This window comes from Streptomyces sp. NPDC085946, assembly GCF_044540485.1.
In the GTDB taxonomy this organism is placed as follows: Bacteria; Actinomycetota; Actinomycetes; order Streptomycetales; family Streptomycetaceae; genus Streptomyces.
This window is the reverse complement of record NZ_JBITSF010000001.1, coordinates 985478-1099896: the sequence shown is the minus strand read 5'-3', so window position 1 is coordinate 1099896 and position 114419 is coordinate 985478. Positions and strand designations below refer to the sequence as shown.

The following is a 114419-nucleotide window of genomic DNA, read 5'->3' as shown; positions in this document are numbered from 1 at the left end:
GGTCCGCCGCCCGGACCGCCGCGCGGTACGCGCCCGCCTGGGCGGCGATCCTGGCCCGGGCGAACGCGGCGATCGCCTCGCTGCCGCCCTCGCGCTCGGCGATCCAGCGCAGCGCGTCCGCGGCCAGCTTGTCGTACGACTGGTCGAAGGCGTCCCGGCCGCAGTCCGTCAGCGCGAACACCTTCGCGGGCCGCCCGCGCGTGCGCGTGCCGTAGACGCGGCGTTCCCGGGCCTCGACCACGTTGTCGGCGGTCAGGGCGTCGAGGTGCCGGCGCACGGCGGCCTGGGTGAGGCCGAGCCGGTCGGCGAGTTCGGCGACGGTCGACGGGCCGTGGTCCAGGATGGAGCGCGCGACCCGGTTGCGGGTGGACCGCTCCCCGGTCGCGAGCTCCTCGTGAGCCTCGCCGACGTTTTTCACAACGCCATTGTTGCGTAATTCATCGGAGGCGGGCAAGCCGCCTCCTGACCGCCCCACGGTGCCGTGCGTCACTTAGGTAAACCTAAACTGACCTGCGGAAACGATCTTTGATCGATCAAACGGCCGGCGTGCCCGGACCCGGCCCGGACACCTGCGGAGCACGGCCGCCGCACCGGCCGCGGGGCGCGGACTTCCCGCACCCGCCCGCCTGAGCACCCGTCCGGCTCCCTAGACTCTGGACCCATGGAAAGTGAGCCCGTGGTCCAGGTCCAGGCCCTGGTGAAGCGGTACGGCCCGAAGACCGCGGTGGACGGGCTCGACCTGGTGGCCCGGGCGGGGGTCACCGCCGTGCTCGGCCCCAACGGGGCGGGCAAGACGACCACGGTCGAGACCTGCGAGGGGTACCGCAGGCCGGACTCCGGCACGGTGCGCGTCCTGGGCCTCGACCCGGTCCGGCAGTCCGCCGCGCTGCGCCCCCGCATCGGCGTGATGCTCCAGTCCGGCGGCGTCTACTCGGGCGCGCGGGCCGGCGAGATGCTCCGCCACGTGGCCCGGCTGCACGCCCACCCGCTCGACGTGGACGCGCTGATCGAACGCCTGGGGCTCGGCTCCTGCGGCCGTACGACGTACCGGCGCCTGTCCGGCGGGCAGCAGCAGCGGCTCGCGCTGGCGATGGCGGTGGTCGGGCGCCCGGAGCTGGTGTTCCTGGACGAGCCGACCGCGGGCCTCGACCCGCAGGCCCGCCGCGCCACCTGGGACCTCGTGCGCGACCTGCGCGCCGACGGCGTCTCCGTCATCCTCACCACCCACTACATGGACGAGGCCGAACAGCTCGCCGACGACGTGGCGATCATCGACGCGGGCAAGGTCATCGCCCAGGGTTCCCCGGAGGAGCTGTGCCGGGGCGGCGCCGAGAACACGCTGCGCTTCACGGGCCGGCCCGGGCTGGACGTCGGATCGCTGCTGAAGGCCCTGCCCGCCGACTGCACGGCGGCCGAGCTGACCCCGGGCTCGTACCGGGTGGTCGGCAAGGTCGACCCCCAGCTGCTGGCGACGGTCACCTCCTGGTGCGCCCAGCACGGCGTGATGCCGGACCGGATCTCCGTCGAGCGGCACACCCTCGAAGACGTCTTCCTGGAGCTGACCGGCAAGGAGCTGCGCTCGTGACCGCCACCGGTACCCACACCCCCGCGCCCGGGGCGGCCCCGCTCCCCCGCATGATCGCGGCGCAGGCGGCGCTGGAGACGAGGATGCTGCTGCGCAACGGCGAGCAGCTGCTGCTGACGGTGATCATCCCGACGCTGCTGCTCGTGCTGTTCTCCACCGTCGACATCGTCGACACCGGCCAGGGCGAGGCCGTCGACTTCCTCGCCCCCGGCGTCCTGGCGCTCGCCGTGATGTCGACCGCGTTCACCGGCCAGGCCATCGCCACCGGCTTCGAACGCCGCTACGGGGTGCTGAAGCGGCTCGCCTCCTCACCGCTGCCGCGCTGGGGACTGATGACGGCCAAGACGGCGTCCGTGCTGGTCACCGAGATCCTCCAGGTGGTCCTGGTGACGGCGATCGCCCTCGCGCTGGGCTGGTCGCCGCACGGCGACCCCCTCGCCGTCCTCCTGCTGCTGGTCCTGGGCACGGCGGCCTTCTCGGGGCTGGGCCTGCTGATGGCCGGGACGCTCAAGGCCGAGGCGACCCTGGCCGCCGCCAACCTGGTCTTCCTGCTGCTGCTGGTCGGCGGCGGGGTGATCGTGCCGCTGGAGAAGTTCCCGCCCGCCGCGCAGGACGTCCTCGGCCTGCTGCCGATCTCCGCCCTGTCGGACGGCCTGCGGGACGTGCTCCAGCACGGCGCCGGCATGCCCTGGGGCGACCTCGGGATCCTGGCCGTGTGGGCGGTCGCGGGGCTGGCCGCGGCGGGCAGGTTCTTCCGCTGGGAGTAGGCGGGGCGGCCGTTGCGCACCCCCTCGTGAACGTGTGCACAAGCGTCCGCCTACGATGGGGGGCGTGCCAAAGTTGACCCGCGCCGACGCCGAAGCGGCCCTGCGCAACCCGCTCGCCTTCATCGCCGCACGCTGGACGCCCACCGCCGGGACGGTGCGGCGGGCGGCCCTCGCCGCGCTCGTCATGTCGGTGGTCATCGTGGTCACCGGCGGCGCGGTGCGGCTCACCGGCTCCGGCCTCGGCTGCCCCACCTGGCCCAAGTGCACGGCCGACTCGCTCACCACGACCCGTGAGATGGGCCTGCACGGCGTGATCGAGTTCGGCAACCGCCTGCTGACCTACGTGCTGTGCGCCGCGGTCGGCTGGGCGATCGTCGCGGCCCGCGCGCAGAAGCCGAGGCGCCGCGAGCTCACCCGGCTGGGCTGGGTGCAGTTCTGGGTCGTGATGGGCAACGCCGTCCTCGGCGGCATCGTCGTGCTGGTCGGTCTCAACCCGTACACGGTCGCCGCGCACTTCCTGCTCTCCTCGGCGCTGATCGCGGTGGCCACGGTGATGTGGCAGCGCAGCCGGGAGGGCGACGAGGCGCCCCGGCCGCTGGTCGGCGCGGCGGTGCGGCAGCTGGTGTGGGTGCTGGTCGGCGTCACGGTGCTGCTGATCGCCGTCGGCACGGTGGTCACCGGCGCGGGCCCGCACGCGGGCGACTCCAGCGACGTGCCGCGCATGCCGGTGGACTGGGAGACGGTCACCAAGCTGCACGCCGTGCTGGCCTGGATCGTGGTGACGCTGACCTTCGCGCTGTGGTTCGTCCTGAAGGCGGTCGACGCGCCGCGGGAGCCGCTGGACCGCACGCGCGACCTGTTCCTGATCCTGCTGGCCCAGGGCGCGGTCGGCTACGTCCAGTACTTCACGGACCTCCCCGAGGTCCTGGTCGGCGCCCACATGCTCGGCTCCTGCCTGGTGTGGATCGGCACGCTGCGGGTGCTGCTGTCGCTGCGCGAGCGGCCCGGGGCCGCCCCGGCCGGCCTGCCCGGGCAGCCGGACCGGACGCTGACCACCGCCTGACCGGCCGCCCCCGGCGCGGGGGCGGTCACGTCAGCCCGTACACCCGCCGGGCGTTCCCCGCCGCCAGCATCCCCGCCACCCGCTGCGCGTCCGCCGGGGACCAGGCGCCCTCGGCGACCCAGGTGCCGAGGACCCGGGCCAGGGCCTCGCGGAACAGGCGTGCGCCGACCACGTGCAGCTCGGGCAGGCCCTGCGCGCCGGTGGAGAACAGGATCTTGCCGAAGGGCGCCAGTTCGAGGACCTCCGCGAGGACGGTCGCGGCCCGGGCGCCGGTGCGGACCAGGGCGGCGCCGGAGTCGACGTACACGTGCGGGAAGACGCCGGCGAGGTGGGCGGCGTGCCGGTGGTACGGGTAGCCGTGCAGCAGGACGAGGTCGGTGCCGAGGCCCGCGGTGGCCCGGACGAAGTCGGTCAGCAGCACCGGGTCCGTGCGGTCGATGCGCAGGCCGGGGGCGCCGAGCCCGGCGTGCAGCTGGAGCGGCAGGCCGGAGGCGACCGCGATCCACAGCAGGTGGCGCAGCAGCACCGGGTCGCTCAGCTCGCCGCCGACCCGGCGGGCGGCCAGCCAGCGCCCGGCCGCTCCCCGCACCTCCCCCGGGCCCGGCGGCTCCGGCGCGAGCGCCAGCCCGTGCCGTACGCCCGTCACCGACGCGAACGCCACGGCGTGCGCGGCGGCGCCGTGCACGGACTCGGCGAGGTTGGCGAGGAAGGAGTCGACGGTGCCGGAGGTGTCGGCGACCTGCTCGGCCAGCGGTTCCAGGCGGACGATCTCGTGGGCCCGCGCGGCCCCGGCGCTGGCCAGCTCGGCCGGGCCGGTGAGGTCGCCGGGCAGGCCGGTGTCGACCAGGTAGGTGGTGATGCCGCTGCCGCGCAGCAGCCGGCGGCCCGCCTCGAAGGCGCCCAGTTCCCGGCGCCGGGCGAGGTAGCGGGCGGGCGGGCAGTGCGGCTCCAGGCCGAGCAGCGGAGGGCACCAGCGGCGTACGGCGAAACCCGTCTGGGTGTCGAAGAGCGTGGTGCCCGGCGCGGGCGGGCCCTCGGTGCGGGCCAGCTGGGCCTCGAAGGTGCCGAGGCCCAGCTCGGTGCGGAGCACTCCGTGGCAGTACTGGTCCACGAGGGACGGCGTGTCGATCATCCGGGCTCCCCGCGTGTGCTGGCTTGCCCGGCCTAACGGGTGAACCGGCGCGGAGGTGTCGCTGCCGGCCCGCTGTCCGCACGGGCGGTCGCGGAGTGCCGGCGGGCGGCGCCCTTACGGCGTCGTTCCCCCGCCGATCTGGAGGCCGGCCATCCTCTTCCACTCGTACGCGCCCGTCTTCACCCTGGCCGCGAACTCGCCGTCGAAGTCCTCGTGCACGGTGATGCCGGACTTCTCCACGGCCTTCTCGGCGATCTCGTGGCTGGGCGCGACCAGGTCGCCCCAGCCGCCGTCCGCGCCGACCAGGACGATCCGGGCGCCGCGCTGGCCGAGGTAGGCCACTTGGCCCTCGGCGCCGCCGTGCGCCTTGGAGAAGGAGCCGATCTGCTTCGCGAGCCGGGCCGCGGTGCGCTCTGCCTTGGGGTCAAGCTGCTGCGTGTCTGCCATGCCAGGATGCTACCGACGGGTAGATCAAACGGCGACGGGCGGGGCCCGTGGCCTTGACCACGTGCCCCGCCCGTCGGCGGTACGGAGGAGTGCGCCTAGCGCAGGAAGGGGTCGACCGCGACCGCCACGAAGAGCAGCGACACGTAGGTGATGGACCAGTGGAACAGGCGCATCTCCTTCAGCTTCGCGCCCGTGACCTCGGCCTTGGCCCGGTTCTGCAGCGCGTGCGCCTCCCACAGCCACCAGCCGCCCGCGGCCAGCGCGACCGCCGTGTAGAACCAGCCGGTGTAGCCGAGCGGGGTCAGCAGCAGCGAGACCGCGACCATCACCCAGCTGTAGAGCACGATCTGCCGGGCGACCACCTTGTTGGAGGCCATGACCGGCAGCATCGGCACGCCCACGCGCGCGTAGTCCTCCTTCACCTTCATGGACAGCGGCCAGTAGTGCGGCGGCGTCCAGAAGAAGATGACCAGGAAGAGGATGACGGGGGCCCAGGTGAGCGAGTTGGTGACCGCCGTCCAGCCGATCAGCACCGGCATGCAGCCGGCGATGCCGCCCCAGACGATGTTCTGCGAGGTGCGGCGCTTGAGGATCATCGTGTAGACGACGACGTAGAAGAGGAGCGCGCCGAGCGAGAGCCAGGCCGACAGCCAGTTGACGGTGAGGCCGAACAGCAGCGTGGAGACGACCGCGAGGGTGATGCCGAAGGCCAGGCACTCCCGGGGGCTGACCATGCCGGTGACCAGCGGCCGCTGCGAGGTGCGGTCCATCAGCGCGTCGATGTCGCGGTCGATGTACATGTTCAGCGCGTTGGCGCCGCCCGCGGAGAGGTAGCCGCCGACGCAGGTGAGCAGCACCAGCGCCAGGTCGGGGACACCCTGCTCCGCGAGGAACATCACGGGGACCGTCGTGATCAGCAGCAGCTCGATGATCCGCGGCTTGGTCAGTGCCACGAACGCCTTGACGCGGGCTCCGAACGGCCGGTGGGTCGGGCGCTCACTGGTCCCGAGCACCCCCGCTGGACGGGATTCAACGGCCGTCACGCACACCCCTACAGAGACATCCCAGCGAGCCTCCGCCGTGTGAAGGGCCGGTGAGGGCTCGCGCGTACCACGCCACTGTAGACGTTGCCCAGACCCGGACATTCGCGGGGGTGGGGTCGTGTTGGCGGACCTCCGGCGGCGGGGACCGCGGAGGGCCCGGCGGCGGGGCCGGAAGGGGTCGTCCGACGGGCGCGCCGAGGCTCGATTGAGCACCCGGATGAGCGGCCCCGTATTCACCTGTCGCACGGGGTACGCGCTGGTCGGCAGGCGCGTTCCGATCAGGCCCGGCAGTCTGGGACGAGGCGCGAAAACGCACGTACTTCCGGGGGTAGGCTCGGCAGCGGCCGGCCGACGCACGGATACGCCGGCAGCCGGTGGTCGCAGTCACCGGCATCCGACATGTGGAGAGGAGCCCTGACCCAGGGTGAGCACCAAGCCGACCACCACAGACCTCGAGTGGACCGAGCTGGACCAGCGTGCGGTCGACACCGCGCGCGTCCTGGCCGCCGACGCCGTACAGAAGGTTGGCAACGGCCATCCGGGTACGGCGATGAGCCTGGCACCGGCCGCCTACACCCTCTTCCAGAAGGTGATGCGGCACGACCCGTCGGACGCCGACTGGGTCGGGCGCGACCGTTTCGTGCTGTCCGCCGGCCACTCGTCCCTGACCCTCTACACCCAGCTGTACCTGGCCGGCTTCGGCCTGGAGCTGGACGACCTGAAGTCCTTCCGCACCTGGGGCTCGAAGACCCCCGGTCACCCGGAGTACGGCCACACCACGGGCGTGGAGACGACGACCGGCCCGCTGGGCCAGGGCGTCGCCAACGCGGTGGGCATGGCGATGGCCGCCCGCTACGAGCGCGGCCTGTTCGACCCGGACGCCGCCGCCGGCGAGTCCCCGTTCGACCACTTCGTCTACTGCATCGCCGGTGACGGCTGCCTCCAGGAGGGCATCTCCGCCGAGGCGTCCTCGCTGGCCGGCCACCAGAAGCTCGGCAACCTGATCCTGCTGTGGGACGACAACCACATCTCGATCGAGGGCGACACCGAGACGGCCGTCTCCGAGGACACCGTCAAGCGGTACGAGGCCTACGGCTGGCACGTGCAGCGCGTCGAGCCGCAGGAGAACGGCGACCTCGACCCGCGGGCGATCTTCGAGGCGATCCAGAAGGCCAAGGCCGTCACCGACCGGCCGTCGTTCATCGCGATGCGCTCGATCATCGCCTGGCCCGCCCCGAACGCGCAGAACACCGAGGCCGCGCACGGCTCGGCGCTCGGCGACGACGAGGTCGCCGCCACCAAGCGGGTCCTCGGCTTCGACCCGGAGCAGACCTTCGAGGTCTCCGACGAGGTCATCGGCCACACCCGCAAGGCGGTCGAGCGCGGCCAGGCGGCCCGCGCGGTGTGGGAGAAGTCCTTCCAGCAGTGGCGGGACAACAACCCCGAGCGCGCCGCCGAGTACGACCGCGTCGCCGCCGGCGAGCTGCCCCAGGGCTGGGAGGAGAAGATCCCGGTCTTCGAGCCCGGCAAGGCGGTCGCCACGCGCGCCGCGTCCGGCAAGGTGCTCCAGGCTCTCGGCGCGGTGATCCCCGAGCTGTGGGGCGGCTCCGCCGACCTGGCCGGCTCGAACAACACCACGATCGACAAGACGTCGTCGTTCCTCCCGGCGGACAACCCGCTGCCCGAGGCGAACCCGTACGGCCGCACGATCCACTTCGGCATCCGCGAGCACTCCATGGCCGCGGAGATGAACGGCATCGCGCTGCACGGCAACACCCGGATCTACGGCGGCACCTTCCTGGTGTTCTCCGACTACATGCGCAACGCGGTGCGGCTGTCGGCCCTGATGCACCTGCCGGTGACGTACGTGTGGACGCACGACTCCATCGGCCTCGGCGAGGACGGCCCGACCCACCAGCCGGTCGAGCACCTGGCCAGCCTGCGTGCCATCCCGGGCCTGAACATCGTGCGCCCGGCCGACGCCAACGAGACCGCGATCGCCTGGCGCGAGATCCTCAAGCGCTGGACGAAGGAGTTCGGCAAGGGCCAGCCGCACGGTCTGGCGCTGACCCGCCAGGGCGTGCCGACGTACGAGCCCAACGAGGACGCGGCCAAGGGCGGCTACGTGCTGTTCGAGGCCGACGGCGGCGAGCCCGAGGTCATCCTGATCGCCACCGGCTCGGAGGTGCACGTCGCCGTGGAGGCGCGCGAGCAGCTCCAGAGCGCCGGCGTGCCCACCCGCGTGGTGTCCATGCCGTCCGTGGAGTGGTTCGAGCAGCAGGACCAGGGGTACCGGGACAGCGTCCTGCCGCCGTCGGTGAAGGCGCGCGTCGCGGTCGAGGCCGGCATCGGCCTCACCTGGCACAAGTACGTCGGGGACGCCGGCCGCATCGTCTCGCTGGAGCACTTCGGTGCCTCCGCGGACGGCAAGGTGCTCTTCCGCGAGTACGGCTTCACCCCCGAGAACGTGGCCGCCGCGGCCCGGGAATCGATCGCCGCAGCCCAGCGCTGACGCTCACATACGACACGTAGGAGATGGAATTTCCATGACAGACGCACTCAAGCGCCTCTCCGAGGAGGGCGTCGCGATCTGGCTGGACGACCTGTCGCGCAAGCGGATCACGTCCGGCAACCTCGCCGAGCTGATCGACCAGCAGCACGTCGTGGGCGTCACCACCAACCCGACGATCTTCCAGAAGGCGATCTCGGAGGGCGACGGCTACGACCAGCAGCTCACCGACCTCGCCGCCCGCCGGGTCACGGTCGAAGAGGCCATTCGCATGATCACCACGGCGGACGTCCGCGACGCCGCCGACATCCTGCGCCCGGTCTTCGACGCCACCGGCGGCCAGGACGGCCGCGTGTCGATCGAGGTCGACCCGCGGCTGGCCCACGACACCCGGGCCACGGTCGCCGAGGCGCGGCAGCTGGCCTGGCTGGTGGACCGTCCCAACACGCTCATCAAGATCCCGGCCACCGAGGCGGGCCTGCCGGCCATCGCCGAGGTGATCGGCGCGGGCATCAGCGTCAACGTGACGCTGATCTTCTCGCTGGAGCGCTACCGCAAGGTGATGGACGCCTACCTCTCCGGCCTGGAGAAGGCCAAGGAGAAGGGGCTGGACCTCTCGCAGATCCACTCCGTGGCGTCCTTCTTCGTCTCCCGCGTCGACACCGAGATCGACAAGCGGATCGACGCGCTGGGCACCGACGAGGCCAAGGCGCTGCGCGGCAAGGCCGCCCTCGCCAACGCCCGCCTGGCCTACCAGGCGTACGAGGAGGTCTTCTCCTCCGACCGCTGGAGCGCGCTGGAGAAGGCGGGCGCCAACAAGCAGCGTCCGCTGTGGGCCTCCACCGGTGTGAAGGACAAGGCCTACAAGTCGACGCTGTACGTCGACGAGCTGGTCGCGCCGAACACGGTGAACACCATGCCGGAGGCCACCCTGGTGGCCACCGAGGAGTCGGGCGAGATCACCGGCAACACCATCGCCGGCACGTACGAGCAGGCCCGCGCCGACCTCGACGCCGTCGAGCAGCTCGGGATCAAGTACGACGACGTGGTGCAGCTCCTGGAGAAGGAGGGCGTCGAGAAGTTCGAGGCCTCCTGGAACGAGCTGCTGGAGTCGACCGAGGCCGAGCTCAAGCGCCTCGCCCCCGCGGAGGGCTGACGCCTTGTCCCCCCTTCCCGGTTCCGGAGCGAACCCGCTTCGTGACCCCGCGGACCGACGGCTCCCGCGTATCGCGGGGCCGTCGGGCCTGGTCATCTTCGGCGTCACGGGCGACCTGTCGCGCAAGAAGCTGATGCCGGCCGTGTACGACCTGGCCAACCGGGGCCTGCTGCCGCCGGGCTTCTCGCTCGTCGGCTTCGCCCGGCGCGAGTGGGCCCACGAGGACTTCGCGCAGGAGGTGCACGACGCGGTCAAGGAGCACGCGCGCACGCCCTTCCGCGAGGAGGTCTGGCAGCAGCTCATCCAGGGCATGCGCTTCGTGCAGGGCACCTTCGACGACGACGACGCGTTCGAGCGGCTGCGCTCGACGATCGAGGAGCTGGACAAGGCGCAGGGCACGGGCGGCAACTTCGCCTTCTACCTGTCGGTGCCGCCGTCCGCGTTCCCGGTCGTCATCCAGCAGCTGAAGAAGCACCAGCTGGCCGACCAGAAGGACGGCTCCTGGCGGCGCGCGGTCATCGAGAAGCCCTTCGGGCACGACCTGAGGTCGGCCGAGGAGCTCAACGCGATCGTCCACGAGGTCTTCGCGCCCGACCAGGTCTTCCGCATCGACCACTACCTGGGCAAGGAGACCGTCCAGAACATCCTGGCGCTGCGCTTCGCCAACACGATGTTCGAGCCGATCTGGAACCGGTCCTTCGTGGACCACGTGCAGATCACGATGGCCGAGGACATCGGCATCGGCGGCCGGGCCGGCTACTACGACGGCATCGGCGCCGCCCGGGACGTCATCCAGAACCACCTGCTGCAGCTCCTCGCGCTGACCGCGATGGAGGAGCCCGCCTCCTTCGACGCGGACGCGCTGGCCGCGGAGAAGACCAAGGTGCTCGGGGCCGTGCGGCTGCCGAAGGACCTGGGCCGCGACACCGTGCGCGCGCAGTACACGGCGGGCTGGCAGGGCGGCGCGAAGGCCGTCGGCTACCTGGAGGAGGAGGGCATCAGCCCCGACTCCAAGACCGACACCTACGCGGCGGTCAAGCTGGGCATCGACAACCGCCGCTGGGCGGGTGTCCCCTTCTACCTGCGCACCGGCAAGCGGCTCGGCCGCCGGGTGACGGAGATCGCGGTGGTCTTCCAGCGGGCCCCGCACTCCCCCTTCGACACCACCGCCACCGAGGAGCTCGGCTCCAACGCGATCGTCATCCGCGTCCAGCCCGACGAGGGCGTGACCGTGCGGTTCGGCTCGAAGGTGCCGGGCACGTCGATGGAGATCCGGGACGTCTCGATGGACTTCGCGTACGGCGAGTCGTTCACGGAGTCCAGCCCGGAGGCGTACGAGCGGCTGATCCTCGACGTCCTGCTCGGTGACTCGAACCTCTTCCCGCGCACCGAGGAGGTCGAGCTGTCCTGGAAGATCCTCGACCCGATCGAGGAGTACTGGGACGCCAACGGCAGGCCCGCCCGGTACCAGGCCGGTACCTGGGGACCCGTCGAGGCGGACGAAATGCTCGAGCGAGACGGACGGAGCTGGCGCCGGCCATGAAGACAGACCTCACGGACACCACGGCCAGCAAGATCAACAAGGCGCTGGTGCAGGGCCGCCGGGCGATCGGTACGCCCGCGGTCGGCATGGTGCTGACGCTGGTCATCGTGACGGACGAGGAGAACGCCTACGACGCGCTGAAGGCCGCGAACGACGCCGCGCACGAGCACCCCTCGCGCACCCTGGTCGTCATCAAGCGCGTCTCGCGCTCGCCGCGCGACCGCACGCAGTCCCGCCTGGACGCGGAGGTGCGGCTGGGCGCGGACGCGGGCACCGGCGAGACGGTGGTGCTGCGGCTGTACGGCGAGGTGGTCGACCAGGCGCAGTCGGTGGTGCTGCCGCTGCTGCTGCCGGACGCCCCGGTGGTGGTCTGGTGGCCGGTCGACGCGCCGCTCGACCCGGCGAGCGACCCGCTGGGCGCCCTCGCCCAGCGCCGGGTCACCGACACCTACGCCTCCGAGCAGCCGGTCCGCGACCTGGCCGCCCGGGCCGAGGCGTACACCCCCGGTGACACGGACCTGTCCTGGACCCGCATCACGCCCTGGCGCTCGATGCTGGCCGCCGCTCTCGACCAGGTCACCTGCGAGGTGAAGGCCGTCGAGGTGGAGGGCGAGGAGTTCAACCCGAGCTGCGAGCTGCTGGCGATGTGGCTCGCGGACCGGCTGGGCGTGCCGGTGCGGCGTACGCAGTCCGGCGGGCCCGGTCTGACGGCCGTCCGCATGGACACGGACTGCGGCCCGATCGTCCTGGACCGCGCCGACGGCTCCCTGGCCACCCTGTCCATCCAGGGGCAGCCGGACCGTGCGGTGGCGCTCAAGCGCCGCGACACGGCCGAGCTGATCGCGGAGGAGCTGCGCCGGCTGGACCCGGACGACACGTACGCCTCCGCGCTGCGGTACGGGGTGGACCGGCTGGCGCAGGCCGCGGAGCAGGGGGCGCAGGCCAAAGGAGAACCGGGCGACCCCGTCGCGGTCCCGCTTCCCGTCGAGAAGGCTGCGAAAGCTCCCGCCCGGGAGGCGACGGCGGAGGAACCGGTGAAGCAGGAACCGCCGACGCCGGAACCGGTCCGGAAGGCGGCGGCCAAGTGAGCACGGCACCGCAGCTCGTCGTGCACCACGACAAGGAGCTGATGGCGCAGGCCGCGGCGGCCCGGCTGATCACGAGGATCGTGGACGCGCAGGCCTCCCGGGGCGCGGCGTCCGTGGTCCTGACGGGCGGCCGCAACGGCAACGGCCTGCTGGCCGCGCTGGCCGCGGCGCCCGCCCGGGACGCGATCGACTGGTCCCGCCTGGACCTGTGGTGGGGCGACGAGCGCTTCCTGCCGGAGGGCGACCCGGAGCGCAACGTCACGCAGGCCCGCGAGGCCCTGCTGGACGCGGTGCCCCTGGACCCGAAGCGGGTGCACGCCATGCCCGCGTCGGACGGGCCGTACGGCTCGGACGTGGACGCGGCGGCCGCCGCCTACGCGGACGAGCTGGCGCGGGCCGCGGGCCCGGAGAACCACGGCCCGGTGCCGACCTTCGACGTGCTGATGCTGGGCGTCGGCCCGGACACGCACGTGGCGTCGCTCTTCCCCGAGCTCCCGGCCGTCCGGGAGACGGAGCGCACGGTGGTCGGCGTGCACGGCGCGCCCAAGCCCCCGCCGACCCGGGTGACCCTCACCCTCCCGGCGATCCGCGCGGCCCGCGAGGTCTGGCTGCTGGCCGCCGGCGAGGACAAGGCGCAGGCCGCGGCGATCGCCCTGTCGGGCGCGGGCGAGATCCAGGCCCCGGCGGCCGGCGCGTACGGCCGCGCCCGGACGCTGTGGCTGCTGGACGCGGCGGCGGCCTCGCGGCTGCCGCGGTCGCTGTATCCGCCGGCGACGGCATAGCGTCCGGTTCCACCGGTCCGGAGCGGCCGGCGGCCACGAGTCCTCGTGACCGCCGGCCGCTCCGGCGTCTGCGGGGTCAGGCGGTGGGGGCCGCCGTGCCCAGCACCCGGGCGGTGTGGGCGGCGAGGTCGGCCCGGAGGCGTTCCCGGGACACGTGCCGCCGGTCGACCAGGTGGTCGACGAGGTCGGCGCGGACGGCCGCGAGCAGCGCGTGGGCGGTGAAGTCGCCGTCGGGGAAGCCGGGCAGCTGCTCCAGCACGTCCCGCAGGGTGCCGTGCCACCAGTCGTAGTACTCGGTGCGGTAGGGGCTGTCGCCGCCCGTCCCCTCCAGGGCGAGGGAGAGGTACCGGTGGTCGAGCTTGAAGCACAGGACGGCGTCGAGCAGGGCGGGGACGCGCTCGGCCGGGGGTGTGGCGGGCCCGAGCGGGGGCGGGCCCTCGGCGACGGCCCGGCGGACCGGTTCGAGCCGGGCCTCGTACAGGGCGCGGATCAGGCCGGTGCGGTCGCCGAAGCCGCGGAAGAGGGTTCCCTTGCCGACTCCGGCCGCGGCGGCGATGTCGGCCATGGTCACCTCGTCGGGGCCGGCGCTCGCGGCGAAGAGCCGGTCGGCGGCGGCCAGGACGGCTTCGCGGTTGCGCAGTGCGTCCGCGCGGGGCTTGCGCTCGGGCACGGGATCTCCTCCGGTCGGGCAACGGCTCCGGACCCGCTCCGATCCGGACCGGCGGTCCGCATCTTGCGCAAGCGGACCGGCGGTCCGTATGATCGGTTAAGCGGACTCGCGGTCCGTATTCTATCGGAGGGCATCCCCATGACCATGACCACGTCCACCGCGCCGGCCGACGTCTACCGCCACGGCCTGCGGCTGCTGCTCGACGGCGACATCCCCGCCTGGGTCGACCTCTGGGACGACGAGGGCGTCTTCGAGTTCCCCTTCGCGCCCGCGGGGTGGCCCGAGCGGCTGGAGGGCAAGGCCGCCGTCGCCGCCTACATGCGCGCCTACCCCGACCACATCGAGCTGCACGAGATCCCCGACCTGACGATCCACCAGACCGCCGACCCCCGGACCATCGTGGTCGAGATGCGCGCGGTGGGCCGGCTGATGCGGACCCGGGCCCCCTACGACATGACCTACATCGCCGTGGTGACCGTCGTCGACGGCCGCATCACGCGCTACCGGGACTACTGGAACCCGCTCGCCCTCCCGGCGGACGGCACGGCCGACTTCGCGGGGAGCGCCCGGTGAGCACCTCGCGGACCACCCTGGTCATCGGCGCCACCGGCACCACCGGCAGCCGCGTGACCTCCCTCCTCACCGCGCGGGGGCACCGGGTGCGGGCCGCGAGCCGCCGCGCCGCGCCCGCCGGGGACGCCACCGCCGTCCGCTTCGACTGGTACGACCCGGCGACCCACGAGGAGGCCCTGCGGGGCGCGGACCGCGTCTACCTCGTGCCGCCCCTGGCCACCGCCGAACCGGCCGCCGTCATGCTGCCGTTCCTGGAACGGGCCCGGGCCGCCGGGGTGCGCCGGGCGGTCCTGCTCAGCTCCTCGGCGATCGAGGCCGGAGGGCCGGCCGTCGGGCAGGTGCACCGGGAGCTGCCCGCCCTGTTCGACGAGTGGGCGGTCCTGCGGCCGTCGTGGTTCATGCAGAACTTCACCGGCGACCACGCGCACGCCCGCAGCGTCCGCGAGGAGGGCACGATCCGCACCGCGACGGACGGGGGACGGGTGGCCTTCGTCGACGCCGACGACATCGCGGCCGTCGCCGTCGAGGCCCTGACCGCCGACCGGTGCCCCGGCCCCGACCTGGTGATCACCGGCCCGCAGGCGCTGAGTCACGACGAGGTCGCCGCCGTCCTCACCGAGGAGACCGGGCGTGCCGTCACCCACCGGCGGCTGACGTACGAGCAGTTGTGCGCGCACCTGGCGCGGGAGATGCCCGCCGAGTTCGCCGCGGTGCTGGCCGGTCTGGACCGGGCGATCGCCGAGGGGGCCGAGGACCGGGTCACCGACACCGTCCAGCGCCTCACCGGGCGTCCGCCGCGCGGCTTCCGCGCGCACGTGCGGCGGGCCCTGGCGCCGGGCACGGCCGGGTGAACGGCCGTCCGGGCGCGCCGGCACCCGCTCCGCGGGGGCGCGCCCGGTACCGACCGGCGGGCGCGCCCGGGTCCGCTACTTCACGGACCCCGCCATCACCCCCTGCACGAAGTGCCGCTGGAACGCGAAGAACACCACCACCGGCACGATCAGCGACATGAACGCCCCGGGTGCCAGGACGTCGATGTTGCTGCCGAACTGCCGGATCTGCGACTGGAGCGCCACGGTCAGCGGCTGCGCGGAGCTGTCGGCGAAGAGCAGGGCCACCAGCATGTCGTTCCAGACCCACAGGAACTGGAAGATGGCGAGCGAGGCGATGGCCGGGCGGCCCACCGGCAGGACGAGCCGGGTGAAGATGCGCCACTCGCTGCCGCCGTCCATGCGGGCGGCCTCCAGCATCTCCTTGGGCATCTCGGCGAAGTAGTTCCGCAGCAGGAACACTGCGAACGGCAGGCCGTAGGCCACGTGGAAGAGGACCACGCCCGGGATGGTGCCGAACAGGCCGAGCTGGCCGAAGAGTTTGGCGACCGGCAGCAGGCCGATCTGCACGGGCACCACGAGCAGCGCCACCACGACCAGGAAGATCGCGTCCCGGCCGGGGAAGTCCAGCCAGGCGAAGGCGTACCCGGCGAGCGCCGCGACGACGACGACCAGCACGGTGGTCGGCACCGAGATCAGCACGGTGTTCCAGAACGCCTGGGTGATGCCCGCGTTGCCCAGCAGCGCCGAGTAGTTGTCGAAGGAGAGCTGGCCGGGGCTGGTGAACACCGTCCACCAGCCGCCCCGCGCGGTGTCCTCGGCGGAGCGCAGGGAGGACAGGAACAGACCGGCGAGCGGTGTCATCCACACCAGGCCCACCACCACGAGGAAGGCCTGGACGACCCCGTTGCCCAGGTGGCGCCGGACGGCGTTCATCGCTGACTCCTCTTGAAGCGGCGGACGTTGAAGACCATGGCCGGGATCACCAGCAGCAGGAGCAGCACGCCGAGCGCGCTGCCGAGCCCCTGGTTGTTGCCGCCGCCGAACGACACCAGCCACATCTGGGTGGCGAGCACGGTCGCGTCCTCCTGCACCGGCCCGGGCGCGATGATGTAGACGAGGTCGAAGACCTTCATCACGTTGATGACCAGGGTCACGAAGACGACCGTGAGCACCGGGGCGAGCAGCGGGACGGTGATGCGGCGGAAGATCTGCCACTCGTTGGCGCCGTCCATGCGGGCCGCCTCCAGCGCGTCGCGCGGCAGCGTGGACAGGCCGGCGCCGATCAGCACCATGGCGAACCCGGTCCAGATCCACAGGTACGCGCCGATGATCGCGGGCGTGACCAGCGCCGGGCCGAGCCAGGAGACGCCCTCGTAGGGCGGGGCGAAGTTCGAGGCGGGCAGGCGGAGGGTGTACGCGCCGTCGGCGAGGTCCTCGAAGCGGAAGGAGCCGTCGGAGGCGGTGGTCGCCGAGGCGACCGTCCGGCCGTCACGCACGGCCTCGACCGTCATCTCGGGCAGTCCGCTCTCCCGCCGGTCGACCCGGCCCTGCTCCCCTCCCCCGCCGGGCGTGAAGTCCAGGTAGACCACTCCGCGCAGTTCACCGGCGCCGGCCTTGCGGGCGGCGGCCCCGAAGGCGGGTTCCGCTCCGGCGGGCAGGTCCTGGGGCTGGACGCCCACCAGGCCGAGGGCCACCGTGTCGCCGGGCGACACGGCCGTGCTCGTCCGGTACGCGCCGTCCGCCGCCTTCGTCAGGCCCCGGCCCTCGCGGGCCCGGGCCGTCGGGTAGGAGGAGGTCCCCTCGAAGGCGTCGTGGACGGAGACCACGGCCGCGTTCAGCACGCCCTTGTCCGGGTCCTCGTCGTAGGCGAGCCGGAAGATGATCCCGGCGGCGAGGAAGGACACCGCCATCGGCATGAACAGCAGCAGCTTGAAGGCGGTGGCCCAGCGGACCTTCTCCACCAGGACGGCCAGGATCAGGCCGAGGCCGGTCAGCAGGGTCGGCGCGACGACCACCCAGATCGCCGTGTTCCGGACGGCCTTGAGGGTGGCCGGGTCGCGGAACATCTCGGTGTAGTTCTCGCCGCCGACGAACCGGGTGCCGGAGGCGTCGAAGAAGCTGCGGCCGACGGAGAACAGGACGGGGTAGACGACCAGGGCGCCCAGCAGGAGCAGGGCCGGGAGGACGAAGAGCAGGGCGATGAGCCGTCCGCGCCGCCGCGGGCGCCGGGGGGTCCCGGCGCCGGCGGCCGCCGGCGGGCTCGCCTCTTTCACGAGCGTCGCCGTCATGTCAGCCCTTGTACGCCTTCGCCGCCGCGGCCTCCAGCTTCGCCGCGGTGCCCTTCGGGTCCGACGGGTCGCGCAGGAAGTCCTGGAGCAGCTTCCACTCGCCGGCGCCCTTGGTGCCGCCGAAGGCCGCCGGGGCCTGGTCGGACATGTCGAAGCGGACCGAGTCGCCGGCGTCCACCAGGGACTTGGCGGTGGCGCGGGTGACGTCGTCGCCGTACGCGGCGAGGTCGAGCTTCTTGTTCGGGGAGAGGAAGCCGCCCGCCTCGGCCCACACGGCCGCCGCCTCCGGGGTCGCCAGGTACTCCACGAGCGCCTGGGCGGCCTTCTGGTTCTTGCCGTCCTTCAGGACGACGGCCGCGTCGCCGCCGCTGACCACCGGCGCCTTCCCGCCGCCGACCGGCGGGAACGGGAAGAAGTCCGCGTCCTCGCCGATCGTCCTGCCGAACTGGTCCTTGGCGACACCGGCGACGAAGTCGCCCTCGTAGACCATGCCGGCCTCGGCCTTCGGGCCGAACACCTTCTCCACCGAGCCCGGGAAGTCGGTGTTCAGGGCGCCCTTCTGGCCGCCCGCGATGAGCTGCTTGTCCTTGAACAGCTTGCCGAGGGTGGTCAGCGCCTCGACCACGCTGGCGTCGGTCCACTTCAGCTCGTGGGCGGCGAGGGCGTCGTACTTCTCGGGCCCGGCCTGGGAGAGGTAGACGTTCTCGAACCAGTCGGTCAGCGTCCAGCCGTCCTGGCCGGCGACGGAGAAGGCGGCGAGCCCGGAGTCGGAGACGGTCCGCCCGGCCTTCAGCATCTCGTCGTACGTCTTCGGCGGCTTCACGCCCGCCTGGGCGAGGGCGTCGGGGCTGTACCAGACGGTCGACTTGTGGGCGGCCTTGAAGTAGAGGCCGTACAGGGTGCCGTCGACGCTGCCGTAGTCCTTCCAGACGGGCGCGAAGTTGGCGTCGACGGACGTGCGGGCGGTGGCGGACAGCGGCTTGAGCCAGCCGTTCTGCGCGAACTGCTTGAGCACGCCGACCTGCGGGACCATCACGACGTCGGGGGCGTTGCCGCCCTCGATCTTGCTGCCGACGACGGTGGAGACGTTGTCCCCGGTGGACACGAACCGGGTCTCGGCGCCGGTCTTCTCGGTGAAGGCGTCCAGCACCTTCTGGAAGTTCTTCTGCTCGGTGCCGGACCAGACGCCGGCCACGGTGACCGTCTGGCCGCCGAGCGCCTTGTCGCCGCCGCCGGCGGTGACCGGGCCGCCGCCGCAGGCCGTCGCGCCGAGCGCCAGGGCGAGGGCGGTGCAGCCCGTGAGCAGGGTGGTACGTCGTCGCATCATCGTTGATGTCCCTTCAGTGGGTGGGGAGGTGACGTGGGCGGGGCTCAGCTGCCGGCGATCCACCAGGCGGCCGTCGAGCCGGGCAGCACCCCGGGCTCGCAGGGGCCGCTGGCGAGCAGCGGGGTGCCGGGGACCGGCGCGGGGGTGGGGGCCGTGCCGAAGTTCACGGCGCACACCAGGTCGTCGCCGCGCACGAAGGCGAGGACGCCGGGCGGGGTGTCCAGCCAGCGCAGGGTGCCCTCGCCGAGCTGGGGCAGGGCGGCGCGCAGCTGGAGGCCGTCGCGGTACAGGTGCCAGAAGGAGCGGGTGTCGGCCAGCGCCCGGTCGGTGGCGTACTCGGCGAAGTACTCCGGCTGCGGCAGCCACGGCTTGGCGCCCTGCTCGCCGGAGGTGAAGCCGAACGGGGAGGCCTGGCCGGACCAGGGCAGCGGCACCCGGCAGCCGTCGCGGATCCGGGCCCGGCTGCCGGTGCGGCGGAAGATCGGGTCGGTGAGCACGTCGTCGGGCAGGTCGACGACCTCGGGCAGGCCGAGCTCCTCGCCCTGGTAGATGTACGCGGCGCCGGGCAGCGCCAGCATCAGCAGCGCGGCGGCGCGGGCCCGGGCGGCGCCGAGGCCGCTGCCGTGCGGGGTGGGTTCGCCGTAGCGGGTGACGGTGCGGACCTGGTCGTGGTTGTTGAGGACCCAGGTGACCGTGGAGCCGGTGCCGGCGATGTCCTGCATGGCCTCGGAGATGACCTTGCGGAAGGCGTCGGGGTCCCAGGGGGCGCCGAGCAGGTCGAAGAAGAAGGCCTGGTGGAGCTCGTCGGGGCGGACGTACTGCGCGTGCTCGCGGGCGGTGGGCACGGACACCTCGCCGACCAGCAGGCGCTCGCGGCCGTCGCGGGCGGCGTACTCCTCGCAGACCGCGCGCCAGTGGCGCCACACGTCGTGCACCTCGGGCTGGTTCCAGGCGAGCGGGTTGACCGAGTCGCGGGTGCGGGCGTCGGCCTCGGGGTCCGGGGAGTCGGGCAGCTCCGGGTGCTTGAACAGGCCCGCGGCGACGTCGATGCGGAAGCCGTCGACGCCCCGGTCCAGCCAGAAGCGCAGGATCCGGTCGAACGCGGCGGGGACCTCGGGGTTGCGCCAGTTCCAGTCGGGCTGCTCGGGCGTGAACATGTGCAGGTACCACTGCCCGGGCCGGCCGTCGGGCTCCGTCACCCGGCTCCAGGCCGGGCCGCCGAACATGGCGTGCCAGTTGTTGGGCGGCTCGGCGCCGTCCGGGCCGCGGCCGTCGGCGAAGTGGAAGCGGGCGCGGGCCGGGCTGCCGGGCGGGGCCGCGAGCGCCTCGCGGAACCAGGGGTGGGCGCTGGAGCAGTGGTTGGGGACGATGTCCAGCAGCACCTTGATGCCGAGCCTGCGGGCGGCCCCGACCAGCAGGTCGAACTCGTCGAGGTCGCCGAAGACCGGGTCGACGTCGCAGTAGTCGGCCACGTCGTAGCCGTGGTCGTGCTGCGGCGAGGGGTAGAAGGGGCTCAGCCAGATCCCGTCGACACCGAGCTTCTTCAGGTACGGCAGCCCGGCCCGGACCCCGGCGAGGTCGCCGATGCCGTCACCGGTGCTGTCCAGGAAGCTGCGGACGTACACCTGGTAGATCACTGCGTCGCGCCACCAGTGGCGGGTGTCGATGCGCTTGGGACTCACCCCGTTGACCTGTCTGTGCGTGCGGGAGCCCGAGGCTTCTTCGGGCCGGTGGTTATGCATGCATGTTAAGTAGGCGTGTCGCGAGGGTGTCAATGAACGTACGGAAGATACTGGAAGGTTGCCCGTCAGGAGTCATGACTTATACGGACAGAACGAGCGTGAACGAGACGTCCGCGTTACCTAACAAGTAACTAGGGAAGGCTGGAGGCTAGCGCCGGGAGATCGCGGCCAGCTCCCGGGCCAGCCGCCGCACCGCGGCCTCGGGCGTCTGCCGCCCGGCCATCGCGTCGTGCACGACCGCCTGCACCGCCAGGCTGACCTGGTCGTAGTGCGGGCTCTTGGGGCGCGGCGCGGCGGCGAGCACGCTCTCGCGCAGGGTCGGCAGGTAGGGGAACGCCCGGATCAGCCCGGGGTCCTCGTAGAGGTCGGCCCGTACCGGCGGCAGCGCGCCCCGGGTGAGGACCTGCCGCTGGACGGGCTCGCTGGTGAGGTACGCGATCAGGCGCGCGGCGGAGTCCGGGTGCCGGGCGTGGGTGCTGACGGCCAGGTTGGAGCCGCCGAGCACGCTGGTGCCCGGCCCGTCCGGCCCGGGCAGCGGCACGGCGCCGACCTTCCCGGCGACCTTCGACCCCGGGGCGGAGGCGCCGACGTAGGCGTAGGGCCAGTTGCGCAGGAAGAGCAGCCGGCCGTCCTGGAAGGCCTGCTTGGACTCCTCCTCCTTGTAGGTCAGCGCCCGCGCCGGGATCCATCCCTCGCGGACGCCCCGGGCGAGGAATCCGATGCCCTCACGGGCCGCCGCCGAGTCGACGGTGACGCGCGCGCCCTCGTCGCCGAGGATCGTGCCGCCCGCCGAGTAGACGGCCTCGGCCGCGTTGACGGTGAGGCCCTCGTAGGGCAGGAACTGCCCGGCGTAGCCGTCGAGCCCGTGCTCCGGGGCGAGGGTCTTCGCCTGCCGCTCCAGCTCGGCCCAGGTGCGGGGCGGTGCGACGCCCTCCCGCGCGAGGACGTCCTTGCGGTAGAGGAGCAGTCCGGCGTTGGTGACGTACGGGACGGCGTACAGGCGGCCGTCGTAGGTCGCCGTGCCGACGACGGGCGGCAGGAAGGTGTCCAGGGGGAAGCGGTCGCGGGGCAGGGGCCGTATCCAGCCGGCCGCCGCGAACTCCGGCGTCCAGTTGACGTCGATGTTGAGCACGTCGAAGCGGCTGCGGTCGCCGCCGCGCAGGTCGGTGGCCATCTGCGCGCGGGTCTCGTCGGCGGAGTCGGGCAGCTCGACGAGGGTGACCTCCTCGCCGGGATGGGTCCGGTTCCAGCCCTCCAGCAGCGGGCCGAGGTAGCCGGTGAGGTCCCCGGCGGTGGCCAGGGTGAGCGGGCCGCGCCCGCCCTCCGCGCCCTCCTGCGCCCGGGCCCCGGAGGCGGCGTAACCGGTCAGGACCACCACGAGAACGAGGAGTCCCCTACCCGCGGCACGGACCCACCGCATAGGTTCCTCCCTGTACACCGGCGCCGGGCTTCGTCGCCCGGGGTCAGAGGCCATGTATACCTGTTAGGTATGGGCGATACTAGGGCCTGGAGCACATCCCGAGGACAGGAGGACTGCACGCGTGCGCCTGCCCCTCCTGGCTCTCCTCGCCCGCGGCCCGGCCCACGGCTACGAGCTCAAGCAGGACCTTGAGCAACTGCTGGGCTCCGCGTACCCTCAGCCGAACGTCGGCCAGATCTACGTCACCCTCGGCCGCCTCGAGAAGCAGGGGCTCATCGAGGGCGAGGACGTCACGCAGTCCAGCCGGCCCAACAAGAAGGTCTACCACCTCACCGACGCCGGGCGTGAGGCGCTGCACGCCTGGTTCCAGGAGCCCGAGGACGAGCCGCGGGTACGGGACGAGTTCTTCATGAAGCTGGCCCTCGCCCCGCAGACCGGTCTCGCCGACCAGATCGCCCTCATCAACCAGCAGCGGCGCCAGTACCTGAACACGATGCGGCAGCTGTCGAGGCTGGCCGCCGCCGAAGACCGCGACAACCGCATCGCCCACCTGCTCATCGAGGGCGCGATGCTGCACCTGCAGGCCGACCTCGACTGGCTGGAGCGGTGCCAGGAAGAGCTGGAGGAGCTGGAATGAGCGACCGTCCGGTTCCCGTGCTGCGCGCCGAGGGCCTGGTCAAGACGCACCACGGCGAGGGCGCGCCGGCCCGTGCCGTGCGCGGGGTCGACCTGTCCGTGCGGCGCGGCGAGTTCGTGGCGATCACCGGCCCGTCCGGCGCCGGGAAGTCGACGCTGCTGCACCTGCTCGGCGGGCTCCAGCGGCCGGACGCCGGCAGCATCTGGCTGGACGGCGAGTGCACCGACGGCTACGGCGAGGCCCGCTGGGCGGTGGAGCGCCGCAGGCGCATCGGGATCGTCTTCCAGTTCTTCAACCTGGTGTCCAGCCTGTCCGTCGCCGACAACGTCGAGCTGCCCGCCCTGCTCGCCGGGGTGCCGCCGAAGCGGGCCCGCGCCGAGCGGGAGCGGCTGCTGGCCGAGCTGGGCCTCACCGGCAAGGAGCGCAGCATGCCCGGCGAGCTGTCCGGCGGCGAGCAGCAGCGGGTCGCGCTCGCCCGGGCGCTGGTCAACCATCCGCCGCTGCTGCTGGCCGACGAGCCGGCGGGCAGCCTGGACAGCAAGGGCACCCGCGAGGTGATGCGGCTGCTGTCCCGCTTCCACCAGCGCGGCCAGACGATCCTGCTGGTCACGCACGACGCCCGGCTGGCGAGCGCCGCGGACCGGGTGATCAGCTTCTTCGACGGGCGGATCGTCGACGACGCGGAGCTGGACGGCGGGCCCCCGCCGCGCCGCTCGGGGATATCCGGTGTGCTGGAGCTCAGGGACTGACATGCGGGTGCACGACGACGTCTCCGTGACCGGGCCGAGGGGCTGACGGCCGTGCGAGCCACCCTGCGCTGGGCGCACTCCGATCTGCGCACGCACCGCGGCGAGGCACTGTTCCTGGTCCTCGCCACCGCGGGCATCGTCGTGTCGCTGCTGCTGGCCACGGCCCTGTTCGGGTACGCCACCAACCCCTGGCAGCGGGTCTTCGCCCAGGCGCGCGGCGCGCACGTGTGGCTGCACACCGACGCCGCCGCCGACACCGGGGCGCTGACCGCGCTGGACGGCGTCGAGTCCGTCGCCGGCCCCTACCCCGCCGTCTCCGTCACCGTCGCCTCGCGCGGCAGCCGGGCCTCCGTGGAACTGCGCGGCAGCCCGCCCGAGCCGCCGTCCGTCGGCCGTCCGCTGCTCGCCTCCGGCCGCTGGCTCGACCCGGCCGTCCCCGACGGGGTGGTCCTGGAGAGCCGGCTCGCCCGCGCGCTGCTCGCCCAGCCCGGCGACCGGCTCACGCTGCCCGGCACCGCGCGGAGGCTGACCGTGGTGGGCGTCGCGGACAGCGCCGAGCCGCGCTACCGGCCCGGCGAGCAGCCGGGGCTGGTCTGGGCCCTGCCGTCCGCGGTGCCCGACCCCGGCGGGCAGGTGATCGGGCTGCGCCTGACCGACCCCGACGACACCGGGTACGCCGTCCAGCGCGCCGTGACCGTGCTGGGCGCCGGGTCGATCGGCGAGGTCTCCACCTGGCAGCAGGCCCGGGCCGAGGCGCAGGGCGACAACCGGCTGCTCGGGCAGGTGCTCGGACTGTTCGGGCTGGGGGCGCTGATCGCCGCCGGGTTCGCCGTGCACGGGGCGATCGGCACCCGCATCCGCGGCCACCTGCGGGACATCTCCGTCCTGAAGGCGATCGGGTTCACGCCCGGCCAGGTCGTCCGTGTCTTCCTGCTCCAGCACCTGGCGTACGCCCTGCTGGGCGCCGTGGCCGCCGCCGCGCTGACCGAGGCGCTGGGCGGCCGCACGCCGGGGCGGCTCGGGGACGCGGTCGGCGTGTGGCAGGGGCTGCCCGGGCACACGGCGGCGCTGGTCGCGGTGCCGGTGGGCGCGGTGCTGTTCATCGGCGCGACCACGGGCCTGGCGGCCTGGCGGGCCGGGCGGGTGCCGCCGGTGCCGGTGCCCCGGCCGGCCGCGCCGCCGGGCGGCCGGCTGTCCGGGCCGGCGCGGCGGGCCCTGGGGGTCCGGGTGCCGCCCGCGCTCGTGCTGGGCTGGCACGAGGCGTTCACGCGCCGGCCCCGGTCGCTGGGCACGGTCGCCCGGCTCGCGCTGCCGCTGCTGCTGATCGTGGTCGCGATGAGCGCCTGGACCACCCTGGACCGGTTCCACAGCAGCCCGGAACGGATGGGGCTGCCGGCCGCGCTCACCGTCCGGTCGGACACGGGACCCGGCGCCCCGGGCACCCGCGCCCTGCTGGAACGCGACCCGCAGGTCGCCGCCGCCTACCCGGGCGTCGAGGTGGCCGCCCTGGTGCCCGGTCAGACGGCGACCATCGCGCTGCGCGGCCTGGGCACCCGCGCCGAGCCCTACCCGTACACCCTGGCCGAGGGGCGCCCCGCGCGCGGACCCGACGAGGCGGTGGCCGGGCAGGGACTGCTCGACCTGCTGGACGTGGAGGTCGGCGACTGGGTGCGGATGACCGTCGGGGACCGGCCGCAGGTCCTGCACCTGGTGGGCCGCAGCATCGAACCGGACAACGCCGGCCGGGTCGTGTCCACCTCCCTGGACACCCTCCGCGAGAACGACCCGGGGCTGCGCCCGACCCTCCACCAGGTGCGGCTGGAGCCGGGCGCGGACCCGCACCGGGTGGCGGACCGGCTCGCCGCGGCCGGGCGCGGCCACCTCGACGTGCACACCGTGGCCAACCCGGCCGACGGACTGTCCCCGCTGCGCGGCGTGGTCCTCGGCCTGATCGCCGTCCTCGCCCTCATCGGCCTCATCGAGCTGCTGACCGCGATCGGCGGCACGGTCCGCGAGGGGGAGCGGGACCTGCTCGCCCTGAAGGCGATCGGTCTCTCCCCCCGCCAGATCACCGCGATCACCGTCACGGCGACCGGCTGCACGGCCCTGGCGGCCGTGCTCGCCGCCACGGCCCTCGGGCTGCCGCTCGCCCACTGGCTGATCGACGCCCAGGGCAGGTCGAGCGGCATCGGCGCGGGGATCGCCCAGGGCCCCTCCCCCGGGCTCCTGCTGCTGCTCGGCGCCGCCGCCGTGCTCGGCGCGAGCGCCCTGGCCGCCCTGCCGGCGTCCCGCGCGGCCCGCCGCCGTCTCGCGGATACACTCACCGCGGTCGCCTGACCGGCGGCGGGCGACTCAGCCCCGGCGGGGTCCCGGCCCGTGCGGCGGCCGCGCCCCGGGTCCGTGGGGGGCGCCGTACGGACCGGCCGGCGGCGCGTACGGGTTCCCCGGCGGCGGCCCGTACGGGTATCCCTGCGGACCCGCCTGCGGCGGTACGTACGGGTGGCCGTGCAAAGGACCCGGCGGCGGGTACGGCGCTCCGGCCGGCGGCATCGGAGGCATCGGCGGAGGCGGGCCCGGGACGGGCGGCAGGGTCGCCGGGTGGGCGGCCAGCCGGATGCCGTACCGGCGCTTGAGCCGCCGCGTCTCCAGCAGCGCGATGCCGGTGACCGTCACCGGGGCGCCCAGGACGAAGACGATGCCCAGGGTGAGGCTCAGTCCGTGCAGGTCGCCGGTGAGGAGGTCGGGCAGGGCCATCAGCCAGGTGGTCACCGTGGCGAGCAGCGGGGGCAGGCAGCGGTGCACGCCGGCGGTGCCGAAGAAGTTGCCGGAGACGTGCACGGCGCCGCGGGCGACGAAGCCGAGCAGCCAGAGCGCCGCCGGCGTGAGCACCAGCACGAACATGCCGCTGCTGCCCGCCGACCTGAGCGCGACGACCGTGAGCACGATCGCCCCGACGAACAGCAGCAGCAGCTTCAGCGAGTTGAGCAGCGGCTGCTTCAGCGCCCGGACCGTTCCGCCGCGGCGCCACACGCACAGCATCACGGCGACGGTCAGCGGGGTGACGAACAGCAGGACGGCGGAGGCCGTCAGCATGTTCTCCAGGATCTCCTCGAAGGCGAATCCGCCCTCGACGACGGTGTAGACGCCGACCGCCGCCACCGTCCCCGCGACGAGCCGCACCCGCTTGAGCCGGTCCACCGCCGGGTCGAGCGAGTCCGGGATCCACGCCGGGTGGAACACCGCCCGCGCGGCGTGCCTCGGGCGCAGCAGGTCCCGCGCCGTCAGTCCGCCGCCCGTCCAACTCCCTTGCGCACCGGCCACTTTGTCCTCCCCCGAGACATGGCACCCATGATCGCGGGCGAGTTTACGGGAAGCGGACGGCCGTGCGCCGCCCGCTCTCCGGCTCGGGCGTCACCGCCGTCCGCGCAGCTCCCGGTAGGCGGCCACCAGCGCCTGGGTGGAGGCGTCCAGGCCCGGCACCTCGGCGCCCTCGGTGAGGGCCGGTTCGACCCGCTTGGCGAGCACCTTGCCCAGTTCGACGCCCCACTGGTCGAAGGAGTCGATGTTCCAGACCGCGCCCTGCACGAACACCTTGTGCTCGTAGAGGGCGACGAGCTGGCCGAGGACGGACGGGGTCAGCTCGCGCGCGAGGACGGTGGTGGTCGGGTGGTCGCCCTTGAAGGTCTTGTGCGGCACCAGCTCCTCCGGCACGCCCTCGGCCCGCACCTCCTCCGGCGTCTTGCCGAAGGCCAGCGCCTGGGTCTGCGCGAAGAAGTTGGCCATCAGCAGGTCGTGCTGGGCCCTGAGCTCGTCGCCCAGCTCCGCGACCGGCTCGGCGAAGCCGATGAAGTCCGCCGGGATGAGCTTGGTGCCCTGGTGGATGAGCTGGTAGTAGGCGTGCTGCCCGTTGGTGCCCGGCGTGCCCCACACCACCGGGCCGGTCTGCCACTCCACCTCGCGCCCGTCCCGGCCGACGTACTTGCCGTTGGACTCCATGTCGAGCTGCTGGAGGTAGGCGGTGAACTTCGACAGGTAGTGCGAGTAGGGCAGCACCGCGTGCGACTCGGCGCCGTGGAAGTTGCCGTACCAGACGCCGAGCAGGCCGAGCAGCAGCGGCACGTTGGACTCGGCGGGGGCGGTGCGGAAGTGCTCGTCGACGAGCCGGAACCCGTCGAGCATCTCCCGGAAGCGGTCCGGCCCGATGGCGATCATCAGGGACAGGCCGATCGCGGAGTCGTAGGAGTAGCGGCCGCCGACCCAGTCCCAGAACTCGAACATGTTGGCCGTGTCGATGCCGAACGCGGCGACCTTCTCGGCGTTCGTCGACAGGGCGACGAAGTGCTTCGCGACGGCGGCCTCGTCACCGAGCGCGTCGAGCAGCCAGCTGCGCGCGGAGGTGGCGTTGGTGACCGTCTCGATGGTGGTGAAGGTCTTGGAGGCGATGATGAACAGCGTCTCGGCGGGGTCGAGGTCCCGGACGGCCTCGTGCAGGTCGGCGCCGTCCACGTTGGAGACGAAACGGAACGTCAGCGACCGGTCGGTGTAGGCGCGCAGCGCCTCGTACGCCATCGCCGGGCCGAGGTCGGAGCCGCCGATGCCGACGTTGACGACGTTGCGGATGCGCCTGCCGGTGTGGCCGGTCCACTCGCCGGAGCGGACCCGGTCGGCGAAGCCGGCCATCTTGTCGAGGACGGCGTGCACGCCCGGTACGACGTTCTCGCCGTCGACCTCGATCACCGCGTCGCGCGGCGCGCGCAGGGCGGTGTGGAGCACGGCCCGCCGCTCGGTGGTGTTGATCTTCTCGCCGCGGAACATCGCGTCGCGCAGCCCGAACACGTCGGTGGCGGCGGCCAGTTCGCGCAGCAGCCGCAGCGTCTCGTCGGTGACGAGGTGCTTGGAGTAGTCGACGTACAGGTCACCGACCCGGAGCGTGTACGCGGTGCCGCGGCCGGGGTCGGCGGCGAACAGCTCGCGCAGTCGCACCTCGCCGAGCTCCTCGCGGTGCTTGGCCAGAGCGGTCCACTCGGGCGTCTGGTTGAGCCTGGTACGGCCGTCTGCGTTCATCTCGGACTTCAGCCTTCTTCCTTGCCTGCCTGTGCTGGTGCGTACCTGCCCCGCTGCCGGTCCCAACCTAATGGAGCGGCGGTGGACACGGGCCGACGTGACGGCGTCGTGCGGCACAACAACAGGTACGTCCGGCCGGCACGCGGGTCCCGGCGCACGGCGGACGGAAGGAAGAGGCCCCCGGCCGGCGGACCGGGTGCACGCCCGGCGCGGCGCGCGGGCGTACGGCTCCGGCCAGGCACCCCTGGGCACCCGGCCGGTCCTGAAGTCCTAGATCTCGCCCCGCAGTTTGGCGAGCGCCTCCGCGAGGATCGCCTCGCCGTCCGCGTCGCTGCGACGCTCCCGCACGTACGCCAGGTGCGTCTTGTAGGGCTCGGTGCGCGGCGGGTCCGGCGGGTTGTCCCGGTCCTGCCCCGCCGGAAAGCCGCACCGGGGGCAGTCCCAGGTGTCGGGGACCTGCGCGTCGCTGGCGAAGCTCGGCTGTGTCTCGTGCCCGTTGGAGCACCAGAAGGAGATGCGCAGCCGCGGCGCGGACTCGCCGCGCTCGGCCTCGCCCATCGGCCCCGCCCCGACCCGGCTTCCCCGGATCGCGTTGCCACTTGCCACGGTCGTAACTCCCTGCGTGATGGTGCCGCGAAGCGAGTCGGCGTTCCGCTTCGCCGCGAGCGCCTCAGTCTACGTAAGGCCCAACGCGCGTCCAGTGATCGGAGTTACAGCCCCCACATCCAGACGCAAGCCCCATGATAGGCCGCGCTCAGCTGCGCGTACCGAACATGGGGCCTTACGTGCGGAAGCGTGCGGTTCACGGGTGCCGGTCAGCTGTTCGCCTTCATCAGGATGCCGAGCACGACGATGCACGCGAACCACAGCAGACCGACCACCACGGTGATCCGGTCGAGGTTGCGCTCGGCGACCGAGGAGCCGCCGACGGACGACTGCATGCCGCCACCGAACATGTCGGAGAGGCCGCCGCCCTTCCCCTTGTGCATCAGCACCAGCAGCATCAGCAGCAGGCTGAAGACGATCAGGGCGATCGAGAACCCCATAATCACGGCTGGACCAACTTCCTCGGATTCTGACGGACGACGCGGGGCCCAGCGCACGGCTGGACCCCGCAAGGGTACGACGTATCGCCGCTACGTCCTACTCACTGGTCGCGGAAGCGCACGATCTTGACGAACTCGTCCGCGTCCAGCGAGGCACCGCCCACCAGGGCTCCGTCGATGTCGGCCTGCGCCATGATCTCGGCGACGTTGCCGGACTTGACCGAGCCGCCGTACTGGATGCGGACCTTGTCGGCCACCTCCTGGGAGTACAGCTCGGCGATCTTGCCGCGGACGGCGGCGCAGACCTCCTGGGCGTCCTCGGCGCCACAGACCTTGCCGGTGCCGATGGCCCAGACGGGCTCGTAGGCGATGACGACGGTCTCGGCCTGCTCGGCCGGGAGGTCCTTCAGGCCGCCCTCGACCTGGGCGAGGGTGTGGGAGACGTGGTTGCCCGCCTCGCGGACCTCCAGCTCCTCGCCGACGCACAGGATCGGGGTGAGGCCGTGCTTGTAGGCGGCCTTGACCTTGGCGTTGACGATCTCGTCGGTCTCGTCGTGGTACTGGCGGCGCTCGGAGTGGCCGATCGCCACGTACGTGCACTTCAGCTTGGCCAGCATCGGGCCGGAGATCTCGCCGGTGTAGGCACCGCCGTCGTGCGCGGAGATGTCCTGGGCGCCGTACTTGATCCGCAGCTTGTCGCCGTCGACCAGGGTCTGCACCGAGCGCAGGTCGGTGAAGGGCGGCAGGACGGCGACCTCGACGGCCTCGTAGTCCTTGTCGGCGAGGGCGAAGGCGAGCTTCTGGACGTGGGCGATGGCCTCCAGGTGGTTGAGGTTCATCTTCCAGTTGCCCGCCATCAGCGGCGTGCGCGTGCTCATTGAGGTCAGTCCTCCAGTGCGGCGAGGCCGGGGAGCGTCTTGCCCTCGAGGTATTCGAGGGAGGCGCCGCCACCGGTCGAGATGTGGCCGAATGCCGTCTCGTCGAAGCCCAGGGTGCGGACGGCCGCGGCGGAGTCGCCGCCGCCGACCACGGTGAAGCCCGGGGCGTCGAGGAGGGCCTGGGCGACCGCCTTGGTGCCCTCGGCGTAGTCGGGGTGCTCGAAGACGCCCATGGGGCCGTTCCAGAAGACGGTGGCGGCGTCGGCGAGCTTCGAGGCGTACAGCTTGCGGGTTTCGGGGCCGATGTCCAGCCCCTCCTGGTCGGCGGGGATGGCGTCCGCGGCGACGGTGGTGGGGTGGGCCGGGGCCTTCGTCTTGAGGTCCGGGAACTCGGTGGAGACCAGGACGTCGACGGGCAGGACGAGTTCGACGCCGGACTTCTCGGCGCGCTCGATGTACTCGGTGACGGCCGGGATCTGGTCCTCCTGGAGGAGGGAGATGCCGACCTCGTGGCCCTTGGCCTTGAGGAAGGTGTAGGCCATGCCGCCGCCGATGAGCAGGCGGTCGGCCTTGTCGAGCAGCTGGTCGATGACGGCGAGCTTGTCGGAGACCTTGGCGCCGCCGAGCGCGACGACGTAGGGGCGCTGCACCTCGTCGGTGAGCTTCTTCAGGACGCCGACCTCGGTGGCGATGAGGTGGCCGGCGTAGTGCGGCAGGCGCCGGGGGAGGTCGAAGACCGACGCGTGCTTGCGGTGCACCGCGCCGAAGCCGTCGCCGACGTAGACGTCGGCCAGGCCGGCGAGCCGGTCGGCGAAGGCGGCGCGCTCGGCGTCGTCCTTGCTGGTCTCCCCCGGGTTGAAGCGCAGGTTCTCGATGACCGCGACCTGGCCGTCGGCCAGGCCGGCGACGGTGGCGGTGGCGGACTCGCCGACGGTGTCCTCGGCGAACGCGACGTCCGCGCCGAGCAGCTCGCCGAGGCGGGCGGCGGCCGGGGCGAGGGAGAAGGCCGGGTCCGGGGCGCCCTTGGGACGGCCCAGGTGGGAGGCGACGACCACGCGGGCGCCCGCCTCGGCGAGTGCCTTGACGGTGGGCAGCACGGCGCGGATGCGGCCGTCGTCGGTGATGGTGGTGCCGTCCAGCGGCACGTTGAGGTCGGCGCGGACGAAGACGCGCCGGCCCGCGACGCCTGCGGAGAGGAGTTCGTCGATCGTCTTCATGGGGACTCCTGAGGAGGGCTCGTGATCGCTCGAAAGCGCTCGGGATCGAACAGGGCGGATCTGTACGTGAGTCAGGGCTCGGACCGCGCGCTCCCGCGCGGCCCGAGCCCTGCCCTCACATCGAGGCCTGCTCTATTCGATCAGAGCTGGTTGCCGACGAAGACCGTGAGGTCGACGAGGCGGTTGGAGTAGCCCCACTCGTTGTCGTACCAGCCGATGATCTTCACGTTCTTGCCCTCCTGGACCATGGTCAGGGAGGAGTCGAAGGTGCAGGACGCCGGGGCGTTGACGATGTCGGAGGAGACGATCGGGTCCTCGGTGTACTCGAGGATGCCCTTCAGCTCGCCCTCGGCGGCCTTCTGGAAGGCGGCGTTGACCTCTTCCTTGGTGACCTCGCGGGAGAGCTCGACGACCAGGTCGGTGACCGAGCCGGTCGGGACCGGGACGCGCATGGCCATGCCGTCCAGCTTGCCCTTGAGCTGCGGGAGCACCAGGGCGGTCGCCTTGGCGGCACCCGTGGTGGTCGGGATGATGTTCTCGGCGGCGGCCCGCGCGCGGCGCAGGTCCTTGTGCGGGAAGTCCAGGATGCGCTGGTCGTTCGTGTACGCGTGGACCGTCGTCATCAGGCCCTTGACGATGCCGAAGTTCTCGTCCAGCACCTTCGCCATGGGCGCCACACAGTTGGTGGTGCAGGAGGCGTTGGAGATGACGTGGTGGTTCGCCGCGTCGTACTTCTCGTGGTTGACGCCCATCACGATGGTGACGTCTTCGTTCTTCGCCGGGGCGGAGATGATGACCTTCTTGGCCCCGCCGGCGATGTGCTTCTCGGCGTCTTCCTTCTTGGTGAAGATGCCGGTCGACTCGATGACGATGTCGACGCCCAGCTCGCCCCACGGGATGTCGGCGGGGTTGCGCTCGGACAGGACCTTGATGGTCTTGCCGTCGACGGTGATGGTGTCCTCGGTGTGCGAGACCTCCTGCTTGAGGCGCCCGAGGATGGTGTCGTACTTCAGCAGGTGAGCGGTGGTCGCGGTGTCACCCAGGTCGTTGACAGCCACGATCTCGATGTCTGCACCCTGCTCCAGCAGCGCGCGGAAGTAGTTACGACCGATGCGGCCAAAGCCGTTGATGCCTACGCGGATCGTCACGAACCGATCTCCTCGTTGGTACGCCGGCTCATAAGTGCCGGCGAGCTGTATGGGATGTCCCCGACCACCCCCGACCCTACCTCCCCGAGGCGTCGGTGGTGACATCGAGACGGCCCATACACGGCAGGGCGGTCCGTACCCGCCAGTAGGGGTACGGACCGCCCGAGCCGGAAGGGCCGGCGGGCGCCTGATCACCCGGATGAGCTACCCAGAGCCAGTGCCCTCGGACCGGCGTTTCACTCGTCCAGGGCCGCCAGGGCCCCGGCCATGAGCGCCCTGCGGTCGGCCGCCGAGGCCAGGTGCTCCAGGCCGAAGCCCAGCAGCACGGTGTCCTCGGTGGTGACCGCTCCGTACGTCCGGAACAGGGCCCCGGTGCGCGCCCAGTCGTTCAGGACGGCCGGGCTGCCCGCGGGCGGCCCGAGCACCTTCCAGGCGCCGAGGGAGGTCTCGAAGCCCTCGGTCTCCCGGGCCGTGCCGCCGGTCACGAGCGAGGCCTCGTCGGCGAGGACGCCGCGGCCGCCGGTGCCCGGGTCGGTGACGTAGCTGATCGCGACCTCGACCGTCTTCCCGGCGTAGGCGCTCAGGTCGAACTCCACCTGCTGCCAGCCGCCGGAGGCGCCGGTGAGGCTGTGCCACGCGCCGGTGGTGCCGGTGGCGGTGCAGCCGTCCTGCCCGACCGTCAGGTAGTGCCTCAGCCAGGGGTGCTCGCCGACGTAGAAGCCGGCCGAGCACTCCTCCGGGACGGCGGTGCCGGTGGCGCCGCCCGCCTCGGGCAGCGTGGTCCAGTCGTCCGCGCCGGCGGTACGGGCCTCGACCAGCACGTGGTCGTAGCCGGCCTCGGTGTCCCAGAGCAGCCGGGTGCGCAGGGCCGGCCGGTCGGACGCGCCCACCGCGGTGAGGTCGAGGGTGCGGCCGAGGCGCTTGTAGGCGTCGTCGGTGTGGACGGCGGCGGCCATGGACGCGCCCGCGTAGGGCCCGTAGGGGTTGACCGTCCCGGCGAACTGTCCCGCGCCCGCGCTCGCGAACTGCGGGAACCGGTCGGCGGGCAGCACCTCGGAGGTGACGCCGTAGGTGCCGGCCCGGTCCAGCGGGTTGCCGGGCGCGTCGCCGAGCGCCCCGGTGAAGCCGTCCAGCCCGCCCGAGCCGGTGAAGCCGGAGGCGCCGGGGGTGGAGGTCCGGGTGTAGGCGCCCAGGTAGTACTGGCTGAAGTCGTTCGACAGGGTGCCGCCGCCGAGGTCGACGCTGCCGCCGGCCTGCTCGCCCGCCTCGATCAGCCGGCCGCCCTCGTTGAGGAAGGCGCGCAGCCGGAGCTGGGTGGCGATGCCCGGGGTGCTCGCGCCGGTGTGGTGGACGACGGTGTCGAAGTGGCTCAGCACGCCGAGCGCGTCGGGCGCGCCCTGTGCGGCGACGTCCCAGACGACGGCCTTGCGGCCGTTGGCCCTGAGCGCGTCGACGTAGGTCCGCGCCTGCGTGGCGGTGGCGCCCTCCTCGGCGACCACGAGGACGTCCGCGCGGGGCCGCTCGGCGACGGTGTAGGTGAAGTGCTCGCTGGAGACCTTCTTGCCGCTCCTGGTCTCGCCGGTGAACCACACCTCGACCTCGTCGCCGGGCTCGCCGTCCTTGACCTTGGCGCGGTACTCGTCGAAGTGGAGGTTGTCCTCGCCGCCGAACCGCTCACCGCCCTTCCAGGGCCGCAGCGCCATGTCGTGGACGCGGCCGCCGTTGACGCGGTACCTCAGCTCCTTGTCGCGCACGGCCTTGCGGACGACGACGGAGACCTCCTGGTCGGCGCCGCGGGAGTACGACACCGGGAACGCGGCCGGGGTGAAGTCGGCGGCGTCCAGGCCGACGGCCGAGGACGGCCGGTCGGGGTGGGAGGCGGTCTCGGCGACGGAGAGCGCGAACGGGACGTTCTTGGCGAACTCCTGCTGGATCAGCTTCTCGTCGTCGGGGAAGGTGAAGATCGACCGGCAGTCGGACGCCTTCCACGCGTCGTCCGGATCGGCGTCGGACGCGGTCTGGCAGGTCGACATCTCGGGGGTGAACATCCCCATGCCGTTGACGTTCGCCGCGTGTCCGTCGGCCTCGCCGTTGGTGGTGTACAGCTCGGAGGAGAGCTGCGGGAGGTAGCCGGGGACGGCCGGGTTCTCCGGTGTGCCCGCCAGGGCCTCGTAGAGGACGTCGTCCGGGGTCGGGGTGGCCACCTGCCAGCCGACGCCGTAGAGGATGAGTTCGGCGGCGGAGTGGTAGTTGATGCCGTACGTGAAGCCGATCCGCTTCTGGAAGGCGTCCAGCGCCCGGGTCTCCGGCTCGGAGTTGGGACCGGCGCCGCGGTAGGTCTGGCTGGTGGGGTGGGGGGACGAACCCTCGTCGTCGTAGCCCCACTTGTAGGCGAAGTTGCGGTTCAGGTCGACGCCGTCGCCGGTGGCGATGACGCCGTCGCCGTTGACGTCCCGCAGGTTCTTGCGCCACAGGCGGTTGGCTTCGTCGGCGAAGGTGTAGTCGTAGCCGTCCGGGTTGGCGGACAGCACGAACCACAGCTCGGTGGAGTCGACGATCTTCTTGACGCGCTTGTCGGTCGTGTACGCGTCCAGGTAGTGGTGCATCAGCCGGCGGGTCATCTCCGGCGTGATCCACTCGCGCGCGTGCTGGTTGGACAGGTACAGCACGGCGGGCTTGGAGCCGTCCTTCGACTTCTTGGCGCCCTTGGTGAGCTTGAGGGCGAGGATGTCCTGGCCCTTGACCGTCTTGCCGATGGAGACGACCTTGGTGAGGCCGGGGTGCTGCCGGGCGGTCCGGAGGATCTCCTCCTTCAGTCCGCCCTCTCCGCTGTACGGGCGGAACACGCCCTCGGCGGCGTCCTCGACGCGGGCCTCGGCCTTCGCGGAGAGGGTGTGCTCGGTGAGGCCGACGCCCTGCTTCTCCAGCTTCTCGGCCTGCCGGTCGGTGAGGTAGACCTCGACGGTGGCCGTGCCCCGGTCGGGCACCTGCTCACCGAGTTCGTGGCCGTCCTGGCCGGCCGCCAGCAGCAGGGGCACCTGCTTCTTGGTGACGTCGGCGCGGAAGACCTTGACCTCGTCCCCGTCCGTTCCGCCGGGAGCCTGGGGTTGTGCCTGGGCGATGGGTGCGAAGCCCGCTCCGCCGATCAGGAGCGCGCCGACGGCGAGGATCGATCTCGCTCTTCGTCTCATGAACCCCCCTAGGGTGGGTCCGCCACAGCAGCGAACCCTGCCAGGCTCATGACAGTCCATGATCGAGTCAAGACGTCCCCGCCGACACGCCGACGCCGGTGCCGATCACCCAAGTGGGCGTCGGCACCGGCGTCTTGACTCCGCGTCACTCAGCCTGCGAGGTTGTCGGCCAGCTCCTCGCTGAGGTTGGCCTCCGTGCCCGGGATGCCGAGGTCGGAGGCGCGCTTGTCGGCCATGGCGAGCAGCCGGCGGATGCGGCCGGCGACGGCGTCCTTGGTCAGCGGCGGGTCGGCGAGGGCGCCCAGCTCCTCCAGGGAGGCCTGCTTGTGCTCCATGCGCAGCCGGCCGGCGGCCGCCAGGTGCTCGGGGACGTCGTCGCCGAGGATCTCCAGGGCGCGCTGCACGCGGGCGCCGGCGGCGACGGCCGCGCGCGCGGAGCGGCGCAGGTTGGCGTCGTCGAAGTTGGCCAGCCGGTTCGCCGTCGCGCGCACCTCGCGGCGCATCCGGCGCTCCTCCCAGGCCAGCACCGACTCGTGGGCGCCGAGCCGGGTGAGCAGCGCGCCGATCGCGTCGCCGTCACGCACGACCACCCGGTCCACGCCCCGCACCTCGCGGGCCTTCGCGGCGATCGACAGGCGGCGGGCGGCCCCGACCAGGGCGAGCGCCGCCTCGGGGCCCGGGCAGGTCACCTCCAGGGAGGAGGAGCGGCCCGGCTCGGTGAGCGAGCCGTGCGCGAGGAACGCGCCGCGCCAGGCCGCCTCGGCGTCGCAGGTGGCCCCCGAGACCACCTGCGGCGGCAGGCCGCGGATCGGGCGGCCCCGGCCGTCGACCAGGCCGGTCTGCCGGGCCAGCTGGTCACCGCCCGCGACGACGCGCACGACGTAGCGCGAACCGCGCCGCAGTCCGCCCGGCGCCATCACGATCAGCTCCGAGCTGTGGCCGAAGATCTCCAGGATGTCCCGCTTGAGACGGCGGGCCGCCATCGCGGTGTCCAGCTCCGCTTCGATCACGATGCGCCCGCTCACCAGGTGGAGGCCGCCGGCGAACCGCAGGACGGCGGAGACCTCCGCCTTCCTGCAGCAGGTACGGGTGACGGGGAGCCGGGAGATCTCGTCCTTCACCGCTGGCGTCATCGCCATGGGCCGATCCTTCCATGCATACGAAAAATACGGTCGTACGCGGCGGCCAGCAGCTCCGGGTCGTGCCTCGGCGTCCCGTCGGTCCGGGCCACCGGCGCCAGCTCGACCGCGGCGCCCAGCCGCTTGGCGGCTTCCGTCAGCGAGGCACGGTCGGGCACGGCGGCCTCGTCGGCCAGCACCACGTCCAGGGCGAGTTTAGGGGCGTGTCGCCCCAAAACCTCCACATGACGCTGCGGGGAGAAGCCCTCGGTTTCTCCCGGCTGCGGGGCGAGATTCAGGGAGAGCACCCGGCGCGCCTTGGTCTGCGTGAGCGCGTCCAGGAGCTCGGGGACGAGCAGGTGCGGCATGACCGAGGAGAACCAGGAGCCGGGTCCGAGCACCACCCAGTCGGCGTCGAGGACCGCCGCGACCGCCTCGGGGACGGCGGGCGGGTCGTGCGGGACGAGGTGCACGGACTGCACCTCGCCGGGGGTCAGCGCGACGTTGGCCTGGCCGCGGACGGTGTCGACGTCGTCCGGGCGGTCCGGGTGGTGGCCCCTCACCAGGGCCTGGAGCTCCAGCGGCACGGCCGACATGGGCAGCACCCGCCCGTGCGCGCCGAGCAGCCGGCCGACCAGGTCCAGGGCCTGCACGTGGTCGCCGAGCTGCTCCCACAGGGCGACGATCAGCAGGTTGCCGACCGCGTGGCCGTGCATCTCGCCCTTGGACTGGAAGCGGTGCTGGATGACGCGGGCCCAGGTCTGGCCCCAGTCGTCGTCGCCGCACAGCGCGGCCAGCGCCTTGCGCAGGTCGCCGGGCGGCAGCACGCCCAGCTCGTCGCGCAGGCGCCCGCTGGAGCCGCCGTCGTCGGCCACGGTGACGACGGCGGTGATGTCGCCGGTGATCCGGCGCAGCGCGGCGAGCGAGGCCGACAGGCCCATGCCGCCGCCGAGGGCGACGACCTTGGGCTGGGTGCCGCGGCGGCGCGGCCTGCCGCCCCGGGTCTCGGCGGACCGGCCGCCGCGCCCTTCGTGCACCACCCGGCGCAGCCTGCTCAGCCGCGGAGTACGTCCTGTCATTCGCGTCCCATGTCCCGGTGGACGACCACCGTCTCCACACCCTCGGCGGCGAGCCGTGCGGCGAGCTTCTCCGACATGGCGACGGAGCGGTGCTTGCCGCCCGTGCAGCCGACGGCGATCGTCACGTAGCGCTTGCCCTCCCGACGGTAGCCCGTGGCGACGAGCTGGAGGAGTTCGGCGTACCGGTCCAGGAACTCCTTGGCCCCGGGCTGGTTGAAGACGTACGCCGACACCTCCTCGTGGAGGCCGGTGAACGGGCGCAGCTCCGGGACCCAGTGCGGATTGGGCAGGAAGCGGCAGTCGACGACGAGGTCGGCGTCGACGGGCAGGCCGTACTTGTAGCCGAAGGACATCACGGTGGCCCGCAGCTCGGGCTCCTCCTCGCCGGCGAACTGGGCGTCCATCTTGGCGCGCAGCTCGTGCACGTTGAGGCTGGAGGTGTCGATCACCAGGTCGGCGTCGCCGCGCAGCTCGCGCAGCAGCTCGCGCTCGGCGGCGATGCCGTCGACGATGCGGCCGTCGCCCTGGAGGGGGTGCGGGCGGCGCACCGACTCGAAGCGGCGCACCAGGGCCTCGTCGGAGGACTCCAGGAAGACGATCCGCCGCGTGACGCCCCGGCCGTCGAGGTCGGCGAGGGACTCGCGGAGGTTGTCGAAGAAGCGGCGGCCGCGGACGTCGACGACGACCGCGATCCGGGCCACGTTGCCCTGGGAGCGGGCGCCGAGCTCCACCATGGTGGGGATCAGCGCGGGCGGCAGGTTGTCGACGACGAACCAGCCCAGGTCCTCCAGACACTTGGCGGCCGTGGACCGCCCGGCTCCGGACATGCCGGAGATGATCACCAGCTCGGGGATCGCCGCTTCGGGGACCCCGGCCGTTTCCTTGCCCGTACTCACCTGTGCTCCGTCGTCGTGGCGTGCGTCCTGCCGTACGGGATTCTGGCCTGCTTCCCTGTGCGGCGCCTCGGCAGTGTCTCGCGGCGCGGGCTGCCGCTGCGCCGCGGGTCCGGTGTCGCGGTCGTGCTCGTGCTCGGTCATGTCTCCTGCCCCCGTCGTTCGTCCGGGGCGCCCGCGGGCACGGGCTCCCCCGCGGAACCCGTCGTCGTCCCGGGTTCCCCGTCTTCCACGTCTTCCATGATCTCTCCGGTCGCCGTGTTCACGGCGGGCGCGGCCGGGGCCGCCTGGGCGAGGGCCACGGCGATGGTCTCGGCCGTCTTGCGGCCTATGCCCGGGACCTCGCAGATCTGCTCGATGGTCGCGGCCCGCAGCCGCTTCACCGAGCCGAAGTGCCGCAGCAGCGCCTGCTTGCGGGCCTCGCCGAGGCCGGGGACGTCGTCCAGCGGGCTGGAGCGCAGGCGCTTGGCGCGCTTGGTGCGCTGGTAGGTGATGGCGAAGCGGTGGGCCTCGTCGCGGACGCGCTGGAGCAGGTACAGGCCCTCGCTGGTGCGGGGCAGGACCACCGGGTCGTCGTCGCCGGGCACCCAGACCTCCTCCAGGCGCTTGGCGAGGCCGCATACGGCGATGTCGTCGATGCCCAGCTCGTCCAGGGCCCGGCGCGCCGCGGCGACCTGCGGCGCGCCGCCGTCCACCACGACGAGCTGCGGCGGGTAGGCGAACTTCCTGGGGCGGCCGTCCTCCTCGGTGAGGCCGTCCGCCAGGGGGCCGTCCTCGCCGTCGGCCCACTCCCCCGTCCGCTCCTTCTCGGCGAGGTAGCGCCGGAAACGGCGGGTGATCACCTCGTGCATGGAGCGGACGTCGTCCTGCCCGCGGAAGCCCTTGATCTGGAAGCGCCGGTACTCGCTCTTGCGGGCCAGGCCGTCCTCGAAGACGACCATGGAGGCCACGACGTCGTCGCCCTGCAGGTGCGAGACGTCGTAGCACTCGATCCGCAGCGGGGCGCTGTCCAGGCCGAGGGCCTCGGCGATCTCCTCCAGGGCCCGCGAGCGCGTGGTCAGGTCGGAGGCGCGCCTGGTCTTGTGCAGGGCGAGCGCCTGCTGCGCGTTGCGCTGCACGGTCTCCATGAGGGCCTTCTTGTCGCCGCGCTGCGGGACGCGCAGCGAGACGCCCGAGCCGCGGCGCCCGGTGAGCCACTCCTGCACGGGCTCCACGAGGTCGGGCAGCGCCGTGACCAGGACCTCCCGGGGGACGGCGTCGCCGGTCTCCTCGCCGTAGAGCTGCTGGAGGGCGTGCTCCACGAGGGCGCCGGTGGTGATCTCCTCGACCTTGTCGGTGACCCAGCCGCGCTGGCCGCGCACCCGTCCGCCGCGCACGTGGAAGATCTGGACGGCCGCCTCCAGCTCGTCCTCGGCGACCGCGACCAGGTCGGCGTCGGTCGCGTCGGCGAGCACGACCGCGTTCTTCTCCATGGCCTTCTTCAGGGCCCCGATGTCGTCGCGCAGGCGGGCCGCCCGCTCGTACTCCATCTCCTCGGCCGCCTCGGTCATCATCCGTTCCAGACGGCGGATGTACGTGCCCGTGCGGCCGGCCATGAAGTCGCAGAACTCGTCGGCGAGCTCGCGGTGGTCCTCGGGGTCGATCCGGCCGACGCAGGGCGCGGAGCACTTGTCGATGTAGCCGAGCAGGCAGGGGCGGCCGGTGCGGGCGGCGTTCCTGAAGACGCCGGCCGAGCAGGTGCGCACGGGGAAGACGCGCAGCAGCAGGTCGACGGTGTCGCGGATCGCCCACGCGTGCGCGTACGGCCCGAAGTAGCGCACGCCCTTCTTCTTGTGGCCGCGCATCACCTGCACGCGCGGGAACTCCTCGTTCATCGTCACCGCGAGGTACGGGTAGCTCTTGTCGTCGCGGTACTTGACGTTGAACCGGGGGTCGTACTCCTTGATCCAGGAGTACTCCAGCTGGAGCGCCTCGACCTCGGTGGACACCACCGTCCACTCCACGGACGCGGCCGTGGTGACCATGGTGCGGGTGCGCGGGTGCAGGCCCGCCAGGTCCTGGAAGTAGTTCGCCAGGCGCTGGCGCAGGTTCTTCGCCTTGCCGACGTAGATCACGCGGCGGTGCTCGTCACGGAACCGGTAGACCCCTGGCGAGTCGGGGATCTGTCCCGGCTTGGGACGGTAGCTGGAGGGGTCGGCCATGACTCACACCCTACTGGCGGGGACCGACACTCCGGCGGGCCCGTGGACGGCCGGGGGCCGGGTCGCCGCGGCGCGCGCGGGGTGCGGGGCCGCGGGCCGCGCGACCGGCCCGCTCCCCGCCGCGGGCCGGTCCGGGCCGCCCCGGGCGGGCCCTGCCGGGACGCTCTCCCCGCAAGCCCGCCGCCGCCCCAGGGATTACGCCGGGCCGCGAAGGGGAACGGGGCTACCCACGACGACACGGCGGTCTCCCGGGTGCCGTACGCGCAGGTGTGCGGCTCCCGGGACGCCAGCGCGGACCGGTCGGTCCCTGCGGGGAGCGGCGGGTCACGACGGAAGGGTGGTTCGGATGCGGCAGGTGCGGATCGAGAAGTCACGGCGGCCGGTCCGGGCACGGCGGTACGCGGACGAGCCACTGGCCCTGCGGGAAGCCCTCGACCCGCGCGACGCCGACCTGGTCCGCGCCAAGCGGCTGCGCTCGCGCCTGCAGGAGCAGGGCGGGACGGACCACTCCTAGGGGCAGGGGCGCGGGCCGCCGCCGCTCTCTTCCGGCGCACCCCGCCCGTCTCCCACGGCGTTCCCGCCTCTCCGGCGGGTCTTTGCTCCCCGAGCCGCTCCGGCCCCGTGCCGGAGCGGCTCCGGCGTTCCGGTGGCCGGACGGCGGCGGGCGCAGGTCGCTGTTGGGTATCAACTGTTGTCGGGGCTTTGTCAACACGCTTCAATGCGGGGGAACTCGGGGGTCCCGAGCGGCGGCGGGCGGAGGAGAGGACGCGCCCTGCGCCGGCGGGGGCCGTCCCGGGCGACCCGTGCGAACGGCCTGACCAGCCGTTGCCGACCTTCACAGAAAGGCCCCTGCATGCCGCACGCCACCTCGCACGCGGACGTCGCCCCCGCGGATCTGGACTCGGCCCTGCGCGGCGGCCCGTTCCACGTCGCCCTGCGGGCCGCGATCGCCGCCCGGGGGCTGCCGTTGCAGCGTGTGCAGCACCACCTGTCGCGCCACGGCGTGAAGGTCGGTGTCACGAGCCTGAGCTACTGGCAGCAGGGCGCCCGCCGCCCGCAGCGTCCCGAGTCGCTGCGGGCCGTCCGGGCCCTGGAGGAGATCCTGCGGCTGCCGGAGGAGTCGCTGATCCGGCTGCTCGCCTCGTCCGAGGAGCACCCGGCGGAGCAGCGCTCCGCGGCCCGGTCCTACCGCTCCCTCGTCGAGGCCACGGGCGTCCTGGAACGGCTGATGGCCGAGCTGGGCTGCCCGCCCGACGCCGGGCTGGACACCCTGGGGCACCACGAGCGGATCCGCGTCGGCGGGCGCCGCGAGCTGGCGGAACGCGAGTCGCACCACATCGTGCGCGCCCGCCGGGACGGCGTCGACCGCTTCGTGGCCGTCCACCACGGCGATCCCGGCGCCGTTCCGGAGCGCATGGCGGTGCACGCCCTGGACAACTGCCGCACCGGGCGCGTGCGGCAGGACGGCGCCACCGGGGTGCTGGTGGCCGAGCTGCTCTTCGACACCCGGCTGCGCACCGGCGAGACGTTCCTCTTCCGCTACGGCGTCGAGGACGGCACCGCCGGCGTCTCCCGGGAGTACGTGCGCGGGTTCGGTCCGCCGGGCGGCCAGTACGCGCTCCAGGTGCGCTTCGACGCCCCCGCGCTCCCGGTGCGCTGCCACCGCTTCGCCCAGCAGTCCGCGGCGGCCCCGCGCACCGGGCACCAGGAGCTGGCGCTCAGCGGCCGCCACCGGTCGGTGCACCTCGTCGAACCGCGGGTGCGGTCGGGGTTCGTGGGGATCGGCTGGGACTGGGAGTGAGGGGGCGGCCCGGGGGCGAGGGGTCGCGCGCCGGGGCGCACGACCCGGTGTGCACGTCGGAGGCCGGGAGCGCGAGGGCGTAACCGGTTGCGGCCGTCCTCGGCCGCCCCCGCTGGGCCGGGCGCCGAAAGCCCGGTGAGCCGGGTGAGGACCCGCTCAGGCGTCCGGTCCCGCCACGATCCGGCCGTCCTTCACCTCGACCCGCAGCGCGGCCAGCGGCACGGTGGCGGGCTCGCGCAGCACCTCGCCGGTGGCGGCGTCGAACTCGCTGCCGTGGCAGGGGCAGATCAGGGTCGTCCCCTCCAGCTTGTTGATCGGGCACCGCGCGTGCGTGCAGATCGTGCTGTACGCCGCGAACGTGCCGTCCTCGCCGCGGCTGACGACGACGTTGTGGTCCCGGTACAGCGCGGCGCCGCCCCGCGGGACCTCGCTCTCGGCGCCGAGGTCGACGGGTGCGGTCGGCTGGGCGGGCTCCGTGCTCCCGCCGGGCGAGCAGGCGGCGGCACCGAGCCCGGCGACGGGGGCCAGGGCCGCCCCCCTCAGCACGGTGCGGCGGCTCGGAGCGGGTCGGCCGGGCATGGGATCTCCCCTGGTCGTACTGCGGTGCACGCCCGACGATACCGGTGGTGACGGCCCCGGCCCGCCACGGGTACGCGGCCCGCAGTGGCGGCGTAAACGCTTGCGCAAGCGTTTACGCGAGCCTCGCCGATGCGATAGCGTCCCGTCCGGCCGGCCCGCGGGCGGCCGGTCACGGGAAGGGAGGCGCCGTGGCGACCATGGCCGACGTCGCACGGAGCGCCGGCGTCTCCGTGGCGACGGTCTCCCACGTGCTGAACGGCACCCGGCCGGTGCTGCCGCACACCCGCCGGGCCGTCCTGGACGCCGTCGAGGAGCTCGGCTACACCCCGAACACCCTGGCCCGCTCCCTGGTGACCTCGCGCACCCGGTCCATCGGGCTCGCGGTGTCGGCGATCGGCAACCCGTACTTCACGGAGATCCTCCAGGGCGTCGAGGCCAGTGCCCTGGAGCACGGCTACGGCCTGCTCGTCGCCGACCCGCACGACGACCCCGCGCACGAGCGCACGGTCGTGCAGCTGCTGCACGAGCGCCGGGTGGACGGCATGATCGTCGCGCCCTCGCCGGACCCGCGCGCGCTGCTCGCCTACCTGGGGCGGCACGCCGTACCGGCCGTCTTCCTGGACCGGCTGGTCGACGTTCCGCGGGACGGCGTCCCGCGCTTCGACCAGGTGTGCGCGGTGAACGCCGAGCCGGCGGCCCGGCTGGTCACCCACCTCGCCGGCCTCGGCCACCGCCGGATCGGGCTGGTGGCGGGGCGGCCCGGGCTCAGCACCACGCGCGAGCGGATCGCCGGGTACCGGCAGGGCCTGGCCGCCGCGGGACTGCCGTACGACGAACGGCTGGTGGTGCACGGCGACTCCGAGGCGGCCGGGGCCGAGCGGGCCACCGCGGCCCTGCTGTCCCTGGCCCCGCCGCCCACCGCGCTCGTCACGGCCAACGACACCATGACCCTGGGCGCCCTGCGGGCCCTGCGCGACCGGGGCGTGTCGGTGCCCGGCGGCATCGCGCTGTGCTGCTTCGACGACTTCGCCTGGGCGGACCTGTTCTCGCCCCGGCTCACCGCGATCGCCCAGCCCGGCAGGGACATCGGCGCGACGGCCGTCCGGCTGCTCCTGGACCGTCTCGCCGAGCCGGACCGGCCCGCCCGGACCGTGCGGCTGCCCTGCGCCTTCGTCCACCGCACCTCGTGCGGCTGCCCCGAACGACCGGAGCCCCTCCAGGAAGGACCGTCCGCATGATCGTCGTCGCCGGTGAGGCACTGATCGACCTCGTCCCGCAGGGCACCGGTGCCCTCACGGACCTGAAGCCGGCGCTCGGCGGCGGCCCCTACAACACGGCGGTGGCCCTGGGCCGGCTCGGTTCGCCCGTCGCCTTCTGCTCCCGGGTGTCGTCCGACGCCTTCGGCGAGGCGCTGCTGGACCGGCTGCGCGGCACCGGGGTCGACGTGTCGTCCGTGCAGCGCGGTCCCGAGCCGACGACCCTGGCCGTCGCGACGGTCGGCACGGACGGCTCCGCCGCCTACTCGTTCTACGTGGAGGGCACCGCGGACCGGCTGTTCGCCGCCCCGGCCGCGCTGCCGCCCGGCACCCGCGCGGTCTCCTTCGGCACGTGCTCGCTGGTGCTGGAGCCGGGGGCGAGCGCGTACGAGGAGATGATGCGCGCCGCGTCCGCGCAAGGCGTGTTCACGGCGCTGGACCCGAACATCCGGCCCGGGCTGATCGCGGACCCCGACGCCTACCGGGCCCGCTTCAAGAGCTGGCTGCCCTCGGTGTCCCTGCTGAAGCTGTCCGCCGAGGACGCCCGGTGGCTGGGCGGCACGCCCCGGGAGTGGCTGGCGGCCGGTCCGGCGGCGGTGGTGATCACCCAGGGCGGCGAGGGGCTGACGGCCTTCACCCGCGACGGCGGGGTGTACCCGGTGGCCGGCGAGCGGGTCGACGTCGTGGACACGATCGGCGCGGGCGACACGGTGAACGCGGCGCTGCTGCACGGACTGGCGGCGCGGGACGCCCTGAGCGAGCGGGCGGTGGCCGCGCTGGGCCCGGACGGCTGGGCGGGGCTGCTGGGGTTCGCGGCCCGCGCGGCGGCGATCACGTGCTCGCGGGCGGGCGCGGAGCCGCCGTACGCCCACGAGCTGGAGGGCTGACGTCGCCCGGGGCCGGCCCCGGGCGACAGGCGGTGTGCAGCGGTGCGGCAGGGGGACGCCCTGCCGGTATGCCGACGCGCCGCGCCCCACGGGGTTTCCCGTGGGGCGCGGCGATGCGGATGCCGGCCGCGCGGCCGGGGGCCCTGCCGGCCCGGCCTCAGGCCTTGCGGGCCCGGGTCGCCCTCTTCGCGGTGGCCTTGGTGGCCGCCGTCTTCGCGGGGGCGTCGTCGACCGTCTTCGTGGCGGTCTTCCTGGTGGTGGCCCTGGCCGCGACCGTCTTGCGGGCCGCCGCCTTGCGCGGGGCCACGACCGGCGCGGCGTCGCTGATCCGGTCCGCGCCGAGGATCTCCCGCAGGAACTTGCCGGTGTGGCTGGCCGGCACCGCGGCGACCTGCTCGGGCGTGCCCTCGGCGACCACCACACCGCCGCCGGCGCCGCCCTCGGGCCCCATGTCGATGACCCAGTCTGCCGTCTTGATCACGTCGAGGTTGTGCTCGATGACGATGACCGTGTTGCCCTTGTCCACGAGACCGGCCAGGACCTTCAGCAGCTTGCTGATGTCCTCGAAGTGCAGACCGGTGGTCGGCTCGTCCAGGACGTAGACCGTGCGGCCGGTGGAGCGCTTCTGCAGTTCGCTGGCGAGCTTGACGCGCTGCGCCTCGCCGCCGGACAGGGTGGTCGCGGACTGGCCGAGCCGGACGTAGCCGAGACCGACGTCGTTCAGCGTCCTCAGGTGCCGGGAGATCGCCGGGACGGCCTCGAAGAAGTGCATCGCCTCCTCGATCGGCATGTTCAGGACCTCGGCGATGGACTTGCCCTTGTAGTGGACCTCCAGGGTCTCCCGGTTGTACCGGGCGCCGTGGCAGACCTCGCACGGGACGTAGACGTCCGGGAGGAAGTTCATCTCGATCTTGATCGTGCCGTCGCCCGCGCAGTTCTCGCAGCGGCCGCCCTTGACGTTGAAGGAGAACCGGCCGGGCATGTAGCCGCGGACCTTCGCCTCGGTGGTCTCGGCGAACAGCTTGCGGATGTGGTCGAAGACGCCGGTGTAGGTGGCCGGGTTGGAGCGCGGGGTGCGGCCGATGGGCGACTGGTCGACGTGCACGACCTTGTCGACGAGGTCGTCGCCGTCCACGCGGGTGTGCCGCCCGGGCACGGCCCTCGCGCCGTTCAGCTCGCGCGCCAGGTGCGTGTACAGGATGTCGTTGACCAGCGTGGACTTGCCGGAGCCGGACACGCCCGTGACCGCGGTGAACACGCCCAGCGGGAAGGACACGTCGATGTCCTTGAGGTTGTTCTCGCGGGCGCCGTGCACGGTGAGCCGGCGGGACGGGTCCAGGGGCCGCCGGACGTCGGGCAGCGGGATGGACTTGCGGCCGGACAGGTACTGACCGGTCTGCGACTCCTCGTTGGCGAGCAGCTCCTTCAGGGAGCCGCTGTGCACCACCTTGCCGCCGTGCTCGCCGGCGCCGGGGCCGATGTCGACGACCCAGTCGGCGACCTTGATGGTGTCCTCGTCGTGCTCGACGACGATGAGCGTGTTGCCCATGTCGCGCAGCCGGACCAGGGTCTCGATCAGCCGGTGGTTGTCGCGCTGGTGGAGGCCGATGGACGGCTCGTCGAGGACGTACAGGACGCCGACGAGGCCGGAGCCGATCTGGGTGGCCAGGCGGATGCGCTGGGCCTCGCCGCCGGAGAGGGTGCCGGCCGCGCGGTTCAGCGAGAGGTAGTCCAGGCCGACGTCGACCAGGAACCGCAGCCGCTCGTTGACCTCCTTCAGCACGCGCTCGGCGATCTTCTTGTCGCGGTCGCTGAGCTTGAGCTCGCCCAGGAAGTCCGCGCAGTCGCTGATGGACATCGCGGAGACCTCGGCGATGGACTTCCCCATGACCGTGACCGCGAGGACGATCGGCTTCAGGCGTGTGCCCTCACAGGTCGGGCAGGGCACCTCGCGCATGTACCCCTCGAAGCGCTCGCGGCTGGCGTCGCTCTCGGCCTCGGTGTGCCGGCGCTTGACGAAGGGGACGGCGCCCTCGAAGGCGGTGGTGTACCGGCGCTCGCGGCCGTACCGGTTGCGGTAGCGGACCTCGACCTGGGTCCTGTGGCCGTGCAGCAGGGCCTTCTTGGCGCGCTGCGGCAGCCCCGCGAAGGGGATGTCGGTCCGGAAGCCCAGCGCCTCGGCGAGGGCGCCGACGAGGCGGCCGAAGTACTCCTTGGTGTGGCCGTGCGACCAGGGGTGGATGGCGCCCTCGTCGAGCGACTTGTCCGGGTCGGGGACGATCAGCTCCGGGTCGACCTCCATGCGCGTGCCGATGCCGGTGCAGTCGGGACAGGCGCCGAAGGGCGAGTTGAAGGAGAAGGAGCGGGGCTCCAGCTCCTCGAAGGACAGGTCGTCGTACGGGCAGTACAGGTGCTCCGAGTACATGCGCTCGCGCTCCGGGTCGTCCTCGGGGAGGTCGACGAAGTCGAGCACGACCATGCCGCCGGACAGGCCGAGCGCGGTCTCCACGGAGTCGGTCAGGCGGCGCTTGGCGGAGTCCTTCACCGTGAGGCGGTCGACGACCACCTCGATGGTGTGCTTCTCCTGCTTCTTCAGCGTCGGGGGCTGGGACAGCTGGACCGTCTCGCCGTCCACGCGCGCGCGGGAGTAGCCCTTGGTCTGCAGGTCGGCGAAGAGGTCGACGAACTCGCCCTTGCGCTCGCGCACCAGCGGCGACAGCACCTGGAAGCGGCTGCCCTCGGGCAGCTCCAGGACCTTGTCGACGATGGCCTGCGGCGACTGGCGGGAGATCGGGCGGCCGCACTCCGGGCAGTGCGGCTTGCCGATGCGCGCGAAGAGCAGGCGGAGGTAGTCGTAGACCTCGGTGATCGTGCCGACCGTCGAGCGCGGGTTGCGGGAGGTCGACTTCTGGTCGATGGAGACCGCCGGGGACAGGCCCTCGATGAAGTCGACGTCCGGCTTGTCCATCTGGCCGAGGAACTGCCGGGCGTACGAGGAGAGGGACTCGACGTAGCGCCGCTGCCCCTCGGCGAAGATCGTGTCGAAGGCCAGCGAGGACTTGCCCGACCCCGACAGGCCCGTGAAGACGATGAGCGAGTCGCGCGGGAGGTCGAGCGAGACGTTCTTGAGGTTGTGCTCGCGCGCTCCACGAACGATGAGACGGTCGGCCACGCCGGTCCGCACCTTTCTTGAGAGAAGTGACAGGGGCGGGGCCCCCGTCTTCCTCAGACTAGGGGGAGCCACTGACAACGCCGGTCGCATGCACGGGTTGCCAACAAACCCCGGCCTTCCAGCATGCCCGACGCCGGGACCGACCATATAGCACGTGCATTCGATTAGCGGGGACGGTCCGCCTCCTTCACCCGAAGGTGTGACCGAGACTAGGGTCATGAGCATGATTGATCACGCTCATGACCTGGCCTCTGTACGGGACGCCACCGAGCGGCTGCTCACCGCAGTCGGCGCACTGGACGACGCGGCTGTGACGGAGCCGTCACGCCTGCCCGGCTGGACGCGCGGCCATGTCCTCGCCCACCTCGCCCGGAACGCGGACGCCCTCGTGAACGTGCTCCGGGGCCGCCCCATGTACGTCTCCGGCGAGGCCCGGGACGCCGACATCGAGCGGGACGCCCCCCGGCCGCTCGACGCGCAGCTCGCCGACCTGCGCGCCAGCGCGGACCGCTTCCAGGAGGCCGGCGCGGCACCCGCCGACTGGTCGCGCACGGTGGAGCTGCGCAACGGGGTCACCGACTCGGCGTCCCGGGTGCCCTTCCGGCGGTGGGTGGAGGTCGAGCTGCACCACGTGGACCTCGGGATCGGGTACGAGCTGGAGGACCTGCCGGCGGAGTTCACGGAGCGGGAGATCGACTTCCTGGCGGAGCGGTTCGGCGGGCACCCGGACGTGCCGCCGACGCGGCTCGCCGCCGAGGACGGCCGCGTGTGGACCACCGGCGGGGCGGCCGGGGACCCGGTCACGGTCCGAGGACCGGCCGCCGGGCTGCTCGGCTGGCTCGCCGGCCGCCGCGACGGCTCCGGCCTGGCGGTCGAGGGCGGTCCGCTGCCGGCGCTGCCGCCGCTGTAGCGTTCCGGGGCCGCCGCGCACCGCCCCGCTATAGGCTGGCATCCATGACGTACAGCGGACAGGTGACGGTCGGCGGCCCTGCCGACGTGCACGAGCTCAAGGACCTGATGATCACCAAGATCGCGGTCGGTCCGATGAACAACAACGCCTATCTGCTGCGCTGCCGGGCCACGGACGAGCAGCTGCTGATCGACGCCGCGAACGACGCCCACGCCCTGCTCGGCACGATCGGTGACGACGGCATCGCCTCCGTCGTCACCACCCACCGGCACGGCGACCACTGGCAGGCCCTCGCCGAGGTGGTGGCGGCCACCGGGGCCCGCACGTACGCGGGCCGGGACGACGCCGAGGGCATCCCCGTGCCCACCGACGTCCTCCTCGACGACGGCGACACCCTCCGGGTCGGACACGTGGAACTCACCGCACGCCACCTGGTCGGGCACACGCCCGGCTCGATCGCGCTCGTCTACGACGACCCGCACGGGCACCCCCACGTGTTCACGGGGGACTGCCTCTTCCCGGGCGGTGTGGGCAACACCCACAAGGACCCGAAGGCGTTCGCCCGTCTGATCCACGACGTCGAGACCAAGATCTTCGACGTGCTGCCGGACGAGACCTGGGTCTACCCCGGCCACGGCGACGACACCACGCTGGGCGCGGAACGCCCGCACCTGCCGGAGTGGCACGCGCGCGGGTGGTGAACGGGGTTCCGTCCCCCGCGCGCGGGTGGTGAACGGGGTTCCGTCCCCGCACACGAGTGGTAACGGGACCCCGGGCCGGCGGACCGGGTCAACGCGCCCGAATACGGGGCGCGTTCACGAGAACGCAACACACGTTCCCACATAGCGGGAATCAGCCGGAGCGGCCTCGACAAGCCGACCTCCGGCTGTCAATCTCCCGCCATGCATCCTGCCCCGCGCGCTCCGCGCCGCGCCGTCGTCGCCGTCACCGTCGCCCTGCTCGCCGCCGCCGTCGGCTGCGCCCCGCAGCCGGACGGACCGGCCGGCGCCAAGCCGTCCGGTCCGTCCGGGGACAGCTGCCCCAAGGGTGCGTTGGCGACCGAGACACCGGGCAAGCTGACGATCGCGACGGACAAGCCCGCCTACGCGCCGTGGTTCCAGGACGACGATCCCGCCAACGGCAAGGGCTTCGAGTCGGCGGTCGCCCACGCCGTGGCCGAGCGGCTCGGTTACGACAGGAGCGAGGTCGTCTGGCAGAGCGTCCCCTTCAACAAGGCCTTCGCGCCCGGCGAGAAGACCTTCGACTTCGACATCAACCAGGTGTCCGTCAGCGCGGAGCGGAAGAAGGCCGTGGACTTCTCGTCCGGCTACTACGACGTGCGCCAGGCCGTCGTCGCGCTGAAGGGCTCCAAGGCCGCCCGGGCGTCGGGCATCGCGGACCTGAGGGACGTGAAGCTGGGCGCCCAGGTCGGCACCACCAGCCTGACCTACATCGACGACGTCGTGCGGCCGAAGCGGGCGGCGGCGGTGTACGCCAAGAACGACCAGGCCAAGTCGGCGCTGAGGAACGGCCAGGTGGACGCCATCGTGGTGGACCTGCCGACCGCCTTCTACATCACGGCGGCCGAGGTCACGGACGCGACCGTCGTCGGCCAGTTCGAGAACCACGGCGGCGCGCCGGAGCAGTTCGGCCTGGTGCTCGACAAGGGCAGCGCGCTCACGCCCTGCGTGAGCCGGGCCGTGGACGCGCTGCGGGAGGACGGCACGCTCGCGGAGATCGAGCGGAAGTGGCTGTCGGAGGCCGTTGACGCGCCGGTGCTCAAGTGACGGTGGCCGAGGCGGAGTTCCGGGAGGAGTCCGGCGGGGACGGCAAACCCGACGGCTACGTCCCCTCCCCGCGCCGGCTCGACCGGGAGCGGTACAAGCGCGCCCGCGCCCGCCGCGCCACGGCGATCGCCGCGCTGTCGACCCTGGTCACCGGGGCCGTGCTCTACCTGGTCGTCGTCAACGCGCCGGGCTGGCCGCGCACCAGGGAGACGTTCCTCGACCCGGAGTACGCGCGCGAGGCGTTCCCCCGGGTCCTGGAGGGGCTGTGGCTCAACGTCCGGCTGCTGCTCGTGTGCGGTGCCGCCGTCGTGGTCCTCGGCATGCTGATCGCCGTCGCCCGCACCCTGCGCGGCCCGGTGTTCTTCCCGCTGCGCGCCCTGGCCGCCGCGTACACGGACTTCTTCCGCGGACTGCCGTTGATCATCAACCTGATGATCGTGGTCCTGGGGGTGCCCGCGCTGCGGCTCCAGGGCGTGACCGTCGACCCGGTGGTGCTGGGCGGCGCCGCGCTCACGCTGACGTACTCGGCGTACGTCGCGGAGGTGTTCCGCGCCGGCATCGAGTCCGTGCACCCCTCGCAGCGCGCCGCGGCCCGCTCCCTGGGGCTCAGCAACCGGCAGGCCCTCCGGCACGTGGTGCTGCCCCAGGCGGTGCGGCGCCAGGTGCCGCCCCTGCTGAACGACCTGGTGTCCCTGCAGAAGGACACCGGGCTGGTGTCGATCGGCGGCGCGGTGGACGCCGTACGGGCCGCCGACATCATCGCCGGGCGCAGCCTCGACTACACGCCGTACATCGTCGCGGGACTCGTGTTCGTGGCGCTGACGATCCCCATGACCCGCTTCACGGACTGGGTGACGGCCCGGATGGACCGCCGGCGCGCCCAGGGAGGGACGACATGAGCGAGGTGCCGGTGCTGCGGATGGAATCCGTCCGCAAGACCTTCGGGGGCTCGGTGGTGCTGCGGGACGTGGACCTGGAGGTCGCGCCGCACACGGTGACCGCGCTGATCGGGGCCTCCGGCTCCGGCAAGTCGACGCTGCTGCGGTGCGCGAACCTGCTGGAGGAGATCGACGACGGGGCGATCTGGCTGGACGGCGAGGAGATCACCGACCCGCGGGCCGACCAGGACGCGGTGCGCCGCCGGATCGGCGTGGTCTTCCAGGCGTACAACCTGTTCCCGCACATGACCGTCCTGGAGAACGTCACCCTCGCCCCGCGCCGGGTGCACGGCGTCCCGCGCGCACGGGCCGAGGAGCAGGCCAGGGAGCTGCTGGAGCGGCTCGGGCTGGCCGCCAAGGCGGACGAGTACCCGGACCGGCTGAGCGGCGGCCAGCAGCAGCGGGTGGCGATCGTGCGCGCCCTGGCCGTGCGGCCCCGGCTGCTGCTGCTCGACGAGATCACCGCCGCCCTGGACCCGGAGCTGGTCGGGGAGGTGCTGGCCGTCGTCCGCGGCCTGAAGGACGAGGGCATGACCATGGTGCTGGCCACGCACGAGATGGGCTTCGCCCGGGAGGTCGCCGACCAGGTGTGCTTCCTGGACGGCGGTGTGGTGCTGGAGCGCGGCACCGCCGAGCAGGTCTTCGGGGATCCGCGGCGGGAGCGCACCCGGCGCTTCCTGCGGCGGATCGTGGAGGCGGGGCGCCTGTAGCGGTGCTCCCGGGCGTCCGGTGAGGGACGCCCGTCCCGGCGGGCGGGGCGTCCGGTGAGGGACGCCCGTCCCGGCGGGCGGGGCTTACGCCTGCGCCTGTCCCGCCCCGGCCAGCGCGGCGACCCGCTCCACGCCGAACACGTACCCCTGCACCCCGCAGCCCGCGATGACCCCGTCGGCGCGCAGCGAGACGTAGGAGTGGTGCCGGAAGGACTCCCGCTGGTGGATGTTGGAGATGTGCACCTCGAGGACCGGCAGGCCGTCACAGGTGTTGAGCGCGTCCAGGATCGCCACGGAGGTGTGCGAGTACGCGCCCGGGTTGATCACGATGCCGCAGTGGTGCAGGCGGGCCTCATGGATCCAGTCCACCAGCTCCCCCTCGTGGTTGGACTGGCGGAAGTCGACCGTGCCGCCGTGCGCGGCCGCCGCCTTGGCGCACAGCGCCTCCACGTCGGCGAGGGTGTCGGAGCCGTAGATCTCCGGCTGGCGCTGGCCGAGCAGGTTCAGGTTGGGGCCGTTGAGGATCATGATCGGGGCGTTGGCCAGGGTGCGGGGCACGGTTCCTCCGGTCCGGTCGCGGTGGGGCGGTCCGGCGGGGACCGCTGCTCGGACCCGGTCTATCACGGGGTGCCGGCACGGCGGCCGGCCGCGTCCCGCGACCGCCGTCCGGCGGGGCCGTCCGCCCCGGCGGCGCATCCCCGTCGCGCGCGGGACCCACCCGCGTCCCTCCGCGCGCCCCCGTAACGCACGGTCACCGTGGGTAGTTGACGCGGCATGCACGACGTACGCACCGTAAGCGCACCCTCCCTGCCACGGCTGGCGGCGGCCTCGCTCGTCGGAACGGCCATCGAGTACTACGACTTCTTCGTCTACGGGACCGCGGCGGCCCTGGTCCTGGGCCCGCTGTTCTTCCCGACGTTCTCCCCGCTGGCGGGGACGCTGGCCGCCTTCGCCACCTTCGGCGTGGGCTTCGTCGCGCGGCCGCTGGGGTCGGTGCTGTTCGGGCACCTCGGGGACCGGCGGGGACGGCGGCCGGTCCTCGTCGCCTCCCTGCTGCTGACCGGTGCCTCGACGGTCGCGGTCGGCTGCGTGCCGACGTACGGGTCGATCGGCGTGAGCGCGCCCGTGCTGCTGCTCGTGCTGCGGTTCCTGCAGGGGCTGGGGCTCGGCGGGGAGTGGGGCGGGGCCGTGCTGCTGACCGCCGAGCACGCGCCCGCCGGGCGGCGCGCCCTGTGGTCGAGCTTCCCGCAGGTCGGGCCCGCGCTGGGGTTCCTGCTCGCCAACGGGGTGATGCTGGGGCTGTCGGCGACGCTGTCCGAAGCGCAATTCGCCGCGTGGGGGTGGCGGGTGCCGTTCTGGGCGGCGGGGGTGCTGGCCGTGGTGGGGCTGTGGCTGCGGTCGTCGCTCGCCGAGAGCCCCAGGTTCCTGGAGATCGACGACCACGCGCGCGTGCCCTTCGCCGAGGTCGTGCGCGACCACTGGCGGCTGGTCCTGCTGACCGGCGGGGCGCTCGCGGTGGGGTACGCGGTCTTCTACGCCGTGACGACCTGGTCCCTGGCGTACGCCACGGAACGGCTCGGGGTGAGCCGCGGCGTCATGCTGACCTGCATCATGGCCGCGGTGCTGGTCAAGGGCGTGCTCACCCCGGTGGCCGCGCTGTTCGGCGACCGGTACGGCCGGCGGCCCCTGTGCCTGGCCGGGTGCGCGGCGGCCGCCCTGTGGATGTTCCCCATGGTCGCGCTGCTCTCGACCGGCGCGCCGCCGGCGATGTTCCTCGGCTTCCTCGGCGCGATGCTCGCCTTCATCACCATGTTCGCCGTGATCGCCGCCTATCTGCCGGAACTGTACGAACCGCGCGTCCGGTGCACCGGCGCCGCCGTCGGCTACAACCTCGGCGGTGTGCTCGGCGGCGCGCTCACCCCGATCGCGGCGACGGCACTGGCCGAGCAGGGCGGCCGGGTGCCCTGGGGCGTCGGGGCGTACCTGACGGGGATCGCGCTGGTCAGCCTCGGGTGCTTCGCACTGCTGCCGGAGACCCGCCCGGTGCCGGAAGCGGCGGCGGAGCCGCGCTCCGACGGCACGCCCCTGCGCGCCGCCTCGCCTACGGATTGACCGCCAGCTCCAGGTAGGCCGCGAACAGCACCAGGTGGACGCCGCCCTGGAGCGGCGTCGCCCGGCCCGGGACCACCGTCAGGGAGGCCACCACCACGGTCAGCGCGAGCAGCACCATGTGGGTGGCGCCGAGCCCGAGGACGAGCGGACCGGACAGCCACACGGAGGCCAGGGCGACGGCGGGGATGGTCAGTCCGATGCTCGCCATCGCCGAGCCGAGAGCCAGGTTCAGGCTGGTCTGCACCCGGTCGCGGCGGGCGGAGCGCAGCGCGGCGATGCTCTCGGGCAGCAGCACCAGCAGGGCGATGATCACGCCGACCACGGCGTGGTGCAGCCCGGCTGCGGCCACGCCCGACTCGATGGTGGGCGACACCGCCTTGGCCAGTCCCACCACGCCGATCAGGGCCAGGCCGAGCAGCCCGAGACTGGTCAGCGCGGTGCGCAGGGTGGGCGCGTCGGCGTGGTCGTCCCCGGTGATCACCTCGCCCTGGCGGGTGATCGGCAGGAAGTAGTCGCGGTGCCGCACGGTCTGCGTGGCGACGAACAATCCGTACAGGACCAGCGAGGACAGCGCGGCGAAGGTCAGCTGGACCGTGGAGAACTCCGGGCCCGGCCTGCTCGTGGTGAACGTCGGCAGCACCAGGCTGAGGGTGGCCAGGGTCGCGACCGTCGCGAGGGCGGCGCCGGTGCCCTCGGGGTTGAAGACCGCCGTGCCGTGGCGCAGCGAGGCGACCAGGAGGCACAGGCCCACGATGCCGTTGCAGGTGATCATCACCGCGGCGAACACCGTGTCCCGCGCCAGGGTGGAACTCTTGTCCCCGCCGTCCGCCATCAGCGTGACGATGAGGGCGACCTCGATGATCGTGACGGCGACGGCGAGGACGAGAGAGCCGAAGGGTTCGCCCACCCGGTGGGCGACCACCTCGGCGTGGTGAACGGCGGCCAGTACGGCCCCCGCGAGGACCAGCGTCACCAGCGCGACGACCACGCCGGGCAGATCCCGTCCCCAGGTGAGGACCAGCAGGAGGACCGCGACCACGGGCACCACGGTCGTCCACGCGGTCGTGAGCGCCCTGAGCCGAGTGATCATGCGGAGATCGTCGCAGAGGCGGACGGACCTCGCATTCCGGTCACCCGGTGCTTGCGCCCGCACGTCCGGCGCGCGCTCGGCCCGGACACGCGCGCACCCGGACCGTCCGGCCGTGCAGCCGGTCGGCGAGCACGTCGGACCCCGCCCCCGGCGCACGCCCGGCCCGGACGCGCGTCCCCGTCCCGCACGCGGCCCGGACACGAGCCCCCGGCCGCCCGTACGGGACGCCACGAGCGCGCACCGGGGGCGGTGGCCGGTGATCCGCCGCCGGCCGGCCCGCTCCCCCACGGACCGGCCGGCCGTCCGCAGCGGGCTTCCGGTCCTGGTACGTGCTTCGAGGTCGTCCTGAGAACGCACCGGGAGCGGTGGCCGGCGATTCGCCGCGCACCGCTCCCGACGGTGGCCGCCCCTGCGGCCGTCGCTCCGGTCAGGCGTCGACGCTGTCCTTCGCGCCGCCGCCCTGCTCGTTCGCCGCCTCGGCCGCCGCCAGCTTCTTGGAGGCCAGCAGGCTGGTGACGGTGGTGACCGCCAGGACGAGGACGATGAAGCCGAGCGAGAACGGGATGCTGATCTCGGGGACGTGGACACCGGACTCGTGCAGCGCGTGCAGGACCAGCTTCACACCGATGAAGCCCAGGATGACCGACAGGCCGTAGGAGAGGTGGACCAGCTTCTTCAGCAGTCCGCCGATGAGGAAGTACAGCTGTCGCAGACCCATCAGGGCGAACGCGTTCGCGGTGAAGACGATGTACGGGTCCTGGGTCAGGCCGAAGATCGCGGGGATCGAGTCGAGCGCGAACAGGACGTCCGTGGTACCGATCGCCAGCATCACGACCAGCATCGGGGTCATGACCCGCTTGCCGTTCTGCTGGATCCACAGCTTGGTGCCGTGGTAGCGGTCGGCCACGCCGAAGCGGCGCTCGGCGGCCTTGAGGAGCTTGTTCTCCTCGTACTCCTCGTCCTCCTCGTCGGCCCGGGCCTCCTGGATCAGCTTCCAGGCGGTCCAGATCAGGAAGGCGCCGAAGAGGTAGAACACCCACGAGAAGCTGGCGAGGATCGCGGCGCCCGCGGCGATGAAGATCGCCCGCAGGACCAGGGCTATGAGGACGCCGATCAGCAGCACCCGCTGCTGGTACTGCGACGGCACCGCGAACTTCGCCATGATCAGGACGAAGACGAACAGGTTGTCGACGCTCAGCGACTTCTCGGTGATGAAGCCGGCGAAGAACTCTCCGGCGGGCTGGCCGCCGCCGAAGACGAGCAGGCCGAGCCCGAAGATCACGGCCAGGACGATCCAGACGGCCGTCCAGATTCCGGCTTCCTTGATCGACACGTCATGCGGCTTGCGGCCGATGAAGAAGTCGACCGCGATCAGGGCACCGAGCCCCACGATGGTCAGGACCCACAGGGTCAGGGAAACATCCACTGCGCCTCCGGCAGTCGTCAACGGTTGGTGTCAGCGACTTCGCTGCCGGAGGTCTCTTCCACCCCGGACATCGGACGCGCACCAGGCGCCCGCAGCCCACGGGCCGACGCCCCGGGATCTGGCCTGATCCGTATTGACGGGTACGCCGCACAGACGGGGAGTACTCCCCTCCGTACGGAAAACAGTACCCCAATCACCAAGGAACGGTAAAGAGCTTGGCAAAGCGATTATCAAAAAGCCTGGTCAGAGGTCCTTTACGCGAGCTTGGGAAAGCCGTCGGAGGTCATCGGTTCCATGACCGGCGAGCCGCGGCGACCTGGGTGAGCACCTGCTGGAGGACCTGGCTGCCGGCCGGCACGAGCGACGGCTCGTACGTCCAGGCGTGCCCCACCCACGGGTCGGCGAGGTGGTCGTCGGGCACCGGGGTCAGGCGCAGCAGGGAACGCCACAGCGGGTCGAGCAGCGGCCCGTAGGCCGAGGACTCCTCGCGGTCGGCGACCATCATCAGGTGGACCCCGACGTCCGGTCCCTCGTCGGCGAGGTAGCGCAGCTGGTTCACGGCCCGGTCGTCGAAACCGTGCGGGAAGTCGTTGACGATCAGCAGCTGCTGCGAGGTGTCGAAGCCGGGCGGCAGCGCGTCAGCGGCGCCGCCGCGCAGCGCCATCTGCACGAGGTCCACCCGCTGGGTGAGCCGCGCCAGCACGTCGGCCACGCCCGCGGCACCGAGGGCCGGCGGGGCCGCCAGCACTCCCGACTGCACCAGCGGCGCCAGCGACCGGGCGCCGGCCCCGGCCGGGTCGATCACGTGCACGGTGAACTCGCCCGCCGGATGGACCGCGAGCAGCCGGGCGGTGTGCGCGACGGCCGTGTCCATGGCGAGGCGGCTCAGGTCGTGGGAGTCGGTGAACGAGCCGTCCGACGATCCGGCCCGGCCGCTGTCGATCCACAGGCCGCGCTCCAGCGGCAGCCGGACCAGCATCGGTATGCGGACCTGGGCCGCCTCGGACACGTGGAGATCGCCCAGGCGCAGGGCCATGGGCAGCTCCATCGGGACGCGGTAGCCGTGCCAGACGGGGTTGTCCCAGCGCGCGTACGCCGGCGGCAGCGCGGGCTCGACGACCTCGGCCTCGGCGACGAGCTGGGCGAGATCGCGGTCGAGGGCCTCCTTGGCCTGGTCGACCAGCTGGGTGTACCGGGCGCGGGCCGCCTCGCGGGCGGCGTCGCCCTGCCTGCCGATCCGGCTGCGCGGGTCGGACAGGACCTGTTCGAGCTCCTTGTCCATGCGCGACTCGGCGAAGTCGACGGCGCTGCGGTAGGCGGCGGTGGTGCGGGCCAGGTCCTCGAACATCCCCCAGACCTGGTTGTAGAGCCGTTCGTCCATGGACCAGCCGGTCGCATCCCCCGCGACGGGCCGGGCCGGCTGCCCGGGGGCGGCCGGCGGCGCGGCCGGCGGGGGCGGCGGCGGAGCGGCGTTCCGGCGCCGCGGGTGGCTGTAGTCGATCGGGCCGCCCGCCGCGGGCGTGCCCGGCTGGGTGACCTGGGAGGGGTCCGGGCCCTGGTACGGCTGCTGCGGCACCGGCTGTCCGGGCCCGCCGGGCGTCTGCCCGCCGCCGTACGACGGGGTCGGCGGTACGGGGCCGGGTGCTCCCTGAGGCGCGGTGCCGGCGTGGTGGTCCGGCCCGAGCGCGGGCGCGGCCGGCCGGCGGGAGCGGTCGGCGTCCGCCACGCGCGGCGGGGCCGCCTGCACGGAGCGGGCCAGGCCCCGGGCCACCGCGTCGTTGATGCTGCCGGCGAGTTCGTGGGCCTGCGGCAGGCCCTGATCGGTGAGGAGGTCGGCGAGGCCGCCGGCGTACCCCTGGCCGACGGCGCGCACCTTCCAGGCGCCCTGCCGGCGGTAGAGCTCCAGGGCGACGACGGCCGACTCGGCCTCCAGGCCGGTGAGGGTGTAGCTGGCGACCTCGGTGCCGTCGAGTCCGGTCACGGCGACGAACGGGGCGGCCACGGCGCCGAAGCGGGCCGGTCCCGTCCCGGCGCCAACGGGCAGGGCGAGCAGCACGTTGACCCGGTGGACGGCCTCCGTCAGGGCGTCCAGGTCCACCGCCAGGCGGTGGTCGGCCGCCGCCTGCCGGGAGACCTCCAGGCCCGGCAGGGTGGGGGTGCCCGGGTGGGCCACCCACTCGACGCCCCGGACCTTGCCGTCGGCGTCGCTCAGCGTGGCCGCGGCCACGATCGGCGTGCCGGCCGAGATCCGGATCTCCAGGCGGGCCTGGGAGAGCGGGTGGTTCTGCCCCCGCACCAGCTCGGCCGTCATCGCCTTCTCCCCCTGTGTCGCTCGTGATGTGTCGTGTGCCGTCGACCGGCCCGCCCCGGCCGGTCCCCCCTCGCGCTCCTAGAGGAGCGGGAGGATCGACGGCATCAGGTCCTGGAAGGTGCGGCCGTTGGCCGGCGCGCCGAGGGCGGTCATCGTCCAGCCCGTACCGGAGCGGTGCACCTTCGCCATGATCTGCGCCGTGTACTGGCCGCCGCCGGCCAGGGTGTAGCGGGCGAGCTCCTGGCCGTTGGTCTCGTCGACCAGGCGGCAGAACGCGTTCTGCACCTCCTGGAACGTCTGGCCCGTGAAGGAGTTCACGGTGAAGACGATCTGGTCGATGTGGACCGGCACACGGGACAGGTCGACGAGGATCGCCTCGTCGTCGCCGCCCTGGCCGACACCGCCGACGAGGTTGTCGCCGGTGTGACGGACGGAGCCGTCGTCGCTCACCAGGTGGCGGAAGAACACGACGTCGACCGGCTGCTTGTCGGCGAACAGGACGGCGGAGGCGTCCAGGTCGATCTCCCGCGTACGCGAGCCGAACAGGCCGCGCCGGGGGGCCGCCTGCCAGCCGAGACCCATGCGCACCGCGGTCAGGCTGCCGCCGTCGTTCTTCTGCAGACTGATGGCCTGACCCTTGGTCATGTTGACGGTCACGCGCTGATACCCCTCTCGAACGTCCCCTGTTGCCGCGAAGACCGCGGTTGACGAGAACCCTACGCAGGGGCACTGACAGTGCCGTACCCAGGGCCGCACTTTGTGTCGGTCTTGCAACACTCCGCATATGAGCGGGGCGCGCGGGACGTGCGGGGCGCCGGTTCCGGACCGGACCGGCGCCCCGCACGGTCCGTCAGGACAGGCCCGCCTCCTGCATCTGGCGGAGCTCCTTCTTCATCTCGGACACCTCGTCGCGCAGCCGGGCCGCGATCTCGAACTGGAGGTCCGCGGCGGCGGCCCGCATGCGGGCGGTCAGCTCCTCGATCTGCTCGGCGAGTTCGGCCGCCGGGCGGTCGGTCGGCACGGTCTCCCCGGCCTTGCCCTTGGCACCCTTGGCACCCTTGGCACCCTTGGCCGCCTTCGCCGCCTTGCCGCCGAGGGACGGAACGGGCGCCTTGGTGCCGCCGCCGTCCTTCTTGGCCTTGCGGTAGCCCGAGCCGAGCAGCTGCTCGGTGTCGATGTCCTCCCGGGCGATCTGCGCGACGATGTCGTTGATCTTCTTGCGCAGCGGCTGCGGGTCGATGCCGTTGGCCTTGTTGTACGCGACCTGCTTCTCCCGGCGGCGGTTGGTCTCGTCGATGGCCTTCTCCATCGCCGGGGTGATCTTGTCTGCGTACATGTGGACCTGGCCGGAGACGTTGCGCGCGGCACGGCCGATGGTCTGGATCAGGGAGGTCCCGGAGCGCAGGAAGCCCTCCTTGTCGGCGTCCAGGATCGCCACCAGGGACACCTCGGGCAGGTCGAGGCCCTCGCGCAGGAGGTTGATGCCGACCAGTACGTCGTACTCACCGGCGCGCAGCTCGCGCAGCAGCTCGACCCGGCGCAGGGTGTCGACGTCGCTGTGCAGGTAGCGCACCTGGATGCCGAGCTCCAGGAAGTAGTCGGTGAGGTCCTCGGCCATCTTCTTGGTGAGCGTGGTGACCAGGACGCGCTCGTCCTTCTCGATGCGCTTGCGGATCTCGTGCACCAGGTCGTCGATCTGGCCCTCGGTGGGCTTGACGACGACCTCCGGGTCGACGAGGCCGGTGGGGCGGATGATCTGCTCGACGACGCCGTCGGAGCGGGACAGCTCGTACGGGCCCGGGGTCGCCGACAGGTAGACGGTCTGTCCGATGCGCTCCTGGAACTCCTCCCACTTCAGGGGGCGGTTGTCCAGGGCGGAGGGCAGCCGGAAGCCGTGGTCGACAAGGGTGCGCTTGCGGGAGGCGTCGCCCTCGTACATGGCGCCGATCTGCGGCACGGTGACGTGCGACTCGTCGATGACGAGGACGAAGTCGTCCGGGAAGTAGTCGAGCAGGGTGTTCGGCGCGGAGCCCGGCGGGCGGTCGTCGAAGTGCATCGAGTAGTTCTCCACGCCGGAGCAGGTGCCGATCTGGCGGAGCATCTCGATGTCGTAGGTGGTGCGCATCCGCAGGCGCTGGGCCTCCAGGAGCTTGCCCTGCTTCTCCAGCTCGGCGAGGCGCTCCTCCAGCTCCTTCTCGATGCCGTTGACCGCCCGCTCCATGCGCTCGGGGCCGGCGATGTAGTGGGAGGCCGGGAAGACGTAGAGCTGCTGGTCGTCGCTGAGGATCTCGCCGGTGAGCGGGTGCAGCGTGGACAGCGCCTCGATCTCGTCGCCGAACATCTCGATGCGGACGGCGAGCTCCTCGTAGACCGGGAAGATCTCGATGGTGTCGCCGCGGACCCGGAAGGTGCCGCGGGTGAACGCCATGTCGTTGCGCGTGTACTGGATGTCCACGAAGCGGCGCAGCAGCTCGTCGCGGTCGATCTCGTCGCCGACCCGGAGGGTGACCATGCGGTCCACGTACTCCTGCGGCGTGCCCAGGCCGTAGATGCAGGAGACCGAGGCGACCACGATGACGTCGCGGCGGGTGAGCAGCGAGTTGGTCGCGGAGTGCCGCAGGCGCTCGACCTCCTCGTTGATCGAGGAGTCCTTCTCGATGTAGGTGTCCGACTGCGGGACGTACGCCTCGGGCTGGTAGTAGTCGTAGTACGAGACAAAGTACTCGACCGCGTTGTTCGGCAGGAGCTCGCGGAACTCGTTGGCCAGCTGGGCGGCCAGCGTCTTGTTCGGTGCCATCACGAGCGTGGGCCGCTGGAGCTTCTCGATCATCCACGCGGTGGTGGCGGACTTGCCGGTGCCGGTCGCGCCCAGCAGGACGACGTCCTTCTCACCTGCCTGGATGCGCTTGGCCAGCTCGGCGATGGCCGCCGGCTGGTCGCCGCTCGGCTGGTAGGGGCTGACGACCTCGAAGGGCGCCACCGTGCGTTCGATGTGGGAAACGGGCCGCATGCCATCCACCGTACGGCCACGCACTGACAACCGGTTCGGGTCAGCGGTTCTGCGGGGTCCGGGCCTCGCGGTGGCCGGTGCCGCGGCGGGGGCGGAGCGGAGGGCGGTCCGCGTCCTGCCGGGGGACGTCCGGGTGGGCGGGGATGCCCGGCTTGTCCTCGACGGGCGTCACGGTGGGCCTGCCCATGACCATCTTGGGGTCGCACAGCACCACGACGCCGGCGAGGAGGAGGAAGGCCAGCGGGCCGACCAGCATCGGGGCGAGCAGGGTCGCGGGCGTGTCGCCCTCGACGACCTCGGCCGTGTCGTGGAGGTGGACGCTCAGGGCGGCCATCCCGGTGTAGTGCATGCCGCTGACGGCGAGTCCCATGACGAGGCTCGCGCCCACGCTCCAGAGGAATCCCCTGATCTGTCCGGCCGCCCAGAGGGCGGCGGTGGCGGCCGCCATGGCGATGACCACGGACGCGGCGACGGTGAGCGTGTTGTAGCCGAGTTCCCCGTTGAGGGTGATGCCGGCCATGCCGAGGTAGTGCATGGAGGCGATGCCCAGGCCGGTGATGGTGCCCCCGGTGAACAGGGCCGTGCCGCGGGCGCCCCTGTAGCCGACGATGAAGATCCCGATGCCCACCATGACGATGGCGAGGGCCAGGCTCGCGAAGGTCAGCGCCTTGTCGTAGTGGATCGGCGTCTCGCGGACGGTGAAGCCCATCATCGCCACGAAGTGCATGGTCCATATGCCGGACCCGATCGCGGCCGAGCCCAGGGCGAGCCAGCCGGGGCGCCAGGACCGGGTGACGAGCATGGACCTGGTGGTGCAGCGCAGGCCGAGTGCGCCGCCGAGACAGGCCATGAGATAGGCCACCAGCGGTGTGACGAGGCCGTAGCTGAATCCGTCGACCGTGCCCTGCATGCGCGGCTGTCCTTCCCGCCTTTGCGTCCCGGAATTACTGGATGTGCGCCCCCCTCCCAGGGCCGCGCGAGCGGCCATGGCTGACGCAGAGAGTATGACTCCCACCGGAATGGTCGAACGACTTTCCGGCGAAGAAACACAGGCCTGCCCCAGTTGTGCGGCACGAGTGACCGCAGTTGGGCGGATCCATTCAGGCTGTGGTCATCCCGTACGCGCCTTCCGTTGACCCTCTGCTGTCACAGTTGTGCTGTCCGTGATCGCTCGACGCGAGGAGTACGCATGCACGCCCGCGCTGTCGCCGCCTCGACCGCCGCGCTCCTGGGGACCGCGGCCCTGCTGTTCCCCTCCCCCGCCCGCGCCGGCGATCATGGCGCGTCGCCCCTTGTCATCGCCCATCGGGGCGCCTCCGCGTACGCGCCCGAGAACACCTTGGCCGCCGTCGACAAGGCGGCCGAGCTGGGCATCGCCTGGGTGGAGAACGACGTCCAGCGCACCAGGGACGGCGAGCTCGTCGTGGTGCACGACGACAGCCTCCGGCGCACCACGGACGCCGAGGAGGTCTTCCCCGACCGGGCGCCGTGGAAGGTGAAGGACTTCACCGCCGCCGAGATCGCCCGCCTCGACGCGGGCAGCTGGTTCGGTCCGGCCTACGCGGGCGCGCGCGTGCCGACGCTGCGGCAGTTCGTGGACCGTGTCGAACACCACCACCAGAAGCTGCTCCTGGAGATCAAGAACCCGCAGCTGTACCCCGGCATCGAGCGGCAGACGCTCAAACTGCTCAGCAACGAGGGGTGGCTCGACGCCCCGCACCTGGCGGACCGGCTGGTCGTGCAGAGCTTCAGCCCGGACAGCGTCCGGACCGTCCACGAGCTGAGGCCCGGCGTGAAGACCGGCTTCCTCGGCACGCCCGGCGTGGCGGACCTGGCCGCGTACGCCGCCTTCGCCGACCAGATCAACCCCTCGCACGGCTCGCTGTCCCTGGGGTACGTCTCCGCCGTCCACGCGTTCCGGGGGCCGCACGGCAGGCCCCTGGAGGTCTGCACGTGGACCGTCGACGACGCGGCCACCGCGCAGCGGGTCGCCGGGTACGGGGTCGACGGCATCATCACCAACAAGCCGGACGTGGTGCGGGACGCCGTGGGCGGGTGAGGCGCCCGGGCCGCCCCCGGCCTCCGGTGCCTGTGCCTGTGCCGTGGGAGCGTTGTCGGTGGCGGGCCGTACGGTGGGGCGCATGAACAGCGAACGGCAGGACGGGCAGCGGGTCGTGTGGACCGTGGTCGGCACCGCCATCGGTCCGCTGCTGCTGGCCGCGACCTCCGAGGGCTTGGTCAACGTGGTGTTCCACGCCACGGACGAGGTGCGGGACCGGGCGCTCGGCCGGCTCGCGTCCCGGCTGGGCACCGAGCCCGTCGAGCGGCCCGGCTCCCCGCTGCTGACCGAGGCGATACGCCAGGTCGAGGCGTACTTCGCCGGGGCGCGGCGCGACTTCGACCTGCCGCTGGACTGGTCGCTGATCTCGGGTTTCCCCCGGGAGGTGCTGCGCGCCCTGGCCGCCGGCGTCCCCTACGGCACGGTCGTCGGCTACGGCGACCTGGCCGGGCGGGTCGGCCAGCCGGGTGCCGCCCAGGCCGTGGGCATGGCCATGGGCGCCAACCCGCTGCCGGTGGTGGTGCCCTGCCACCGGGTCGTGGAGAGCGGCGGCGGCCTCGGGGGGTTCGGCGGCGGGGTGGAGACCAAGCGCAAGCTGCTCGCCCTGGAGGGGGTCCTGCCCGAGCCGCTGTTCTGAGCCGCGCCGGCGGCCGCGGGGCCCGGCCCCTCGGCGGGCCCGGTCAGTCGTAGTGACGGGCCTCGAAGACGTTGCCGTCCGGGTCGCGGAAGTAGAAGCTGCGCCTCGCCGGGCCGCGGGCTCCGAAGGAGTCGTACGAGACGTCCGACACGGGGACCGACCGCTCCCGGAGCCGGCCGAGCAGTGCCTCGAAGCCGGCGCCCGGCAGGGACAGGCAGACGTGGTTGACGGGGTGCCCCGCGCTCTCGGGGGCGCCGGGCAGCATCGTCATGCGCTCCGCCATGGCCGGCGGCATGAGATCGAGGATGGTCTCGTCGTTGACGCGTACGGAGGGGAACGGCGCCTCGCCCGCGGCGTACTCGGCGAGCCGGACCGCCTCCAGGCCCACCGCCTCCGTGTAGAAGCCGGCGGCGGCGACCGGGTCGCGCACCCAGAGGACGACGTGGTCGAGACGTGGTGTGTGTTCCGTCATGCACCCCAGGCTGGTGGTGTCCCCGACGGGCCGCAAGGGTTTGACCCGGTGCGCGGCCCGCCAGAGATGAGGGAAGACCGACGGACAGGAGGCGGGCACGTGGTGCTGGTGGTGTCGGAGGAGGTCCGGGAGGCGGTCGGCGCGCGCCGTCCCGTGGTGGCGCTGGAGTCCACGATCATCGCGCACGGGCTGCCGCGCCCGCGCAATCTCCAGGTGGCGCGGGAACTGGAGGCGGTCGTGCGGCAGGAGGGCGCCGTACCGGCGACGATCGCCGTACTGGACGGGCGGCCTCACGTCGGCCTCGACAAGGAGCAGCTGGAGCGGGTCGCCAACGAGGACGGGATACGCAAGCTGGGCCACCGCGACCTGCCGCTCGCGCTCGCCTCGCGGTCCAGCGGAGCGACCACGGTGTCGGCGACCGCCCTGCTGGCGGCGCTGTCGGGCGTCCGGGTGTTCGCGACCGGCGGGCTCGGCGGCGTGCACCGGGAGTGGACGGTGACGCAGGACGAGTCGGCCGACCTGGGGCTGCTGGCCCGTACGCGGATCACGGTGGTGTGCGCGGGCGTGAAGTCGATCCTGGACGTGCCGGCGACCCTGCAGCGGCTGGAGACGCTGGGGGTCGCGGTGGCCGGGTACGGCACCGATCGCTTCCCCGGCTTCTACCTGTCCGACTCGGGGCATCCGGTGGACTGGCGGCTGGACACGCCCGAGCAGGTGGCGGACGTCATGCGGGCCCAGGACGGGCTGGGCGGACCCGAGTCGGCGCTGATCGTGGCGAACCCCGTCCCCGAGGCGGAGCAGCTGGATCCCGGGCTGCACGCGCGTGTGCTCGCGGACGCGCTGCACGCGTGCGAGGCGGAGGGGATCGCGGGGCAGGCGGTCACGCCGTTCCTGCTCGACCACCTGGTGCGGCACACCGACGGTGCCTCCCTGCGGGCCAACCTGGCGGCGGTCCGCGGCAACGTGCGCCTGGCGGCGCGGATCGCGGCGGCCTGGGCCGGGAGGTGAGGGACGGGGGCGGCAGGGGGCGCGACGGGGCGGCCTCCTGCGCGGACGCCGACGCGGGTGCGGGCGAGAGGCCGGGCTCGGGCACCGGGGCGGGCGCCAGATCACGCCCCGGCGACGGCGCGGGGGGCGGACCTGGCACAGGCACCAGCTCGGGCCGCGGACCGGGCACCGGCACCCGGGCGCGCTCCGGCGCCGCGACCGCAGCAGCGGATGCCTTCCCGTCCGCGGCGGCTCGGGCGGCGCCCGTCGCCCGAGCGCACCCGGACCCCGCACCGGCCGGTGCCCTGCTGGTGGCCGGTGACGTGGTGACGGATGTCGTCGCACGGCACCGGGGGCCGCTGGCGGCCGGTACCGACACCTCGGCGGTCATCCGCACCCTGCCCGGCGGTGCCGGGGCCAACGTGGCGTGCTGGGCCGCGCACCGGGGCGCTCCGGACGTGCGTCTGCTGGGACGGGTGGGCGTGGACGCGGCGGCCTGGCACGAACGGGAGCTGACCGCCCACGGAGTGCGTCCCCGTCTGGTCGTGGACGAGCGGGCGCCGACCGGCATGGTGATCTGCCTCGTCGACGCGGAGGCCGCCGCGGAGCGGACGTTCCTCACCGACAGCGGCGCGTCGCTGCGGCTGGATCCCGGTGACTGGTCCGACGCGCTGCTCGACGGGGTCGCCCGGCTGCACCTGTCGGGCTACCTCCTGTTCTCCGAGCCGAGCCGGGCGTTCGTGACGGTGGCCGTGCGGGCGGCACGCGCGCGTGGCGTGCCCGTGAGCCTGGATCCGGCGTCGGCGGGGTTCCTGGCGGAGCTGGGTGCCGGTCGTTTCCTGGCGCTCATCGAGGGCGTGGACGTCCTGCTGCCCAGCCGTGACGAGGCGTGCCTGCTGACGGGACTGTCCGACGCGGCGGAGGCGGCGGCGCGCCTGAGCCGGCACGTACCGCTGGTGGTCGCCAAGCAGGGGGCTCAGGGCGCGCTGGTGGCGCGGTCCGGCGCCGTGTGCGCCCGCGTGCCCGCCGTCCCGGCGGTGCCCCGGGACACCACGGGCGCCGGCGACGCGTTCACGGGCGCTTTCCTCGCCGCCCTGCTCGCGGGGGCCGACCCCGAGGAGGCGGCGGTGCAGGGGTGCGGAGCGGGGGCCGCGGCGGTGGCCCGGGTGGGCGGCAGACCTCCGGCGCCCGGCTGACGGCGCCCGCGGGGCGAGCGGTTGCGGGCACGGGGCCGGCGCGGACGGAGACGTACGGGGCGGCCGCGGACGGCGACGACGGCAAGGGCTCGGTACGTCCGGGGACGGATGGCTCACGGTGTGCGCCCCGAGCGGAGATCAGGGGCGCGGCTGCGAAGTCCAGGCTGCCGGGGCGGCGTTCCCCGGCACCCTTCCCACCACCGGGACCACCCGGGCCGACAGGCAGGACGCCTTCGTCCACAGCCGGGAACAAAGCGGAACCCCCGCTGCCCACAGGTTCGCTCGCCGTCGGCGCGGGGCTGGCAGACTGGCGTGCCAAGGCGCGGCAGCACGGCGCGGGGGGATCCACGCGAGGAGATCCATATGTCCATGGCAGGGAATCTGCGGAAGGTCACGAGCCTCGGCGGAGTCGACGGTCTGCGCAAGGTGGCCCGGCTGGCCCGGCGGCGCCCACGCGTCGACCTGAGCCACCCGGCCCGGTCCCCGCTGGGCTCCTCCGTGGTCAACTGCGTGACGTACCGGGAGGGCGTCCGGGCGTCGGCGCGCGACGACCTGGTCGACGCGGTGCGGCGGGTGCGCAAGAGCGGGGACGGCTTCGTCTGGCTCGGCCTGCACGAGCCGACCGACCAGGAGTTCGCGGGGATCGCGGAGCTGTTCGACCTGCATCCGCTGGCGGTCGAGGACGCCGTCGAGGCCCACCAGCGCCCGAAGGTGGAGCGGTACGGCGAGACGCTGTTCGCGGTGTTCAAGACGGTCTGCTACGTCGAGCACGACGAACTGACGGCCACCAGCGAGGTGGTGAACACCGGCGAGATCATGGTGTTCGTCGGCGAGGACTTCGTGATCACCGTGCGGCACGGACGGCACGGCTCGCTGGGCCCGTTGCGCGAGGAGCTGGAGTCCGACCCCGAGCAGCTCGCCAAGGGGCCGGCGGCGGTGCTGCACGCGGTCGCGGACCACGTGGTCGACGAGTACCTGAACGTCACGGACGCCGTGCACCTCGACATCGACCACGTCGAGACGGAGGTGTTCGCGGAGCACGGCGCGCGGACCGATCCCGGGCGCATCTACCAGCTCAAGCGTGAACTCCTCGAACTGAAGCGGGCGGTGGTGCCCCTCGGCCGGCCGCTGGAGGAGCTCGCCACCCGGCCGGCCCGGGTGGTGCCGCCGGAGATACAGGCGTACTTCCGCGACGTCTCGGACCACCTGCTGCGGGCCAAGGAGCAGATCGCCTCCTTCGACGAACTGCTCAACTCGATCCTCCAGGCGCACCTGGCGCAGGTCACGGTCGCGCAGAACGAGGACATGCGCAAGATCACGGCATGGGCCGCGATCGTGGCCGTGCCGACGATGGTCTGCGGGATGTACGGCATGAACTTCGACCACATGCCGGAGCTGCACTGGCGGTACGGCTACGGCATGGTCATCGGCGTCATATCCGTCGCCTGCCTGGCGCTGTACCGGGGCTTCCGGCGCAACGGCTGGCTCTGAGGCACCGTTCCACGGCCCCTCGGACGCGCCGGCCGGCGTCGGCACCCCGCGGCCCGCCGGTGGTGCGCCCCGGTCCTGGCGTGGACGCTCCCGGCCCGGGCGGCGATCCGCTCCCCGCTCGGGTGCCGGGCCGGGTCGGACTCGCCGATCACGCCGACGAGGCGCCTGGTCGTACCCGCGGCGACCCGGAGTCCTGGGTCCGTGCCGGGATGCCCTGGCCCCGGACCGGATGCCCGGCGGGCTCTCGGGCTGCGGGGCCTTCAGGCCGCGGGTCCGCGCCACGCGGGATGCCGGGGGTCGTCGGCCCGCACCAGGACGTCGGCCGCGCCGGCCGGGTCCGTCTCCTCCGCATAGCGCTCGAAGGCGGGCAGGGTCCAGTGCTCGTCCTCGGGGGTGCGGCGGGCCAGGGCGGCCGGGGTGAGGAGGACGTGAACGCTCAGATCGAAGGGGAACCAGTGCCGGAGGAGGAAGGGACCGTGCAGCAACAGAGCTCCGCCGGGCGGCAGTTGGACATAAGGACTGCGGGTGGCGCGGTCGGTGGCCGGGTCCCACAGGTCGGGCAGGACGCGACCGTTCCCGCCGGGTTCGAGGGGGTCGAACACCTCGCGCCACAGGGCGCGTGTGTCGTACCAGCCGTTGTAGTAGGACTCCAGGTCGCGGCGGCCGTACTCCAGGCGGAGCGAGGCGGGGCGCAGGAAGCCCTCCGTGCCGACGACGAGGGAGGGGCGGCCGCGGGTGCGCAGGGCCTCGGCGACCCGCGCGGCGAGGTCCCCCGGCCGGGCGGCGGGGGCACCGTCGAAGGCGATGCGCGGCCAGGAGCCTCCGTCGGCCGGCTTCAGGTCGAGCAGGCGCTCGGCGAGCAGGTCGCCGAGCCGGTCCCAGGTGATCGCTTCCAGTCGCACACGGCCCATGATGCGCCAAGCGCCGATCGAACCGCGCCCGGCGCCCGCGGCGGTGGCGCGGTGCGGCACCGCCGCCGGGGGAAGGAACCTGCCATGGTCTCCCCCACGGCGTCCCCGGGGGCGCCCCGCTCGACCACCGCGCCCCGTCCGGGACTTCTCGCCTTCCAGCCGCTGTGGAAGCGGCACTGTGCCGTGTGCCGTCGCGGGCCGCTGTCGCTGCTCGTCGTGGAGGACGGTGCGCCGCGCTGCCTCGACTGTGCCGATCTCGGGCACCTGGTGTTCCTGCCGCGCGGTGACACGGCGCTGACCCGCAGGTCCCGGGAGGAGAGCGGGCTGTCGGCGGTGGTCGTGCGGTTCAACCGGCGCAAGGGGCGCTACGAGCGGCAGGGCGTCCTGGTCGAGGAGGCCGCCCTCGCCCGGGCGGAGCGGCGCTGCCTCGCGGACGCCGAGGCCAGACGCCGGCGCAGAGCGCGGGACGCGCGCCGGCGGGCGGCCCAGGACGTGCGGTTCGCGCAGGCCTTCGCGGCGGAGATACGGCGGCTGTTCCCCGGCTGCCCGGACGGGCGCGCCCGGGACATCGCCGCGCACGCCTCGCTGCGGGGCAGCGGCCGGGTGGGCCGCAGCGCGGCGGGGCGGGCGCTGACCGAGTCGGCGGTCACCTCGGCGGTGGTGGCGTCGGTACGGCATCTGGACACGCCCTACGATCGGCTGCTGATGGGCGGCGTGCCGCGGCACGAGGCGCGGCGGCGGATCGCGGCGGACGTGGAGACGGTGCTGCGGGGATGGCGGGCGGGCGCGGCCGGGACGGGGACCGGCTGACGCGGGGCGTCGCCGGGGCGCGTCCTCGGGCGGTGCCGTCTGCGGGCGTGTGCGGTCGTCGTGGTCACCGCGCCCGGAGCGGATTTCACTTGTGATGACGGACGGATGCCGGGCAGGATCCCGGCCCCACGGGGGAGTTGAGGCTTCAATGATCGACGGACCGTACTTCGTGCTGACGGTGCTGGGGGTGCTCGGGACCGGGCTGGTGGCAGGGGTGTTCTGCGGGTTCTCGACCTTCGTGATGCGGGGTCTGGCCGCGTTGCCGCCGGCGCAGGGCGTGGCCGCGATGAACGCGATCAACGTGGCCGCGGTCAGGCCGCCGTTCATGGTCGTCTTCCTCGGTTCGGCGTTGCTGAGCGCGGTGATCGCCGTGGTGACCGTCGTGGTGTGGCCGGACGGCGGGACGGCGGAGCTGCTCGCGGGCAGCGCGCTGTACCTGTTCGGCTCGTTCGGGGTCACCCTGGCGGCGAACGTGCCGCGCAACGACGCGCTGGCCGGGACGGCCCCGGGCACCCCGGAGGCGGCCGCGTACTGGCCGTCGTACGTGCGGGAGTGGACGCGGTGGAACCACGTCCGCACGGTCGCCTCGGCCGGGGCGGCGGTGGCGTACACACTGGCGCTCACCTGAGGGGAGGCGGGATCCCCGCGCGTGGGAGAGGGGGCGGTCCGAGAGCCTGCGCGCGGCGCCGGGGGCACGTATCGTGGCGGGAAGAGTGCCGCCCGACGACGCACGGCCCGCCGCACGCGTACGCAAGGAAGACGGCCATGGCCGATCCCAAGGGATTCATGACCACGCCTCGCCAGGAGTGGCCGCGCCGGCCCGTCGGGGAACGGGTCCGGGACTGGGACGAGGTCTACGTCCCGGGGGCCCTGCTGCCCCTCGTCAGCAAGCAGGCGGACCGCTGCATGGACTGCGGCATCCCCTTCTGCCACCAGGCCTGCCCGCTCGGCAACCTGATCCCCGAGTGGAACGACCTGGTGTCGCGGGAGGACTGGCGGACGGCGGCGGACCGGCTGCACGCCACGAACAACTTCCCCGAGTTCACCGGCCGGTTGTGCCCGGCACCGTGCGAGGCGGGCTGTGTGCTGGCGATCAACCAGCCGGCCGTCACCATCAAGAACGTCGAGTGCGCCATCGCCGACCGTGCCTGGGAGGAGGGGTTCGCGCCGCCGGCTCCGCCGGACCGGCTGTCCGGCAGGACGGTCGCGGTGATCGGCTCCGGGCCCACCGGGCTGGCCGCCGCGCAGCAGCTCACCCGGGCGGGACACACGGTCGCCGTGTACGAGAGGGACGACCGGATCGGCGGGCTGATGCGGTACGGCATCCCCGCGTTCAAGATGGAGAAGCACCACCTCGAGCGGCGCATTGAGCAGATGCGGGCCGAGGGGACCAGGTTCCGTACGTCGACGGCCGTCGGGCGGGACGTCGACGCGGCCGAGCTGCGGGCCCGCTACGACGCCGTCGTGGTCGCGACGGGAGCCACGGCGTGGCGGGAACTGCCGGTTCCGGGGCGGGAGCTGGCAGGTGTGCACCAGGCGATGGAGTACCTGCCGCAGGCGAACCGGGTGTGCGAGGGGGATCTGGAGAGCTCCCCGTTGTCCGCCGCCGGGAAGCACGTCGTCATCGTCGGCGGCGGCGACACCGGCGCCGACTGCCTGGGGACGGCGGTCCGGGAGGGGGCCGCGTCCGTGACCCAGCTGGACATCTACGCCCGGCCGGGCACGGAGCGCGAGGAGGAGAGCGAGCCGTGGCCGACGTACCCGAAGCTCTACCGGCTGTCCGCCGCGCACGAGGAGGCCCGGGACCTGCGGACGGCTCCGGCGGCGGACGCGGACGCGCGGCTGTTCGCGGCGTCCACGCTGCGCTTCACCGGGGACGCGGACGGGCACGTGCGGACGCTGCACCTGGTCGAGGTGGACGCGCGGCGCCGCCCGCTGCCGGGCACCGGGCGGGCGCTCCCCGCCGACCTGGTGCTGCTCGCCCTCGGGTTCTCCGGGCCGGACCGGACGGACGGGCTCATCGACCGGCTGGGGCTGGAGCTGGAGCCCCGCGGCACGCTGGCGCGGGACGCGGGGTTCGCGTCGAACGTCCCCGGTGTGTTCGTCGCGGGGGACGCCGCCCGGGGGCAGTCGCTGATCGTGTGGGCCATCGCCGAGGGCAGGGCCGTGGCGGCGGCCGTCGACCGCTACCTGACCGGCGTCCCCTCGCGCCTGCCCGCGCCGATCGGCCCGTACGACCGGCCGATGACCGTGTGACGGCGACACGGCGACACGATGGCGTGAGGAGAGGGGACACCGGGAGGGACGGGCTGGCGGGTGGCCGGTCAGCAGGGGTCCGTCCCCGCCGGCTTCGCCGTGGAGAGGGCGATCCGGTTCCAGGTGCGGATCGTCGGGACGAGGTCCGGCACCTGGGCGCGTTCCCGCTCGTCGAAGTGGGCCGCGGCCCGGGCGCAGACGCCGTCCGGGACGCCGGCGTCGGCCACCCGGGGCACCGCCTCCGTGAGGGCGGGGGCCGCCTGTTGCTTCGCGGTGAAGAAGCGCGGGGCCTCCCGCCGGACCGCGACCACGTGCAGCCGCTCCTCGCTCGCGCCGCGCCGGCCTCGCGGGCGTCGCCGGTGTGCAGGTGGAGGCAGTACGCGCGGTGGTCGAGGTGCGAGGCGCGGAGCCGGATCACTGCGTCGAGGGCCGGGGCGAGGCCTTCACGGGCGGCGGCGTCGAAGGCCATCAGGGCACGGAAGACCCTCGGCGCGGTACGGGCGAAGTCGAGGCGGGCCGCCGGGCCGGCCGGACCGACGGGTGCGGACGTCCGGGTCGTGAGCGTCCTCATGTCCTTCACCCCACGGCCGGGAAAGGCCGGTTGTAGGGTGCATCTCCATGCCGGAATCACGGGTCGACACGCCAGCACCGCCGGAGCCGGAACCCAGGGGCGGCGCGGCGGGGTCCTGGGCCGACGCGGCGGAGCGGATCGGTGCCGACCTGCATCTGGAGCTGTCCGGTCCGGGCGGGCGGCGGGCGGCGCTGACCCGGGCGCTGCGCGAGGCGGTGCGCGGCGGGCGGCTCGCTCCCGGCACCCGGCTGCCGCCGTACCGCTCGCTCGCCGCGGACCTGGGCGTCGCCCGCAACACGGTGGCCGACGCGTACGCGGAGCTCGTCGCGGAGGGCTGGCTCACCGCCCGGCAGGGCTCGGGCACCCGGGTCGCGGAGCGTGCGGCGCCGCTGCCGCCCCGCACGCGCGGGCCCGGCAAGGCACCGCCCCGCGCGCACGGGCCGCGGCACGACCTGCGCCAGGGCAGCCCGGACGGTTCGGCGTTCCCGCGGGCCGCGTGGGCCGCCTCCTACCGGCGGGCCCTGCGGCAGGCTCCCGGCGAGGCGTTCGGGCCCGGTGGTCCGGCGGGCCGGCCGGAGCTGCGGGAGGCGCTCGCCGAGTACCTGGCCCGCGCGCGGGGCGTGCGGACCGAGCCGGGCCGGATCGTGGTCTGCTCCGGGTTCGCGCACGCCCTGCGGCTGCTCTTCGGCGGAGGGGTGCTGGGCGGTCCGCTGGCCGTGGAGGGGTACGGGCTGGGTTTCCACCGGGAGCTGCTGGCGGCGGCCGGGGTGCGGACGGTGCCGCTCCCCCTGGACGAGGACGGCGCGCGCGTGGACCGGCTGGCGCGCGAGCGGGCCGTCCTGCTGACGCCGGCGCACCAGTTCCCCACCGGCGGCCCGCTGCACCCGCGGCGCCGGGCCGCCGTGATCGACTGGGCACGCGCGCGGGACGGGGTGGTGCTGGAGGACGACTACGACGGGGAGTTCCGCTACGACCGCAAGCCCGTCGGGGCCCTGCAGGGACTCGACCCCGAGCGGGTCGTCCACATCGGCTCGGTCAGCAAGAGCCTGTCGCCGGCGCTGCGGCTGGGCTGGATGGTGCTGCCGGAGCGGTACGTCGACGGGGTGCTGGCGGCCAAGGGCGAGCGGGAGGCCTGGGCGAGCGTCCTCGACCAGCTGGGGCTCGCCGACTTCCTCGTCCGCGGGGCGTACGACCGGCACGTACGGCGCATGCGGCAGCGGTACCGCGGTCGGCGGGACCGGCTCGTGGCGGCGCTCGCCGGGCACGCCCCGCACGCCGAGGTCACCGGGGTCGCGGCCGGGCTGCACGCGGTGCTGCGGCTGCCGCCCGGCACCGAGCGGTCAGCGGTGGAGGCCGCCGCCCGGCGGGGTGTCGCCCTCGACGGCCTCGCCGGGTTCCGGCACCCGGAGACGGACATGCCCCCGCGCGACGGCCTCGTCGTGGGCTACGCGACGCCCCCGGAGCACGCCTACGGGGCGGCACTGGAGGCCCTGTGCGAGGCCCTGCGCGAGGTGCTGCCGCCGGGCGGACCGGCGGGAGCGCCTCCGTCCGTACCGGCGGGCTGACCGGCAGGGAACCGGGAGCGGACGCCCCGCAGGCCCGCCCCCCTCCGCGTGAGGAACGGCCGCCGGCGGACCGCCCCGCAGGCGGCCGGAGCCGCGGTCACGAAGCCGGAAACCGGCAGGTCCGCCCCGGTCGCACGGACGAGCCGACCGGCCCGGGCAGAGCCGCCCCGGCCTGCCGGCGCCCGGTCCCGGGCCCGACTCGGCCCCTACGGCTTGCGCCCCACCGCCCCGTAGCCCGGGATCACCCCGTCGTCCTGGCCGGGGACCGGCTCCCCGAGCTCCGGGTGCCACCGGTGGGGCACCTCGACGCCGGGTTCGACGAGGTCGAGGCCGTCGAAGAAGCGGGCGAACTCCGTGCGGGAGCGCAGCGCCAGGCTGACCCCGGCCGCCCTCATCTTCTCGGTGGCCGCCGCGGACTCCTCAGGGGTGAAGTCGGACGTCGCGTGGGTCATCACGAGATAGCTGCCGGAGGGCACCTCGGCCAGCAGCCGGCGGACCAGGTCGTGCGCGCCGTCCTCGTCGGGGACGAAGTGCAGCAGCGCGATGAGCGAGAGCGCGACCGGCTGGGAGAAGTCCAGGACCTTGCGCGCGCCCTCGACGATGGAGGCCGGGTCGCGCACGTCGGCCTGCAGGTACTCGGTGACCCCCTCGTCCGTGCCGCGCAGCAGGGCCGCCGCGTGGGCCAGCACGATGGGGTCGTTGTCGCAGTAGACGACGCGCGCGTCGGGGGCGATCCCCTGGGCGACCTGGTGGAGGTTGGGCTCGGTCGGGATGCCGGTGCCGATGTCGAGGAACTGGCGCACGCCCTGGCCGGCCAGCCACCGCGTGGTCCGGTGCATGAAGGCCCGGTTGACCCGCGCCATCACCGGAACCCTCGGGTCCAGGGCGAGCATCTGCCGGCCCATGGCCTCGTCGACCGGGTAGTTGTCCTTGCCGCCGAGATACCAGTCGTACATCCGCGCGGGATGCGGCTTGCTCGTGTCGATCTCGACGGGGGGCTGCCCGGTCATGGCGCACTCCATAAGTCTCTGCGGGATCCGGGGAATTCGCCGGATCCACCGTGGTTGGTGATCAACTCAGTGCCAAGATAAGGGAATTGACTGAACGCAAACGACGAGCAGCACAGGTCACGACAGCAGGAAGTCCGCCACCCCCGCCTTGGCCCCCTCGATGAAGGCCGTCATCTCGTCGGAGGTGTAGATCAGCGCCGGCCCGTCGGGATCGGTGGACTGGCGTACGGCGATGCGGCCGTCGGCGAGCTTCATCGCTTCCAGGCAGTTGCCCCCGTTGCCGCCGCTCCACGGCTTGTGCCAGCCCTCGCTGCCCAGCTCCCGGGCCGGCATGCCGTTGTAGATCCGCTCGGCGCGGATCCGTGCTTTCGGCTGGGACGTGATGCGATCCATTACAGCTCCTTGCGGAGATCCTGGAGGATCTCCTTCGTGCGTTGTGCCGTAGCGGCCTGCGCCGCCATGCGGTCCATGACCTCGAGGTGGGTCGCCACCTCGGCGCGCGCGTCCAGGTAGACGGCGCCGGTCAGGTACTCGCTGTAGACCATGTCCGGCAGTTCGGGCATGGCAAATCGGAACAGCACGAACGGCCCGTACGTGCCGGGGTGGGGCCCGCTCGCGAACGGGGCGATCTGCAGGGTGACGTTCGGCAGCTTCGCGGCGTCGAGCAGCCTGTCGATCTGGGCACGCATCACCTCCGGGCCGCCGACCGGGCGGCGCAACGCGGTCTCGTCCATCACGACCCACAGCCGGGGCGCGTCCTCACGGGTGAGCAGTTGCTGGCGCTGCATGCGCAATGCGACGTGGCGCTCGATGTCGTCGGGCCGGGTCTGGCCGATGGCGCCCGACGTGAGCACTCCGCGCGCGTACTCCTCGGTCTGCAGCAGGCCGGGGACGAAGTGCGGCTCGTAGGAGCGGATGAGGCTGGCCGCGCCCTCCAGGCTGACGTACATCGAGAACCAGTTCGGCAGGATGTCGTGGAAGCGCTGCCACCAGCCCGGTTTGTTGGCGTCCTCGGCGAGCTGCACGAAGGCGGCCGCCTCGTCCTCGGGTACGCCATAGGCCTGCAGGAGCAGTTGGAGGTACGGGATCTTGAGCGCGACCTCGGCCGTCTCCATGCGGCGGATGGTGGCGGGCGCGACGTGGAGCACGCGGGCGGCCTCCTCCCGCTTGAGCCCCGCGCGTTCCCGCAGGTCCAGCAGGCGCCGGCCGAGGACGACCTGGCCGACCGTCGGCGCGGACCGCGGTTCGCTCACGCTCCACCTCCACAGAAAGTTTCCGGACAGCCCGGCGGCGCCATTCGATGACCTTTCGAAGACTCGCTGATCGAACGATCCGAACGAAGTTTCGATGATCTCAACTGGCGCCGCTCGACGTGCTGTTGCGAGCAGTGTGCCACGCCCGTCCAGACCGTCACACATCACTCTGCAATTTTCAGAGTGACACTTGCCAAGCTGTTCGCGCCGGGGCGATAGTGGCAAGCGTGATTCCGTCCGCGCCCTTAGGAACAGACGCCGTCGCCGGCCCCGTCGGCCTCGGCGCCGCCGCGGGAGCAGGCCCTGACCAGGCCGCTGCCGAGCGCCGGTTCCGTTTCGAGCTGGCCGCACACCCGGGCTCTCCCGCGCAGGCCAGACGCCTGACACGCGCCCGGCTGACCGGCTGGTCGGTGTGCGAGGACACCTGCGACACCGCGGCCCTGGTCGTCTCCGAGCTGGTCACCAACGCCATCGTGCACACCGCCAGCACGCACATCGTGTGCGAGCTGCACGACGGTGCCGACCTGGTGCGCATAGCCGTGCGCGACGAAGGCTGCGCCCCGGGCCAGCCCCTCGCGGCCACCCGGCAGCGCCCCGAGGAGGAGCACGGCCGCGGGCTGCTCCTGGTCGACGCGCTGTGCCACGCCTGGGGAGCCCAGGAGCACGGTCTCGGACTGATGGTCTGGGCCGAGCTGCCGCGCGGGGGCGACAGCCCCCGCGACTCGCGCGAACCCCGCGACGACCTGGGCTGGGGCACCCGCCCCAAGCCGGGCTCGTCCGGCGACCCGGACGAGGAGGACGGCGGGGACGGCGGCGAGGCGGACGGGACCGCCGACGCCGAGTTCCCCGGTGGCACCGGGCACGCCGGCACCCCTCGGGACACCGGCCGCACCCGCGGTGCCGAGCACGCGCAGGGTGCCGGGCACGGCCAGGTCGTCGAGCGCGCCCGGGTCGTCCGCCAGGCCGGCCGCGCGGGCGGCGCCGCCCCCACCGGCACCGCCGGGACACCCCCGTTCGGGCGGTCCCCGGGCAGGGGAAGCGGGTGAGGGCCCGGACGGGCCGGTCGCTGGGTCTGGACACCCTGGTACGCCTTCAGCGCGCGGCGCGCCCCGCCGGCGCGGCCGTCCCGCTGCGGCTGCCCGTGCCCGACGGCATGACGGCTCCGCTGGGCTGCGACGCGGTGGCGGTCCCCGCCCGCCTCGGCCCGCTCGTCATGCCCCGGCTGCCGCGCGTCGGCTGCGTCTACGCCGACCGGGCGCACTGGTGGTGGCTGGTGCCGTCCGACTCCGACTACGCCATGGAGTGGCCCGCGCCCGCGCGGTACGCCACCGGCGCGGTCCTGCCGGACGTCCCGGACCTGCCCGGACTCATCCACCGGCCGGACGGCACCCTCCCGTACACCCCGCCGATCCCCCTCTATCTGGCCCTGTGCCGGCTGACGGGTACGGCTCCGGCGTGGTCCCGCCCGGTGAGCGCGTAGCTCCACCCCGCCTGCCCCACCCCGCCGTCCCCACCCCGCCGGCTCCGCCTCGGTGCGCCCGGCGAGGGCGGAGCTCTCCCCCTTCCGGACCGGTGGCGCACGCGTCGCCGGCTGCCCCGCCGGGGCGGAGCCCGCCCCCGGCCCGCTCCCTCCGCCCCCACAGCCCCACCGTCCGCACCCTCCCCGCAGGGCCCCTCGGTGGTGCGCCCGCGCGCTTCCGCCGCCGCGCCGCACGCCCTGCCCCGGCGGTCCCGGCCCGGCCATAGTGGCCGTTCGTCCGCCAACGGTGATCGCGGGAGGTCGACGGTGGGAATGGCCGGGAAGGCCCAGGGCTCTGGTCGGCGAGACGGGACACGCGCGGCGGACGAACCGCCGCTGTCCGAGTCGGAGAGGCTGCTCTTCGGCGGCCCGCTCCGCTACGACACGGGCTGGAACCAGCACCGCGGCGCCTTCCTGGAGCTCGACTTCCGCGCCATGATCAGGCAGCTGCCCGCCATGCTGGCCTCCAGCCTCCGGCTAGCCCTCCGGGCCGACCGGCGTGCCGCGCGGACCGTGCTGGCCGCCGAGACGGGCCGGGGCGTCGCGCAGGCGGTGAACCTGCTCGCGGTCAACAGCGTGCTGGCCCGGCTGATGGGCGCCGGACCGATCGAGGACCGGCTGCGCGGTGCCGTCCCGGCGCTGGCCGTCATGGCCGTCGTGATGCTGGTCGCGACCCTGCTGCGGGCTGCCGGCACGTACGCCGCCGGCAGCCTGGAGCCCAAGGTGGAACGGGTGGCGACCGAGCTGTACCTGGAACGGGCGGCGGCCGTGGAGCTCGCCGCCATCGAGGACCACGCCTTCCACAAGCTGCTGGACACCGCCCAGTACGGCGCCTCCTCGGCCCGCCGGATGATCTCGTACGGCACGCGCGTGATGAACGCGGCGATCTCGCTGGTCGCGGCGGCCGGCGTGCTGACCGTCCTGCACCCGGTCCTGCTGCCGCTGCTGGTCACGATGACGCTGCCCAGCGCCTGGAGCTCCCTGACGATCGCCCGGCGCCGCTACGCGTCCTTCCACACCTGGGTGCAGCACGCCCGCGCCGGCCACCTGCTCAGCGGCCTGCTCACGGAGCCGCAGGCCGCGCCGGAGATCCGCGTGCACGGCGTGGGCCCCTTCCTGCTGCGCCACTTCCGGGCGATGTCGGAGACGGCGGAGGCGGAGCAGGCCCGGCTGGCGCGGCTCGCGGCCGGTACGGGGCTGTTCGCGGCGGCGTGGACGGGGCTCGCGGCGGCGGCGACGTACGCGACGCTGGGCGGGCTGCTGCTGGCGGGGGCGATGGCGCTGTCGGTGGCCGGCACGGCGGTGATCGCGATCCGCACCGGCTCCGCCAGCCTGGAGACCCTGGTACTGGAGGTCAACCAGCTCCACGAGGAGGCCCTGTTCGTCGGCGACCTGGAGAAGCTGTACGCGGAGGCGGCCAAGCGGGCGATCCCGGTCGGCGGCCTCCCGCTGCCCGAGGAGCCGCGGGAGGTCCGCTTCGAGAACGTGACGTTCCGCTACCCGGGCGAGGCGTCCCGCCCCGCCCTCGACGACGTCACCCTGACCGTGCCGCTGGGCCGGATCGTGGCGCTGGTCGGCGAGAACGGCTCCGGCAAGACGACCCTGGTGAAGCTGCTCGCCGGCCTGTACACCCCGGACAAGGGGCGGATCCTGTGGGACGACGTGGACGCGGCGGCCGTGGACCGGCGGCTGCTCGCCGAGCGCATCGCGATGGTGGCGCAGGACTTCAAGCGGTGGCCGTTCACGGCCCGGGTGAACATCGCCGTGGGGCACCCCTCGGCGCCGCTGACCGAGGAACGTCTGGCCGCGGCGGTCGCCGAGGCGGGCGCCGGGGAGGTGGTCGCGGACCTGCCGCGGGGACTGGACACCCTGCTGGCCCGCGAGTTCAACGGCGGGCACGAGCTGTCGGGCGGGCAGTGGCAGCGGCTGGGGATCGCCCGGGCCGCCTACCGCCGCGGGCAGGTCCTCATCGTGGACGAGCCCACGGCGGCCCTGGACGCCCGGGCCGAGCTGGAGGTCTTCGACCGGATCCGCGCCCTGGCCGACGGCGGGCAGACCGTCGTGCTCATCACGCACCGGCTGGCGTCCGTGCGCCACGCGGACCTGGTGCACGTCCTGGACCAGGGCCGGCTGGTCGAGTCCGGCTCGCCCGACGAGCTGCTGGCGCGCGGCGGGCTCTACGCGGAGCTGTACGCGCTGCAGGCGGAGCAGTTCACCAGGGCGCCGGCCCCGGTCGCGCAGGAGCCGCCGGCGACGGAGCCGGCGGCGGACGGCGTACGGGGGGCGAAGGGGCCGGTGGCGGACGGTCCGGCGGCGCGGGAGGCGGCGGCGCACGTGCCGGTCACCGGTGGGCCGGCCCCGACGGCGGGCTGAGGCACGGCTCAGGCGGTGGCGTCACCGGAGCCGTCGCTCCGCACGATCACCAGGAACATGTCCGTCGCGAGGTCCATGACAACCTCGGCGGGCAGGCCCTCCAGACGCCGCGCCTGCGCGAACTCCTCCGCCGGCCACGAACCACGCGGGCCGCCGGCGGGAAAGCTCTCGAGCACCGTTCGCCCGTTCACCCTGCACCTCCATGTAGCGCTGTACTCGTAGAGTTAAACGCCAACCATGGGGTGAACACCTCGCGAAGTGACGGTACTGAGACGTAGTTGACACACGTTCACCCTCAAGTGTGAGGAACGTCTCAGCCGCTTGGCTGTTTTCCTCACTCCTCGTATCAGTCGTCGCACTCGTCGTGATACCGGGCGTGCTCACTTCCCCCAGGAGCACCGAAGGTTGCCGCACGCCCCTTCGGTTCCTCCCACTCCTCCTGCCGGCCGAGCGCGGTGAGGCCCAGCGGGCCGGTGGCCGAACCGAGTCCGTCGAGACCGCGCCCGTCCGTGGAGCAGGTGCGGAAGGCCCGGTCGCGGTCGCGCAGGAAGCAGCCGAGGCCGGACCGTTCGACGAGCTCCTTGCCGACCTCGGCCACGGGCAGTCTCCGCTCGGCGTTGAGCGCGTCCCGCGCGCGGGTGACGGCCTTCTCCTCGGCCGGCAGTCCTTCGCGTGCCGCGCGCCACCGCTCGCGCGAGACGATCTCCGGAAGCGGCATGCCCCCTCCTGTGCGACGGTCCCGTTCGGTGCGGTGACCCGGGGGCCGGGCGGAACCCACCGGCGGGGCGGCGGCCTTTCCGGCACGGGAGCCGTCTGTGGCGTTGTGCCGTTCACGTTCCGGGGGTTCAGGTGTCGTGCCCCTACGGCGACCGCGGCGGCCGAACCGGACCCGTCGCGCTCTTGATCGTCGTGCGCGGGTCCCGTGCGTCCGGTGATGATGACCTCGGCGGGATCCTCCGCGGCGGACGGTGTCCGCACGCGCCGTGCGACCGGGTCGCCGGACGGCGCACTCCGGACGGCGCACTCCGGGCCGCGCGTCCCGCCGCGGGTCTGTCGCGGGACGGGATGTGCGCGCATCCCGGCACCACCGTCCCGCCGGTGGCTTCGGAAAGGAGCCCGGCATGCTCCTCGGCACCTGGAACCTGGAGAACCTCTACCGGCCGGGCGGCCCCTTCGGGCCGGAGGACGAGGCCGCGTACGAGGCGAAGCTCGCCGCCCTCGCCGCCGTGATCACGGAGCTCGATCCGGCGCTGCTCGGCGTGCAGGAGGTCGGGGATCCCGGTGCCCTGGAGGACCTGGCCGGGATGCTGGACGAGGAGTGGCACGTGGTGCTCTCCGAGCACGCGGACGGCCGCGGCATCCGGGTCGGTTTCCTCAGCCGCACGCGGCCGGCGGTGGTGGCCGACACGAAGGCGTTCCCGGCGCCGCTGCGGCCGGTGCAGGTCGACGACTCGGGCCTGACGGCGGCGGAGGCCGGGCGCGGCTTCCTGGCGGTGGAGACCGCCACCGGGGACGGCCCGCTGCGGGTGGCCGTCTGCCATCTGAAGTCGAAGCTGCTGTCGTATCCGGGCGGCCGGTTCCACCCGCGCGACGAGGGCGAACGGGCCCGGTACGGCGCCTACGCCCTCTGCCGGCGGGCCGCCGAGGCGACCGCGCTGCGCGCCCTCGCGGACGAGCTGCTGGCCGGTGACGGGCGCGAGCGGGACGTGGCGGTCCTCGGCGACCTCAACGACGAGGTGCAGGCCGCGACCACGCAGATCCTGCTCGGCCCGCCCGGCTCGGAGATCGGCACGCCCGGCCACGACCTGCCCGACCGGGGCGACGCGACCCGGCTGTGGGACGTGGCCCCGCTGATCCCCGCCGGCCGGCGCTACTCCCGCGTCCAGGCCGGGCGGCGCGAACTGATCGACCACGTCCTGCTCAGCCACTGTCTGGTCCGCCGGGTGACGGCGGCGGGCACGGGCCTGCCGGACGAGGACGCGCCGCGCCTGCCGTCCGTCGGCCCGGACCCGGCGGAGCGGCGCGGGGCGTCGGGGTCCGACCACGCGCCGGTGTGGGTCCGGATCGGCGACGGCGACTGACGGCCTCCCGGCTGCCCCGGCTGCCCCGGTGTTCCCGGCTGCCCCGGCCTCTCTCCGGCTTCCCCCTCCTCCGGTCTCCCCGGCCGCAGGCCTCCTGCCGCGAGCCAGGCGTCAGCCGGCGCGGCGCACCGCGGGCCCGGTCGACCCGGCCGATCCGGTCGACCCGGTCGGTCCGGTCGGTCCGGTCGGTCCGGTCGATCCGGTCGGCCCGACGCGTTCCCGGTGGGCGGCGAGTTCGCCGAGGAGGGCGGTGAGGCGTTCGGTGTGCCGCGGGGAGAGCCGTCCGGTGTCGTCGAGGTGCACGGCCCCGGCGGTCGTGGTGTCCACGAGCCGTTCGAGGAGGCCGGCGACCTCGTCCGCGCCTTCGGCGTGCCGGGCGAGGGCGGGCAGTTCGTGCGCGGCCAGGGAGATGGCCGTGCGGGCCTCGGCGAGCGTGCGGTAGGCCTCGCGGCGGAGGGTCCAGCGGGCGGCACGGTGGTCGGCGGAGGTGGCGGGGCGGCCGGAGAGGGCCACGCGGCCGCCGGAGGAGGTCGCACGGCCGGCGGCAAGGGCGCCGGCCGCGGCGGTGCGCGGCTCCCGCGCCTCCTCCAGGACGTGGTCGAGGTACGCCTGCGCGGCGCCGGTCGCGGCGGCCAGCCGGGCCCGTACGCCCCCGCCCCGCTGCCCCGGGATCGGCAGGTGGCCGACGATCAGCACGATCGCGCAGGCCAGCAGCGTCTCCCCGATCCGGCCGGCGGAGGCCTGCGGTTCGCCGCCGACCATCACCAGGGCGAGCACGAGCACGGTCACCACGGCGGTCTGGGCGGCGAAGTGCCGGGTGGCGACGGGAATGAGGGCGCCGCTGACGGCGACGAGCGCGACGAGCCCCCCGGGCCGGGGCAGCACGGCCGCGAACCCGGCGAAGAGGAGGGCGCCGAGCACGGTCCCGGCCGCCCGGCTCAGCACCCGCGAGGCGAGCGGCCCGAGGTCGGGCTTGACGAGGAAGACGGCGGTGGCGGGCAGCCAGTACCAGTGCGTGTGCTGCCCGTACCACTGGGCCTGGTACAGGGCCTGCGCGACGGCCGCGCTGGCCCCGAAGCACAGGGCGACCCGCAGGCCGTACTCCCGTCCGCCGTCGCCGAGGGCGGCCCGCACCCGGTCGGCCGGGCTGCGGCGCCGGGTGTGCAGGTCGCCGCCCTTGCCCCGGTCGAAGACCTCGGCCGCGTGCAGCAGGGCGTCGTCGAGGGCGCGCAGGGCGGGCACCGAGCGGGAGGGCGCGGGCAGCGGCCCGGTGTGCGCGTTGTCGCGTACGGCGGCGGCGAGGCGCCGGGGCCCCTCGGAGGTCCGGGCCGACACCGCCTCCCCGGCCCAGGCCAGCGCGGTGGCGGCCTCGGCGAGCGGCAGCGCGGCGGCGTACCGGGCGTGCAGCCGCCGTTCGGCGGACGAGGAGGCGTACCGCCGGAGCCGGGGTCCGGCGAGCGCGTCCTGCGCGTGGTCGAGGGCGGCGGTGAGCGCGGCCCGGCGTGCGCCCGCGTCGGCCGTTCCGGCGGCGTCGAGGAGGTCGGCGACGGCGTCGTACACGGCGGCCACGGCCTTGCGCTCCCCGTCGAAGCGGAAGTCGCCGGCGAGGGAGCCGGGGGTGGGCAGGGCGAGCCGCAGCGCGAGCAGCCACCCGGCTCCGGCGAGGAAGGCGAGGGCCCGCGCCCAGCCGGTCTCGGGGAGCGGCATCCCGGCGCCGACGGCGGTGGCGACGAGGAGCTGCGTACCGGCCCCTGAGGCGACGGGCCCCACGGCGCTGACGGCCCCGGCGAACAGCCCGAGCCCGGTGAACAGCAGGGTGAGCGGGACCGCGCCGAGGTGCTCCCCCGCGCAGGTCCCCACGAGCAGTCCGGCCGCCCCCGCCAGGGCGGGCACGCCGATCCGCTTGACGGAGGCCCGCCGGCTGCCGGGCCGGTCGTTGATCCCGGCGAGCATGGCGGCGACGGCGGCGACGACGCCCAGGGAGGCGCGGTCGGCGGCGACGGCGAGCAGCAGGAGCGGCCCGGCGGCGAGCGCCCCGCGCGTCACCGCGCTCCAGGGCACCGGCCCGCGCTGCGCGCGCAGCGTGTGGGCGAGCCACGGCGGCAGGGCGAGGTCAGCGGGACGACGGTTCACGGGGCTGCGGGCTGCGCGGCGGGACACGGGGCTCCTGTCGGCTGTCGAGGGCGGGGGTGAGCCTTCGGGCGACGGTGGCCGGGCTGTACGGGCGTGGTCTCCACGGTAGGCGGAGTACCCGGCGGAAGGGGAACACGCGTGTTGCCGGGGTGTGACGATCGGCGGGAGAGGCGCGTTCCTCGTGAACGCGGCCCGGGGCGGGCCGGGCGGAGGGGCGGGCGGCTGCCGCGCCGCCGCGGAAGAGCCCGGCAACCTTTCCGTGGGCTGTGACCACTGACGAGTCGGCAGCGCGTGTTCTCCTGAACCACGTAAGGACTCATCCGTGGCATCCCCCTCACACCGCCGCGCCCCCGGCAAGCGGCGCACCGTCCTGGCACCGGCCGTCGCCGTGGCGGCCGTCGGACTCCTCGTATCGCTGGTCGTCGCGGTCACGCCCGACGACGGGTCCGGCGCCGTGCGGACCTCGGGAGCGGCCGTCTCCACGGCCGCCCCCACGGCCGGCTCCGGTGCCGGCGCCCGGCCGGGCGTCCCGCCCACGGCGACCGCGCAGCAGCCGAAGCGGAAGCCGTCCACGGCGTCCCCGGCCCCGAGGCCCTCCGCGACCACCGCGTCGGCCCGGCCGTCGCGCGGGAGCACCCCCGCGGCCACGCCCGCCCCGCGCCGGGCTTCCGGCACGGCGCCGCTGGCCGGGCGGATGAAGCCCGGGGTCACCTACGACGGAGTCGCCACCCACTACGACGCCGCGGACGGCGACGGCGCCTGCCTGTACGGCCCGAGCCCCGACCTCATGATCGCGGCGATGAACACCACCGACTACGAGACGTCCAAGGCGTGCGGGGCGCACGTCCTCGTCCGCGCGGCCGGCGGTGCGTCCGTGACGGTCCGGATCACCAACGAGTGCCCCTCCCCCTGCGCCCCCGGGCAGCTCGACCTCAGCAAGGAGGCCTTCGCCGAGCTCGCCGGTCTCTCCGCCGGGCGGATCGCGATCACGTGGACCCTGCTCAGCCCCGCCACGTCCGAGACCGTCTCGATCCGCTACAAGACCGGCTCCAGCCGCCACTGGTGCGGTGTCCAGGCGATCGGCCACCGCAACCCGCTGGCCCGGCTGGAGGTCGGCACCGGCTCCGGATGGCGTCAGCTGACCCGCACCGAGTACAACTACTTCCTCTCCCCCGACGGCACCGGCTGCGGCGGCGCCCTGAGGCTCACCGACATCTACGGCGAGCAGCTGACCGTCGACGGCATCGCCGTGCGGCCGGACGCCGTACAGCCGACCCGCGTCCAGTTCGCCCGGCACTGAGGCGCGCGCTCAGCGCCGCCCGGCCGTCTCCACCGCCCGCCCCAGGATCGCCTCCGCCTCGGTGACGCTGCGGGCGAGCGCGTCCGGGTCGGGCGTGAGGGCGGCCACGAGCGCGTCCACCCGCGACAGCCCGGCCCGCTCGACGAGCCCTTTCTCATTGGTGACCCACTCCCCGCGCGCCGCCAGCACGGCGTGCGCGGACTGCGCCGCCGCGACGGCGATCGCGCCCGCGACCTGGGTGAGGGCGCCGTTCGGGGCGTGGCCCGCCTTGGCGTAGGCGAGGGTGGCGGCGGCCGTGCCGTGCCAGTGGGCGGGGGCGGAGGCGCGCAGCGCCGGCGGGTAGGCGGTGGGCTGCCGCAGCGTGCCCCGCAGCACCCGGTTGACGGCGAGCTCCGCGACGAGCAGGTAGGTCGGGATGCCCGCCAGGTGGAACATCAGCGGCTCGACGCGGAAGCGGCCCCGCTCCGACTCCGCCCACACCTCCTCGACCACGCGCAGGTCGCGGTAGTGCACGTCCACGCGGCGGCCGTCGATCGTCAGCCACGCGCCCCCGTTGAAGACACCGCCGCCCCAGGCGCCGATCTCGCAGACCTCGCCCTCCCAGCCGACCGCGCGCAGGTCGCCGGGGTCGAAGCCGTCCCGGTAGTAGACGGCCAGGTCCCAGTCGCTGTCCGGCCGTTCGGTGCCCCGGGCGCGTGAACCGCCGAGGGTGACGGCCTCGACGGCGGGCAGGGCGGCGAGGCGGTCGGCGGTGGCGTCGAGGAAGGCCCGGTCGTCGGTGAGGGAGGGCACGGTGCGGCTCCTGACGGTCGTGGTTCGGGTGGAAGGGGGTGGGGGGAGGGGAGGCGGGGGGCGAGGGGGCGGGGCGCGACGGAAAAGCGGGTGCGCGGGGCAGCACGGCACCGCATGATCGGGGGGGTTCCGCCCGACCGCACACCGTCGCCCGCAGGCCGCCGCCCACCGCCCGCTGTCCGCCGTCCGCCGTCCGCCGTCCGCCAGACAGGAGCCTCCGTGATCCAGCGCCTCACCGTCCCTGACCTGTTCCCGCCGCCCAGGTACTCCCACGCGTCCGTGGTGGAGGCCGGCACGAAGCTCGCCTTCCTCGCCGGTTCCGTCCCGCTCGACGCCGGCGGCACGCTCGTCGGGCCGGGGGACCCCGTACGGCAGGCCGAGCAGGTGCTCGCCAACCTCGGGACCCAACTGCGCGCGGCCGGAAGCGACTTCCCGCACGTCGTGGCGACGGACGTGTACGTCGTGAGCGCCGATCCGGCGGTGCTGTCCGCCGTCTGGGGCGTCGTCGAGGCCTCCGGGCTCAGCGCCGGACCCCACGCGTCGACGCTGATCGGCGTCGCCTGCCTCGGGTACCCCGGGCAACTGGTGGAGATCACCGCGACAGCCGTCGTCCCCGGCCCGTCCGGGGAGGCCTCGTGCTGATCGAGCACCGCGGGCGGCGCCCCGTCGTCCCGGAGTCCGCGTACGTCGCTCCGACCGCCGTCCTCTGCGGGGCCGTCACCCTCGGCGAACGCGCCCGTGTGCTGCACGGGGCCGTGCTCACCGCCGAGGACGGGGAGGTCCGCGTCGGGTCGGACGTCGTCGTCATGGAGAACGCGCTGGTGCGGGGACGCTCGGGGCACCCCGCCGTCATCGGCGACGCGGTGCTCGTCGGCCCGCACGCCCACGTCAACGGGGCGACCATCGAGGACGAGGTCTTCGTGGCGACCGGCGCCTCCGCCTTCCCCGGAGCCGTCGCGGGCGCCGGCTCCGAACTGCGGATCAACAGCGTGCTGCACGTCAACTCCGTCCTGCCGCCCGGTTCCGTCCTGCCCATCGGCTGGATCGCGGCGGGAGCGCCCCGGGCGCGGCTGTTCGCCCCGGGCGAGCACGACGCGCTGTGGCAGGTGCAGCAGGGCCTGGACTTCCCCGGCACGGTGTACGGCGTCCCGCGCGGCACCTCCCTGCGCGACCTGATGGCCCGCCAGGCCGACTTCTACGGCGCCCACCGCGACGACCGCGTCCTGGACGAACAACCCCCGGCGCCTCCGCCCGCGGACCGTCCGTGAGCCACGGCCCCGGCCCGGCCCCGCGCTCCCGTCCGTCGCGTCACCGCCGGGCGTACCGGTCCGTCGCCGCGATCAGCGCGTCCTCCATACCGGGCGCGGACGCGTCGTGCCCCGCCTCGTCAACGAGGACCAACTCGCTGCCGGGCCAGGCGTGGTGGAGCCGCCAGACGGTGCCGAGGAGGTTGCCGAAGTCGAGGCTGCCCTGCACGAGCGTCCCCGGCACCCCCGCCAGCAGGTGCGCGTCGCGCAGGACGACCCCCTCGTCGTTGCCTTCACCGAGGAAGTGGTCGTTGGCGAAGTAGTGGGTGACGGTACGGGCGAAACCCCTGCGGAACACCGGGTCCTCGAACCGTGCCACGGAGCGCGGCGGCGCCGGGATGATCGCTGTCTCCCAGTCGGTCCAGGCCCGCGCGGCACGCTCCCGCACCTGCGGGTCCGGCGACTCGACGAGCCGGTTGCAGGCGGCGGCGAGGTCGCCGTCCCGGTCGTCCTCCGGCAGGTCGGCCAGGAACCGCCCGAAGGCCTCCGGGAAGATCTTCCCCAGTCCTCTGGTCAGCAGGGTCACTTCGGGACGGGAGCCGGTGGCGATGCCCGTCAGCACCAGCTCGGACACCACCCCGGGATGCGTCTGCGCGTACCGCAGCCCGAGCACCGATCCCCACGACACGCCCCACACGAGCCACCGCTCGATCCCCAGGTGCGCGCGCAGCCGCTCCAGGTCGGCGAGGAGGTGGGCGGTGGTGTTCACGCTCATGTCGGTGTCGTGGGCGCTCGCGTGCGGCGTCGAACGCCCGCAGCCGCGCTGGTCGAGCAGGACGATCCGGTACGCCGCCGGGTCGAACAGCCGCCGGTACCACGGCGTGCAGCCCGAGCCCGGCCCGCCGTGCAGCACCAGGGCGGGCTTGCCGTCCGGGTTGCCGCTGGTCTCCCAGTACACGCGGTTGCCGTCGCCGACGTCGAGCATGCCGTGCGCGTACGGTTCGATTGCCGGATAGAGGCCCATCGCCGCACCGTAACGTCCGCACGCCGGTCCGCTCACCTCATTTCTTCGCCCGCGGCAGGCCCGCCGTCCGCGCCGCCGTGCGCAGCACCTCCCGCAGCATCCCGGGGGTGAGCCGGCCGGTGAAGGTGTTGCGCTGGCTGACGTGGTAGCAGCCGAAGAGGTCCAGCCGGCCGGGACGGTCCCGCTCGTCGGCACGACCGGGGGCGCCGGTGTCGGTGTTGGTGGCGGTGGCAGTGGCGGTGGCGGTGGCGGTGGCGTCGAGGGTGACGTGCGTGCCGTGGGCGAAGGCGGGGCGGGGGCGCGGCACGGTCCAGCCCGCCTCCGCGAACGCGGGCAGCGCGGCCTGCCAGCCGAAGGCGCCGAGGACGACCACGGCCCGCAGCGTCGGCCGCAGCAGCCGCAGCTCCTGCACGAGCCAGGGCCGGCAGGCGTCCCGCTCGCCGGGCGTGGGCTTGTTGGCCGGCGGGGCGCAGTGCACGGGCGCGGTGACCCGCACGCCGTACAGTTCGAGACCGTCGCCGGCGTACGCGGACGCGGGCTGCGAGGCGAGTCCGACGTCGTACAGCGCCTCGTACAGCACGTCCCCCGAGCGGTCTCCGGTGAACATGCGGCCGGTGCGGTTGCCGCCGTGGGCGGCGGGCGCGAGGCCGACGACCAGCATCTGGGCGTCGTCCGGTCCGAAGCCCGGCACCGGCCGCCCCCAGTACGTCCAGTCGGCGAAGGCGGCCCGCCTGGTCCGGGCCACCTCCTCGCGCCAGGCCACCAGCCGCGGACAGGCACGGCAGCCCGCGATGCGCCGGTCGAGGGCGGTGAGGGCACTGGAATCCATGGTTCCACCGTAGGGCCGCAGAGCCGCCGCCCGGCGAGCACCGCGGAGCGGGGCGCCGGGGCGAGGCCGGCCGGCGCGAGGGCGCACCCGTCGGGCCGGCCGGACCGGGGACGCCCTCTCGCGTCCCGCCCGGTCAGCCCGTCCCGGCGACCGCCACGGGCCGCTCGGCGCGGCGCAGCCAGAGCAGGGCGCCGGCCAGCAGGACGGCGGCCGCGAGCAGCCAGGGCAGCGGGCCCGGCCGGAGGGCGCCCGCGAGGAGACCGACGAGGGCGCCGACCAGTTGCTGGGCGAGGGACTGCGCGGACAGCGCGGTGGCGCGGCGCGCTCCGGGGACGCGCTGGTGCAGGAGCTCGTTCTCGCTGGGCCCCGCCACACCCAGCCCGAGGTAGACCAGGCCGAAGCCGAGGACCGCGAGGCCCGTGGGCAGCGGGTGCGTCGAACCCGCCGTGACCCCGAGCAGCAGCAGACCGGCCGCGCCGGCGCCGAGTCCGGTCAGGACCGCCCGCTCGCCGCTGCCCGCGACCCGGGCGGCGTACGGCGCGAGGTGGCTGCCGACACCGGCGCAGACGAAACCCCCGCAGGCCAGGGCGGCGTAGAGCATGGCCCCCGACCCGGACGCACCGGTCACCGCCAGGGTGCGTCCGGGGCCGAGCAGTTCGACGGCGGCCAGGGCACCGCCGGCGGCGGCCGCGCCGAGCAGCACCCGGCGGACCAGGGCGTCCCGCCCGCCCAGGCGCAGCCCGTCCGCGACCGTGCCGGGGATGCCGCGCAGCACGGACCGCGGGGTCGTGGGCGGGCGGGGCGGCTCGCGCAACGCGGTCAGGACGTAGCAGACGAAGACGGCCTCGACCGCGGCGCCGAGCAGGACGGGCACCGACAGGGGCAGCACCGCCCCGTCCGTCGCCCCGCTCAGCCACGCACCGGGATCGGGACCCCGCCCGAGCAGCCAGGGAAGGGCGCCGCCGAGCAGGATCCCCGCGGCCACGGCGGCGGAGGTCGCGGTACTGCCGCGTGCCAGGCCCGTCCGCAGCTCGGCGTCCGGGCCGGAGCACGCCTGCACGGTGTCGACGTACCACGCCTCGGCCGGACCGCTGGCCAGAGCGCGGGCCGCCCCCATCAGGGCCATGCCCGCGGTGAGCGCCCAAGCGGTGGTGCCGAGGGCCTGGACGACCAGCGCGACGCCGTTGAGCGCGCCCGCCGCGGCGAGCACCGGCCGGCGCCCGAGGACGTCGGACAGCCCTCCGGTGGGCAGTTCCAGTACGGCCACGGTCAGCGAGTGGGCCGCGAAGAACCCCGCGATCGCGGCGAGGGCCATGCCCCGCTCGGTGAACAGCAGGACCAGAGGCGCCATGGCCAGTCCCGGCGGCAGCCAGAAGAGCGCGCAGAGGGTGGCGTAACGGCGACGGGCGGTCCGTACGGCGGGCGACTCCCTCATGACGCCCCGCTCCCCTCCGGTGAGCCGCCCCCCGCGGAGTCGCCGCTCCCGGCGGAGGCAGAACTGCTCCCGGCGGAGCCAGGGCCGCTCCCGGCGGAGCCAGGGTCATTCCCGACGGAGTCAGGGTCATTCCCGGCAGGACCGGTGTCCTCCGCGGGGCCCGGGTCGTGCGGCGCCAGGGGCAGGCCCGCGACGACGAGCACCACCTGCCGGGCACGCGGATCCTGCTCGTCCCGTCCCGCCAGCTCCTCCACGGTCCGCGCGAACACCTCCCGCAGTTCGGCGAGCGACTCCGGCGTCAGCCGGGGCAGCATGTCACTGATCCCCGACGGTTCCACCCACTCCTGACCGAGACGTCCGTCGGCGAGGGCCGCCTCGTGCCGGGCGAGCGACCCCTCCAGGTGCTCGATCTGGCGCCGCCGCATGAGGCCGACGTACGCCCGGCCCGCCGCGGAGGACTCCATCGCCTCGTTGCTCCAGGACGTCACGTCGTGCAGCGCCCGCCAGCGCCGCTCCCGCCCGTCCCGGTGCTCGGCCTCGGCGATGAACGCGTACTTCGCCAGCACCCGCAGGTGGTAACTGGTCGACGCCGACGACTCCCCCGTCCGCACGGCGAGCTCACTGGCGGTCGCCGGACCGTCCTGCCGCAACAGCCCGAGCAACCGGATGCGCAAGGGGTGCGTGAGGGCCTTCATCGCGGCGGTGTCCCGCTCCGGATCCAGTACGCGCCTGCGCTCATCGCTCTCCATGCCGGGAGAGTAGGCCGCTTCCCCGTTTCGCAAAATACTTTTTGCAGAACTGATTTTGCGATCTTGCTCCGTACCCGATCGGCCGACGAAGAGGGCTAAGGTCGGAGACATGGCTTCTGAGGGCGCGGAGTACGACGAGACGGGCGGGAGCGGGGCCGCGGCGGCCGGCGGGCGGACGGACGGCGACGCGGCGGCCGGTGGCGCGCCGGCTCCGGACGGCCACGCGCGGTCGGAGGACTCCCCCGACCGCTCGCGGGACGGGCGCCCCCCGGCCTCCCCCTCGCACGGCACCCAGGACCCCGAGGTCGCGGCCGCGGTGGCCGCCGCCGAGGCCGCCGGACCGCAGAACGGCGAGACCGTCCGCATCGACAGCTGGATCTGGTCGGTACGCCTGGTCAAGACCCGTTCGCTCGGCGCCGCCGCCTGCCGGGGCGGGCACGTGCGGCTGAACGGCGAGCGCGTCAAGCCCGCCCACTCCGTGCGCGTCGGCGACGAGGTGCGGCTGCGGCAGGAGGGACGGGAGCGGATCGTCGTGGTCACCCGGCTGATCCGCAAGCGGGTCGGTGCCCCGGTGGCCGCCCAGTGCTACATCGACAACTCGCCGCCTCCGCCGCCCCGCGAGGCCGTCGCGCCGGTCGCCCTCCGCGACCGGGGCATGGGCCGACCGACCAAGCGGGACCGCCGCGAACTGGAACGCCTGCGCGGCCTGGCCGACCCCGGCGCGGGCTCCGGCAGGCCGAGGCCCTGACCGGCCGGCCGTCCGGCGGAGCGAAGGCCCCCGGCTCACCGGCCTCGGGCCTTCCCGCACCGACGGGACCGGCAGGACCGGCGGGATCGCCGACGCCGTGCGGCGCGCTCACGCACGCCACGGCATCACCCACGTCACCCGCGCCGCCGCACGGACGGCACCAGCCGCACCAGCTCCGCGTTGTGCCCCCGCCTCCCCCAGGCGATCAGGGCGAGCGGCACGATCAGGACGACCGGTGTCGCCGCGTACTGCCCGTCGAACACGGTCACCTGCACGACGAAGGCACCCACCATCAGCGCGCTCAGCACCACCGCCGCCACCGACTGCAGCACCGGGACCAGCAGGGCGACGGCTCCTGCCAGTTCGAGCGCCCCGATGGCGTACATGCCCATGGCGCCCCAGCCGAGCTCGTCGAAGGACTCCACGGCCGACGGGTGGGCGATCAGCTTCGGCAGGGCGCCGGCGACACCGAAGAACAGGGCGAGCAGCACCTGCAGGCCGCGCAACGCGATGCGGGCCCACCTCCTGCGCGCGGTCGCCGCCCCGGCGACGCCGGTGCCGGACGGGAAGGCTCCGGACGGGTGAGGGACGGACGAGACGGAAGAGGCCGGAACGGAGGGGGCCGAGGCGGTGGAGGCGACGCCGGCGGTGGAGTCGGACATGGGGTCTCCTGGGTGAGGCGGTCCGTGCTGCGGTCATGGAGGCAGACCGCGCCGCGCCCCGGAACTCCTCGCTCAGGACGGCCTTCCCCGGCTGTTTCCCCGGCCGTCCCCCTGCCCGGTCCTCAGTCCACGGCCACCGCCCGCACCCACACCCGGTCCTCCGTCAGGTACCGGTCCACTCTCAGCCCCGCCTCCTCCAGCGCCTCCTCGAACTGCTCCGTCGTCAACGGCCGGGCACGGAACGTCTGGGTCCATATCGCGTCCGGGAAGACGTACTCGGCCCGCACGGAGTCGACCCCGTCGCCGACCGGTTCCACCGACGCGACCCGCACGGTGAAACCGGCGGGGTCGACCCGTTCCCGCGGCACGTTCGTGTGGTAGTCCTCCGCCTCCCGCTGGATCAGCACGCAGCCGCCCGGCGCGACGTGCCGGGCGCAGGTGCGCAGCAACCCGCGCCGCACCCCGGCGTCTCCCGCGTGCACCAGGAAGGAGGCGAGCAGCACCACGTCGAACGTCTCACCGAGGTCCAGCTCCTCGATCGGACTGCGTACCGTCCGCGCGCCGCGCACCCGCTCCAGCATCTCGGCGGACTCGTCCACCGCCGTGACCGTGAACCCGCGCTCCAGCAGCGCGTGCGTCACGCGCCCCACGCCGCTGCCGAGCTCCAGGATCCGCGCGCCCGCCGGGACGGCGGCGGCGATGACGTCCGGTTCGTCGCCGACGGGCAGCCGCGCGTAGAACTCCACGGCGCAGCCGTCCGGAGTGATCGCCCCGGGCCCGGTCCCCTCGTACCCCTCACGCATTTTTCGCTCCATGCCCGCCCAACGGGCCGCATCCGCACGCCCGTTCCCCCCTCCGCCCGGGTTCACCCGTCCGAGTGACCGGCACGGCTGGCGACGGCCGGAGCCCCCCTTGGTGCCGGTGCGCGCCGGAGAGTACGTTGCAGGAAGGAGTGGTGGTCACGATGCGTACGGGCAGTGAGCCGGTGACCGCGCGCAGTGCGCTGCGGATGCGCTTCTGGCTGAGCGTGTGGGGGCTGGTCTGGGCGGTCGCCGGGACGGTGGCCTTCCTGCTCGCCGGCCGTCCCGGCTGGGCCGCCGCCTGCGGGGTGCTGTGGCTGGTGGTCACCGTCGACATGGCCGTGGTCCTCAGGCACCTCCGCCAGGGCCCGCACTACCAGCCGGGCCCCGAGGTACCGCCGTACCGACCCCTGGAGGACGCCGACGGACCGCGGCACCGCCCGCCGGACGGCGCCGCACGGCCGCACCCGCCTCCGGAGGACCAGCCGTGACGGAGCGGGCGGCAGACAGCACGCAGCAGGCAGCAGGCAGCAGGCAGCAGCCCGGATACGGCCGGCACCTGGCCGCCGGGACCTGACCGACCGCCGACCGCACCGCGGCACCCCGCCACGCACCAGCCCGCGGCCCCGGCCCCGGTCCGGCCCTCGCCTCAGGCGTCGAAGCGCGCGGCCTTCAGGTACTGCGGATTGGGATCCAGCGCCGCCGCCAGCCGGAAGTGGCGCTTGGCCTGGGCGGGCCGCCCCTGGCGCTCGTAGGTGCGGGCGAGCGCGAAGTGCGCGAACGCGTTGTCCGGCTCGCGCTCCAGCACGATGGAGAACTCCAGTTCAGCGGGGCGCAACTGCGCCGCCGCGAAGAAGGCACGCGCGCGCAGCAGCCGCGCGGCGGTGTTCTCCGGGTGGGCGGCGATGACTCCGTCGAGCAGCTTCACCGCACCCCGCGGGTCCCGCGCGGCGAGCAGCTGCTCGGCGGCGCGGAAGTCGATGACGTTCGTCTCCGGGGTACGTCCGGTGGGCGCGCTGTTCTCCTCGGGCACGGCAGAGTCCTTCCCTCACTGGGCCCTTTCAACGCCCCGCCGGGACGGCGCTATTCCGAGGACGGCGACGGGGACGGCCGGGACGAGGCGGCCCGGGCCCGGCGGCTGAGCTCGGCCCACACCTCCTCGACCCGGCGTTCCAGCTGGTCCAGGGGCACGTCGTTGTCGATCAGGATGTCCGCGATCTCCCGGCGCTGCTCGCGCGTCGCCTGGGCGGCCATCCGCGCGCGGGCGTCCTGCTCGGTCATGCCGCGCAGCCGGACGAGCCGGTCGAGCTGGGTCCCGGGGTCGGCGTCGACCACGATGACGACGTCGTACAGCGGCGCCAGGCCGTTCTCCGTGAGGAGCGGGACGTCGTGGACGACGACGGCGTCCTCGGCGGCGGCCTCCTCCAGTTCGCGGGAGCGGGCGCCGACGAGGGGGTGCACGATCGCGTTGAGGACGGCCAGCCGCTCCGGGTCGGCGAAGACGACCGAGCCCAGCTTCGGCCGGTCCAGGCTGCCGTCCGCCGTGAGCACGTCCGTGCCGAAGGCGTCGACGACCGCCGCCAGACCGGGGGTCCCGGGCGCGACGACCTCCCGCGCGATGCGGTCCGCGTCGATCAGCACGGCCCCGCGCGCGACGAGCAGCCGTGACACCTCGCTCTTGCCGGCACCGATGCCGCCGGTCAGGCCCACCCTCAGCATGAGCGGAAGCTTAGGCCCTGCCACCGGCGGCGCCCAGCCCGGACCTCCCGGCACCACCCCGCCGGGCCGACCGCCCGCGCCCTGAGCCGCCCCCGGCTCCTCAGCCGTCGCCCTCCCGCTCCGCCAGGAACCGCTCGAACTCCCGCCCGATCTCGTCGGCCGACGGGATCTCCACCGGTTCGGCGAGCATGTTGCCCCGGGTCTCCGCGCCCGCGGCGGCGTCGTACTGGTGCTCCAGGCCCTGGACGAGGGCGGTGAGCTCCTCGTCGCCCTCCCGGATCTGCCGGTCGATCTCGGTCTGGGTGCGGTGGGCCTCGGTGCGCAGGGCGTGCGCGACGCCCGGCAGGACCAGCCCGGTGGCCGCCGTGACGGCCTCCAGGACGGTCAGCGCGGCGTCCGGGTACGGGGAGCGCGCGATGTAGTGCGGCACGTGCGCGGCGACACCCAGGACGTCGTGACCGGCCTGCATGAGGCGGTACTCGACGAGGGCCTCGGCGCTGCCCGGCACCTGGGCCTCCTCGAACGGGCTGCGGTGGCCCGGGACGAGGTCGCTGCGGTTGCCGTGCGGGGTGAGACCGACGGGCCGGGTGTGCGGGACGCCCATCGGGATGCCGTGGAAGTTGACGGACAGGCGGACGCCGAGCCGCTCGACGATCTGCCGTACGGCCGCGGCGAAGCGCTCCCACTCCACGTCCGGCTCGGGTCCGGACAGCAGCAGGAAGGGCGCTCCCGTGGCGTCCTGGACGACCCGCACCTCGATGGCGGGCTCCTCGTAGTCGGTCCAGCGGTCGCGCTTGAACGTCAGCAGCGGGCGGCGGGCGCGGTAGTCCACGAGCCGGTCGTGGTGGAAACGGGCCACGACCTGGTGGGGCAGCGAGTCGAGGAGCCGCTCGACGATCTGGTCGCCGGTCTCGCCCGCGTCGATGTATCCGTCGAAGTGGTAGAGCATGACAAGGCCGGCCGACTCCTGGGCGAGCGCCATGTCCACCACGGCCAGGCCCTTCGGCTCCCATGCGTACAAACCCTGCGGATCAAGCACAGTGACCGCTCCTCCTTGTGTCCGTAGAGCACAACGTGACGCGGAGCACGGGCATTCCCACCCGCGGGTACGTGATCGTCACGGAAGCACCGCCGCTCACCCCCGCCGCCCGTCCGGTCACCGCGGACACCGGCCCGGTCGCCCCGCGGAGGCGCGGACGCGCCGAGGGCCCGCTTCCTTCCGGAAGCGGGCCCTCGGTTCAGGAGCTACTGCTCACGCAGCGTGCGCTCAGCTCTGGCCGCCGGCCAGCTTCTCGCGCAGCGCGGCCAGCGCCTCGTCCGACGCCAGGGCGCCGGAGGTGTCGCCGCCCTCGGACGAGTACGAACCGCCGGACGCGGCCGGAGCGGCGGCCTCGCCACCCTCGGCAGCGGCCTGGGCGTCCGCCTCGCGGGACTTGATGACCTGCGCCTGGTGCTGCTCGAAGCGCTGCTGCGCCTCGGCGTACTGGCGCTCCCACTCCTCGCGCTGCTTCTCGTAGCCCTCGAGCCAGTCGTTGGTCTCGGGGTCGAAGCCCTCGGGGTAGATGTAGTTGCCCTGGTCGTCGTAGGACGCGGCCATGCCGTACAGGGTCGGGTCGAACTCGACCGCCGACGGGTCGGCACCGAAGGACTCGTTGGCCTGCTTCAGCGAGAGGCTGATGCGACGGCGCTCGAGGTCGATGTCGATGACCTTGACGAAGATCTCGTCGTTGACCTGGACGACCTGCTCCGGGATCTCCACGTGGCGCTCGGCCAGCTCGGAGATGTGCACCAGACCCTCGATGCCCTCGTCCACGCGGACGAACGCACCGAACGGAACCAGCTTCGTGACCTTGCCGGGCACGACCTGGCCGATCTGGTGGGTGCGGGCGAACTGCTGCCACGGGTCTTCCTGGGTCGCCTTCAGCGACAGGGAGACACGCTCGCGGTCCATGTCGACGTCGAGGACCTCGACGGTGACCTCCTGGCCGACCTCGACGACCTCGGAGGGGTGGTCGATGTGCTTCCAGGACAGCTCGGAGACGTGGACCAGACCGTCGACGCCACCCAGGTCCACGAAGGCACCGAAGTTGACGATCGAGGAGACGACGCCGGAACGGACCTGACCCTTCTGGAGGGTGGTGAGGAACGTCTGGCGCACCTCGGACTGGGTCTGCTCCAGCCAGGCACGGCGGGACAGGACCACGTTGTTGCGGTTCTTGTCCAGCTCGATGATCTTCGCCTCGAGCTCCTTGCCGACGTACGGCTGGAGGTCGCGGACGCGGCGCATCTCGACGAGGGAGGCCGGCAGGAAGCCACGGAGGCCGATGTCGAGGATGAGACCACCCTTGACGACCTCGATGACGGTGCCGGTGACGATCCCGTCCTCTTCCTTGATCTTCTCGATCGTGCCCCAGGCACGCTCGTACTGAGCGCGCTTCTTGGACAGGATGAGGCGGCCTTCCTTGTCCTCCTTCTGGAGGACGAGGGCCTCGATCTCATCGCCCACGGCGACGACCTCGTTGGGGTCGACGTCGTGCTTGATGGAGAGCTCGCGGCTCGGGATGACGCCTTCGGTCTTGTAACCGATGTCGAGCAGGACCTCGTCCCGGTCGACCTTCACGATGACGCCGTCGACGATGTCGCCGTCGTTGAAGTACTTGATCGTCTCGTCGATCGCGGCGAGGAAAGCTTCCTCGTTACCGATGTCGTTGACCGCTACCTGCGGGGTGGAAGCGGTGGTCTCGGTGCTGCTCGTCATGTGGAAAAGGGCTCCGGTACGGACATTAAGTCGTAGGTACTGCTCACGCTGGAGCCCGTTTCGCTCTGCAGAAGCCGGACAGCCAAGGAAGCGCCTCACCAGCGAACTAATGACGGCGCCTCGACAACCGAGGGGACATACAACAGATGCGAGCGCGACCTGCTACGTCTGAGGTGCGCAGGCCCGCAGCGCAACTTGTAGCATACGGGGACGGCCGGGCATGGTCAATGCGCGAAGCCGCACACCCGGGGCGGTTCGCCGCATTTCCGGCACGATTCCCGCTTTTGGCGGCACCGCGGGCACCCGCGAAGCCCCCGCGCGGCACCGCCGGAACAGGCTGGACCGAAGAGTACGACGAAGGAGCCGATCATCCAAGAGCCCGAAGCGTCCGAACCCGAGGCCACCAGGCGTGACGCAGGTGTGGCGGAGAGCTCCCGGGCCAACCGGGGGTGGTGGGACCGCAACGCGGACGAGTACCAGGTCGAGCACGGCACGTTCCTCGGCGACGACCGCTTCGTCTGGGGGCCCGAGGGCCTGGACGAGGTGGAGGCGGAACTGCTCGGCCCGCCGGAGGAGCTGAAGGGCCGGGACGTCCTGGAGATCGGCGCCGGCGCGGCGCAGTGCTCGCGCTGGCTGGCCGCCCAGGGCGCGCGCCCGGTCGCCCTGGACATCTCGCACCGGCAGCTCCAGCACGCGCTGCGCATCGGCGGCTCGTTCCCGCTGGTGTGCGCCGACGCGTGCGCGCTGCCGTTCGCGGACGGCTCCTTCGACCTGGCCTGCTCGGCGTACGGGGCGCTGCCCTTCGTCGCCGACCCGCGCCTGGTGCTGCGGGAGGTGCGGCGGGTGCTGCGCCCCGGGGGCCGGTTCGTCTTCTCCGTCACGCATCCCCTCCGCTGGGCGTTCCCGGACGAGCCGGGCCCGGAGGGGCTGAGCGTCTCGGCCTCGTACTTCGACCGCACGCCGTACGTCGAGCAGGATGAGGAGGGCCGAGCGGTCTACGTCGAGCACCACCGCACGGTCGGCGACCGCGTCCGGGACGTGGTGGCCTCGGGTCTGCGGCTGGTGGACCTGGTGGAGCCGGAGTGGCCCGTGTGGAACACCTCCGAGTGGGGCGGCTGGTCCCCGCTGCGCGGGAACCTGATCCCGGGCACGGCGATCTTCGTGTGCGAGCGCGACTGACCGACGGCGAGCGCGGCCGGCGGGTGCCGCGGCGTACGGCGGCACCAGGCGCGTGGCGGGCCGCCCGGCGGGGCGTACGACACTGGGGGCGTGATCCGTTACGACGCCCTGGACGCCCTTCCCGTACGCGCCGCCCTGCCCCGGCTGGAGGACGCCCTGGCGGGGCCCGGCACCGCCGTCCTCGTGGCGCCGCCCGGCACCGGCAAGACGACCCTGGTGCCGCTGGCGCTGGCGGGGCTGCTCGGCGAGGGGGCCGCGCGGCGGGTGGTGGTCGCCGAACCGCGGCGGATCGCGGCGCGGGCGGCGGCGCGGCGGATGGCGTGGCTGCTGGGCGAGCGGCCCGGCGGCAGCGTGGGCCACACCGTGCGCGGGGAGCGGGTCGTCGGGCGGCACACGCGCGTGGAGGTCGTCACGACCGGTGTGCTGCTGCAGCGCCTCCAGCGCGACCCGGAGCTGGCCGGCGTGGACGTGGTGGTGCTCGACGAGTGCCACGAGCGGCATCTGGACGCGGACACGGCGGCGGCGTTCCTGTGGGACGTGCGCGAGACGCTGCGGCCCGAGCTGCGGCTGGTGGCCGCTTCGGCGACGACCGACGCGCAGGGGTGGGCGGAGCTGCTGGGCGGGGCGCCGGTGGTCGAGGCGCGGGACGCGTCGCACCCGGTGGAGGTGGTGTGGGCGCCGCCGCCGCGTCCGGTGCGGCCGCCGCACGGGATGCGGGTCGATCCGGCGCTGCTGGCGCACGTGGCGTCGGTGGTGCGGCGGGCGCTGGCCGAGCGGGAGGGGGACGTGCTGTGCTTCCTGCCGGGGATCGGCGAGATCGCCCGGGTCGCCGGGCTCCTGGGGGAATCCGGGGACGTCGAGGTGCTGCAGGTGCACGGGCGGGCGCCGGCGGCCGTGCAGGACGCGGTGCTGGCCCCCGGCCCGCGGCGCCGGGTGGTGCTGGCGACCTCCGTGGCGGAGTCGTCGCTGACGGTGCCGGGGGTGCGGGTGGTCGTGGACTCGGGGCTGGCCCGGGAGCCGCGTGTGGACCACGCGCGCGGGCTGAGCGCGCTGACGACGGTACGGGCGTCGCAGGCGGCCGGACGGCAGCGGGCGGGGCGGGCCGGGCGCGAGGCGCCGGGCGCGGTGTACCGGTGCTGGGCGGAGGCCGAGGACGGGCGTCTGCCGCGGTTCCCCTCGCCGGAGATCAAGGTGGCCGACCTGACGGCGTTCGCCCTGCAGGCGGCCTGCTGGGGTGATCCGGACGCCTCGGGGCTGGCGCTGCTGGATCCGCCGCCGGCGGGGGCGATGGCGGCCGCGCGGTCGGTGCTGCGGGCGATCGGGGCGGTGGACGACGGCGGGCGGGCCACGGAGCGCGGGGTGCGGCTGGCCCGCCTGGGGCTGCACCCCCGGCTGGGGCGGGCGCTGCTCGACGCGGGTGGGGGCGACGGTGCCGCCGAGGTGGTGGCGCTGCTCGGCGAGACGGCGCCGCGGGAGTACGGCGACGACCTCGCGGCGGCCGTGCGGGCCGCCCGGCGCGGGGGTGACGCCTACGCGGGGCGGTGGCGGACGGAGGTGCGGCGGCTGCGAGCCCTCGCCGCCGCGTCCGGGCCCGGCTCCGCCGGGAAGTGGGGGGAGCTCTCCGAGGACCGGCTGGCCGGGCTCGTCGCCGCCCTCGCCTTCCCCGAGCGCGTGGCCAGGTCCGACGGCGGGTCGTACCTCATGGTCTCCGGTACGCGCGCCGAGCTCGGCGCGTCCAGCGCGCTGCGCGGCGCGCCCTGGATCGCGGTGGCCGCGGCGGACCGTCCCGTGGACCGCGGCCACGCGCGCGTGCAGCTCGGCGCGCCCGTCGACGAGGAGGTCGCCCGGTACGCGGCCGGCGCCCTGCTGGCGGAGCGGGACGAGGTGCGCTGGGGCGACGGGGACGTCGTGGCCCGCCGTGTCGAGCGGCTGGGGGCGGTCGAGCTGGCGGTACGGCCGCTGCGGGACGCCGGCCCCGCCCCGGTGCGCGCCGCGCTGCTCGACGGGCTGCGGCGCGAGGGCCTCGGGTTGCTGCGGTGGTCACCGGAGGCGGTGGTGCTGCGGCAGCGCCTCGCCTTCCTCCGCCTGCACCTGGGGGAGCCCTGGCCCGACGTCTCCGACGAGGCCCTCCACGCGCGCGTGGACGAGTGGCTGGAGCCGGAGCTCGGCAGGGCCCGGCGCCGGGCCGACCTCGGGCGGATCGATGCCGGGGAGGCGCTCGGACGGCTGCTGCCCTGGGCCTCGGGGGAGGCGGCCCGGCTCGACGAGCTCGCCCCGGAGCGGATCACCGTCCCCAGCGGGTCCCGGATCCGGGTGGACTACGCCCGTCCCGAGCAGCCCGTGCTCGCGGTGAAGCTCCAGGAGATGTTCGGGCTCCAGCGGTCGCCGCGGGTCGCCGGGGTGCCGCTGCTGGTGCACCTGCTCTCCCCCGCCGGGCGGCCCGCCGCGGTCACCGCCGACCTCGCCTCCTTCTGGAGGGACGGCTACCGGGGGGTGCGCGCCGAGCTGCGCGGCCGGTACCCGAAGCACCCCTGGCCCGAGGACCCGGCCACCGCGGAGCCGACCCGGCACACCAACGCCCGTCCCGGGCGCTGAGCGCGACGGCCGGACGCGGACCTCTCGCCTGACGTGCCGTCAGGCCGCGCACGGGTACGGACGCCGCGGCGGCGCCGCTCCGGGAGGAGGGGCGCCGCCGCGGCGTCGTACGGCCGGCTACGCGCCGGCGGTGGCCGACGGGCTCGTGGACGGGCTGGGCGAGGACGTCTCGGCCGCCGCCACGGTCAGTTCCACGGTGACCGTGGCACCGCCCGCGGTGGTGATGCGCAGCAGGAACGTCCCGGTGGTGTCGTCCGCGTACAGCTGAGGCAGCTTCAGCAGGCCGTCGGCGTCCGTCCGCAGGCCCGTGAGGGTGCGCACGGCCTTGCCGTCGGCGTCCTTGAAGTAGGGGCCCTTGTCGTTGACGGCCGGATCGTCGGCCGACGTGACGAGCGTGGCGGTGGCCGCGACCTTGTCCGCGACGGCGCCCCGGTACGTGGCCTTCACCTCGATCCCGTTCGCGAACGCGCCGCCCGGCGCGCACGTCAGCGGGGCGTCGCCGGTGCGGACGAGGGCGTCGGCGGTGCGCTCGGTGACGGTGGCCGTGTAGTCCAGGCCCCGGATCGCCCGGCCCACGACGGTGGCGCGGACGGTGAACTCGCCCGTCTTCTCGCCCGCGCGCAGGGCGGGCGCGACGGCCTTGCCGGTGCTGTCGGTGGCGACCGTGGCCACGCTCTCGCCGCCGGTGAAGGTGGCGTCGGTGTCGCCGACGATGGTGAAGCGGATCCTCACCTTCGCGACGGCCTTGCCGGTCTCGGTCTCGGCCCGGGCGGTGATCCGCGAGGCGAACGCGTCGCCCGCCGTCGCGGTGAGCTTCGCGGTGCCCGCGTCCTCCAGGTGGTCCACCGTGTCGGTGGGGGTCGGCGGCGTCGAGGGCGGCGGGGTCTGGGTGCCGGGCGGGGTCGTGGTGCCGCCGCCCGGAGTGCCGGGCTCGGACGGCTTCGGGCCCGGCGAACCCGGCGTCGACGGCTCGGGGCTCGCTCCCCCGGCCTCCTTGCCCCCGTCGCCCTTGCCGTTGCCGTTGCCGCCCTTGTCGCCGCTGCCGCCCTTGTCGCCGCTGCCGGCTCCGGCGCCGGCGCCGGCATCGCTGCGGCCCACGGGCAGGGTGCCGGTGCCGTCGGGGATCTCGTGGGTGCCGCGGCGGTAGTAATCCAGCCAGGACAGGACGGTGTTGAGGTAGTCCCGGGAGTTGTTGTAGCTGAGGATCGCGCGGTCCAGGTCGGCCTGGGTGGACAGGTCCCAGCCGAAGCGGCACAGGTAGTGGCCGGCCGCGAGGGCGGCGTCGTAGATGTTGTTGGGGTCTTCCCTGCCGTCGCCGTTGCCGTCGCGGCCCGCCCACTCCCAGGTGGTGGGGATGAACTGCATGGGGCCCACGGCACGGTCGTAGGAGCTGTCACCGTCGTACGCGCCGTTGTCGGTGTCCGTGATGCTCGCGAACCCGTTGCCGTTGAGCTGCGGGCCGAGGATCCGGGAGACCGTGGTGCCGTCCGCGGCGACCCGGCCGCCGCGGGCCTGACCCGACTCCACCTTGCCGATGGCCGCGAGGAGCTGCCAGGGCAGGTTGCAGCCGGGCTTGGACTCGCCCAGCGCGGCGGCGGCCTTCTTGTAGGCGTCCAGGACGGTCGCCGGGATGCCCGCCTCGGCGGTGCCCGGGGCGGCGGGGGTGGCGGTGCCGGTGGTCGGCGACGGACTCGGGCTCTTGAGCGGCGGCAGGTCGGTGTAGTACGGCGAGTTGCCGGTCGCGCTGCCCTCGGCGTGCGCCTCGGGGGACGGGGTGGCGTCTGCGGCGGCCTGTCTGTCGTGGCCGTCGGTCGTGGTCCCCGGAGCCTGGGACGCGGACAGTGCCGCGACCGCGGCCGCGGCCACGGCGGTGGTCGCCGCCCCCTTGCGCAGCCTCCTGCCGAAATGCGCCGCCATAGAGTGAACCCCTCCCGTGGGCGTCCGGACGCCCGTCTCTGTTCGTTGTTCCGCTCTGTTGTGACGATCGACCCGCCGGGCGGGTTGCCCTCGACCGGTTGTCTCTTCTGTTCCGTCGCGGCGCGTTCACACCCGCGTGTGCCGCGGCACGGCAACCATGTGACCCTACGACAACTTCCTTTTCCCGGGCACCCGTCCGCGCCCGGATTTCACCGATCGGCCACACCCGGTTCGGCCGGCCGTGACGAGGAGGGCCGCGCATACTGGGGACCGCCGCCGGCCGGGTCCGGACGGGCCGGGCCAACGACCTTCACGAGGAGCCGAGTTGCCGTTCACACTGAGCCACGCGGCGGCCGTCCTGCCCGCCGTGCGCACCGACGGAACCGGTCGCGGCCCCTTCGTGCCGGCCGTGCTCGTGGCGGGCTCGTTCGCGCCCGACATGACCTACTACGCGGCGAGTGTCCTGTCCGGGGCGATGGAGTTCGGCGACGTCACGCACTCCTTCCCGGGCGTCTTCACCGTCGACGTGCTGGTGGCCTGGACGCTGGTGGGACTGTGGCTGCTGGTGCGGGAGCCGCTGGTGGCCCTGCTGCCGCCGGACCGGCAGGGACGGACGGCCGCGCTGCTGCGCTGCGGGGCGCCCCGCGCACGCGTGCGGCCGTCCCTCGTGGCGCGCTGGTACCTCTCCGCGGTGCTCGGCGCGCTCACGCATGTCGTGTGGGACGCGTTCACCCACCTCGACCGGTGGGGGATGCGGCTCTTCCCCGCCCTGGGCCGGGAGGTGGCGGGCTCGCCGCTCTACTGGTACCTGCAGTACGGCGGTTCGGCGCTGGCCGCGGTGGTCCTCACGGTGTTCGTCGCGTACGCGCTGCGCCGGACGCCCCGGGCCGAGCCGGTCGGGGTCGCGGTGCTGTCGGTCCGGGACCGGTGGGGGGCGGCCGCGCTGATCGGCGGCTGTGCGCTGGTGTCGGCGGTGCACCGGGCGCTGCGCTGGTGGGCGTACTGGGGTGAGGTCGCCAAGCCGTGGGAGCTGGTCCCGACGGTGTGCTTCGGCACGGGCACCGGGCTGGTCGTGGGGGTGCTGCTGTACGCCGTGCTGGTCAGGGTGCGGCGCCCGGCCCCGGTCCGTGCGGACCGGGGCCCTGACGGCGCCGCCGCGGAGCCGAGCCGTCCGGCCGTGCGCTGAGGGGGCCGGGCGTCGCGACGAACACGGTGACGGCGGGGGCGGGGCGCGGCCGTGGCAGCAGGGTGAGCAGGAGCGCGAGGCAGCCCCGGGCCATGTCGGCCCACACCCGCCGGACGGGGGGCTCGGCGGGGGGTGCGGCCGCGGGGCCGGTCCCGGTCCGGGCTCCGGTTCTCGGGCCGCCGGGGTCCGTGCCGGTGAAGGTCCGGCCTTCCTGGGGGAGCCACGCGTGGGCGAGGCGCCGGAGGCGTTCCGCCGCCGCGCGGCGCAGGGCCGCGGGGAGGGACTCGGGGATCCGGGCGGTGCTCGCGGCGGCCGTGCAGGCCGGGACCCGCGGAGCCGCCGGGCGGATGGGTGCGTCGGCGTCCGCCCGCGCGGGTGCCGGCCGGCGGGGAAGCATGCGTATACCCATGCCCCGCATCCTCGCGGCCTGGACGGGCGAGGGCGTTCTGCCGAGGGCCACGCGGGTGATGATCCGGCGCCGCCAGGTGGGCTCGTGCGGGGGGTCCTGCCGGGTGGGGACCGGCGCCCGTGTGCGGGTGCCCGGTGCGGCGGCGAGGCCCCGGGCTCTGTGTGGGGGTGCCGGGGAGGCGGGGCGTCCGCCGGCCACGTTGCCCTCGCCGGGGTGAGGGCCTGGGGCGAGTGCGGTGGCCCGCATGCCCGTGCCGCCCCGCCGAGGCACGGCCCGGCCCGGTCCCGCCCGCACAAGCCCCGGGCCGTTCCGGCCCCGGCGGGGGATCCCTCTCGGGGAACCCCCGCCCCGGCCGCTCCCGCCCCCGGAGGGCAGCCCGCTAGTGTGCCGCCGACTCCCAGTCGGAGCCCACGCCCACCGACACGCCCAGGGGGACGCGGAGGTCGACCGCGGTGGACATCTCGCGGCGGACCAGTTCCTCGGCGGTGGCGCGCTCGCCCGGGGCGATCTCCAGGACGATTTCGTCGTGGACCTGCAGGAGCATGCGGGACTTCAGGCCGGCCTCGCGCAGCGCCCGGTCCACCTTGAGCATGGCGATCTTGACGATGTCGGCCGCCGTGCCCTGGATGGGCGCGTTGAGGGCCATCCGCTCGGCCGCCTCGCGGCGCTGGCGGTTGTCGCTGTTGAGGTCGGGCAGGTAGCGGCGGCGCCCGAAGAGCGTCGCCGTGTAGCCCGTCGCCCGGGCCTCGTCGACCGCCCGGCGCAGATAGTCCCGCACCCCGCCGAACCGCTCGAAGTACGCGTCCATCAGGGCGCGCGCCTCGGCCGCCTCGATGTTCAGCTGCTGGGACAGGCCGAAGGCCGACAGGCCGTAGGCCAGGCCGTACGACATCGCCTTGATCTTGCGGCGCATCTCGGCGTCCACCGCGGCGGGCTCGACCGCGAAGACCTGGGAGGCGGCGGTGGTGTGCAGGTCCTCGCCGGAGGTGAACGCCTCGATCAGGCCCTCGTCCTCGGAGAGGTGCGCCATCACCCGCAGCTCGATCTGGCTGTAGTCGGCCGTCATCAGGGACTCGAAGCCCTCGCCGACGACGAAGCCGCGCCGGATGGCCCGGCCCTCGTCCGTGCGGACCGGGATGTTCTGCAGGTTCGGGTCGGTGGAGGACAGGCGGCCCGTGGCGGCGACGGTCTGGTTGAACGTGGTGTGGATCCGGCCGTCCCCGGCGATCGTCTTGATCAGGCCCTCGACGGTGACGCGCAGCTTCGCCTGCTCGCGGTGCCGGAGCATGATCACCGGGAGCTCGTTGTCGGTCTGGCCGGCCAGCCAGGCCAGGGCGTCGGCGTCCGTGGTGTAGCCGGTCTTGGTCTTCTTGGTCCTGGGCAGGGCCAGCTCGCCGAAGAGGACCTCCTGCAGCTGCTTGGGCGAGCCGAGGTTGAACTCGTGCCCGGCCGCCGCGTGCGCCTCCTTCACCGCCTGCTGCACGGCGCCGGCGAACATCTGCTCCATGGCCTCCAGGTGCGTCCGGTCGGCCGCGATGCCGTGCCGCTCCATGCGGGCCAGCAGCTCGGAGGTCGGCAGCTCCATGTCGCGCAGCAGGTCCGCGGCGCCCACGTCCCGGAGCCTGCCCTCGAACGCCTGGCCCAGGTCGAGGATCGCGCGGGCCTGGATCATCAGCGCCTCGGCCTCGGCGCCCTCGTCCGCGCCGAAGGCCAGCTGGCCGTCGGCCGCGGCGGCGGGGGCGAGCTCGCGGTGCAGGTACTCCAGGGACAGCGCGTCCAGGTCGAAGGAGCGGCGGCCCGGCTTGACCAGGTACGCGGCGAGCGCGGTGTCCATGGCGACGCCCTCGACGCGCCAGCCGTGCTCGGCGAAGACGCGCATCGCGCCCTTGGCGTCGTGGAACACCTTCGGGCGGCCGGCGTCGGCGAGCCAGGCCGCGAACGCCGTCTCGTCGGCCTCGTCGAGCTGCGACGGGTCGAACCAGGCGGCCGCCCCGCCGGGCGCGGCGAGCGCGACCTCGGCGACCGAGCCGGTGCCCAGGCCCCAGGTGTCGACCGAGGCGACGCCGAGGGTGTCGGCGGCGTGCTCGGCGAGCCAGGGGGCGAGCTCGCCGGTGCCCAGCACGGTGCCGTCCAGCTCCACGCCGTCCGCGACGACCGGGGCGGCCTCGGCCTGCTCGGCGCCGGGGTCGACGGCGAAGAGCCGCTCGCGCAGCGAGGGGTTCCTGATCTCCAGGGTGTCCAGGATCATCGTGACCGCCTTGCGGTCGTACGGCTCCCGCGCGAGGTCGGTGACGCGCCGGGGCAGCTCGACCTGCCGCTCCAGCTCGGTGAGGCGGCGGTTGAGCTTGACCGCCTCCAGGTGGTCGCGCAGGTTCTGCCCGGCCTTGCCCTTGACCTCGTCGACGCGCTCGACCAGCTCGGCGAAGGAACCGAACTGGTTGATCCACTTCGCGGCCGTCTTCTCGCCGACGCCGGGGATGCCCGGCAGGTTGTCGGACGGGTCGCCGCGCAGCGCCGCGAAGTCGGGGTACTGGGCGGGCGTCAGCCCGTACTTCTCGAAGACCTTCTCCGGGGTGAAGCGGGTCAGCTCCGAGACGCCCTTGGTCGGGTACAGCACGGTCGTGTGCTCGCTGACCAGCTGGAAGGAGTCCCGGTCGCCGGTGACGATCAGCACCTCGAAGCCCTCGGCCTCGGCCTGGGTGGCGAGCGTGGCGATGACGTCGTCCGCCTCGTAGCCCTCGACGGCGAAGCGCGGGGCGTGCATCGCGTCGAGCAGCTCGCCGATGAGCTCGACCTGGCCCTTGAACTCGTCGGGGGTCTTGGAGCGGTTCGCCTTGTACTCGGTGAACTCCTGCGACCGCCAGGTCTTGCGGGAGACGTCGAAGGCGACCGCGAAGTGCGTGGGTGCCTCGTCGCGCAGCGTGTTGGCCAGCATCGACGCGAAGCCGTAGAGCGCGTTCGTCGGCTGGCCGGTCGCGGTCGTGAAGTTCTCCGCGGGCAGCGCGAAGAACGCGCGGTAGGCCAGCGAGTGCCCGTCCATGAGCATCAGGCGCGGCCGGCTGCCGCCGGAGGTGCTGTCGGTCTTCTTCGATGCTGTCTCTGCCACGTCCCCGATCCTGCCACGAGCCACCGACACTCGGCTCCGGCCGCGGGCCGCGCCCGGGACGGCGGCGGCCGCCCCGGGGGGCGGAACAGCCCGCGGCATCCGGCGGCCCGGAGCCCCCGGTCCGCCGCACCCATCGCTCCGGGCAGCCCGGGGTCCCTGGCGCGCCGCCCCCCCATCGCTCCCATCGGCTCGGGGCCCCTGACCCGTCGTGCCCCTCTCTCCCACCGCACCCATCGCCCCCGGCAGCCCGGGGCCCCCGGCCAGCCGCACCCATCGCCCCCGGCGACCCGGGCCCCGGGTCCGCCGGCAACGCTCCCGCCCCCGCACGCCCGCACGCCCGTCCGGCAGCGTTGTCGGCGGGCCGTGCGAGGATCGGAGACGTACCTCACATGCGCAGTCGAAGGGGAGTGTGCGATGGCCGCCAAGCCGCCCAAGAGTGATCCGGTGCAGGACGCGCCGCGGGTCGCCGAGCCGAAGCACACGGCGGCGGGGCTCCCGGCCATCGGGCACACCCTGAAGATCGCGCAGCGGCAGATGGGGGTGAAGCGCACCGCGCTGACGCTGCTGAGCGTCAACCAGAAGGACGGCTTCGACTGTCCCGGCTGCGCCTGGCCCGAGCCGGACCACCGGCACAAGGCCGAGTTCTGCGAGAACGGCGCGAAGGCGGTGGCCGAGGAGGCCACCCTGCGCCGGGTGACCCCGGAGTTCTTCGCCGCGCACCCGGTCGCCGACCTCGCCCGCCGCAGCGGGTACTGGCTCGGCCAGCAGGGCCGGCTCACCCACCCCGTGTACCTGCCGGAGGGGGGCACGCACTACGAGCCGGTCACCTGGGAGCGCGCCTTCGACATCATCGCCGAGGAGATCACCGCCCTCGACTCCCCCGACCGGGCCGTCTTCTACACCTCGGGCCGCACCAGCAACGAGGCCGCCTTCCTCTACCAGCTCTTCGCCCGCGAGCTCGGCACCAACAACCTGCCCGACTGCTCGAACATGTGCCACGAGTCCTCCGGCTCCGCCCTGTCGGAGACCCTCGGCATCGGCAAGGGCAGCGTCCTGCTGGAGGACCTGTACCAGGCGGACCTGATCATCGTCGCCGGCCAGAACCCCGGCACCAACCACCCCCGCATGCTGTCCGCCCTGGAGAGGGCGAAGGCGAACGGCGCGAAGATCATCAGCGTCAACCCGCTGCCCGAGGCGGGCCTGGAGCGCTTCAAGAACCCGCAGACCCCCAGGGGCCTGACCGCCGGCTCCGCCCTCACCGACCTGTTCCTGCAGATCCGCATCGGCGGCGACCAGGCCCTCTTCCGCCTCCTCAACAAGCTGGTCCTGGAGACGCCGGGCGCGGTCGACGAGGAGTTCGTCCGGGCGCACACCCACGGCTACGAGGAGTTCGCCGCGGCGGCCCGCGCCGCCGACTGGGACGAGACGCTGAGGGCGACGGGCCTCACGCGCGCCCGGATCGAGGAGGCCCTGCGCATGGTCCTGGCCTCCGAGCGCACCATCGTGTGCTGGGCGATGGGCCTCACCCAGCACAAGCACGCCGTGTCCACCATCAAGGAAGTGGTCAACTTCCTGCTGCTGCGCGGCAACATCGGCCGTCCCGGCGCGGGCGTGTGCCCGGTGCGCGGCCACTCCAACGTGCAGGGCGACCGCACGATGGGCATCTTCGAGCGGCCCGCCCCGGCCTTCCTGGACGCCCTGGAGAAGGAGTTCGGCTTCGCTCCCCCGCGCGCGCACGGCTACGACGTCGTCCGGGCCATCCGCGCGCTGCGCGACGGCGAGGCGAAGGTGTTCTTCGCCCTGGGCGGCAACTTCGTGTCGGCCTCCCCGGACACGGAGGTCACGGAGGCCGCGATGCGGCGCGCCCGCCTGACCGTGCACGTGTCGACGAAGCTGAACCGCTCGCACGCGGTCACGGGCGCGCGGGCCCTGATCCTGCCGACCCTCGGCCGTACCGAGCGCGACCTGCAGGACTCGGGCGAGCAGTTCGTGACGGTCGAGGACTCCATGGGCATGGTGCACGCCTCGCGCGGGCGCCTGGAGCCGGCGAGCCCGCACCTGCTGTCGGAGCCGGCCATCGTGTGCCGGATGGCGCGCCGCGTGCTCGGCACGGACAGCCGGGTGCCGTGGGAGGAGTTCGAGAGGGACTACGCCGCGGTCCGGGACCGCATCGCGCGCGTGATCCCCGGCTTCGAGGACTTCAACGCGCGCGTGGCGCGGCCGGGCGGCTTCGCCCTCCCCCACGCCCCGCGCGACGAGCGCCGTTTCCCGACCGCCACCGGCAGGGCCAACTTCACGGCGGCGCCGGTGGAGTACCCGAGGCTGCCCGAGGGGCGGCTGCTGCTGCAGACGCTGCGCTCGCACGACCAGTACAACACCACGATCTACGGCCTCGACGACCGTTACCGGGGCATCACCCACGGCCGCCGGGTGGTGCTCGTGCACCCCGAGGACGCCCGGGAGCTCGGCGTCGCCGACGGCGCCTACGTCGACCTGGTCAGCGAGTGGACGGACGGCGTCGAGCGGCGGGCGCCCGGCTTCCGGGTCGTGCACTACCCGACCGCGCGCGGCTGCGCGGCCGCGTACTACCCGGAGACCAACGTGCTGGTGCCGCTCGACGCCACCGCGGACGTCAGCAACACCCCGGCCAGCAAGTCCGTCGTGGTGCGTCTGGAACAATCGGCGACCGACTGAGCGTTTGCTCAGCCGACAGTCAGCCGGAGTGATCGGACGAACGGAGCCGGGCCCGATGGGCGAGCAGCAGCACGTGAAGTTCCCGCAAGAGGTCGTCGACGAGTACGCCGCGCTCGGCGTCGACCTGCCGGCCCTGTTCTCCGCGGGGCACCTGGGCACCCGGATGGGCGTGCAGATCCTGGAGGCCTCGGCGGACCGCGTCGTCGGCACCATGCCCGTCGAGGGCAACACCCAGCCCTACGGGCTGCTGCACGGCGGCGCCTCGGCCGTCCTCGCGGAGACCCTCGGCTCGGTGGGTTCCATGCTGCACGGCGGCAGTTCCAGGATCGCCGTCGGCGTCGACCTGAACTGCACCCACCACCGGGGCGTGCGCTCCGGTCTGGTCACGGGCGTCGCCACCCCCGTCCACCGGGGCCGCTCGACCGCCACCTACGAGATCGTCATCACGGACGAGGACGACAGGCGGGTGTGCACCGCCCGGCTGACCTGCCTGCTGCGCGACGTCCGCCCCGGCGACGGGGAGCACGTCCGCACGGCGGGCTGAGACGGCGTACGGCGGTCGCGGAGGCCGACGCACCCGGTCGCGGAGACCCACGCACCCGGTCGCGGAGGCCGACGTAGGGAAAACCCTGGAGGGGCGGGCGCGCTCTTGTCGCGCCCGCCCCCCCGCGCGGCACAGGGGCGGGGCCGCCCCCCCCCCGGGGGACCCCCCGCCCCCCCCCCCCCCGGGTTGGCGGGGCCCCCCCAACCCCCTCCCCCGCCCCCCCC

97 protein-coding genes and 2 pseudogenes (1 of these 99 cut by a window edge) are annotated in these 114419 nt (G+C 73.8%); 46 read left to right on the top strand and 53 right to left on the bottom strand.

Annotated elements, in window-relative coordinates:
• Positions 1-418, bottom strand: partial view of a helix-turn-helix transcriptional regulator gene (locus tag ACIF8T_RS04860; RefSeq protein WP_400031150.1) — the 5' portion only. It extends 320 nt beyond the left edge of the window; 418 of the gene's 738 nt are visible here — the first part of the coding sequence; the start codon lies at positions 416-418; its stop codon lies off the left edge, out of view.
• 243 nt (positions 419-661) lie between these two features.
• On the opposite strand from ACIF8T_RS04860, the gene ACIF8T_RS04855 reads away from it, so the two are divergent.
• From ACIF8T_RS04855 to ACIF8T_RS04845, 3 genes are read left to right on the top strand one after another with little or no spacing between them, the layout of a single operon-like run.
• Positions 662-1585 carry an ABC transporter ATP-binding protein gene (locus ACIF8T_RS04855; RefSeq protein WP_400031148.1) on the top strand — a complete coding sequence of 308 codons (924 nt, stop codon included), beginning with the start codon at positions 662-664 and terminating at the stop codon, positions 1583-1585.
• 50 nt (positions 1586-1635) lie between these two features.
• On the top strand, positions 1636-2352 hold the full coding sequence (locus tag ACIF8T_RS04850) for an ABC transporter permease (protein ID WP_400031504.1): 717 nt from the start codon (positions 1636-1638) through the stop codon (positions 2350-2352).
• A 55-nt stretch (positions 2353-2407) separates the two neighbouring features.
• Positions 2408-3415 (top strand): heme A synthase, encoded by a 1008-nt coding sequence (locus ACIF8T_RS04845; RefSeq protein WP_400031146.1) that lies wholly within the window; start codon positions 2408-2410, stop codon positions 3413-3415.
• A 25-nt stretch (positions 3416-3440) separates the two neighbouring features.
• On the opposite strand, the gene ACIF8T_RS04840 is transcribed toward ACIF8T_RS04845, so the two are convergent.
• From ACIF8T_RS04840 to ACIF8T_RS04830, 3 genes are all read right to left on the bottom strand, one after another.
• Positions 3441-4547, bottom strand: a complete 1107-nt coding sequence (locus ACIF8T_RS04840; RefSeq protein ID WP_400031145.1) for an amidohydrolase family protein — start codon at positions 4545-4547, stop codon at positions 3441-3443.
• A 114-nt stretch (positions 4548-4661) separates the two neighbouring features.
• Complete coding sequence (locus tag ACIF8T_RS04835; RefSeq protein ID WP_400031143.1) at positions 4662-4994, bottom strand: hypothetical protein; 333 nt, start codon at positions 4992-4994, stop codon at positions 4662-4664.
• Positions 4995-5089: 95 nt separating this feature from the next.
• Positions 5090-6043 (bottom strand): heme o synthase, encoded by a 954-nt coding sequence (locus ACIF8T_RS04830; protein ID WP_400031141.1) that lies wholly within the window; start codon positions 6041-6043, stop codon positions 5090-5092.
• A gap of 418 nt (positions 6044-6461) precedes the next feature.
• Here ACIF8T_RS04830 and tkt point away from each other — a divergent pair, with 418 nt between their 5' ends.
• From tkt to pgl, 5 genes are read left to right on the top strand one after another with little or no spacing between them, the layout of a single operon-like run.
• A complete protein-coding gene (gene tkt / locus ACIF8T_RS04825; protein ID WP_400031139.1) occupies positions 6462-8549 on the top strand; it encodes a transketolase in 2088 nt (695 codons plus the stop codon).
• A gap of 34 nt (positions 8550-8583) precedes the next feature.
• Positions 8584-9702, top strand: a complete 1119-nt coding sequence (tal, locus tag ACIF8T_RS04820; RefSeq protein WP_400031137.1) for a transaldolase — start codon at positions 8584-8586, stop codon at positions 9700-9702.
• A 4-nt stretch (positions 9703-9706) separates the two neighbouring features.
• Complete coding sequence (gene zwf / locus ACIF8T_RS04815; protein ID WP_400031135.1) at positions 9707-11245, top strand: glucose-6-phosphate dehydrogenase; 1539 nt, start codon at positions 9707-9709, stop codon at positions 11243-11245.
• Complete coding sequence (gene opcA / locus ACIF8T_RS04810; protein WP_400031133.1) at positions 11242-12333, top strand: glucose-6-phosphate dehydrogenase assembly protein OpcA; 1092 nt, start codon at positions 11242-11244, stop codon at positions 12331-12333. Before zwf ends, opcA begins: the two co-directional genes overlap by 4 nt.
• Positions 12330-13115, top strand: a complete 786-nt coding sequence (gene pgl, locus ACIF8T_RS04805; RefSeq protein ID WP_400031131.1) for a 6-phosphogluconolactonase — start codon at positions 12330-12332, stop codon at positions 13113-13115. The genes opcA and pgl overlap by 4 nt, the downstream gene beginning before the upstream one ends.
• Positions 13116-13191: 76 nt before the next feature.
• Here pgl and ACIF8T_RS04800 read toward each other — a convergent pair whose 3' ends face one another.
• On the bottom strand, positions 13192-13785 hold the full coding sequence (locus tag ACIF8T_RS04800; protein WP_400031129.1) for a TetR/AcrR family transcriptional regulator: 594 nt from the start codon (positions 13783-13785) through the stop codon (positions 13192-13194).
• Between the two features lie 144 nt (positions 13786-13929).
• Between ACIF8T_RS04800 and ACIF8T_RS04795 the strand changes: the two genes are divergently transcribed.
• Positions 13930-14358, top strand: coding sequence for a nuclear transport factor 2 family protein (locus ACIF8T_RS04795; protein ID WP_400031502.1), 429 nt, complete (start codon positions 13930-13932; stop codon positions 14356-14358).
• Positions 14355-15209 carry an NAD(P)H-binding protein gene (locus ACIF8T_RS04790; protein WP_400031127.1) on the top strand — a complete coding sequence of 285 codons (855 nt, stop codon included), beginning with the start codon at positions 14355-14357 and terminating at the stop codon, positions 15207-15209. Before ACIF8T_RS04795 ends, ACIF8T_RS04790 begins: the two co-directional genes overlap by 4 nt.
• A gap of 75 nt (positions 15210-15284) precedes the next feature.
• Here the strand turns inward: ACIF8T_RS04790 and ACIF8T_RS04785 are convergent, their stop codons facing one another.
• The 5 genes from ACIF8T_RS04785 to ACIF8T_RS04765 form a co-directional block, all read right to left on the bottom strand.
• The gene (locus ACIF8T_RS04785) at positions 15285-16124 is read right to left on the bottom strand and encodes a carbohydrate ABC transporter permease (protein ID WP_400031125.1); all 840 of its coding nucleotides are present in this window, start codon (positions 16122-16124) and stop codon (positions 15285-15287) included.
• Entirely contained in the window at positions 16121-17479 is a 1359-nt protein-coding gene (locus ACIF8T_RS04780) for an ABC transporter permease subunit (protein WP_400031123.1), read from the bottom strand. The genes ACIF8T_RS04785 and ACIF8T_RS04780 overlap by 4 nt, the downstream gene beginning before the upstream one ends.
• A gap of 1 nt (position 17480) precedes the next feature.
• A complete protein-coding gene (locus ACIF8T_RS04775; protein ID WP_400031121.1) occupies positions 17481-18806 on the bottom strand; it encodes an ABC transporter substrate-binding protein in 1326 nt (441 codons plus the stop codon).
• 44 nt (positions 18807-18850) lie between these two features.
• A complete protein-coding gene (locus ACIF8T_RS04770; protein WP_400031500.1) occupies positions 18851-20473 on the bottom strand; it encodes a glycoside hydrolase family 13 protein in 1623 nt (540 codons plus the stop codon).
• 223 nt (positions 20474-20696) lie between these two features.
• The gene (locus ACIF8T_RS04765) at positions 20697-21968 is read right to left on the bottom strand and encodes an ABC transporter substrate-binding protein (RefSeq protein ID WP_400031119.1); all 1272 of its coding nucleotides are present in this window, start codon (positions 21966-21968) and stop codon (positions 20697-20699) included.
• 121 nt (positions 21969-22089) lie between these two features.
• Here ACIF8T_RS04765 and ACIF8T_RS04760 point away from each other — a divergent pair, with 121 nt between their 5' ends.
• Genes ACIF8T_RS04760 through ACIF8T_RS04750 form a run of 3 tightly spaced genes read left to right on the top strand, consistent with a single transcriptional unit; the run spans position 22090 to position 25691 of the window.
• Complete coding sequence (locus tag ACIF8T_RS04760) at positions 22090-22605, top strand: PadR family transcriptional regulator (protein ID WP_400031117.1); 516 nt, start codon at positions 22090-22092, stop codon at positions 22603-22605.
• On the top strand, positions 22602-23354 hold the full coding sequence (locus ACIF8T_RS04755; protein ID WP_400031115.1) for an ABC transporter ATP-binding protein: 753 nt from the start codon (positions 22602-22604) through the stop codon (positions 23352-23354). Before ACIF8T_RS04760 ends, ACIF8T_RS04755 begins: the two co-directional genes overlap by 4 nt.
• 51 nt (positions 23355-23405) lie before the next feature.
• Positions 23406-25691, top strand: a complete 2286-nt coding sequence (locus ACIF8T_RS04750) for an FtsX-like permease family protein (protein WP_400031113.1) — start codon at positions 23406-23408, stop codon at positions 25689-25691.
• Positions 25692-25706: 15 nt separating this feature from the next.
• Here ACIF8T_RS04750 and ACIF8T_RS04745 read toward each other — a convergent pair whose 3' ends face one another.
• The 12 genes from ACIF8T_RS04745 to uvrC form a co-directional block, all read right to left on the bottom strand.
• Positions 25707-26675, bottom strand: a complete 969-nt coding sequence (locus tag ACIF8T_RS04745) for a hypothetical protein (RefSeq protein ID WP_400031111.1) — start codon at positions 26673-26675, stop codon at positions 25707-25709.
• A 90-nt stretch (positions 26676-26765) separates the two neighbouring features.
• The gene (pgi, locus tag ACIF8T_RS04740; RefSeq protein ID WP_400031109.1) at positions 26766-28418 is read right to left on the bottom strand and encodes a glucose-6-phosphate isomerase; all 1653 of its coding nucleotides are present in this window, start codon (positions 28416-28418) and stop codon (positions 26766-26768) included.
• Positions 28419-28688: 270 nt separating this feature from the next.
• A complete protein-coding gene (locus ACIF8T_RS04735) occupies positions 28689-29024 on the bottom strand; it encodes an RNA polymerase-binding protein RbpA (protein ID WP_003957010.1) in 336 nt (111 codons plus the stop codon).
• A gap of 209 nt (positions 29025-29233) precedes the next feature.
• Positions 29234-29464, bottom strand: a complete 231-nt coding sequence (gene secG / locus ACIF8T_RS04730) for a preprotein translocase subunit SecG (RefSeq protein WP_400031498.1) — start codon at positions 29462-29464, stop codon at positions 29234-29236.
• A gap of 101 nt (positions 29465-29565) precedes the next feature.
• A complete protein-coding gene (gene tpiA, locus ACIF8T_RS04725) occupies positions 29566-30342 on the bottom strand; it encodes a triose-phosphate isomerase (protein ID WP_400031107.1) in 777 nt (258 codons plus the stop codon).
• Positions 30343-30347: 5 nt separating this feature from the next.
• Positions 30348-31559 (bottom strand): phosphoglycerate kinase, encoded by a 1212-nt coding sequence (locus ACIF8T_RS04720; protein ID WP_400031105.1) that lies wholly within the window; start codon positions 31557-31559, stop codon positions 30348-30350.
• A 140-nt stretch (positions 31560-31699) separates the two neighbouring features.
• Positions 31700-32707: a type I glyceraldehyde-3-phosphate dehydrogenase gene (gene gap, locus ACIF8T_RS04715; RefSeq protein ID WP_400031103.1), complete on the bottom strand. Its 1008-nt coding sequence runs from the start codon at positions 32705-32707 to the stop codon at positions 31700-31702.
• 236 nt (positions 32708-32943) lie between these two features.
• Positions 32944-35898: a M14 family zinc carboxypeptidase gene (locus ACIF8T_RS04710; RefSeq protein ID WP_400031101.1), complete on the bottom strand. Its 2955-nt coding sequence runs from the start codon at positions 35896-35898 to the stop codon at positions 32944-32946.
• A 149-nt stretch (positions 35899-36047) separates the two neighbouring features.
• The gene (gene whiA, locus ACIF8T_RS04705; RefSeq protein ID WP_400031099.1) at positions 36048-37037 is read right to left on the bottom strand and encodes a DNA-binding protein WhiA; all 990 of its coding nucleotides are present in this window, start codon (positions 37035-37037) and stop codon (positions 36048-36050) included.
• Positions 37028-38095: a uridine diphosphate-N-acetylglucosamine-binding protein YvcK gene (yvcK, locus tag ACIF8T_RS04700; RefSeq protein WP_400031097.1), complete on the bottom strand. Its 1068-nt coding sequence runs from the start codon at positions 38093-38095 to the stop codon at positions 37028-37030. Before yvcK ends, whiA begins: the two co-directional genes overlap by 10 nt.
• On the bottom strand, positions 38092-39132 hold the full coding sequence (gene rapZ / locus ACIF8T_RS04695) for an RNase adapter RapZ (RefSeq protein WP_400031095.1): 1041 nt from the start codon (positions 39130-39132) through the stop codon (positions 38092-38094). The genes yvcK and rapZ overlap by 4 nt, the downstream gene beginning before the upstream one ends.
• The gene (uvrC, locus tag ACIF8T_RS04690) at positions 39129-41189 is read right to left on the bottom strand and encodes an excinuclease ABC subunit UvrC (RefSeq protein ID WP_400031093.1); all 2061 of its coding nucleotides are present in this window, start codon (positions 41187-41189) and stop codon (positions 39129-39131) included. The genes rapZ and uvrC overlap by 4 nt, the downstream gene beginning before the upstream one ends.
• Before the next feature lie 346 nt (positions 41190-41535).
• Between uvrC and ACIF8T_RS04685 the strand changes: the two genes are divergently transcribed.
• Both ACIF8T_RS04685 and ACIF8T_RS04680 read left to right on the top strand, forming a co-directional pair.
• Complete coding sequence (locus tag ACIF8T_RS04685) at positions 41536-41703, top strand: hypothetical protein (RefSeq protein ID WP_400031091.1); 168 nt, start codon at positions 41536-41538, stop codon at positions 41701-41703.
• A 339-nt stretch (positions 41704-42042) separates the two neighbouring features.
• Positions 42043-42990, top strand: coding sequence for a hypothetical protein (locus ACIF8T_RS04680; RefSeq protein ID WP_400031089.1), 948 nt, complete (start codon positions 42043-42045; stop codon positions 42988-42990).
• Positions 42991-43146: 156 nt separating this feature from the next.
• Here the strand turns inward: ACIF8T_RS04680 and ACIF8T_RS04675 are convergent, their stop codons facing one another.
• Positions 43147-43569 carry a Rieske 2Fe-2S domain-containing protein gene (locus ACIF8T_RS04675; RefSeq protein ID WP_400031087.1) on the bottom strand — a complete coding sequence of 141 codons (423 nt, stop codon included), beginning with the start codon at positions 43567-43569 and terminating at the stop codon, positions 43147-43149.
• 188 nt (positions 43570-43757) lie between these two features.
• Between ACIF8T_RS04675 and ACIF8T_RS04670 the strand changes: the two genes are divergently transcribed.
• Positions 43758-44807, top strand: a complete 1050-nt coding sequence (locus ACIF8T_RS04670) for a LacI family DNA-binding transcriptional regulator (protein ID WP_400031085.1) — start codon at positions 43758-43760, stop codon at positions 44805-44807.
• Positions 44804-45712, top strand: coding sequence for a carbohydrate kinase (locus ACIF8T_RS04665; RefSeq protein ID WP_400031083.1), 909 nt, complete (start codon positions 44804-44806; stop codon positions 45710-45712). The genes ACIF8T_RS04670 and ACIF8T_RS04665 overlap by 4 nt, the downstream gene beginning before the upstream one ends.
• 157 nt (positions 45713-45869) lie before the next feature.
• On the opposite strand, the gene uvrA is transcribed toward ACIF8T_RS04665, so the two are convergent.
• A complete protein-coding gene (gene uvrA, locus ACIF8T_RS04660) occupies positions 45870-48884 on the bottom strand; it encodes an excinuclease ABC subunit UvrA (RefSeq protein WP_400031081.1) in 3015 nt (1004 codons plus the stop codon).
• A 223-nt stretch (positions 48885-49107) separates the two neighbouring features.
• Here uvrA and ACIF8T_RS04655 point away from each other — a divergent pair, with 223 nt between their 5' ends.
• From ACIF8T_RS04655 to ACIF8T_RS04635, 5 genes are all read left to right on the top strand, one after another.
• Entirely contained in the window at positions 49108-49794 is a 687-nt protein-coding gene (locus ACIF8T_RS04655; protein WP_400031496.1) for a maleylpyruvate isomerase family mycothiol-dependent enzyme, read from the top strand.
• 44 nt (positions 49795-49838) lie between these two features.
• Entirely contained in the window at positions 49839-50495 is a 657-nt protein-coding gene (locus ACIF8T_RS04650; protein ID WP_400031079.1) for an MBL fold metallo-hydrolase, read from the top strand.
• Positions 50496-50696: 201 nt separating this feature from the next.
• The gene (locus ACIF8T_RS04645) at positions 50697-51581 is read left to right on the top strand and encodes an ABC transporter substrate-binding protein (protein ID WP_400031077.1); all 885 of its coding nucleotides are present in this window, start codon (positions 50697-50699) and stop codon (positions 51579-51581) included.
• Positions 51578-52480 carry an amino acid ABC transporter permease gene (locus tag ACIF8T_RS04640; RefSeq protein WP_400031075.1) on the top strand — a complete coding sequence of 301 codons (903 nt, stop codon included), beginning with the start codon at positions 51578-51580 and terminating at the stop codon, positions 52478-52480. The genes ACIF8T_RS04645 and ACIF8T_RS04640 overlap by 4 nt, the downstream gene beginning before the upstream one ends.
• Positions 52477-53229, top strand: a complete 753-nt coding sequence (locus ACIF8T_RS04635; RefSeq protein WP_400031073.1) for an amino acid ABC transporter ATP-binding protein — start codon at positions 52477-52479, stop codon at positions 53227-53229. The genes ACIF8T_RS04640 and ACIF8T_RS04635 overlap by 4 nt, the downstream gene beginning before the upstream one ends.
• Positions 53230-53313: 84 nt before the next feature.
• Here the strand turns inward: ACIF8T_RS04635 and aroQ are convergent, their stop codons facing one another.
• Positions 53314-53787: a type II 3-dehydroquinate dehydratase gene (gene aroQ, locus ACIF8T_RS04630; RefSeq protein WP_400031071.1), complete on the bottom strand. Its 474-nt coding sequence runs from the start codon at positions 53785-53787 to the stop codon at positions 53314-53316.
• Between the two features lie 216 nt (positions 53788-54003).
• On the opposite strand from aroQ, the gene ACIF8T_RS04625 reads away from it, so the two are divergent.
• Positions 54004-55341 carry an MFS transporter gene (locus ACIF8T_RS04625; protein WP_400031069.1) on the top strand — a complete coding sequence of 446 codons (1338 nt, stop codon included), beginning with the start codon at positions 54004-54006 and terminating at the stop codon, positions 55339-55341.
• Here the strand turns inward: ACIF8T_RS04625 and ACIF8T_RS04620 are convergent.
• The 6 genes from ACIF8T_RS04620 to ACIF8T_RS04595 all read right to left on the bottom strand — a co-directional run bounded on the left by ACIF8T_RS04620 (position 55331) and on the right by ACIF8T_RS04595 (position 64088).
• The gene (locus tag ACIF8T_RS04620; protein ID WP_400031067.1) at positions 55331-56431 is read right to left on the bottom strand and encodes a calcium:proton antiporter; all 1101 of its coding nucleotides are present in this window, start codon (positions 56429-56431) and stop codon (positions 55331-55333) included. The two genes, ACIF8T_RS04625 and ACIF8T_RS04620, sit on opposite strands and share 11 nt — an antisense overlap.
• Before the next feature lie 427 nt (positions 56432-56858).
• Complete coding sequence (locus tag ACIF8T_RS04615; protein ID WP_400031065.1) at positions 56859-57857, bottom strand: TerC/Alx family metal homeostasis membrane protein; 999 nt, start codon at positions 57855-57857, stop codon at positions 56859-56861.
• A gap of 283 nt (positions 57858-58140) precedes the next feature.
• Positions 58141-60168 (bottom strand): TerD family protein, encoded by a 2028-nt coding sequence (locus tag ACIF8T_RS04610; protein WP_400031063.1) that lies wholly within the window; start codon positions 60166-60168, stop codon positions 58141-58143.
• Between the two features lie 78 nt (positions 60169-60246).
• Positions 60247-60825, bottom strand: coding sequence for a TerD family protein (locus ACIF8T_RS04605; RefSeq protein WP_400031061.1), 579 nt, complete (start codon positions 60823-60825; stop codon positions 60247-60249).
• Positions 60826-61018: 193 nt separating this feature from the next.
• Entirely contained in the window at positions 61019-63178 is a 2160-nt protein-coding gene (gene uvrB / locus ACIF8T_RS04600; protein WP_400031059.1) for an excinuclease ABC subunit UvrB, read from the bottom strand.
• Positions 63179-63218: 40 nt separating this feature from the next.
• Positions 63219-64088 (bottom strand): MHYT domain-containing protein, encoded by an 870-nt coding sequence (locus tag ACIF8T_RS04595; RefSeq protein WP_400031057.1) that lies wholly within the window; start codon positions 64086-64088, stop codon positions 63219-63221.
• Between the two features lie 279 nt (positions 64089-64367).
• Between ACIF8T_RS04595 and ACIF8T_RS04590 the strand changes: the two genes are divergently transcribed.
• Together ACIF8T_RS04590 and ACIF8T_RS04585 are read left to right on the top strand one after the other, a co-directional pair.
• Positions 64368-65237, top strand: a complete 870-nt coding sequence (locus ACIF8T_RS04590; protein WP_400031055.1) for a glycerophosphodiester phosphodiesterase — start codon at positions 64368-64370, stop codon at positions 65235-65237.
• Between the two features lie 82 nt (positions 65238-65319).
• Positions 65320-65874, top strand: a complete 555-nt coding sequence (locus ACIF8T_RS04585) for a methylated-DNA--[protein]-cysteine S-methyltransferase (protein WP_400031053.1) — start codon at positions 65320-65322, stop codon at positions 65872-65874.
• A gap of 43 nt (positions 65875-65917) precedes the next feature.
• Here ACIF8T_RS04585 and ACIF8T_RS04580 read toward each other — a convergent pair whose 3' ends face one another.
• On the bottom strand, positions 65918-66346 hold the full coding sequence (locus tag ACIF8T_RS04580; protein ID WP_400031051.1) for a VOC family protein: 429 nt from the start codon (positions 66344-66346) through the stop codon (positions 65918-65920).
• Between the two features lie 99 nt (positions 66347-66445).
• Between ACIF8T_RS04580 and ACIF8T_RS04575 the strand changes: the two genes are divergently transcribed.
• The 3 genes from ACIF8T_RS04575 to ACIF8T_RS04565 all read left to right on the top strand — a co-directional run bounded on the left by ACIF8T_RS04575 (position 66446) and on the right by ACIF8T_RS04565 (position 70020).
• Entirely contained in the window at positions 66446-67354 is a 909-nt protein-coding gene (locus tag ACIF8T_RS04575; protein ID WP_400031049.1) for a pseudouridine-5'-phosphate glycosidase, read from the top strand.
• Between the two features lie 305 nt (positions 67355-67659).
• Positions 67660-68529, top strand: coding sequence for a carbohydrate kinase family protein (locus tag ACIF8T_RS04570; RefSeq protein ID WP_400031047.1), 870 nt, complete (start codon positions 67660-67662; stop codon positions 68527-68529).
• Positions 68530-68892: 363 nt separating this feature from the next.
• Positions 68893-70020: a magnesium and cobalt transport protein CorA gene (locus ACIF8T_RS04565; protein ID WP_400031045.1), complete on the top strand. Its 1128-nt coding sequence runs from the start codon at positions 68893-68895 to the stop codon at positions 70018-70020.
• Between the two features lie 260 nt (positions 70021-70280).
• Here the strand turns inward: ACIF8T_RS04565 and ACIF8T_RS04560 are convergent, their stop codons facing one another.
• On the bottom strand, positions 70281-70922 hold the full coding sequence (locus tag ACIF8T_RS04560) for a uridine kinase (RefSeq protein WP_400031043.1): 642 nt from the start codon (positions 70920-70922) through the stop codon (positions 70281-70283).
• A gap of 93 nt (positions 70923-71015) precedes the next feature.
• Between ACIF8T_RS04560 and ACIF8T_RS04555 the strand changes: the two genes are divergently transcribed.
• The 3 genes from ACIF8T_RS04555 to ACIF8T_RS04545 all read left to right on the top strand — a co-directional run bounded on the left by ACIF8T_RS04555 (position 71016) and on the right by ACIF8T_RS04545 (position 73997).
• Complete coding sequence (locus ACIF8T_RS04555) at positions 71016-71741, top strand: DUF2293 domain-containing protein (protein WP_400031041.1); 726 nt, start codon at positions 71016-71018, stop codon at positions 71739-71741.
• 148 nt (positions 71742-71889) lie between these two features.
• Positions 71890-72369 (top strand): DUF1772 domain-containing protein, encoded by a 480-nt coding sequence (locus ACIF8T_RS04550; RefSeq protein WP_400031039.1) that lies wholly within the window; start codon positions 71890-71892, stop codon positions 72367-72369.
• A gap of 137 nt (positions 72370-72506) precedes the next feature.
• Positions 72507-73997 carry a glutamate synthase subunit beta gene (locus ACIF8T_RS04545; protein ID WP_400031037.1) on the top strand — a complete coding sequence of 497 codons (1491 nt, stop codon included), beginning with the start codon at positions 72507-72509 and terminating at the stop codon, positions 73995-73997.
• Between the two features lie 68 nt (positions 73998-74065).
• Here ACIF8T_RS04545 and ACIF8T_RS04540 read toward each other — a convergent pair.
• A pseudogene (locus tag ACIF8T_RS04540) lies at positions 74066-74568 on the bottom strand (carboxymuconolactone decarboxylase family protein).
• Positions 74569-74615: 47 nt separating this feature from the next.
• On the opposite strand from ACIF8T_RS04540, the gene ACIF8T_RS04535 reads away from it, so the two are divergent.
• On the top strand, positions 74616-76133 hold the full coding sequence (locus ACIF8T_RS04535; protein ID WP_400031035.1) for a PLP-dependent aminotransferase family protein: 1518 nt from the start codon (positions 74616-74618) through the stop codon (positions 76131-76133).
• Between the two features lie 206 nt (positions 76134-76339).
• Here ACIF8T_RS04535 and ACIF8T_RS04530 read toward each other — a convergent pair whose 3' ends face one another.
• From ACIF8T_RS04530 to ACIF8T_RS04520, 3 genes are all read right to left on the bottom strand, one after another.
• The gene (locus tag ACIF8T_RS04530; protein WP_400031033.1) at positions 76340-77143 is read right to left on the bottom strand and encodes an SAM-dependent methyltransferase; all 804 of its coding nucleotides are present in this window, start codon (positions 77141-77143) and stop codon (positions 76340-76342) included.
• A 117-nt stretch (positions 77144-77260) separates the two neighbouring features.
• Positions 77261-77536 carry a DUF397 domain-containing protein gene (locus ACIF8T_RS04525; RefSeq protein WP_400031031.1) on the bottom strand — a complete coding sequence of 92 codons (276 nt, stop codon included), beginning with the start codon at positions 77534-77536 and terminating at the stop codon, positions 77261-77263.
• Positions 77536-78396 carry a helix-turn-helix domain-containing protein gene (locus ACIF8T_RS04520; protein WP_400031029.1) on the bottom strand — a complete coding sequence of 287 codons (861 nt, stop codon included), beginning with the start codon at positions 78394-78396 and terminating at the stop codon, positions 77536-77538. The genes ACIF8T_RS04525 and ACIF8T_RS04520 overlap by 1 nt, the downstream gene beginning before the upstream one ends.
• A gap of 218 nt (positions 78397-78614) precedes the next feature.
• On the opposite strand from ACIF8T_RS04520, the pseudogene ACIF8T_RS04515 reads away from it, so the two are divergent.
• From ACIF8T_RS04515 to ACIF8T_RS04505, 3 genes and pseudogenes are all read left to right on the top strand, one after another.
• A pseudogene (locus ACIF8T_RS04515) lies at positions 78615-79226 on the top strand (ATP-binding protein); the annotation flags it as partial.
• Positions 79227-79438: 212 nt separating this feature from the next.
• Entirely contained in the window at positions 79439-79876 is a 438-nt protein-coding gene (locus ACIF8T_RS04510) for a hypothetical protein (protein WP_400031027.1), read from the top strand.
• Between the two features lie 312 nt (positions 79877-80188).
• Entirely contained in the window at positions 80189-82288 is a 2100-nt protein-coding gene (locus ACIF8T_RS04505; protein WP_400031025.1) for an ABC transporter ATP-binding protein, read from the top strand.
• Positions 82289-82296: 8 nt separating this feature from the next.
• Here the strand turns inward: ACIF8T_RS04505 and ACIF8T_RS04500 are convergent, their stop codons facing one another.
• A complete protein-coding gene (locus ACIF8T_RS04500) occupies positions 82297-82479 on the bottom strand; it encodes a hypothetical protein (RefSeq protein ID WP_400031023.1) in 183 nt (60 codons plus the stop codon).
• A 155-nt stretch (positions 82480-82634) separates the two neighbouring features.
• Positions 82635-83006, bottom strand: a complete 372-nt coding sequence (locus tag ACIF8T_RS04495) for a DUF899 family protein (RefSeq protein ID WP_400031021.1) — start codon at positions 83004-83006, stop codon at positions 82635-82637.
• Between the two features lie 403 nt (positions 83007-83409).
• Here ACIF8T_RS04495 and ACIF8T_RS04490 point away from each other — a divergent pair, with 403 nt between their 5' ends.
• Positions 83410-84369 carry an endonuclease/exonuclease/phosphatase family protein gene (locus ACIF8T_RS04490; RefSeq protein WP_400031019.1) on the top strand — a complete coding sequence of 320 codons (960 nt, stop codon included), beginning with the start codon at positions 83410-83412 and terminating at the stop codon, positions 84367-84369.
• A gap of 111 nt (positions 84370-84480) precedes the next feature.
• On the opposite strand, the gene ACIF8T_RS04485 is transcribed toward ACIF8T_RS04490, so the two are convergent.
• Positions 84481-86529, bottom strand: coding sequence for an FUSC family protein (locus tag ACIF8T_RS04485; protein ID WP_400031017.1), 2049 nt, complete (start codon positions 86527-86529; stop codon positions 84481-84483).
• Positions 86530-86824: 295 nt separating this feature from the next.
• On the opposite strand from ACIF8T_RS04485, the gene ACIF8T_RS04480 reads away from it, so the two are divergent.
• The gene (locus ACIF8T_RS04480; RefSeq protein WP_400031015.1) at positions 86825-87802 is read left to right on the top strand and encodes an expansin EXLX1 family cellulose-binding protein; all 978 of its coding nucleotides are present in this window, start codon (positions 86825-86827) and stop codon (positions 87800-87802) included.
• A 9-nt stretch (positions 87803-87811) separates the two neighbouring features.
• On the opposite strand, the gene ACIF8T_RS04475 is transcribed toward ACIF8T_RS04480, so the two are convergent.
• Positions 87812-88594, bottom strand: a complete 783-nt coding sequence (locus ACIF8T_RS04475; RefSeq protein WP_400031013.1) for a nucleotidyltransferase domain-containing protein — start codon at positions 88592-88594, stop codon at positions 87812-87814.
• A gap of 219 nt (positions 88595-88813) precedes the next feature.
• Here ACIF8T_RS04475 and ACIF8T_RS04470 point away from each other — a divergent pair, with 219 nt between their 5' ends.
• Together ACIF8T_RS04470 and ACIF8T_RS04465 are read left to right on the top strand one after the other, a co-directional pair.
• Positions 88814-89236: a RidA family protein gene (locus ACIF8T_RS04470; protein WP_400031011.1), complete on the top strand. Its 423-nt coding sequence runs from the start codon at positions 88814-88816 to the stop codon at positions 89234-89236.
• Positions 89230-89862, top strand: a complete 633-nt coding sequence (locus ACIF8T_RS04465) for a gamma carbonic anhydrase family protein (RefSeq protein ID WP_400031009.1) — start codon at positions 89230-89232, stop codon at positions 89860-89862. Before ACIF8T_RS04470 ends, ACIF8T_RS04465 begins: the two co-directional genes overlap by 7 nt.
• Positions 89863-89902: 40 nt before the next feature.
• Here the strand turns inward: ACIF8T_RS04465 and pip are convergent, their stop codons facing one another.
• The 4 genes from pip to ACIF8T_RS04445 form a co-directional block, all read right to left on the bottom strand.
• The gene (gene pip / locus ACIF8T_RS04460; RefSeq protein ID WP_400031007.1) at positions 89903-90865 is read right to left on the bottom strand and encodes a prolyl aminopeptidase; all 963 of its coding nucleotides are present in this window, start codon (positions 90863-90865) and stop codon (positions 89903-89905) included.
• 37 nt (positions 90866-90902) lie between these two features.
• Positions 90903-91694 carry a uracil-DNA glycosylase gene (locus ACIF8T_RS04455; protein ID WP_400031005.1) on the bottom strand — a complete coding sequence of 264 codons (792 nt, stop codon included), beginning with the start codon at positions 91692-91694 and terminating at the stop codon, positions 90903-90905.
• Positions 91695-91827: 133 nt separating this feature from the next.
• A complete protein-coding gene (locus ACIF8T_RS04450) occupies positions 91828-93129 on the bottom strand; it encodes an MFS transporter (protein ID WP_400031004.1) in 1302 nt (433 codons plus the stop codon).
• Positions 93126-93878 carry a helix-turn-helix domain-containing protein gene (locus ACIF8T_RS04445; RefSeq protein ID WP_400031002.1) on the bottom strand — a complete coding sequence of 251 codons (753 nt, stop codon included), beginning with the start codon at positions 93876-93878 and terminating at the stop codon, positions 93126-93128. The genes ACIF8T_RS04450 and ACIF8T_RS04445 overlap by 4 nt, the downstream gene beginning before the upstream one ends.
• Positions 93879-93987: 109 nt before the next feature.
• Here ACIF8T_RS04445 and ACIF8T_RS04440 point away from each other — a divergent pair, with 109 nt between their 5' ends.
• A complete protein-coding gene (locus ACIF8T_RS04440; RefSeq protein ID WP_400031000.1) occupies positions 93988-94626 on the top strand; it encodes an RNA-binding S4 domain-containing protein in 639 nt (212 codons plus the stop codon).
• 134 nt (positions 94627-94760) lie between these two features.
• Here the strand turns inward: ACIF8T_RS04440 and ACIF8T_RS04435 are convergent, their stop codons facing one another.
• The gene (locus ACIF8T_RS04435) at positions 94761-95288 is read right to left on the bottom strand and encodes a DoxX family protein (RefSeq protein WP_400030999.1); all 528 of its coding nucleotides are present in this window, start codon (positions 95286-95288) and stop codon (positions 94761-94763) included.
• A 122-nt stretch (positions 95289-95410) separates the two neighbouring features.
• Complete coding sequence (locus tag ACIF8T_RS04430; protein ID WP_400030997.1) at positions 95411-96091, bottom strand: class I SAM-dependent methyltransferase; 681 nt, start codon at positions 96089-96091, stop codon at positions 95411-95413.
• Positions 96092-96252: 161 nt separating this feature from the next.
• Here ACIF8T_RS04430 and ACIF8T_RS04425 point away from each other — a divergent pair, with 161 nt between their 5' ends.
• Positions 96253-96579: a DUF6343 family protein gene (locus ACIF8T_RS04425; RefSeq protein WP_400030995.1), complete on the top strand. Its 327-nt coding sequence runs from the start codon at positions 96253-96255 to the stop codon at positions 96577-96579.
• A gap of 158 nt (positions 96580-96737) precedes the next feature.
• On the opposite strand, the gene ACIF8T_RS04420 is transcribed toward ACIF8T_RS04425, so the two are convergent.
• The 4 genes from ACIF8T_RS04420 to rpsA all read right to left on the bottom strand — a co-directional run bounded on the left by ACIF8T_RS04420 (position 96738) and on the right by rpsA (position 100565).
• Complete coding sequence (locus ACIF8T_RS04420) at positions 96738-97121, bottom strand: tetratricopeptide repeat protein (RefSeq protein WP_400030993.1); 384 nt, start codon at positions 97119-97121, stop codon at positions 96738-96740.
• A gap of 50 nt (positions 97122-97171) precedes the next feature.
• Positions 97172-97807, bottom strand: a complete 636-nt coding sequence (gene coaE, locus ACIF8T_RS04415; protein ID WP_400030991.1) for a dephospho-CoA kinase — start codon at positions 97805-97807, stop codon at positions 97172-97174.
• A 100-nt stretch (positions 97808-97907) separates the two neighbouring features.
• Positions 97908-98846 carry a PAC2 family protein gene (locus ACIF8T_RS04410; protein ID WP_400030989.1) on the bottom strand — a complete coding sequence of 313 codons (939 nt, stop codon included), beginning with the start codon at positions 98844-98846 and terminating at the stop codon, positions 97908-97910.
• 228 nt (positions 98847-99074) lie between these two features.
• Positions 99075-100565 carry a 30S ribosomal protein S1 gene (rpsA, locus tag ACIF8T_RS04405; protein ID WP_400030987.1) on the bottom strand — a complete coding sequence of 497 codons (1491 nt, stop codon included), beginning with the start codon at positions 100563-100565 and terminating at the stop codon, positions 99075-99077.
• Positions 100566-100934: 369 nt separating this feature from the next.
• Between rpsA and ACIF8T_RS04400 the strand changes: the two genes are divergently transcribed.
• Together ACIF8T_RS04400 and hrpB are read left to right on the top strand one after the other, a co-directional pair.
• A complete protein-coding gene (locus tag ACIF8T_RS04400; RefSeq protein ID WP_400031494.1) occupies positions 100935-101744 on the top strand; it encodes a class I SAM-dependent methyltransferase in 810 nt (269 codons plus the stop codon).
• A gap of 90 nt (positions 101745-101834) precedes the next feature.
• Positions 101835-104339, top strand: coding sequence for an ATP-dependent helicase HrpB (gene hrpB / locus ACIF8T_RS04395; RefSeq protein ID WP_400030985.1), 2505 nt, complete (start codon positions 101835-101837; stop codon positions 104337-104339).
• Positions 104340-104456: 117 nt separating this feature from the next.
• On the opposite strand, the gene ACIF8T_RS04390 is transcribed toward hrpB, so the two are convergent.
• Positions 104457-106256, bottom strand: a complete 1800-nt coding sequence (locus tag ACIF8T_RS04390) for a lytic murein transglycosylase (RefSeq protein WP_400030983.1) — start codon at positions 106254-106256, stop codon at positions 104457-104459.
• Between the two features lie 325 nt (positions 106257-106581).
• On the opposite strand from ACIF8T_RS04390, the gene ACIF8T_RS04385 reads away from it, so the two are divergent.
• Positions 106582-107442, top strand: a complete 861-nt coding sequence (locus tag ACIF8T_RS04385; protein ID WP_400030981.1) for a DUF4184 family protein — start codon at positions 106582-106584, stop codon at positions 107440-107442.
• 788 nt (positions 107443-108230) lie between these two features.
• Here ACIF8T_RS04385 and polA read toward each other — a convergent pair.
• On the bottom strand, positions 108231-110957 hold the full coding sequence (polA, locus tag ACIF8T_RS04380; protein WP_400030979.1) for a DNA polymerase I: 2727 nt from the start codon (positions 110955-110957) through the stop codon (positions 108231-108233).
• A gap of 414 nt (positions 110958-111371) precedes the next feature.
• Between polA and ACIF8T_RS04375 the strand changes: the two genes are divergently transcribed.
• Both ACIF8T_RS04375 and ACIF8T_RS04370 read left to right on the top strand, forming a co-directional pair.
• Complete coding sequence (locus tag ACIF8T_RS04375) at positions 111372-113651, top strand: FdhF/YdeP family oxidoreductase (protein WP_400030977.1); 2280 nt, start codon at positions 111372-111374, stop codon at positions 113649-113651.
• A gap of 55 nt (positions 113652-113706) precedes the next feature.
• Complete coding sequence (locus tag ACIF8T_RS04370; protein ID WP_400030975.1) at positions 113707-114195, top strand: PaaI family thioesterase; 489 nt, start codon at positions 113707-113709, stop codon at positions 114193-114195.
• The last annotated feature ends 224 nt before the right edge of the window (positions 114196-114419 follow it).

Coding starts and splice junctions, on each gene's coding strand:
- uvrB (WP_400031059.1), bottom strand. CDS start 63,178: ATGCGGCCCGTTTCCCACATCGAACGCACGGTGGCGCCCTTCGAGGTC.
- ACIF8T_RS04665 (WP_400031083.1), top strand. CDS start 44,804: ATGATCGTCGTCGCCGGTGAGGCACTGATCGACCTCGTCCCGCAGGGC.
- ACIF8T_RS04625 (WP_400031069.1), top strand. CDS start 54,004: ATGCACGACGTACGCACCGTAAGCGCACCCTCCCTGCCACGGCTGGCG.
- tal (WP_400031137.1), top strand. CDS start 8,584: ATGACAGACGCACTCAAGCGCCTCTCCGAGGAGGGCGTCGCGATCTGG.
- ACIF8T_RS04585 (WP_400031053.1), top strand. CDS start 65,320: ATGAACAGCGAACGGCAGGACGGGCAGCGGGTCGTGTGGACCGTGGTC.
- ACIF8T_RS04530 (WP_400031033.1), bottom strand. CDS start 77,143: ATGACCGGGCAGCCCCCCGTCGAGATCGACACGAGCAAGCCGCATCCC.
- ACIF8T_RS04435 (WP_400030999.1), bottom strand. CDS start 95,288: ATGTCCGACTCCACCGCCGGCGTCGCCTCCACCGCCTCGGCCCCCTCC.
- ACIF8T_RS04610 (WP_400031063.1), bottom strand. CDS start 60,168: ATGACGGCCGAGCTGGTGCGGGGGCAGAACCACCCGCTCTCCCAGGCC.
- uvrC (WP_400031093.1), bottom strand. CDS start 41,189: ATGGCCGACCCCTCCAGCTACCGTCCCAAGCCGGGACAGATCCCCGAC.
- ACIF8T_RS04685 (WP_400031091.1), top strand. CDS start 41,536: ATGCGGCAGGTGCGGATCGAGAAGTCACGGCGGCCGGTCCGGGCACGG.
- ACIF8T_RS04490 (WP_400031019.1), top strand. CDS start 83,410: ATGCTCCTCGGCACCTGGAACCTGGAGAACCTCTACCGGCCGGGCGGC.
- ACIF8T_RS04780 (WP_400031123.1), bottom strand. CDS start 17,479: ATGACGGCGACGCTCGTGAAAGAGGCGAGCCCGCCGGCGGCCGCCGGC.
- ACIF8T_RS04370 (WP_400030975.1), top strand. CDS start 113,707: ATGGGCGAGCAGCAGCACGTGAAGTTCCCGCAAGAGGTCGTCGACGAG.
- ACIF8T_RS04655 (WP_400031496.1), top strand. CDS start 49,108: ATGATTGATCACGCTCATGACCTGGCCTCTGTACGGGACGCCACCGAG.
- ACIF8T_RS04835 (WP_400031143.1), bottom strand. CDS start 4,994: ATGGCAGACACGCAGCAGCTTGACCCCAAGGCAGAGCGCACCGCGGCC.
- coaE (WP_400030991.1), bottom strand. CDS start 97,807: ATGCTGAGGGTGGGCCTGACCGGCGGCATCGGTGCCGGCAAGAGCGAG.
- ACIF8T_RS04595 (WP_400031057.1), bottom strand. CDS start 64,088: ATGCAGGGCACGGTCGACGGATTCAGCTACGGCCTCGTCACACCGCTG.
- ACIF8T_RS04535 (WP_400031035.1), top strand. CDS start 74,616: ATGCCGGAATCACGGGTCGACACGCCAGCACCGCCGGAGCCGGAACCC.
- pip (WP_400031007.1), bottom strand. CDS start 90,865: ATGGGCCTCTATCCGGCAATCGAACCGTACGCGCACGGCATGCTCGAC.
- whiA (WP_400031099.1), bottom strand. CDS start 37,037: ATGGCGATGACGCCAGCGGTGAAGGACGAGATCTCCCGGCTCCCCGTC.
- ACIF8T_RS04550 (WP_400031039.1), top strand. CDS start 71,890: ATGATCGACGGACCGTACTTCGTGCTGACGGTGCTGGGGGTGCTCGGG.
- ACIF8T_RS04505 (WP_400031025.1), top strand. CDS start 80,189: ATGGCCGGGAAGGCCCAGGGCTCTGGTCGGCGAGACGGGACACGCGCG.
- ACIF8T_RS04555 (WP_400031041.1), top strand. CDS start 71,016: ATGGTCTCCCCCACGGCGTCCCCGGGGGCGCCCCGCTCGACCACCGCG.
- ACIF8T_RS04450 (WP_400031004.1), bottom strand. CDS start 93,129: ATGAGGGAGTCGCCCGCCGTACGGACCGCCCGTCGCCGTTACGCCACC.
- ACIF8T_RS04755 (WP_400031115.1), top strand. CDS start 22,602: ATGAGCGACCGTCCGGTTCCCGTGCTGCGCGCCGAGGGCCTGGTCAAG.
- ACIF8T_RS04445 (WP_400031002.1), bottom strand. CDS start 93,878: ATGGAGAGCGATGAGCGCAGGCGCGTACTGGATCCGGAGCGGGACACC.
- yvcK (WP_400031097.1), bottom strand. CDS start 38,095: ATGACAGGACGTACTCCGCGGCTGAGCAGGCTGCGCCGGGTGGTGCAC.
- ACIF8T_RS04390 (WP_400030983.1), bottom strand. CDS start 106,256: ATGGCGGCGCATTTCGGCAGGAGGCTGCGCAAGGGGGCGGCGACCACC.
- ACIF8T_RS04375 (WP_400030977.1), top strand. CDS start 111,372: ATGGCCGCCAAGCCGCCCAAGAGTGATCCGGTGCAGGACGCGCCGCGG.
- ACIF8T_RS04495 (WP_400031021.1), bottom strand. CDS start 83,006: ATGCCGCTTCCGGAGATCGTCTCGCGCGAGCGGTGGCGCGCGGCACGC.
- ACIF8T_RS04565 (WP_400031045.1), top strand. CDS start 68,893: ATGTCCATGGCAGGGAATCTGCGGAAGGTCACGAGCCTCGGCGGAGTC.
- ACIF8T_RS04425 (WP_400030995.1), top strand. CDS start 96,253: ATGCGTACGGGCAGTGAGCCGGTGACCGCGCGCAGTGCGCTGCGGATG.
- ACIF8T_RS04590 (WP_400031055.1), top strand. CDS start 64,368: ATGCACGCCCGCGCTGTCGCCGCCTCGACCGCCGCGCTCCTGGGGACC.
- ACIF8T_RS04775 (WP_400031121.1), bottom strand. CDS start 18,806: ATGATGCGACGACGTACCACCCTGCTCACGGGCTGCACCGCCCTCGCC.
- opcA (WP_400031133.1), top strand. CDS start 11,242: ATGAAGACAGACCTCACGGACACCACGGCCAGCAAGATCAACAAGGCG.
- pgi (WP_400031109.1), bottom strand. CDS start 28,418: ATGAACGCAGACGGCCGTACCAGGCTCAACCAGACGCCCGAGTGGACC.
- ACIF8T_RS04455 (WP_400031005.1), bottom strand. CDS start 91,694: ATGGATTCCAGTGCCCTCACCGCCCTCGACCGGCGCATCGCGGGCTGC.
- secG (WP_400031498.1), bottom strand. CDS start 29,464: ATGGGGTTCTCGATCGCCCTGATCGTCTTCAGCCTGCTGCTGATGCTG.
- ACIF8T_RS04710 (WP_400031101.1), bottom strand. CDS start 35,898: ATGAGACGAAGAGCGAGATCGATCCTCGCCGTCGGCGCGCTCCTGATC.
- rpsA (WP_400030987.1), bottom strand. CDS start 100,565: ATGACGAGCAGCACCGAGACCACCGCTTCCACCCCGCAGGTAGCGGTC.
- ACIF8T_RS04850 (WP_400031504.1), top strand. CDS start 1,636: ATGATCGCGGCGCAGGCGGCGCTGGAGACGAGGATGCTGCTGCGCAAC.
- ACIF8T_RS04430 (WP_400030997.1), bottom strand. CDS start 96,091: ATGCGTGAGGGGTACGAGGGGACCGGGCCCGGGGCGATCACTCCGGAC.
- ACIF8T_RS04545 (WP_400031037.1), top strand. CDS start 72,507: ATGGCCGATCCCAAGGGATTCATGACCACGCCTCGCCAGGAGTGGCCG.
- ACIF8T_RS04675 (WP_400031087.1), bottom strand. CDS start 43,569: ATGCCCGGCCGACCCGCTCCGAGCCGCCGCACCGTGCTGAGGGGGGCG.
- ACIF8T_RS04645 (WP_400031077.1), top strand. CDS start 50,697: ATGCATCCTGCCCCGCGCGCTCCGCGCCGCGCCGTCGTCGCCGTCACC.
- ACIF8T_RS04440 (WP_400031000.1), top strand. CDS start 93,988: ATGGCTTCTGAGGGCGCGGAGTACGACGAGACGGGCGGGAGCGGGGCC.
- ACIF8T_RS04720 (WP_400031105.1), bottom strand. CDS start 31,559: ATGAAGACGATCGACGAACTCCTCTCCGCAGGCGTCGCGGGCCGGCGC.
- ACIF8T_RS04785 (WP_400031125.1), bottom strand. CDS start 16,124: ATGAACGCCGTCCGGCGCCACCTGGGCAACGGGGTCGTCCAGGCCTTC.
- ACIF8T_RS04680 (WP_400031089.1), top strand. CDS start 42,043: ATGCCGCACGCCACCTCGCACGCGGACGTCGCCCCCGCGGATCTGGAC.
- ACIF8T_RS04845 (WP_400031146.1), top strand. CDS start 2,408: ATGGGGGGCGTGCCAAAGTTGACCCGCGCCGACGCCGAAGCGGCCCTG.
- ACIF8T_RS04765 (WP_400031119.1), bottom strand. CDS start 21,968: ATGCGGTGGGTCCGTGCCGCGGGTAGGGGACTCCTCGTTCTCGTGGTG.
- ACIF8T_RS04650 (WP_400031079.1), top strand. CDS start 49,839: ATGACGTACAGCGGACAGGTGACGGTCGGCGGCCCTGCCGACGTGCAC.
- ACIF8T_RS04635 (WP_400031073.1), top strand. CDS start 52,477: ATGAGCGAGGTGCCGGTGCTGCGGATGGAATCCGTCCGCAAGACCTTC.
- tpiA (WP_400031107.1), bottom strand. CDS start 30,342: ATGAGCACGCGCACGCCGCTGATGGCGGGCAACTGGAAGATGAACCTC.
- ACIF8T_RS04620 (WP_400031067.1), bottom strand. CDS start 56,431: ATGATCACTCGGCTCAGGGCGCTCACGACCGCGTGGACGACCGTGGTG.
- ACIF8T_RS04855 (WP_400031148.1), top strand. CDS start 662: ATGGAAAGTGAGCCCGTGGTCCAGGTCCAGGCCCTGGTGAAGCGGTAC.
- ACIF8T_RS04795 (WP_400031502.1), top strand. CDS start 13,930: ATGACCACGTCCACCGCGCCGGCCGACGTCTACCGCCACGGCCTGCGG.
- rapZ (WP_400031095.1), bottom strand. CDS start 39,132: ATGACCGAGCACGAGCACGACCGCGACACCGGACCCGCGGCGCAGCGG.
- ACIF8T_RS04580 (WP_400031051.1), bottom strand. CDS start 66,346: ATGACGGAACACACACCACGTCTCGACCACGTCGTCCTCTGGGTGCGC.
- ACIF8T_RS04525 (WP_400031031.1), bottom strand. CDS start 77,536: ATGGATCGCATCACGTCCCAGCCGAAAGCACGGATCCGCGCCGAGCGG.
- ACIF8T_RS04840 (WP_400031145.1), bottom strand. CDS start 4,547: ATGATCGACACGCCGTCCCTCGTGGACCAGTACTGCCACGGAGTGCTC.